The organism is Hydrogenophaga sp., assembly GCF_025699295.1.
Classification (GTDB): Bacteria; Pseudomonadota; Gammaproteobacteria; order Burkholderiales; family Burkholderiaceae_C; genus Hydrogenophaga.
Map to the genome: position 1 here is coordinate 56,373 of NZ_JAILWB010000005.1, position 112,499 is coordinate 168,871.

Annotated in this window: 102 protein-coding genes, 1 other RNA gene and 1 pseudogene (2 of these 104 cut by a window edge); 44 read left to right on the plus strand and 60 right to left on the minus strand. The window is 67.9% G+C overall.

The window, feature by feature from the left end; genetic code table 11:
- Both K5880_RS06215 and rodA read right to left on the minus strand, forming a co-directional pair.
- On the minus strand, window positions 1-879 hold the 5' portion of the coding sequence (locus K5880_RS06215) for an NAD(P)-dependent oxidoreductase (RefSeq protein WP_297649894.1). Its footprint begins 21 nt before the window's first position; only the first 879 of its 900 coding nucleotides appear in the window; it begins with the start codon at window positions 877-879; the stop codon falls past the left edge of the window.
- 62 nt (window positions 880-941) lie between these two features.
- Complete coding sequence (gene rodA / locus K5880_RS06220) at window positions 942-2,099, minus strand: rod shape-determining protein RodA (protein ID WP_297649896.1); 1,158 nt, start codon at window positions 2,097-2,099, stop codon at window positions 942-944.
- 22 nt (window positions 2,100-2,121) lie between these two features.
- Here rodA and K5880_RS06225 point away from each other — a divergent pair, with 22 nt between their 5' ends.
- The 7 genes and pseudogenes from K5880_RS06225 to ruvC all read left to right on the plus strand — a co-directional run.
- Entirely contained in the window at window positions 2,122-2,742 is a 621-nt protein-coding gene (locus K5880_RS06225) for a YqiA/YcfP family alpha/beta fold hydrolase (protein WP_297649898.1), read from the plus strand.
- A 35-nt stretch (window positions 2,743-2,777) separates the two neighbouring features.
- A complete protein-coding gene (locus K5880_RS06230; protein ID WP_297649900.1) occupies window positions 2,778-4,859 on the plus strand; it encodes a ribonuclease catalytic domain-containing protein in 2,082 nt (693 codons plus the stop codon).
- Window positions 4,860-4,896: 37 nt separating this feature from the next.
- Window positions 4,897-5,763, plus strand: coding sequence for an energy transducer TonB (locus K5880_RS06235; protein ID WP_297650300.1), 867 nt, complete (start codon window positions 4,897-4,899; stop codon window positions 5,761-5,763).
- Window positions 5,764-6,510: a monofunctional biosynthetic peptidoglycan transglycosylase gene (gene mtgA, locus K5880_RS06240; protein ID WP_297649902.1), complete on the plus strand. Its 747-nt coding sequence runs from the start codon at window positions 5,764-5,766 to the stop codon at window positions 6,508-6,510.
- Window positions 6,507-7,124 carry a lysophospholipid acyltransferase family protein gene (locus tag K5880_RS06245; RefSeq protein ID WP_297649904.1) on the plus strand — a complete coding sequence of 206 codons (618 nt, stop codon included), beginning with the start codon at window positions 6,507-6,509 and terminating at the stop codon, window positions 7,122-7,124. Before mtgA ends, K5880_RS06245 begins: the two co-directional genes overlap by 4 nt.
- Before the next feature lie 13 nt (window positions 7,125-7,137).
- The gene (locus K5880_RS06250; RefSeq protein ID WP_297649906.1) at window positions 7,138-8,139 is read left to right on the plus strand and encodes a phosphatidate cytidylyltransferase; all 1,002 of its coding nucleotides are present in this window, start codon (window positions 7,138-7,140) and stop codon (window positions 8,137-8,139) included.
- Window positions 8,136-8,594: pseudogene (gene ruvC, locus K5880_RS06255) on the plus strand (crossover junction endodeoxyribonuclease RuvC); the annotation flags it as partial. The gene K5880_RS06250 and the pseudogene ruvC, both read left to right, overlap by 4 nt.
- A 97-nt stretch (window positions 8,595-8,691) precedes the next feature.
- Here ruvC and K5880_RS06260 read toward each other — a convergent pair.
- The 26 genes from K5880_RS06260 to dapF form a co-directional block, all read right to left on the minus strand.
- Window positions 8,692-8,868 carry a hypothetical protein gene (locus tag K5880_RS06260; RefSeq protein WP_297649910.1) on the minus strand — a complete coding sequence of 59 codons (177 nt, stop codon included), beginning with the start codon at window positions 8,866-8,868 and terminating at the stop codon, window positions 8,692-8,694.
- Between the two features lie 24 nt (window positions 8,869-8,892).
- Window positions 8,893-9,816: a UDP-3-O-acyl-N-acetylglucosamine deacetylase gene (lpxC, locus tag K5880_RS06265; protein WP_297649912.1), complete on the minus strand. Its 924-nt coding sequence runs from the start codon at window positions 9,814-9,816 to the stop codon at window positions 8,893-8,895.
- A 184-nt stretch (window positions 9,817-10,000) separates the two neighbouring features.
- Window positions 10,001-11,209, minus strand: a complete 1,209-nt coding sequence (gene ftsZ, locus K5880_RS06270; protein ID WP_297649914.1) for a cell division protein FtsZ — start codon at window positions 11,207-11,209, stop codon at window positions 10,001-10,003.
- Window positions 11,210-11,392: 183 nt separating this feature from the next.
- Window positions 11,393-12,622: a cell division protein FtsA gene (gene ftsA, locus K5880_RS06275; RefSeq protein ID WP_297649916.1), complete on the minus strand. Its 1,230-nt coding sequence runs from the start codon at window positions 12,620-12,622 to the stop codon at window positions 11,393-11,395.
- A 13-nt stretch (window positions 12,623-12,635) separates the two neighbouring features.
- A complete protein-coding gene (locus K5880_RS06280) occupies window positions 12,636-13,433 on the minus strand; it encodes a cell division protein FtsQ/DivIB (RefSeq protein ID WP_297649918.1) in 798 nt (265 codons plus the stop codon).
- 19 nt (window positions 13,434-13,452) lie between these two features.
- A complete protein-coding gene (locus tag K5880_RS06285) occupies window positions 13,453-14,430 on the minus strand; it encodes a D-alanine--D-alanine ligase (RefSeq protein ID WP_297649919.1) in 978 nt (325 codons plus the stop codon).
- Window positions 14,427-15,836, minus strand: coding sequence for a UDP-N-acetylmuramate--L-alanine ligase (murC, locus tag K5880_RS06290; protein ID WP_297649921.1), 1,410 nt, complete (start codon window positions 15,834-15,836; stop codon window positions 14,427-14,429). Before murC ends, K5880_RS06285 begins: the two co-directional genes overlap by 4 nt.
- Window positions 15,833-16,912: an undecaprenyldiphospho-muramoylpentapeptide beta-N-acetylglucosaminyltransferase gene (gene murG / locus K5880_RS06295; RefSeq protein WP_297649923.1), complete on the minus strand. Its 1,080-nt coding sequence runs from the start codon at window positions 16,910-16,912 to the stop codon at window positions 15,833-15,835. The genes murC and murG overlap by 4 nt, the downstream gene beginning before the upstream one ends.
- Window positions 16,909-18,099 (minus strand): putative lipid II flippase FtsW, encoded by a 1,191-nt coding sequence (gene ftsW, locus K5880_RS06300; protein WP_297650302.1) that lies wholly within the window; start codon window positions 18,097-18,099, stop codon window positions 16,909-16,911. The genes murG and ftsW overlap by 4 nt, the downstream gene beginning before the upstream one ends.
- A 128-nt stretch (window positions 18,100-18,227) precedes the next feature.
- Window positions 18,228-20,018, minus strand: coding sequence for a UDP-N-acetylmuramoyl-L-alanine--D-glutamate ligase (murD, locus tag K5880_RS06305; protein ID WP_297649924.1), 1,791 nt, complete (start codon window positions 20,016-20,018; stop codon window positions 18,228-18,230).
- Window positions 20,015-21,193, minus strand: a complete 1,179-nt coding sequence (gene mraY, locus K5880_RS06310; RefSeq protein ID WP_297649925.1) for a phospho-N-acetylmuramoyl-pentapeptide-transferase — start codon at window positions 21,191-21,193, stop codon at window positions 20,015-20,017. Before mraY ends, murD begins: the two co-directional genes overlap by 4 nt.
- Complete coding sequence (gene murF, locus K5880_RS06315; RefSeq protein ID WP_297649926.1) at window positions 21,183-22,601, minus strand: UDP-N-acetylmuramoyl-tripeptide--D-alanyl-D-alanine ligase; 1,419 nt, start codon at window positions 22,599-22,601, stop codon at window positions 21,183-21,185. Before murF ends, mraY begins: the two co-directional genes overlap by 11 nt.
- A complete protein-coding gene (locus K5880_RS06320) occupies window positions 22,598-24,157 on the minus strand; it encodes a UDP-N-acetylmuramoyl-L-alanyl-D-glutamate--2,6-diaminopimelate ligase (protein ID WP_297649927.1) in 1,560 nt (519 codons plus the stop codon). Before K5880_RS06320 ends, murF begins: the two co-directional genes overlap by 4 nt.
- Window positions 24,157-25,890 carry a penicillin-binding protein 2 gene (locus tag K5880_RS06325; RefSeq protein ID WP_297649928.1) on the minus strand — a complete coding sequence of 578 codons (1,734 nt, stop codon included), beginning with the start codon at window positions 25,888-25,890 and terminating at the stop codon, window positions 24,157-24,159. Before K5880_RS06325 ends, K5880_RS06320 begins: the two co-directional genes overlap by 1 nt.
- 2 nt (window positions 25,891-25,892) lie before the next feature.
- Window positions 25,893-26,198 (minus strand): cell division protein FtsL, encoded by a 306-nt coding sequence (gene ftsL / locus K5880_RS06330; protein WP_297649930.1) that lies wholly within the window; start codon window positions 26,196-26,198, stop codon window positions 25,893-25,895.
- Window positions 26,195-27,121: a 16S rRNA (cytosine(1402)-N(4))-methyltransferase RsmH gene (rsmH, locus tag K5880_RS06335; RefSeq protein ID WP_297650304.1), complete on the minus strand. Its 927-nt coding sequence runs from the start codon at window positions 27,119-27,121 to the stop codon at window positions 26,195-26,197. Before rsmH ends, ftsL begins: the two co-directional genes overlap by 4 nt.
- 5 nt (window positions 27,122-27,126) lie before the next feature.
- Window positions 27,127-27,543 (minus strand): division/cell wall cluster transcriptional repressor MraZ, encoded by a 417-nt coding sequence (mraZ, locus tag K5880_RS06340; RefSeq protein WP_297650306.1) that lies wholly within the window; start codon window positions 27,541-27,543, stop codon window positions 27,127-27,129.
- A gap of 323 nt (window positions 27,544-27,866) precedes the next feature.
- A complete protein-coding gene (hslU, locus tag K5880_RS06345) occupies window positions 27,867-29,204 on the minus strand; it encodes an ATP-dependent protease ATPase subunit HslU (RefSeq protein WP_297649932.1) in 1,338 nt (445 codons plus the stop codon).
- Window positions 29,205-29,275: 71 nt separating this feature from the next.
- Window positions 29,276-29,824 carry an ATP-dependent protease subunit HslV gene (gene hslV, locus K5880_RS06350; protein WP_297649933.1) on the minus strand — a complete coding sequence of 183 codons (549 nt, stop codon included), beginning with the start codon at window positions 29,822-29,824 and terminating at the stop codon, window positions 29,276-29,278.
- Between the two features lie 68 nt (window positions 29,825-29,892).
- A complete protein-coding gene (locus tag K5880_RS06355; protein WP_297649934.1) occupies window positions 29,893-31,788 on the minus strand; it encodes an STAS domain-containing protein in 1,896 nt (631 codons plus the stop codon).
- 45 nt (window positions 31,789-31,833) lie between these two features.
- On the minus strand, window positions 31,834-32,805 hold the full coding sequence (gene dksA, locus K5880_RS06360; protein WP_297649935.1) for an RNA polymerase-binding protein DksA: 972 nt from the start codon (window positions 32,803-32,805) through the stop codon (window positions 31,834-31,836).
- Between the two features lie 429 nt (window positions 32,806-33,234).
- On the minus strand, window positions 33,235-34,299 hold the full coding sequence (locus K5880_RS06365; protein ID WP_297649936.1) for a GTP-binding protein: 1,065 nt from the start codon (window positions 34,297-34,299) through the stop codon (window positions 33,235-33,237).
- Window positions 34,300-34,444: 145 nt separating this feature from the next.
- Entirely contained in the window at window positions 34,445-34,852 is a 408-nt protein-coding gene (locus K5880_RS06370; protein WP_297650308.1) for a DsrE family protein, read from the minus strand.
- A 122-nt stretch (window positions 34,853-34,974) separates the two neighbouring features.
- Window positions 34,975-35,970: a tyrosine recombinase XerC gene (locus K5880_RS06375; protein ID WP_297649937.1), complete on the minus strand. Its 996-nt coding sequence runs from the start codon at window positions 35,968-35,970 to the stop codon at window positions 34,975-34,977.
- Between the two features lie 102 nt (window positions 35,971-36,072).
- Window positions 36,073-36,753: a DUF484 family protein gene (locus K5880_RS06380; RefSeq protein ID WP_297649938.1), complete on the minus strand. Its 681-nt coding sequence runs from the start codon at window positions 36,751-36,753 to the stop codon at window positions 36,073-36,075.
- 18 nt (window positions 36,754-36,771) lie between these two features.
- Complete coding sequence (gene dapF / locus K5880_RS06385; RefSeq protein WP_297649939.1) at window positions 36,772-37,647, minus strand: diaminopimelate epimerase; 876 nt, start codon at window positions 37,645-37,647, stop codon at window positions 36,772-36,774.
- Window positions 37,648-37,833: 186 nt separating this feature from the next.
- Here dapF and K5880_RS06390 point away from each other — a divergent pair, with 186 nt between their 5' ends.
- The 11 genes from K5880_RS06390 to hsdR all read left to right on the plus strand — a co-directional run bounded on the left by K5880_RS06390 (window position 37,834) and on the right by hsdR (window position 52,796).
- Window positions 37,834-38,859: an ABC transporter ATP-binding protein gene (locus tag K5880_RS06390; protein WP_297649941.1), complete on the plus strand. Its 1,026-nt coding sequence runs from the start codon at window positions 37,834-37,836 to the stop codon at window positions 38,857-38,859.
- A gap of 56 nt (window positions 38,860-38,915) precedes the next feature.
- Window positions 38,916-40,208 (plus strand): PotD/PotF family extracellular solute-binding protein, encoded by a 1,293-nt coding sequence (locus K5880_RS06395; protein WP_297649943.1) that lies wholly within the window; start codon window positions 38,916-38,918, stop codon window positions 40,206-40,208.
- A gap of 2 nt (window positions 40,209-40,210) precedes the next feature.
- Window positions 40,211-41,110, plus strand: a complete 900-nt coding sequence (locus tag K5880_RS06400; RefSeq protein WP_297649945.1) for an ABC transporter permease — start codon at window positions 40,211-40,213, stop codon at window positions 41,108-41,110.
- A gap of 2 nt (window positions 41,111-41,112) precedes the next feature.
- On the plus strand, window positions 41,113-42,012 hold the full coding sequence (locus K5880_RS06405) for an ABC transporter permease (protein WP_297649947.1): 900 nt from the start codon (window positions 41,113-41,115) through the stop codon (window positions 42,010-42,012).
- Window positions 42,009-42,752: a GntR family transcriptional regulator gene (locus tag K5880_RS06410; protein WP_297649949.1), complete on the plus strand. Its 744-nt coding sequence runs from the start codon at window positions 42,009-42,011 to the stop codon at window positions 42,750-42,752. Before K5880_RS06405 ends, K5880_RS06410 begins: the two co-directional genes overlap by 4 nt.
- Window positions 42,753-42,765: 13 nt before the next feature.
- A complete protein-coding gene (locus K5880_RS06415; RefSeq protein WP_297649951.1) occupies window positions 42,766-43,506 on the plus strand; it encodes an aspartate/glutamate racemase family protein in 741 nt (246 codons plus the stop codon).
- A 49-nt stretch (window positions 43,507-43,555) separates the two neighbouring features.
- Window positions 43,556-45,277 carry an MBL fold metallo-hydrolase gene (locus K5880_RS06420; RefSeq protein WP_297649953.1) on the plus strand — a complete coding sequence of 574 codons (1,722 nt, stop codon included), beginning with the start codon at window positions 43,556-43,558 and terminating at the stop codon, window positions 45,275-45,277.
- Between the two features lie 254 nt (window positions 45,278-45,531).
- A complete protein-coding gene (locus K5880_RS06425) occupies window positions 45,532-46,989 on the plus strand; it encodes an N-6 DNA methylase (protein ID WP_297649955.1) in 1,458 nt (485 codons plus the stop codon).
- A complete protein-coding gene (locus K5880_RS06430; RefSeq protein ID WP_297649957.1) occupies window positions 46,989-48,863 on the plus strand; it encodes a restriction endonuclease subunit S in 1,875 nt (624 codons plus the stop codon). Before K5880_RS06425 ends, K5880_RS06430 begins: the two co-directional genes overlap by 1 nt.
- The gene (locus K5880_RS06435; RefSeq protein ID WP_297649959.1) at window positions 48,860-50,314 is read left to right on the plus strand and encodes an ATP-binding protein; all 1,455 of its coding nucleotides are present in this window, start codon (window positions 48,860-48,862) and stop codon (window positions 50,312-50,314) included. Before K5880_RS06430 ends, K5880_RS06435 begins: the two co-directional genes overlap by 4 nt.
- A gap of 145 nt (window positions 50,315-50,459) precedes the next feature.
- A complete protein-coding gene (gene hsdR / locus K5880_RS06440) occupies window positions 50,460-52,796 on the plus strand; it encodes an EcoAI/FtnUII family type I restriction enzme subunit R (RefSeq protein ID WP_297649960.1) in 2,337 nt (778 codons plus the stop codon).
- A gap of 21 nt (window positions 52,797-52,817) precedes the next feature.
- On the opposite strand, the gene rnpB is transcribed toward hsdR, so the two are convergent.
- The 3 genes from rnpB to K5880_RS06455 all read right to left on the minus strand — a co-directional run bounded on the left by rnpB (window position 52,818) and on the right by K5880_RS06455 (window position 55,180).
- Window positions 52,818-53,167, minus strand: an RNA gene (gene rnpB, locus K5880_RS06445) — RNase P RNA component class A.
- 22 nt (window positions 53,168-53,189) lie between these two features.
- Window positions 53,190-54,545 (minus strand): MATE family efflux transporter, encoded by a 1,356-nt coding sequence (locus tag K5880_RS06450; protein WP_297649961.1) that lies wholly within the window; start codon window positions 54,543-54,545, stop codon window positions 53,190-53,192.
- A 32-nt stretch (window positions 54,546-54,577) separates the two neighbouring features.
- Window positions 54,578-55,180, minus strand: a complete 603-nt coding sequence (locus tag K5880_RS06455) for a DUF2239 family protein (RefSeq protein ID WP_297649962.1) — start codon at window positions 55,178-55,180, stop codon at window positions 54,578-54,580.
- Between the two features lie 128 nt (window positions 55,181-55,308).
- Between K5880_RS06455 and K5880_RS06460 the strand changes: the two genes are divergently transcribed.
- The gene (locus tag K5880_RS06460) at window positions 55,309-57,132 is read left to right on the plus strand and encodes an FAD-dependent protein (RefSeq protein WP_297649963.1); all 1,824 of its coding nucleotides are present in this window, start codon (window positions 55,309-55,311) and stop codon (window positions 57,130-57,132) included.
- A 100-nt stretch (window positions 57,133-57,232) separates the two neighbouring features.
- Window positions 57,233-57,934, plus strand: coding sequence for a glycine zipper 2TM domain-containing protein (locus K5880_RS06465; RefSeq protein WP_297649964.1), 702 nt, complete (start codon window positions 57,233-57,235; stop codon window positions 57,932-57,934).
- A 69-nt stretch (window positions 57,935-58,003) separates the two neighbouring features.
- On the opposite strand, the gene htpX is transcribed toward K5880_RS06465, so the two are convergent.
- The 5 genes from htpX to K5880_RS06490 all read right to left on the minus strand — a co-directional run bounded on the left by htpX (window position 58,004) and on the right by K5880_RS06490 (window position 63,657).
- Window positions 58,004-58,873 carry a protease HtpX gene (gene htpX / locus K5880_RS06470; RefSeq protein ID WP_297649966.1) on the minus strand — a complete coding sequence of 290 codons (870 nt, stop codon included), beginning with the start codon at window positions 58,871-58,873 and terminating at the stop codon, window positions 58,004-58,006.
- A gap of 156 nt (window positions 58,874-59,029) precedes the next feature.
- Window positions 59,030-59,785: a DUF3025 domain-containing protein gene (locus K5880_RS06475; RefSeq protein WP_297649968.1), complete on the minus strand. Its 756-nt coding sequence runs from the start codon at window positions 59,783-59,785 to the stop codon at window positions 59,030-59,032.
- A 5-nt stretch (window positions 59,786-59,790) separates the two neighbouring features.
- The gene (pyrC, locus tag K5880_RS06480) at window positions 59,791-60,837 is read right to left on the minus strand and encodes a dihydroorotase (protein ID WP_297649970.1); all 1,047 of its coding nucleotides are present in this window, start codon (window positions 60,835-60,837) and stop codon (window positions 59,791-59,793) included.
- Window positions 60,838-60,877: 40 nt separating this feature from the next.
- Window positions 60,878-61,804, minus strand: a complete 927-nt coding sequence (locus K5880_RS06485) for a LysR substrate-binding domain-containing protein (protein WP_297649972.1) — start codon at window positions 61,802-61,804, stop codon at window positions 60,878-60,880.
- Window positions 61,805-61,815: 11 nt separating this feature from the next.
- Entirely contained in the window at window positions 61,816-63,657 is a 1,842-nt protein-coding gene (locus K5880_RS06490) for an ABC transporter ATP-binding protein/permease (RefSeq protein ID WP_297649974.1), read from the minus strand.
- A gap of 38 nt (window positions 63,658-63,695) precedes the next feature.
- On the opposite strand from K5880_RS06490, the gene K5880_RS06495 reads away from it, so the two are divergent.
- Window positions 63,696-64,136, plus strand: a complete 441-nt coding sequence (locus tag K5880_RS06495) for an acyl-CoA thioesterase (protein WP_297649976.1) — start codon at window positions 63,696-63,698, stop codon at window positions 64,134-64,136.
- Between the two features lie 6 nt (window positions 64,137-64,142).
- Here the strand turns inward: K5880_RS06495 and K5880_RS06500 are convergent, their stop codons facing one another.
- From K5880_RS06500 to K5880_RS06520, 5 genes are all read right to left on the minus strand, one after another.
- Window positions 64,143-64,886 carry a type 1 glutamine amidotransferase gene (locus K5880_RS06500; protein ID WP_297649978.1) on the minus strand — a complete coding sequence of 248 codons (744 nt, stop codon included), beginning with the start codon at window positions 64,884-64,886 and terminating at the stop codon, window positions 64,143-64,145.
- A 24-nt stretch (window positions 64,887-64,910) separates the two neighbouring features.
- A complete protein-coding gene (locus K5880_RS06505; RefSeq protein WP_297649980.1) occupies window positions 64,911-65,768 on the minus strand; it encodes a hypothetical protein in 858 nt (285 codons plus the stop codon).
- A gap of 78 nt (window positions 65,769-65,846) precedes the next feature.
- Window positions 65,847-66,647 carry a crotonase/enoyl-CoA hydratase family protein gene (locus K5880_RS06510; RefSeq protein WP_297649982.1) on the minus strand — a complete coding sequence of 267 codons (801 nt, stop codon included), beginning with the start codon at window positions 66,645-66,647 and terminating at the stop codon, window positions 65,847-65,849.
- 1 nt (window position 66,648) lies between these two features.
- The gene (locus K5880_RS06515; RefSeq protein WP_297649985.1) at window positions 66,649-67,053 is read right to left on the minus strand and encodes a hypothetical protein; all 405 of its coding nucleotides are present in this window, start codon (window positions 67,051-67,053) and stop codon (window positions 66,649-66,651) included.
- Window positions 67,050-68,456, minus strand: coding sequence for an acyclic terpene utilization AtuA family protein (locus tag K5880_RS06520; protein WP_297649987.1), 1,407 nt, complete (start codon window positions 68,454-68,456; stop codon window positions 67,050-67,052). Before K5880_RS06520 ends, K5880_RS06515 begins: the two co-directional genes overlap by 4 nt.
- Window positions 68,457-68,620: 164 nt before the next feature.
- On the opposite strand from K5880_RS06520, the gene K5880_RS06525 reads away from it, so the two are divergent.
- The 6 genes from K5880_RS06525 to K5880_RS06550 all read left to right on the plus strand — a co-directional run bounded on the left by K5880_RS06525 (window position 68,621) and on the right by K5880_RS06550 (window position 75,651).
- The gene (locus K5880_RS06525) at window positions 68,621-69,496 is read left to right on the plus strand and encodes a branched-chain amino acid ABC transporter permease (RefSeq protein WP_297649989.1); all 876 of its coding nucleotides are present in this window, start codon (window positions 68,621-68,623) and stop codon (window positions 69,494-69,496) included.
- 118 nt (window positions 69,497-69,614) lie between these two features.
- Window positions 69,615-70,691, plus strand: coding sequence for a branched-chain amino acid ABC transporter permease (locus K5880_RS06530; protein WP_297649991.1), 1,077 nt, complete (start codon window positions 69,615-69,617; stop codon window positions 70,689-70,691).
- 114 nt (window positions 70,692-70,805) lie between these two features.
- Entirely contained in the window at window positions 70,806-71,633 is an 828-nt protein-coding gene (locus K5880_RS06535; protein WP_297649993.1) for an ABC transporter ATP-binding protein, read from the plus strand.
- Entirely contained in the window at window positions 71,630-72,418 is a 789-nt protein-coding gene (locus tag K5880_RS06540; protein ID WP_297649994.1) for an ABC transporter ATP-binding protein, read from the plus strand. The genes K5880_RS06535 and K5880_RS06540 overlap by 4 nt, the downstream gene beginning before the upstream one ends.
- A gap of 125 nt (window positions 72,419-72,543) precedes the next feature.
- The gene (locus tag K5880_RS06545) at window positions 72,544-74,400 is read left to right on the plus strand and encodes a long-chain fatty acid--CoA ligase (protein ID WP_297649996.1); all 1,857 of its coding nucleotides are present in this window, start codon (window positions 72,544-72,546) and stop codon (window positions 74,398-74,400) included.
- 69 nt (window positions 74,401-74,469) lie between these two features.
- Window positions 74,470-75,651, plus strand: coding sequence for an ABC transporter substrate-binding protein (locus tag K5880_RS06550; RefSeq protein ID WP_297649998.1), 1,182 nt, complete (start codon window positions 74,470-74,472; stop codon window positions 75,649-75,651).
- Between the two features lie 73 nt (window positions 75,652-75,724).
- Here the strand turns inward: K5880_RS06550 and K5880_RS06555 are convergent, their stop codons facing one another.
- Complete coding sequence (locus tag K5880_RS06555; RefSeq protein WP_297650000.1) at window positions 75,725-76,225, minus strand: GNAT family N-acetyltransferase; 501 nt, start codon at window positions 76,223-76,225, stop codon at window positions 75,725-75,727.
- Window positions 76,222-76,494 carry a DUF1778 domain-containing protein gene (locus K5880_RS06560; RefSeq protein WP_297650002.1) on the minus strand — a complete coding sequence of 91 codons (273 nt, stop codon included), beginning with the start codon at window positions 76,492-76,494 and terminating at the stop codon, window positions 76,222-76,224. The genes K5880_RS06555 and K5880_RS06560 overlap by 4 nt, the downstream gene beginning before the upstream one ends.
- A 199-nt stretch (window positions 76,495-76,693) precedes the next feature.
- On the opposite strand from K5880_RS06560, the gene K5880_RS06565 reads away from it, so the two are divergent.
- Window positions 76,694-77,122 carry a DUF2784 domain-containing protein gene (locus K5880_RS06565; protein ID WP_297650004.1) on the plus strand — a complete coding sequence of 143 codons (429 nt, stop codon included), beginning with the start codon at window positions 76,694-76,696 and terminating at the stop codon, window positions 77,120-77,122.
- 40 nt (window positions 77,123-77,162) lie between these two features.
- On the plus strand, window positions 77,163-77,867 hold the full coding sequence (locus K5880_RS06570; protein WP_297650006.1) for an HNH endonuclease signature motif containing protein: 705 nt from the start codon (window positions 77,163-77,165) through the stop codon (window positions 77,865-77,867).
- A gap of 17 nt (window positions 77,868-77,884) precedes the next feature.
- Here the strand turns inward: K5880_RS06570 and K5880_RS06575 are convergent, their stop codons facing one another.
- The 15 genes from K5880_RS06575 to K5880_RS06645 form a co-directional block, all read right to left on the minus strand.
- Window positions 77,885-78,787, minus strand: coding sequence for an antitoxin (locus tag K5880_RS06575; protein ID WP_297650008.1), 903 nt, complete (start codon window positions 78,785-78,787; stop codon window positions 77,885-77,887).
- Window positions 78,787-79,866, minus strand: a complete 1,080-nt coding sequence (locus K5880_RS06580; protein ID WP_297650009.1) for a hypothetical protein — start codon at window positions 79,864-79,866, stop codon at window positions 78,787-78,789. The genes K5880_RS06575 and K5880_RS06580 overlap by 1 nt, the downstream gene beginning before the upstream one ends.
- Window positions 79,867-80,012: 146 nt before the next feature.
- A complete protein-coding gene (locus K5880_RS06585) occupies window positions 80,013-80,507 on the minus strand; it encodes a thioesterase family protein (RefSeq protein ID WP_297650011.1) in 495 nt (164 codons plus the stop codon).
- Complete coding sequence (locus tag K5880_RS06590; RefSeq protein WP_297650013.1) at window positions 80,504-81,658, minus strand: acyl-CoA dehydrogenase family protein; 1,155 nt, start codon at window positions 81,656-81,658, stop codon at window positions 80,504-80,506. Before K5880_RS06590 ends, K5880_RS06585 begins: the two co-directional genes overlap by 4 nt.
- 175 nt (window positions 81,659-81,833) lie before the next feature.
- The gene (locus K5880_RS06595; RefSeq protein WP_297650015.1) at window positions 81,834-83,825 is read right to left on the minus strand and encodes a biotin carboxylase N-terminal domain-containing protein; all 1,992 of its coding nucleotides are present in this window, start codon (window positions 83,823-83,825) and stop codon (window positions 81,834-81,836) included.
- A 136-nt stretch (window positions 83,826-83,961) separates the two neighbouring features.
- A complete protein-coding gene (locus K5880_RS06600) occupies window positions 83,962-84,759 on the minus strand; it encodes an enoyl-CoA hydratase/isomerase family protein (RefSeq protein WP_297650017.1) in 798 nt (265 codons plus the stop codon).
- Window positions 84,760-84,913: 154 nt separating this feature from the next.
- Window positions 84,914-86,086 carry an acyl-CoA dehydrogenase family protein gene (locus K5880_RS06605; RefSeq protein ID WP_297650019.1) on the minus strand — a complete coding sequence of 391 codons (1,173 nt, stop codon included), beginning with the start codon at window positions 86,084-86,086 and terminating at the stop codon, window positions 84,914-84,916.
- 119 nt (window positions 86,087-86,205) lie between these two features.
- A complete protein-coding gene (locus K5880_RS06610; RefSeq protein WP_297650021.1) occupies window positions 86,206-87,873 on the minus strand; it encodes a carboxyl transferase domain-containing protein in 1,668 nt (555 codons plus the stop codon).
- Window positions 87,866-88,762, minus strand: coding sequence for an SDR family oxidoreductase (locus tag K5880_RS06615; protein WP_297650023.1), 897 nt, complete (start codon window positions 88,760-88,762; stop codon window positions 87,866-87,868). Before K5880_RS06615 ends, K5880_RS06610 begins: the two co-directional genes overlap by 8 nt.
- Complete coding sequence (locus K5880_RS06620) at window positions 88,759-89,451, minus strand: TetR/AcrR family transcriptional regulator (protein WP_297650025.1); 693 nt, start codon at window positions 89,449-89,451, stop codon at window positions 88,759-88,761. Before K5880_RS06620 ends, K5880_RS06615 begins: the two co-directional genes overlap by 4 nt.
- Window positions 89,452-89,585: 134 nt before the next feature.
- The gene (locus K5880_RS06625; RefSeq protein ID WP_297650027.1) at window positions 89,586-89,960 is read right to left on the minus strand and encodes a DUF86 domain-containing protein; all 375 of its coding nucleotides are present in this window, start codon (window positions 89,958-89,960) and stop codon (window positions 89,586-89,588) included.
- Entirely contained in the window at window positions 89,957-90,247 is a 291-nt protein-coding gene (locus K5880_RS06630) for a nucleotidyltransferase family protein (RefSeq protein WP_297650029.1), read from the minus strand. Before K5880_RS06630 ends, K5880_RS06625 begins: the two co-directional genes overlap by 4 nt.
- 102 nt (window positions 90,248-90,349) lie before the next feature.
- Complete coding sequence (locus tag K5880_RS06635) at window positions 90,350-91,510, minus strand: glycosyltransferase (protein WP_297650031.1); 1,161 nt, start codon at window positions 91,508-91,510, stop codon at window positions 90,350-90,352.
- Between the two features lie 88 nt (window positions 91,511-91,598).
- Window positions 91,599-93,188, minus strand: a complete 1,590-nt coding sequence (locus tag K5880_RS06640) for a methyl-accepting chemotaxis protein (protein ID WP_297650033.1) — start codon at window positions 93,186-93,188, stop codon at window positions 91,599-91,601.
- Window positions 93,189-93,311: 123 nt separating this feature from the next.
- Window positions 93,312-94,889 carry a methyl-accepting chemotaxis protein gene (locus tag K5880_RS06645; RefSeq protein WP_297650035.1) on the minus strand — a complete coding sequence of 526 codons (1,578 nt, stop codon included), beginning with the start codon at window positions 94,887-94,889 and terminating at the stop codon, window positions 93,312-93,314.
- Window positions 94,890-95,120: 231 nt separating this feature from the next.
- Between K5880_RS06645 and atzF the strand changes: the two genes are divergently transcribed.
- From atzF to K5880_RS06715, 14 genes are all read left to right on the plus strand, one after another.
- A complete protein-coding gene (gene atzF, locus K5880_RS06650) occupies window positions 95,121-96,863 on the plus strand; it encodes an allophanate hydrolase (RefSeq protein ID WP_297650037.1) in 1,743 nt (580 codons plus the stop codon).
- A 53-nt stretch (window positions 96,864-96,916) separates the two neighbouring features.
- Window positions 96,917-97,936: an ABC transporter substrate-binding protein gene (locus K5880_RS06655; RefSeq protein ID WP_297650039.1), complete on the plus strand. Its 1,020-nt coding sequence runs from the start codon at window positions 96,917-96,919 to the stop codon at window positions 97,934-97,936.
- A 4-nt stretch (window positions 97,937-97,940) separates the two neighbouring features.
- On the plus strand, window positions 97,941-98,774 hold the full coding sequence (locus K5880_RS06660; RefSeq protein WP_297650041.1) for an ABC transporter permease: 834 nt from the start codon (window positions 97,941-97,943) through the stop codon (window positions 98,772-98,774).
- Window positions 98,771-99,595 (plus strand): ABC transporter ATP-binding protein, encoded by an 825-nt coding sequence (locus K5880_RS06665; RefSeq protein WP_297650043.1) that lies wholly within the window; start codon window positions 98,771-98,773, stop codon window positions 99,593-99,595. The genes K5880_RS06660 and K5880_RS06665 overlap by 4 nt, the downstream gene beginning before the upstream one ends.
- Before the next feature lie 76 nt (window positions 99,596-99,671).
- Window positions 99,672-99,875 (plus strand): DUF4089 domain-containing protein, encoded by a 204-nt coding sequence (locus tag K5880_RS06670; protein ID WP_297650045.1) that lies wholly within the window; start codon window positions 99,672-99,674, stop codon window positions 99,873-99,875.
- A gap of 1 nt (window position 99,876) precedes the next feature.
- Entirely contained in the window at window positions 99,877-101,292 is a 1,416-nt protein-coding gene (locus K5880_RS06675; protein WP_297650047.1) for an AtzE family amidohydrolase, read from the plus strand.
- A gap of 3 nt (window positions 101,293-101,295) precedes the next feature.
- Window positions 101,296-101,670, plus strand: a complete 375-nt coding sequence (gene hpxZ / locus K5880_RS06680) for an oxalurate catabolism protein HpxZ (protein WP_297650049.1) — start codon at window positions 101,296-101,298, stop codon at window positions 101,668-101,670.
- Window positions 101,671-101,678: 8 nt separating this feature from the next.
- Window positions 101,679-102,344, plus strand: coding sequence for a cysteine hydrolase (locus K5880_RS06685; RefSeq protein WP_297650051.1), 666 nt, complete (start codon window positions 101,679-101,681; stop codon window positions 102,342-102,344).
- A 17-nt stretch (window positions 102,345-102,361) separates the two neighbouring features.
- Window positions 102,362-103,093, plus strand: a complete 732-nt coding sequence (locus K5880_RS06690; RefSeq protein ID WP_297650053.1) for a GntR family transcriptional regulator — start codon at window positions 102,362-102,364, stop codon at window positions 103,091-103,093.
- Window positions 103,094-103,189: 96 nt separating this feature from the next.
- Window positions 103,190-104,014 (plus strand): hypothetical protein, encoded by an 825-nt coding sequence (locus K5880_RS06695; protein WP_297650056.1) that lies wholly within the window; start codon window positions 103,190-103,192, stop codon window positions 104,012-104,014.
- A gap of 102 nt (window positions 104,015-104,116) precedes the next feature.
- Entirely contained in the window at window positions 104,117-104,479 is a 363-nt protein-coding gene (locus K5880_RS06700) for a hypothetical protein (protein WP_297650058.1), read from the plus strand.
- A gap of 93 nt (window positions 104,480-104,572) precedes the next feature.
- A complete protein-coding gene (locus K5880_RS06705) occupies window positions 104,573-105,835 on the plus strand; it encodes a TolC family protein (protein WP_297650060.1) in 1,263 nt (420 codons plus the stop codon).
- On the plus strand, window positions 105,832-107,442 hold the full coding sequence (locus tag K5880_RS06710; protein WP_297650062.1) for an efflux RND transporter periplasmic adaptor subunit: 1,611 nt from the start codon (window positions 105,832-105,834) through the stop codon (window positions 107,440-107,442). Before K5880_RS06705 ends, K5880_RS06710 begins: the two co-directional genes overlap by 4 nt.
- Window positions 107,439-110,591 (plus strand): efflux RND transporter permease subunit, encoded by a 3,153-nt coding sequence (locus K5880_RS06715; protein ID WP_297650064.1) that lies wholly within the window; start codon window positions 107,439-107,441, stop codon window positions 110,589-110,591. Before K5880_RS06710 ends, K5880_RS06715 begins: the two co-directional genes overlap by 4 nt.
- A 42-nt stretch (window positions 110,592-110,633) precedes the next feature.
- On the opposite strand, the gene K5880_RS06720 is transcribed toward K5880_RS06715, so the two are convergent.
- Window positions 110,634-111,542, minus strand: coding sequence for an AraC family transcriptional regulator (locus K5880_RS06720; protein WP_297650066.1), 909 nt, complete (start codon window positions 111,540-111,542; stop codon window positions 110,634-110,636).
- A 106-nt stretch (window positions 111,543-111,648) separates the two neighbouring features.
- Between K5880_RS06720 and K5880_RS06725 the strand changes: the two genes are divergently transcribed.
- The gene (locus K5880_RS06725; RefSeq protein ID WP_297650068.1) at window positions 111,649-112,395 is read left to right on the plus strand and encodes an SDR family oxidoreductase; all 747 of its coding nucleotides are present in this window, start codon (window positions 111,649-111,651) and stop codon (window positions 112,393-112,395) included.
- A 15-nt stretch (window positions 112,396-112,410) separates the two neighbouring features.
- Here K5880_RS06725 and K5880_RS06730 read toward each other — a convergent pair whose 3' ends face one another.
- Window positions 112,411-112,499: the end of a carboxymuconolactone decarboxylase family protein gene (locus tag K5880_RS06730; protein ID WP_297650070.1), read on the minus strand. Its footprint extends 454 nt past the window's final position; the window shows 89 of its 543 coding nt (coding positions 455-543); its start codon lies off the right edge, out of view; it ends in the stop codon at window positions 112,411-112,413.

Consider the following 112,499-nt stretch of genomic DNA (forward strand, 5'->3'; position numbering starts at 1 on the left):
GCGCAGCAGTTCGAACAGGGCCGCGTCGTCCAGCCCGGCCATGCCGGCTTCATGGGCATCGACAAAAACGCGTGCGGCATGAGCGCCCAGCGGGCCTTCAAACCCCACGCTGCGGCCTGCCGCCACGGCCAGACGGGTGTCCTTCTCCAGCAGGGTCAGATGTGCGCGTGGCGCGAAATCGCCCGCCACGGCACGGCGCATGCGGTCCAGGCCGATCCAGCTCTGGCCGCTGGAACGCTCGATCACGTCCAGTGTGGTCGACAGGTCCAGACCCATGCGCTCGGCCATGGCCAGCACCTCGGCCGCGCCAACGAGGTTGATGCCGGCCAGCAGGTTGTTGACCAGCTTGGTGCGGGCGCCGTCGCCGACGCGTTCGCCCACGCGCAGTACGTTGTCGGACAAGGCGGCCAGCAAGCCTGCGTGGCGCGCCAGCACAGGCCCGGGCGCGGCCACCATCAGGCTCATGCGACCATCGCGCGCGCGCTGCGGGCCGCCGGACATGGGTGCGTCGATGCAGTCCACCCCCTGCCCCGCCAGCCTCGCGGCCATCCGCTCGACGTCCTCGGGTGCGATCGTCGGGCACAGCAGCACGGCCTGACCGGCTTGCAGCGCGGGGGCGGCGCCACCCTCGCCCCAGAGGACCTCGTCGCACTGCAGCGCGTCCACCACCACGAGGATCAGGGCGCCGTTCGCGCCGAGGGCGCGCGCCGCGGCCAGCGGGGTTCCTGCGAGCGCCGCGCCGGCGGCGCTGGCCTGCTGCTGGCGCCCGGAATCGATGTCACACACCGTCACCGGCCAGCCGCCCTCGCGCAGGCGCTCGACCATGGCGCCACCCATATTGCCCGCGCCCACCACCGACACGGCTGCGAGGGCGCTCACCGGGGTACCTTCGCCCTGCGGGCTGCGGTGCGAGCTTGTTTGGGAACGGCCCGGCGCGGCGCTCATGACTGCATCAGGCGCTTGGACTTGGCCACCGACATCAGGATGCCCAGACCCACGCCGAGCGTCACCATGGCCGTGCCGCCATAGCTCACGAAGGGCAGCGGCACGCCCACCACCGGCAGGATGCCGCTGACCATGCCCATGTTGACGAAGGCGTACACGAAGACGTTGAGCGTGACCGCGCCGGCGAGCAGGCGCGAGAACTGCGTCGGCGCCTCCAGCGCGATCACCAGGCCGCGCAGGATCAGGAAGATGAAGCCGACCATCAGCAACAGCGTGCCCACCAGACCGAACTCCTCGGAAAAGGCGGCATAGATGAAGTCGGTGGTGCGCTCGGGAATGAATTCCAGGTGCGTCTGCGTGCCCTGCATGAAACCCTTTCCCCACACCCCGCCCGAGCCGATGGCGATCATGCCCTGGATGATGTGGAACCCCTTGCCCAGCGGGTCCTTCGAGGGGTCGAGCAGCGTGCACACGCGCTGGCGCTGGTACTCGTGCAGGATCTGCCAGTCCACTCCGGGCGCGCACATCTGCGGCTCCAGGGCGATCAGGGCCACGATGCCGACCGCGCCGAGCAGCACCGGCGGCAGGATGAGCTTCCAGCTCAGGCCGGCAAAGAAGATCACGAACAGGCCGGACGACACCACCAGCAGGGAAGTTCCCAGGTCCGGCTGCTTGAGGATCAGCGCCACAGGGAACAGGAGCAGGATACCCGCCACCAGGAAGTCCAGTGGCTTGAGGTGGCCCTCACGGCGGTGGAACCACCAGGCCAGCATGAGCGGCATGGCGATCTTCATGAGCTCGCTGGGCTGGATGACGGTCACCCCCACGTCCAGCCAGCGCTGAGCGCCCTTGCGCTGGATGCCGAACCACATGACCGCCAGCAGCAGCGCCACACCCACGGTGTACATCGGCAGCGCCAGGCTCATCAGCCGCTGCGGCGGCACCTGCGCCACCACGAACATCAGGGTCACGGCGATCAACATGTTGCGCGCATGCATGGCGAACCGGGTGCCGTGATCGAAGCCCACGGAATACATGGTGAGCAGCCCCGCGCCCGCCATCAGGAAGATCGCGAACAGCAGCGGCACGTCAAAGCCCTGGAAGATCGGGGCAATGCGTTGCAGCAGCGAGGGTTTGTCGAACACGACGGCCATGGCGCCCGATTATCCTTCGCCCATGAGCACCCCCACCGCTACCCGCACGACCCACCTGCTGTACCTGCATGGTTTTCGCTCGTCGCCGCATTCGATGAAGGCGCGCCAGGTGGCCGCGCGCGTGCAGGCACAACACCCCGGCGTGACCTGGTGGTGCCCGCAGCTGCCGCCATCGCCGCGCGAGGCCATGGCCCTGGTGATGGAAGGCATCCGGGCCTGGCCGCGCGAATCCCTGGCCGTCGCCGGCTCCTCGCTGGGCGGCTTCTATGCGCGCTGGCTTGCGCTGCAGATCCCCTGCCGCGCGGTGCTGCTCAACCCAGCGGTGTTCCCAGCGCGCGACCTGGCGAAGTACATCGGCGAGCAGACCGCCTGGCACGATCCGCAGGAGCGTTTCTTCTTCGAGCCCGCCTTCGTCGACGAGCTGCGGACACTGCAGGACGACATCGCCCGTCTGACACCGCGGCAACCGGCAACGCCTGAATCCCGGTTCGCCATCGTGGCCAAAGGCGACGAGGTACTGGACTGGCGCGAGATGCAGGCCTTTTGCGCCGGTGGCGAGATCCGCCTGTTGCCGGGCAGCGACCACGCCATCAGCGACTTCGACCAGCACATCGACGCGGTCTTCGCCTTCCTCGGGTTGTAACGGGAGCCACACGACCCCATGGGACAATCCCGCCCATGCACATCCTGTTTGATGACGCCGGCAAGCTGTTGACCGGCCGCCTCCTGTCGGAGGCCGAAAGTTCCCTTCAAGTCGAGCTCGAATCGGGCAAGCGCGTCAAGGTCAAGTCCGCCAACGCCCTGCTGCGCTTCGACAAACCCTCCCCCAGCCAGCTGATGCCCGCAGCCACCACGCTGGCCGAGACCATGGAACTCGAACTCGCCTACGAGTTCGCCCCCGAGGACGAGTTCGGGTTCGCCGATCTGGCGCACGAGTACTTCAGCGACAGCGCCAGCACCACCGAGCAGGTCGCCGCGCTGCTGTGCCTGCAAGGCGCGCCGCACTACTTCCGCCGCGCCGGCAAAGGCCGCTACAAAAAAGCGCCGCCGGAGATCCTGGCGCAGGCGCTCGCGGCGATCGAGAAGAAGAAGGAAGTGCAGGCCCGGATCGAGGCCTGGGCCGCAGAACTCGCCAGCGGTGTCTGTCCCGAGCCGGTGCGCCAGCAGCTCTACAAGATCCTCTTCAAGCCGGACAAGAACGCGCCCGAGTACAAAGCCGTGGTGGAAGCCGCGCGCAACAGCCACACGGCGCCGCTGACGCTGCTGCAGAATGCCGGCGCGATCCACAGCGCCTACCAGTTCCACTGGCAGCGCTTCCTGTTTGACCAGTTCCCCAGGGGCACGGGCTTTCCGCCGCTGGAGGCACCGGTGATCGCCGACGAACTGCCCCTGGCCACCGTGCAGGCCTTCTCGATCGACGATTCGGCCACCACCGAGATCGACGACGCGCTCTCGCTGCAGGGCCTGGGCAGCGGCCAGGTCACCCTGGGCATCCACATCGCCGCACCGGGCCTGGCGGTGTCACCCGAGGACGTGATCGACCAGGTGGCGCGCCAGCGCCTGTCCACTGTCTACATGCCGGGCCACAAGATCACCATGCTGCCCGACGACGTCGTGCAGGCCTACACCCTGATGGCCGGGCGCGACTGCCCCGCTGTGTCGCTCTACGTCACGCTCGACGAGGCCACGCTGGCCGTCGCCGGCAGCCGCACCGTGCTCGAGCGCGTGCCGATCGCGCTCAACCTGCGCCACGACCAGCTCGACGCCGTCATCACCGAAGCCTGGCTCGATGGCGCGGTACCGGCCACAGGCGCCACGCCCGCGATCGCGGCCCTGCAGCCCTCGCTCGCCTTCCTGCACCGCCTGGCTCGACACCTCAAGGCGCAGCGCGAGGTGGTGCGTGGCAAACCCGAAAACTTCAACCGCCCCGACTACACCTTCCGCCTCGAGGGCGTGACCGGCGACGAGCCTACGGGCGACGAACGCGTGCGCATCGGCACGCGCCAGCGCGGCGCCCCCCTGGACTTGATGGTCGCCGAAGCCATGATCCTGGCCAACAGCACCTGGGGCAACTGGCTGGCCGAATGCGGCGTGCCCGGCATCTACCGCAGCCAGGCCAGCCTGCAACCCGGCGTGAAGGTGCGCATGGGCACGAAAGCGCAGCCGCACGCCGGCATCGGCGTCAAAAGCTATGCCTGGAGCACCTCGCCGCTGCGCCGCTACGTGGACCTGGTGAACCAGTGGCAGATCATTGCCTGCGCGCGCCACAGCAAGACCGCCGCGCTGGCCGCGCCGTTCAAGCCCCGGGATGCCAATCTGTTCGCCATCATCAGCGCCTTCGACGCCGCCTACACCGCCTACAACGGCTTCCAGAACGGCATGGAGCGCTACTGGACGCTGCGCTACCTGCGACAGGAGAACCTCACCGAACTCACTGCGACCCTGATCAAGGACAACCTGGTGCGCGCCGACACCCTGCCCCTGGTGCTGCCGGTACTGGGCGCCGAGGGCCTGCCGCGCGGCGCCCACCTGCGCGTGAAACTGGGCGAGATCGACGACATCACGCTCGACATACACGGCACGGTGACCGAGCGTCTGGACCTGCCGGTGGACAGCACGCTGGACGACGAAGGCGGCTCGGACGAGGACGGCGAGGACGAGGAACTGGCCGCGCCGCTGGCACTGGCCATCGATGTCGACGAGGCCGAAAACGATCCAGCCGCCCAGCCCCCTCAAACGCCCGGCCCGGCAGGGGATTGAGCCCCGAGCCACCCGCAGCACGGATAATTCCCGCGTGATGAAGTCTGCCCTGTCCTTTCTCAAGACGCTGAGCACGCTGCAACTCGCGCTGGGGATCTCGGTGGCCGTGCATGCCGCGCTGCTGACCGTGCGCTTCGTGGACCCCGAACGCTTCAACCGCGTGTTCCAGGACACCCCGCTGGAAGTGATCCTGGTCAACGCGCGCAGCGACGGCCGTCCCGACAAGGCCACCGCCATTGCGCAGGCCTCGCTGGCCGGAGGCGGCGACAAGGAGCGCGGACGCGCCACCTCGCCCCTGCCACCGGCGGCCGTGGCGCGCATCGGCGATGCACACGAAGACGACGAGCGCAAGATCGAACAGCTGCGTGAGCAGCAGAACCGCCTGCTGGCGCAGGTCCGGCGCGAGCTGGCGAAGATGCCACCGCCCGATCCCGAATCTGTCACGCCCAGCCCCGACGCCTCCGAACGCGAACAGCGGCGCCGGGCCCTGGTGAAGATCCTGGCCGAAATCGAGAAGCGCATCAGCGAGGAAAACGCCCGACCCAAGAAGCGCTACATCAGCCCGGCCACGCGCGAGGCGGTCTATGCCATCTACTACGACGGGCTGCGGCGCAAGATTGAGGACCGCGGCACCAGCAACTTCCCCGAGGCGGGTGGACGCAAGCTGTATGGCGAACTCACCATGATCATCACGGTCAATCACAACGGCGCCGTGCTCGATACCGAGGTGGTGCAACCCTCGGGCATCGCCCTGCTCGACCGCCGCGCGCAGGCCATCGTGCACAGCCTGGCCTTCGGCAACTTCAGCGACGCGATGCGCCGCCAGGCCGATCAGATCGTGGTGGTCTCGCGCTTTCGGTTCACGCGCGAAGAGACGCTGCAGACCCAGCTCTCCGGGCAGTGAATGAAATCCTTCGGCCGCTGGTTGTCGTGGTTGCTGTTGGCCGGCGTGGCGCTGCAGATGTTCTTCATCGCACGCATCGCGGTCATGGCCGCCATCGATCCCGTGAGCACCGCCTTCATGCGCTCGGAGGCCTGGCGCGTGGCCGGTGCGAGCCTGGGCGGTGACAAGACCTGGCGGTGGTCCCATCAATGGGTGGACAACGAGCAGATCAGTCCCCACCTCAAGCGCGCTGTGATCGCGTCCGAGGATGCCGGCTTCATCGACCACGGTGGTGTGGACTGGGAAGCGATCGAGGGTGCATGGCAGAAGAACGTGCGCCGCCAGCAACTGGCCGAGAAGCGCGCCGCCAGACAGCCCGACCGGCCCGCGCGCGAACCGAAGATCGTCGGCGGCTCCACCATCACCCAGCAACTGGCCAAGAACCTGCTGCTCTCGGGTGAGCGTCAGTTCCTGCGCAAGGGTCAGGAACTGGTGCTCGCGCTGGCGCTGGAGGCGCTGCTGGACAAGCGCCGCATCCTGGAGATCTACCTCAACAGCGTGGAATGGGGCGAAGGCGTGTTCGGCGCCGAGGCGGCCGCGCAGCGCTACTTCGGGAAGCCGGCGAGCAAGCTCAACGCCCACGAGGCCGCGCGCCTGGCGGTGATGCTGCCCTCGCCGAAGTTCTTCGAGACGCGCCAGGGTTCGGCCTACCTGGCGCGGCGCACTGGCACCATCGTCGCGCGCATGGGCGCCGTTCAACCGCCATGAACCTTCGCGCCCAGGCCATGGCCGTGCTTCTGCTGGGCCTGGTGCGCCTGCTGACCGGCGCGCAGGCGCGCTGGCACGGTTGCCCACCCAAGGCCGAGCAGCGCATCTATTTCGCCAACCACCAGAGCCACGCCGACCTGGTGCTGATCTGGGCCGCGCTGCCACAGGAGTTGCGCAGCATCACGCGCCCGATCGCCGCCAGGGACTACTGGACCGCGTCGAACTTCAAGCGCTGGATCACCACCGAGGTGTTCAATGCCGTGTATGTGGAGCGAGAGAGGAAGGGCGACGAAGACCCGCTGGCGCCGCTGGCGCAGGCGCTGGAGAGCGGCGACTCGCTGATCCTGTTTCCGGAGGGCACGCGCGGCCACGGGGAAGACCCGCAGCCCTTCAAGTCGGGCCTGTACAACCTCGCGCAGCGCTTTCCCGACGTGGTGCTGGTGCCCGCCTGGATCCACAACGTGCAGCGCGTGATCCCCAAGGGCGAGGTGGTGCCGGTGCCGGTGCTGTGCTCGGTGACCTTTGGCGAACCGCTCGCGCTCGGTGCCGATGAGCCGCGCGCCGACTTCCTGCAACGCGCGCGCGCGGCCGTCATGGCCCTGCGCGAGGTCTGAACGGAGCGCCAACATGGGCAGCTTCCTGCGCAGCCTCACCCCCGATCAGCAGGTCAGCCTGGTATTCGTGGTGCTCTTCGGCCTGTTGCTGATCGCCAGTGGTGTGTCGGTGCTGCTGTCGCTGCGCGAACGCCGCGCCGGCGACGAAGGCGATGACAACGAATCGGGTGATCGCACGCGCCGTCTGCAGGACAACCAGGCCCTGCTGCGCAGCTCCTGGATCATGGTGCTGGTGTTCTGGATCGGCTGGGCCCTGGGCGAGGGCTTTGCCATCGTCATGTTCGGCTTCGTGTCCTTCTTCATCCTGCGCGAGTTCATCAGCCTCTCACCCACGCGCCGCGGCGATCACCGCAGCCTGGTGCTGGCCTTCTTCGTCGTGCTGCCCTTGCAGTACGCCCTGGTGTGGACCGAGCGCTTCAACCTGTTCACCGTCTTCATCCCGGTCTATGTGTTCCTCGCCATCGCAGTGGTGAGCGCGCTGGGCAACGACCCGCAGCGCTTTCTGGAGCGCAGTGCCAAGCTGCAGTGGGGCATCATGGTCTGCGTTTACGGCATGAGCCATGTGCCTGCGTTGCTGCTGCTCGACTTCAAGGGTTTCGCCGGCAAGACAGCGTTCCTGGTGTTCTTTCTGGTGCTGGTGGTACAGACCTGCATGCTCGTGCAGCACCTGGCCGCGCGCGGCCTGCGCCGGCCAGTGGCGCCGGCTATCAGCGACAGCTTCCATTGGCGCAGCTGGGCGATGGGCCTGGCCGCCGGTGGTCTGCTGGGCGCGGCGCTGGCGGGCTTCACCCCGTTCAGGCCCCTGCCCGCATTTGCCATGGCCCTCGTGGCCTGCGCGGCGGGCAGCTTCGGCCACCTGGTGATGAAGGCCATCAAGCGCGACCGCGGCGTGACGCACTGGGGCCTCGCAGGTCGCTCGGTCACGGGCGCCAGCGGGCTGCTCGACCGGGTGGATGCCCTCTGTTTTGCCGCGCCGGTGTTCTTTCACTCGGTTCGCTGGACGTTCAACCTATGAGAATCCTCGGCATCGACCCCGGACTGCAATGCACCGGCTTCGGCGTGATCGACACCGACGGCCCGAACCTGCAGTACGTGGCGAGCGGCACCATCCAGACAAGTCCCAAGGACGGCGCCTTGCTGCCCGAGCGGCTCAAGATCCTGTTCGATGGCATCACCGAGGTGGTGGCGCGCTACCAGCCCGAGGTGTCGGCCTGCGAGATCGTGTTCGTCAATGTCAACCCGCAGGCCACGCTGCTGCTGGGCCAGGCGCGTGGTGCCTGCCTGACCGCGCTGGTGGCCAACCACCTGCCGGTGGCCGAGTACACCGCGCTGCAGCTGAAAAAGGCTGTGGTCGGCTATGGCAAGGCAGCCAAACCGCAGGTGCAGGAAATGGTGAAACGCCTGCTGCAGCTGCCTGGTCTGCCGGGCAAGGACGCGGCCGACGCACTGGGCCTGGCCATCACGCATGCGCAGGTGAGCCGGACCCTGGTGGCGATCAACAAGGTCTCCACGGCACAGGCGCGCTCCAGCGCTTCCTACAAGGCCGGCCGCCTCTACTGAGCGCGCGCTACAGCAGCCGTTCGAGCACCAGCACGCCGAAGAAGCCCAGCGCGGCGATCACCGTCCACTTCAGGATGACGATGCCCCAGGTGCGGTAGCGCGCCTGCGAGGTACCGATGTAGAACGCAAAGCACACGCCGGCCGCGAGCAGCAGCAGCATGAGGGTCCAGCGGAACAGCAGCATGGGTTCGCGGGCTGCGCGGCCGGTTTACCAGGCCGGCGCGAGCTGGGCGAAACCGCTCGGAGCCTCGCGGTCGTGCGCGAAGCTGACCACCTCGTAGGCGTCGGGCCGCTCCAGCAGCGCACGCAGCAGCTGGTTGTTCATGGCGTGGCCGCTGCGGAAGGCACTGTAGGCGGCCAGCAGGGGCTTGCCGACGATGTAGAGATCCCCCATGGCGTCGAGGATCTTGTGCTTGACGAACTCGTCCTGGTAGCGCAGACCATCGGCATTGAGCACCTTGACGTCGTCCATCACGATCGCGTTGTCCAGCCCGCCGCCCATGGCCAGGCCGTTGGAGCGCATCATTTCCACGTCGCGCGTGAAGCCGAAGGTGCGCGCGCGCGCGATCTCGCGCGCGTAGCGTCCGCTGCCGAAGTCGAACTCGACGCGCTGGCCGGTGGAGTTCACCGCCGGGTGGTCGAACTCGATCTCGAAGGCCAGCTTGTAGCCGTGGAACGGGTCGAGCCGCGCCCACTTCACGTTCCTGCCCTCGCCTTCGCGCACCTCCACCGGCTTGACCACGCGGATGAAGCGCTTGGGCGCGTTCTGCATCACGATGCCGGCACTCTGCAGCAGGTAGACAAAGGACGCCGACGAGCCGTCCAGGATGGGGACTTCTTCGGCCGTGATGTCCACGTAGAGATTGTCCAGCCCCAGCCCTGCGCAGGCGCTCATGAGGTGCTCGATGGTGTGGACCTTCGCACCTCCATTGGAGATGGTGGACGCCAGCCGCGTGTCGGAGACCGCAAGCGCGTTCACGGCGATCTCCACCGGCGTGGCCAGGTCCACGCGGCGGAACACGATGCCGGTGTCGGGCGCGGCGGGGCGCAGCGTCAACTCCACGCGCTGACCGCTGTGCAGGCCGACGCCGACCGCCTTGGTCAGGGATTTGAGTGTGCGTTGCGCGAGCATCCTGCGATTGTAGGTTTTTGCCCTCTGGAACACAGTGAGAATTGGTGATGACCTCGATAGGCAACGGATTGATCGAACGGAAAGCGTCGCGAGCAAGCCGAGGTGGCGCTGAAGCGCGGAGCCGTACACCCGTACGGCGAGCACTGCAGGCGCCAGATCGGCTTGCGCAGCAGCTTTACGTCGATCAATCGGCTTGCTTGCGCAGGAACGCCGGAATCTCGAAGTCGTCCATGCCGCCCGAAGCCAGCGCGTCCACCTTGGCCGCAGCCTGGGTGCGGTTGGTGCGCCAGACGCTGGGCACGGCCATGGAGTTGTAGTCCGGCTGCGTGGCACCCGGGCCGCCCACCGGGGTGTTGACCGTCGGCACGTTGAACGGCACGTTGTCGGTGCCGGTGCGCAGCACCTGCAACGGCGGTGCGGTGCGGCGCACGCCCTGGCGCGACAGGCCGGTGGCCACCACGGTGACGCGCATCTCGTCGCCCAGGTTGTCGTCGTAGGCCGCGCCGTAGATCACGTGGGCTTCGGACGAGGCATACGCGCGGATGGTGTTCATCGCCAGCTTGGACTCGGACAGCTTGAGCGAACCCTTGGCGGCCGTCACCAGCACCAGCACGCCCTTGGCGCCCGAGAGGTCGATGCCTTCGAGCAGCGGGCAGGCCACGGCCTGCTCGGCGGCGATGCGCGCGCGGTCCGGCCCGGCCGCCACAGCCGTGCCCATCATGGCCTTGCCGGGCTCGCCCATCACGGTGCGCACGTCCTCGAAGTCGACGTTGACGTTGCCGTACTCGTTGATGATCTCGGCGATGCCGCCCACGGCGTTCTTGAGCACGTCGTTGGCATGCGCGAAGGCCTCGTCCTGCGTGACCTCGTCGCCCAGCACCTCCAGCAGCTTCTCGTTGAGCACCACGATCAGCGAGTCCACGTTGGCCTCGAGCTCGGCCAGACCGTGGTCGGCATTGGTCATGCGGCGACCGCCTTCCCAGTCGAAGGGCTTGGTGACCACGCCCACCGTGAGGATGCCCATCTCCTTGGCCACGCGCGCGATCACCGGCGCGGCGCCGGTGCCGGTGCCGCCGCCCATGCCGGCGGTGATGAACAGCATGTGCGCCCCGGCGATGGCTTCGCGGATGTCGTCCACCGCGATCTCGGCGGCCTCGCGGCCCTTCTCGGGCTTGCTGCCCGCGCCCAGGCCGCTGGTGCCGAGCTGGATGGTCTTGTGCGCGGCGCTGCGCGAGAGCGACTGCGCATCGGTGTTGGCGCAGATGAACTCCACGCCCTGCACGCTGCGCGAGATCATGTGCTCGACCGCGTTGCCACCACCTCCGCCCACGCCGATGACCTTGATCTGGGTGCCGAGGTTGAATTCTTCGACTTCAATCATTTCGATGCTCATTTTTCTCTCCTGTTGTGCCCGGGAACCAGCGAGGTCGGGCGGTATTTCAATGCAAATTTCGGTTCAGCGGATCGGGGTGAAGGCAGGCTCATCCAGGCGGTCCGGTGCATTCGGTGCACCGGCCTCGTCGTCGTCGTTCGGCGGTCTGTGGACGAACCTGCGCTGTCGTGTGTGTTTCGATCATCAGAAAGTCCCCACAAACCAGTTTTTCATCCGTTCCAGTGCACCCTGCACGGAACCCGCTTTCTGCGCCACCTTGTGCCCGCGCACGCGCGCCAGGCGCGCCTCCTCGAGCAGACCCATGACCGTGGCCGCGCGCGTCTGCGCCACCATGTCGGAGAGCGCACTGGTGTAGTTCGGGATGCCCCGGCGCACCGGCTTGAGAAAAATGTCCTCGCCCAGCTCGACCATGCCGGGCATGACCGCGCTGCCGCCCGTGAGCACAATGCCCGAGGACAGCATTTCCTCGTGACCCGAGTCGCGCAGCACCTGCTGCACCAGCGAGAAGATCTCCTCCACACGCGGCTCGATCACGCCCGCCAGCGCCTGGCGGCTGAGCATGCGCGGGCCGCGGTCACCCAGGCCCGGCACCTCGACCTGCGTGTCCGGGTCGGCCAGCAGCTGTTTGGCGCAGCCGCTCTCGACCTTGATGTCCTCGGCATCCTTGGTCGGCGTGCGCAGCGCCATGGCGATGTCGCTGGTGATCAGGTCGCCGGCGATCGGGATGACCGCGGTGTGCCGGATCGCGCCACCCGAGAAGATGGCCACGTCGGTCGTGCCCGCGCCGATGTCGACCAGTGCCACGCCCAGTTCCTTTTCGTCGTCGGTCAGGATCGCCTGACTGGAGGCCAGCGGGTTGAGCATGAGCTGGTCGACCTCCAGACCACAACGGCGCACGCACTTGATGATGTTCTCGGCCGCGCTTTGTGCGCCGGTGACGATGTGCACCTTGGCCTCCAGCCGGATGCCGCTCATGCCGATCGGCTCCTTGACTTCCTGGCCGTCGATCACGAACTCCTGCGGTTCGACCAACAGCAGGCGCTGGTCGGTCGAGATGTTGATCGCCTTGGCGGTCTCGATCACGCGTGCCACGTCGGTGGCGCTGACCTCGCGGTCCTTGATGGCCACCATGCCGCTGGAGTTGATGCCGCGGATGTGGCTGCCGGTGATGCCGGTGTAGACGCGCGCGATACGGCAGTCGGCCATCAGCTCGGCTTCTTTCAGGGCCTGCTGGATGCTCTGCACGGTCGCGTCGATGTTGACCACCACGCCGCGCTTGAGGCCATGGCTGGTCGACACGCCCAGGCCTGCGAGCTTGAGTTCGCCGCCGGGCTGGACCTCGGCGACCACCACCATGATCTTGGCGGTGCCGATGTCGAGACCGACCACCAAATCCTTGTATTCCTTGGCCATGATTGCTTCTTGATTACCTTCGGGGTTGTGATGCGCCTGCAGCCGGCGTGTCGGTCACGGTGGTCACGCCGCGCAGGCGCAGCGCATAGCCATTGGGGTAGCGCAGGTCCACCGACTGCACAGCCCCCGTGTAGCGTTCGGTGAGCTGGGCCAGCGTGCCGGTGAAGCGGCGTGTGCGCTGCAGCAGCTCGTCGGGCGTACCTCGGCCCAGTTCCATGCTGGCACCGCTGTCCAGACGGGCGCGCCAGGTGCCGCGCTCGGAGAGTTCGAGCCGTTCCAGGCCCATCTCCATGCGAGCGAGTTCGGTCTGCAGCAGCTGATAGAGCGCCCACACCTGCGCCGACTGCTCGCTCGGGCCGGCCAGTTCAGGCAGGGCGTCGCTGTCGTCCGGGCTGGCGTCGAACACCTCACCCAGCCCGTTGACCAGCTGACCCGAGCCGGACTCGCCCCACCACGCCACGGCCTGGTGCTCTTCCAGGGTCACGCGCAGGCGGTTGGGGAATTCGCGCTGCACCACGGCCTTGCGCACCCAGGGCACGGACTCGAACAACAGGCGCACCTGCTGCAGGTCCACCGTAAGAAAACTGCCGGCCAGGCGGGTCTTCATCTGCGAAGCCAGCTGTGCGCGAAAGCCCACCGCGTTCTGATGTGCCACGTCGCCGTGCACGGTGATCGCCTGAACGGTCCAGACGGGATGGCGCACCAGCCATGTCGTGAACAGCCCCAGGCTGAGCACGGCAAACACTGCGAGCAGGACGTGCGTGACCACGGTCATGAGCTTGACGTCCAGGGGCAGTTCGGTGGTGGCCATGGTGCGTGGTCCGCGCGGTTCAGGCCGGGTTGTCCAGCGCGGCGCTGGCCAGCAGCACCAGGCACAGATCTTCATACGACAGGCCGGCGGCCTTTGCCGACATCGGCACCAGGGAATGGCTGGTCATGCCCGGCGAAGTGTTGATCTCGAGCAGGAAGGGCTTGCGGTCGCTCGCGCGGATCATCAGGTCGGCACGGCCCCAGCCGCGGCAACCCAGTGCACGGTAGCTGGCCAGCACGATGCGCTGGATCTCGCGCTCCTCGGTCTCGGGCAGCCCACTGGGGCAGTGGTACTTCACCTCGTCGGTGAAGTACTTGTTCTGGTAGTCGTAGGCGCCATCGGGCGCGACGATGCGAATCACCGGCAGCGCGCGGGCCTGCTCGCCGGTGCCGATCACCGGGCAGGTCACTTCCTCGCCTTCGATGAACTCCTCGCACAGCACGTCGGGGTCGTAGCGCACGGAAAGGGCCACCGCGGCCTGCATGTCGGAGTAGCCACGCACCTTGCTCACGCCGATGGACGACCCTTCGCGCGGCGGCTTGACGATCAGCGGCAGGCCCAGTTCGTCGGGAACGGCTCGCGTGTGCTCGGGCGTCTGTTGCCCCGGCGCAAGGCACACGTAGCGCGGCGTCGGCAGGCCCTCGGCGATCCACATGCGCTTGGTCATGACCTTGTCCATGGCGATGGCCGAAGCCAGCACGCCGGGACCGGTGTAGGGAATTCCCATGAGTTCCAGCGCACCCTGCACCGTGCCGTCCTCGCCATGGCGGCCGTGCAGCGTGATGAAGCAGCGCGTGAAGCCCTCGCGGCGCAAGTCGCCCAGGTCCCGTTCGGCGGGGTCGAAGGCATGCGCGTCCACGCCCCGGGCCTTCAGCGCGGCCAGCACGCCTGTGCCCGACATGAGCGAGACCTCGCGTTCGGCCGAACGCCCGCCCATCAAGACCGCCACCTTGCCGAGTGATGTCGGATCGATCACCGTGTTGTCCTTTGTGTTCATGCCGTGGCCCCCTGCGCCAGTTCGATCACGCGGCCTGCCACCGCGCCCACGGTGCCCGCGCCCATGCACAGGATCACGTCGCCGTCCTGCGCGTTGTCGAGCACGGCCTGCGGCATGGCGTTGATGTCGTCCACGAACACCGGCTCCAGCTTGCCGGCCACGCGCAGTGCACGCGCCAGCGAGCGGCCATCGGCCGCGACGATGGGCGCCTCGCCGGCCGCGTACACCTCGGCCAGCAGCACCGCGTCGGCGTCGTTGATCACCTTCACGAAATCCTCGAAACAGTCGCGCGTGCGCGTGTACCTGTGCGGCTGAAAGGCCAGCACCAGGCGCCGGCCCGGGTAGGCGCCGCGCGCGGCCGCCAGCGTGGCGGCCATCTCCACTGGGTGGTGGCCGTAGTCGTCCACCACGGTGCAGCGACCACCCCCAGGAAGGGACGCATCGCCATACGGCTGGAAGCGCCGGCCCACGCCCTTGAACTCCGCCAGCGCCTGCAGCACCGCCGCGTCCGGCACACCGAGCTCGACCGCGATGCCGATGGCCGCCAGCGCATTGAGCACGTTGTGGTGGCCAGGCAGGTTGAGCTCCACCTTCAGATCGGGCAGCTCCACGCCGTTGCGGCGCTGTACGGTGAAATGCATCCGGGTGCCGACCGCGCGCACCTCGACCGCACGCACCTGGGCATCTTCCGAGAAGCCGTAGCTGGTGATGGGCCGTGCGATCTGCGGCAGGATCTCGCGGATCGCCTCATCGTCCACGCACACCACAGCGGCGCCGTAGAACGGCATCCTGTGCAGGAACTCGACGAAGGCGCCCTTGAGCCGGCCAAAGTCGTGGCCATAGGTGTCCATGTGATCGGCGTCGATGTTGGTGACGACCGAGAGCACCGGCAACAGGTTCAGGAACGAGGCGTCGGACTCGTCGGCCTCGACCACGATGTACTCGCCCGAACCCAGCTGCGCGTTGGCCCCCGCGCTGTTGAGGCGCCCGCCGATCACGAAGGTCGGGTCCAGCTCGGCGGCGGCCAGCACGCTGGCCACGAGGCTGGTGGTGGTGGTCTTGCCATGCGTGCCGGCAATGGCCACGCCCTTCTTCATGCGCATGAGTTCGGCGAGCATCACGGCGCGCGGCACCACGGGCACCAGCTTCGCGTGCGCGGCGACCACCTCGGGGTTGTCCTCCTTCACCGCCGTGGAGGTGACGATGGCATCCGCGCCTTCGATGTGCGCGGCGTCGTGGCCCGCGAACACCTCGGCGCCGAGAGCGACCAGGCGGCGCGTGGCAACACTCTCGCCCAGGTCGCTGCCCGAGATGCGGTAGCCCTGGTTGAGCAGCACCTCGGCAATGCCGCTCATGCCGGCACCGCCGATGCCGACGAAATGGATGTGTCGAATGGCGTGTTTCATGTCTGGTTCACCTTGGCCAGTTGCTCGCAGGCGGACACCACGGCCGCCACGGCCTCTGTCTTGCGCATCTGTCGGGCCTTGTCGGCCATGGGCAGCAGCTGTTCGCGCTGCAGCGTCTGCAGCATCTGCGCCAGCGAATGGGCGGTAAGTTCGGTCTGCGGCACCAGCCAGGCAGCGCCGGCGTCCACAAGAAAGCGCGCATTCGTGGTCTGGTGGTCGTCCACCGCGGCCGGGAATGGCACGAACAGCGCGGCCGCGCCAACGGCGGCGATTTCGGTGACCGTGCTCGCGCCGCTGCGGCAGACGATCAGGTCGGCATCGGCAAAGGCCTGGGCGGTGTCGTCGATGAACGGGGTGAGTTCGGCCTGCACGCCGGCGGCCACATAGTTGGCGCGCAGCGCGTCGATCTGCCTTTCGCCGCTCTGGTGCGTGACCTGCGGGCGCAGCGCTTTGGGCAGCAGGGCCAGCGCCTGCGGCACGACGTCGTTGAGCGCCTTCGCACCCAGGCTGCCACCCACCACCAGGAGGCGCAACACGCCGCTGCGCCCCGCAAACCGTTCGCCCGGTTCGGGCTGCTGCAGGAAGGCGGCACGCAGCGGATTGCCCACCCACTCGGCCTTCTTCAGCACGTTCGGGAAAGCCGTGAACACCCGGTCGGCCACACCTGCGAGCACCTTGTTCGCCATGCCGGCGACCGAGTTCTGTTCGTGCAGCACCAGCGGCTTGCCGGCGAGCACGCCCATCATGCCGCCGGGAAAGCTGATGTAGCCACCGAGCCCCACCACCACGTCCGGCCGGACGCGGCGCACCACCCGCAGCGACTGCCAGAACGCGCGCAGCAGCCGCAGGGGCAGCAACGCCAGCGTGAGCGGCCCCTTGCCACGCACGCCACCGAAGTCGATGGTCTCCAGCACAAAGCCGCGCGGTGGCACGAGCCGGCTTTCCATGCTGCCGGGCGCGCCCAGCCAGTGCACGCGCCAGCCGCGCTCGCGCAAGGCTTCGGCCACGGCCAGACCGGGGAAGATGTGGCCGCCGGTGCCACCGGCCATGATGAGGGCGCAAGGACCCGTCGTCATGGGCGACCACCCTTCATCATCTGGCGATTCTCGTAGTCCACTCGAAGAACAATTGCAATGGCCACGAGGTTCAGCAGAATCGCCGAGCCGCCATAGCTCATCAGCGGCAGGGTGAGGCCCTTGGTGGGCAATGCGCCCAGGTTCACGCCGATGTTGATAAAGGCCTGGAAACCCATCCACAGGCCGACGCCCTGGGCCACGAGGCCGGCGAAAACCTGGTCGAGCGCGATGGCCTGGCGGCCGATGTGCATGATGCGGCGCGTGAGCCAGAGGAACAGGCCGATCAGCAGCACCACGCCAACCAGGCCGAATTCCTCACCGATCACCGCGAGCAGGAAGTCGGTGTGCGCTTCCGGCAGCCAGTGCAGCTTTTCCACGCTGCCACCGAGTCCCACGCCGAAAATCTCGCCGCGGCCGAAGGCGATCAGGGAATGCGAGAGCTGGTAGCCCTTGCCCAGCGCGTGCTCGACGCTCCAGGGGTCGAGGTAGGCGAAGATGCGTTCGCGGCGCCAGTCGCTCATCATGACCATTAGCGCAAAGGCGCCCACCACGACGAGCGCGATCAGGAAGAACATGCGCGCGTTCACGCCGCCCAGGAACAGGATGCCCATGGCGATCACCACGATCACCATGAAAGCGCCCATGTCGGGCTCGGCCAGCAACAGCATGCCCACCACGCCCACGGCGACCGCCATGGGCGCCACGGCCTGGAAGAAGCGCTGCTTCACCTCCATCTTGCGCACCATGTAGCTGGCCGCGTAGAGCAGCACCGCGAGCTTGGCCAGCTCCGAGGGCTGGAAGTTCATGATGCCCAGCGAGATCCAGCGCCGCGCGCCGTTCACACCCTTGCCAATGAAGGGCAACAGCACCAGCGCCAGCAGCACCAGCGCCGCCGCGAACAACCAGGGTGCCATCCTTTCCCAGGAGCGCATCGGAAACTGGAACGCCACCATCGCGCACACAAGCCCGATCAGCATGGAGATGCCGTGACGCAGCACGAAGTGGGTGTGTGCGTAGTTGGCAAAACGCGGGTTGTCGGGCAGCGCGATGGAGGCGGAGTACACCATCACCAGGCCCCAGGCAAGGAGAGCCACCACCACCCACAGCAGCGGCTGGTCAAAACCCAGTTCGCGCACAGCGACGTTGCGCGTGCCGGCGTAGGTGCGATTGGACAGACGCACCGGCAGGTCGTCGCGCGAGCCACCACCCGCGAGCGCACCTGCCAGATCACGCCCGCCCAGTCCGGGCAAGGCATCGCGCAGGCGCTGCGTCCAGGTCCGCGCCGACGCTGCGGGCTTGCGGGCTTTCTTCGCGCTCACAGGCTGCCCTCCACCATGGTGCCGTTGCGGTGCGCCAGGGCGCCGACGGCCTGCACGAACACGCGGCCGCGGTGCTCATAGTTGTCGAACATGTCCAGGCTCGCGCAGGCGGGCGACATGAGCACCGCGTCGCCCGACCGCGCCTGCTGCGCGGCGAGCACCACCGCCGCCGGCAACGTTTCCGCGTCGTGTTGCGCGACGTGCGCCTGTTCCAGCGCCGCGCCCACCGCTGCGCGGATGCGCGCGGCATCGCGGCCGATGTAGATCACGGCGCGGGCAAAACGCGCCAGCGGCTCGGCCAGCGGAGTGAAGTCCTGACCCTTGCCGTCGCCGCCGAGGATCACGACCAGGTGGCGTTCGGCCCCCAGGCCGCGCACGGCGGCCAAAGTGGCACCAACGTTGGTGCCCTTGCTGTCGTCGAAGTACTCGACCTCGTCGAGGATGGCCACCGGCTCGACCCGGTGCGGCTCACCACGGTACTCGCGCAGGCCGTGCAGCATGGGCCCGAGCGCGGCGCCCGTGGACGCCGCCAGCGCCAGCGCTGCGAGCGCATTGGCCGCGTTGTGGCGGCCACGAATGCGCAGCGCGTCCACCGGCATGAGGCGCTGGAAGTAAATCTCTTCGTCTTCCTCGACGCCACGCCCCCGCTTGCGGGTCTCGTCCAGCGCAATGGCCCGCACCAGCCAGTCCATGCCGTTGACCGACTCAATGCCCCAGTCGCCCGCGCGGCGAGGTGCGTCCAGACCGAAGCTTGCCCAGGGACGGGCACTTTGCTGCCGGTTGCGGTTGCCCACCTTGACCGTCACCAGTCCGGGCTGCATCGCCATGACCAGTGGTTCGTCGCGGTTGAGCAGCATCAGTGCCTGCGCACCGAACACGGCCGCCTTGGCCCGGGTGTACGCGTCCATGCTGCCGTGCCAGTCGAGGTGGTCCTCGCTGAGGTTGAGCACGGTGGCAGCGCTGGGCACCGTTGCCCAGGCGCCGTCGGCCGTTCCATTGAGCTGGAAGCTGGAGAGTTCGAGCACCCAGACACGCGGCAGGTGCGCGGGCTGGGGCGGTTCGACCGGGGGCGGCACGAGCAGGACCGGGCCATCGTCGTCCTCGCCGGCGGCGGCCGCGGCCTCGTCGGCATCGGCATCCACGTCGGCATCCCTGTCGGCGTCGGCATCGCTGGCCGACGACTCGATCGCGGGGTCTTGCGCAGCGTCCTGCTCGGCTTGTGCATCGGCCTCGGCTTCGGCCGCCGCGCGGTCGTCATCGGCCTGCTGGGCAATGGCCTCCGCGTCGAGCGCGGTGGACAACACGTCGAGCAGGGACGGCCCGATGTTGCCAGCCACCACCACGTTCACGCCCGCGCGCTGCAACAACAGGCCGGTCAGCGCAGTCACCGTGGTCTTGCCATTGGTGCCGGTGATGGCCAGCACCTTCGGACGGTACGGCAGGCGCTCACGCCGGGCCAGTTCGCCCAGTGCGCGCGCGAACAGATCAAGTTCGCCCACGACATCGACGCCGCGCGCAGCGGCCCAGTCGAACACCGCCTGCAGTGCGGCAGGCGCCAGACCCGGGCTGCGCGCGATCAGGCTCCAGTCGGCGCGTGCCAGCAGCGCATCGTCGAAGGTGCCGGCCACAAAGCTGGCCTGCGGGCAGTCGGCCCGCAACGCGGCAAGCTGCGGCGGCGCGTCGCGCGTGTCGGCCACGGTCACGCGCGCGCCCTGGCGCAGGCACCAGCGTGCCATGGCCAGGCCGGAAGCACCCAGACCGAGGACGAGGATGGCCTGGTCTTTCATCTGAGTTTGAGCGTGGACAGCCCCACGAGGCACAGCAGCATGGTGATGATCCAGAAGCGCACGACGACCTGCGTCTCCTTCCAGCCCTTTTTCTCGAAGTGGTGATGCAGCGGAGCCATCTGGAACAGGCGCCTACCGGTGCCGTAGCGCCGCTTGGTGTACTTGAACCAGCTCACCTGCAACATCACGGAAAGCGCTTCCACGACGAAGATCCCGCCCATGATGGCGAGCACGATCTCCTGGCGCACGATGACCGCGATGGTGCCGAGCGCGCCACCCAGCGCGAGCGCGCCCACGTCGCCCATGAAGACCTGCGCCGGGTGCGTGTTGAACCACAGGAAGGCCAGACCCGCGCCAGCCACGGCGGCGCAGAAGATCAACAGCTCGCCCGCGCCGGGAATGTGCGGCAGCAGCAGGTAGCGCGAGAACACCACGTTGCCCGTGACGTAGGCAAACACCCCCAGCGCCGAGCCCACCATGACCACCGGCATGATGGCCAGGCCGTCGAGGCCGTCGGTGAGGTTGACCGCGTTGCTCGACCCCACGATCACCAGATAGGTCATGAGCACGAAGCCGAACACACCCAGCGGGTAGCTGATTTCCTTGAAGAAGGGCACCAGCAGGCCGGCCTGGGGTGGCATGTCCAGCGTGAACCCCGAGCCCACCCAGTCGATGAAGAGCTCGAGCACGCGCGCGTTGCTGGTCTCGGAGACCGCGAACACCAGGTAGAAGGCAGCGACCAGGCCAATCAGCGATTGCCAGAAATACTTCTCTCGCGAACGCATGCCCTCGGGGTTCTTGTGCACCACCTTGCGCCAGTCGTCCACCCAGCCAATGGCGCCGAAGCCCAGGGTCACGATCAGCACGATCCATACGAAGCGGTTGCTCCAGTTGAACCACAGCAGCGTGGACAACGCGATCGCGAACAGGATCAGCACGCCACCCATGGTGGGTGTACCGCCCTTGCTCAGGTGCGTCTGCATCGCGTACTCGCGGATCGGCTGACCGATCTTCAGCGCGCCCAGGCGGCGGATGAACCAGGGGCCGGCCACCAGGCCGACCACGAGCGCCGTCATGGCCGCCATCACCGCGCGGAACGTGAGGTACTGGAACACCCGCAGGAATCCGAAGTCGGGTGACAGGCCTTGCAGCCAGAGAGCCAGGCTAGGCAGCATGGGCGTTGTCCTTCTTGTCCTTGTGTTGCGCGGGGTCCAGCGCCTGCAGGGCCTGCACCACGCGCTCCATGCGCATGAAACGCGAGCCCTTGACGAGCACGCTGCGAAACACCGGGCGGTTGTCGCGCACCACGGCGCAGACGGCACCGGCCAGGGCCGGCACCTCGACCCAGTGCACGATCTGCGGCAGCGACCCGCTGGCCTGGCGCATCCAGTCGCCGGCCACATGCACCGCCTCGATGCCGCGCGCCAGCGCGTGGCGCAGCACCTCGTCGTGGAACGCCAGGCCCTGCTCGCCCACTTCGCCCATGTCCCCCAGCACCAGCAGGCGTGGCGCGGGCAGTTCGGCGAGCACGTCGATGGCAGCGCGCACCGAATCGGGGTTGGCGTTGTAGGTGTCGTCGATCAGGGTGAGCTGGCGCTCGCCCAGGTGCAGCGAGAGCGCGCGCGAGCGACCGCCCACGGGCTCGAAAGCGTCAAGGCCACGCACCACAGCCTCCAGCGGGACACCTGCGGCCAGTGCACAGGCTGTCGCGGCCAGCGCGTTGCGCACGTTGTGGCGACCCGCGATGTGCAGCCGCACGGTGGCCATTCCCGAGGGCGAAGCGAAGCACAAAGACCAGGCGCCATCGAACCAGTCGGTCTGGATGGCGCTCACGTCGGCGCTGGGGTCGGTGTCGCTGAAGCTCAGCGCGCGGCGGCCGGCGGCGAGCTCGCGCCACAGGGGCGTCCAGGCATCGTCGGACGGGAACACGGCCACGCCTTGCGCGCCCAGGGCCTGAATGACCTGCCCGTTTTCGCGCGCCACGGCCTCCACCGTGGCCATGAATTCGAGGTGCTCGCGCTGCGCGTTGTTCACCAGTGCCACGGTGGGCAGGGCCAGCGCAGCGAGTTCGGCGATCTCCCCGGGGTGGTTCATGCCCAGCTCGACCACCGAGAAGCGGTGCGCCTTGGTGAGGCGCAACAGCGTGAGCGGCACACCGATGTCGTTGTTGAAGTTGCCCTGTGTGGCGTGCGCAGCGTCTCCGGCGGCGGCGCGCAGGATGGACGCGATCATCTGCGTCACCGTGGTCTTGCCGTTGCTGCCGGTCACGGCGATCAGGGGAAGAGCAAACTGGCTGCGCCACAAGCGCGACAACTCACCGAGCGCGCGCCGTGTGTCGGGCACCTCCACGCCCGGCAGTCCGGCGTCGGCCAGGCCCTGGTGGGCCACCGCGGCCAGCGCGCCCTGCGCCTTCGCCTGCGCGAGGAATTCGTGCGCATCGAAACGCTCGCCCTTGAGCGCCACGAACAGGTCGCCCGGTTGCAGGCTGCGGGTGTCCGTGTGCACACGGGCGAAGGGCAGATCCGGCTGACCCACCACGCGGGCGCCGCCGATCCGGGTGAGGAGCTGGCCCAGGGTGTTCATGCCGGCGCCCCCTGACCAGCAGCGCGCCGCAAGAGCGCCTGTCGCGCGTGTTGCACATCCGAAAACGGCGACTTCACGCCCATCACGTCCTGGTAGTCCTCGTGTCCCTTGCCGGCGATCAGCACCACGTCATGCGCCTCGGCGCGCGCGACGGCCAGGTCAATGGCGCGGGCGCGGTCCGGCTCGACCAGGGCCGCGTCGGGCAAAGACAGGCCCGCCACCATCTGCTTCAGGATGGCCAGAGGATCTTCGCTGCGCGGGTTGTCGCTGGTGAAGACGGGGCGCTGCGCCTCGCGCTCAGCCACCGCCGCCATCAACGGACGCTTGCCGGCGTCGCGGTCACCGCCGCAGCCCACCACGACCCAGAGCACGCCCTGGCGCTGGCGCGCCAGCGGCTGCAGTGCCTGCAAGGCCTTTTCGAGTGCGTCGGGCGTGTGGGCGTAGTCCACCAGCACAAGGGGTTGACCGGGCGCGTCCATGGCTGCCTGTTCCATGCGGCCCGGCACGGGAGTGAGCGCGGCGCAGGCGTGCACCGCATCGGCCAGCGGCACGCCCAGAGCGCGCGCCGTGGCCAGCACGCAGAGAAGGTTGGAGACGTTGTAGCGGCCCACCAGCGGCAGGCTCAGGGCCTGCAAGGGAGTGGAACGGCCCTGCGCGTCGCGCTCGCCCACCTGCAAGGCCATACCGCTGTCGGTGAAGACGATGTCCTGCGCGAACAGGCGGGCCTTGCCGACGCGCTCAGCCGCGCCTCCCGCCGCTTCGATCGCCACGGTCCAGACGTCCAGCCCATGCCCCGCCAGGGTGGTGGCCAGCCCCGGGCCACGCGCGTCATCCAGGTTCACGACCGCGCTGGCCAGGCCGGGCCAGTCGAACAGCGCGGCCTTGGCGGCCCAGTAGGTGTCCATGCTGCCGTGGAAGTCCAGGTGGTCCTGCGTGAAGTTGGTGAACACCGCCACCCGCAGCTGCGTGGCGTTGAGCCGGCCTTCGACCAGGCCGATCGACGAGGCTTCGATGGCGCAGGCCTTCAGCCCCTCGTCCACGAAGCGGCGCAGCTGCGCCTGCAACATCACCGGGTCGGGCGTGGTCAGTCCCGTCGCCGTCAATGGCGGCGCTGCAGCACCGGGCTGCGGCGCCCTTCCCATGCCGAGCGTTCCCACCACCGCGCAGGGGCGCTGGCAAAACGACAGCAATTGCGCCACCCACCACGCGGTGGAGGTCTTGCCGTTGGTGCCGGTGATGGCCACCATGTCGAGCGCCGCGCTCGGCGTGCCGTAGAAGGCACTGGCGATCGCGCCGGCGGCCGCCTTGAGACCCGGTACGGCGAGCACGCGTTGGTCATCAAAGGCATAGGCATCCGCACCCTCGCGCTCGACCAGCGCGGCCGAAGCCCCGGCCTGCAGCGCGGCGCCCACGTAGCGACGCCCGTCGGTGGCGGCACCCGGCCAGGCCACGAAGCCATCGCCCGCGCGCAGGCGGCGGCTGTCGCAATGCAGTTCACCGCGCACGCGCTCGCGCAGCCACTCGGCCACGGCCTGGGGCGTCGTGATGGTTCGCATCAGAACGATTCCTCCACGTCGGCCACGATCTGCGGCTTGACATTCATGTCGGGCTGCACGCCGAGGATGCGCAGCGTTTGCTGCACCGTCTCGCTGAACACCGGCGCGGCCACCACACCACCGTAGTACTGGCCGTTGTTGGGCTCGTCGATCATCACGGCGACCACGATGCGCGGCGCCTCGATCGGTGCCAGGCCCACGAACCAGCTGCGGTACTTCTTCTCCGCATAGCCTTTGCCTTCCTGCTTGTGCGCGGTGCCGCTCTTGCCGCCCACCGAATACCCCATCGTCTGCGCCCGCGAGCCTGTGCCACCCGGCCCGGCGGCCAGTCCCAGCATCTGGCGCACCGCGATCGCGTTCTTCGCGCTGAATACCCGCACACCCGAAACCGGTTCGGTGGACTTCTGCAGGCTCAGCGGGATGAGCTCGCCATCACGCGCAAAGATGGTGTAGGCGTGCGCGAGCTGGAACAGGGAGGTCGACAGACCATAGCCATAGCTCATGGTGGCCTGCTCGATCGGCCGCCAGCTCTTGTAGGGGCGCAACCGCCCGGTGACCGCGCCTGGAAACGGCACCTGGGGCTTCTGGCCGAAACCGGCCTGCGCATAGGTTTCCCACATTTCCCGCGGGCTCATCTGCATGGCCATCTTGACCGTGCCCACGTTGCTCGACTTCTGGATCACCTCGGCCACGGTCAGCACATCGTGCGGGTGCGTGTCGCTGATGCTGGAGCCGCCGATCATGATGCGGCCCGGCGCGGTGTAGATCGGCGTGCGCGGCGTGACAAGCCCCTTTTCCAGCGCCAGCGCGGCGATGAAGGGCTTCATGGTCGAGCCCGGTTCGAAACTGTCGGTGAGCACGCGGTTGCGCAACTGCTCGCCGCTGAGGCTTTGCCGCCGGTTGGGGTTGAAACTCGGGTAGTTGGCCAACGCGAGCACCTCGCCGGTGATGGTGTCGATCACCATCACGCTACCGGCCCGCGCCTTGTGCGCCTGCACAGCCTCCTTGAGCTTCTGGTAGGCGAAGAACTGCACCTTGCTGTCGATCGAGAGCTGCAGATCGGGGCCATCCACGGGGGGCACGACGTCGCGCACGTCTTCCACCACGCGCCCCAGACGGTCCTTGATCACGCGGCGCGATCCGTTGCGACCGGAGAGCTGCTTGTTGAACGCGAGCTCCACGCCCTCCTGGCCCCGGTCTTCCACGTTGGTGAAGCCGACCACATGCGCCGCGGCTTCACCTTCCGGGTACTGGCGCTTGTATTCGCGGCGCTGGTAGATGCCCTTGATGCCGAGCGCGGCGATCTGCCTGGCCACCGGCTCGTCCACCTGACGCTTGATCCACACGAAGGTCTTGTCCTCGTTGGCCAGGCGCTTGCGCACCGTGGCCAGCGGCATGTCGAGCAACCTGGCAAGCTGGCGCAACTGCGGGTCGGTGCGGTCCACGTCCTCGGGAATCGCCCAGATGCTCTGCGCGACCACGCTGGACGCCAGGATCAGGCCGTTGCGGTCCAGCACGCGGCCCCGGTTGGCCGGCAACTCCAGCGTGCGCGCGAAGCGCACCTCGCCCTGGCGCTGGAAGAAGTCGTTGCCGAACACCTGCACATAGGCGGCGCGCCCGGCCAGGCCGGCAAAGGCCACGGCCAGGCCCGCCACGATGAACTTGCTGCGCCAGACCGGCGTGCGGCTGGCGAGCAGCGGACTGGCGGAGTAATTGATGCTGCGCACGCTCATGCTCAGCGCTCCTGCGGGGCCGGTGAGACGGCCGCCGGCTGCGGCTCGTACACGGTGACGTACTGCGTGATGCCCGGCGTCACCGGCCGCATCTGCAGCTGGCGCGTGGCGAGCTGCTGCACGCGAGCCGGCGTGGCCTGCGCGCGTTTCAACACCTGCAACTGCTCGTGTTCGACCTCGAGCTTGCGCGACTGCGCCTGCGAGCGATCCAGCGCGGCGTAGAGCCGGCGCGACTCGTACTGCGTGTGCACAAGGTAGAAAGCGCTCGCCACCACAGCGAGCAAGAGGACAAGGTTCAAGCGGATCATGCCGGGGCCTCCGTGCGCTCGGCCACGCGCATGACGGCACTGCGCGAGCGCGGGTTGCCCCTGACTTCCTCGTCCGAAGGCATCACGCGGCGCACGCCGCGCAAGGCCATGGGCGCGGGCTCGGCGAACGGCACACGGCGGTCCACCACTGCGCGCGAGTGGCGCGCCATGAACTGCTTGACCATGCGGTCTTCCAGCGAATGGAAGCTGATCACCACCAGTTGTCCTTCCGGGCGCAACACCTGCAGGCTGGCCTCTAGCGCTTGTTGCAGCTCTTCAAGCTCGGCGTTGATGAAAATCCGAAAAGCCTGAAATGTGCGCGTTGCAGGGTCCTTGCCCGGCTCGCGGGTTTTGACCGCGCCAGCCACGACTTCGGCCAGTTCGCCGGTGGTTCGAAAAGGGCCCCGTTCCTGTCGGCGACGATCAATCGCCTTTGCAATCGATTGAGCAAACCGTTCTTCGCCATAGTCACGGATGACCTCCGACAGGGTTGAGACATCGGCCGTTTCCAGCCACTGCGCCACACTCTGGCCGCGCGTGGTGTCCATGCGCATGTCCAGTGGGCCGTCGTGGCGAAAAGAAAAACCCCGTTCGGGGTCGTCGATCTGAGGAGAGCTGACGCCCAGGTCCATGAGCAACCCGTCCGCGCTCGCCACCCCCAGCTCGCCCAGATGGCTGAATCCCTCGTGCCGGATGGTCAGCCGGCCATCCGCGGCCGCGAGCTGCTGCGCCGCCTGCACGGCCAGGGGATCTTTGTCGAAGACGGTCAGCCGCCCCTTGCGGGACAACTGCTCGAGGATCAGGCGCGAATGACCGCCGCGCCCGAAGGTGGCGTCGACATAGTGCCCGTCCGGGTTGATGGCCAGGGCCTGCACAGCCTCGTTCAACAGGACGGTTTGGTGGGTCCATGCGCCTTGCACCATCACCCTTAGAAGGAAAAGTCCTTGAAGACATCGGGCATCTCGGCCTTCATGGCTTCGGCTTCCTGCGCCGCGTAGACCTGTGCGTCCCACAGCTCGAAGTGGGCCCCCATGCCGAGCAGGACCACGTCCTTGCTGATGCCCGCACCTGCGCGCAACTCGGGCGAGACCAGCACGCGTCCCGTGCCGTCCATCTCCACGTCCATCGCGTTGCCCAGAAAGATGCGCTTCCACCACTGGGCCTGCATCGGCAGCGCCGCAATGCGATCGCGGAACTGCTCCCACGCGCCGCGAGGGAATACCATCAGACAGCCGTGGGGGTGTTTGGTGATCGTGAGTGCCGCACCCAGGGCGTCACGGTGCCGGGTCGGCATGGAGAGCCGACCCTTGGCATCGAGACTGAGAGAAGAAGCACCCTGAAACACTGCGCTCAATCCTTGAAAGACACTTTTCACCACTTAATTGCACTTTTTTCCACTGTATCAGGAAATGCAGTGCACGCAACCGCGTGGCAACAGATTTTTGCAATGAAATCAACCACTTAGGACACATTTAGAAGCAAACGCGTGTTCAAAAACGCAGCAAAAGCAAGCACTTACAACATGCACTGCATGTGATGCTTGAAAACCCTGCTGCAGCCAGGGCTGTATGAACGATCAGTTCGCAGAGGATGGGCGGCACGGCACCAGCGGCAGGCGTGGGCGGGCCGCAGAACCACCGGCCGGGCGCCGGCGGCCTTGCGCGGGCATCAGAGGATGTAGCGCGAGAGGTCTTCGTTCTGGCTGAGTTCGGCCAGTCGGCCGTCCACATGGGCGGCATCGATGGTGATGGTCTGGCCCTGCAGGCGGGCCGCGTCGAAGCTCACTTCGTCGAGCAGGTGCTCCATCACCGTGGCCAGGCGGCGCGCGCCGATGTTCTCGGTGCGCTCGTTCACGTCGCAGGCGATCTGCGCCAGCCGGCGGATGCCGTCCGGTGCGAACACCAGCGTCACGCCCTCGGTGGACAGCAGCGCCTGGTACTGGCGCACCAGCGAGGCGTGGGTCTGCGTCAGGATGGCCTCGAAATCGTCGACCGAGAGCGACCGCAATTCGACGCGGATGGGGAACCGCCCCTGCAGTTCGGGGATCAGGTCGCTCGGCTTGGCCAGGTGGAACGCGCCGCTGGCGATGAAGAGGATGTGATCGGTCTTGACCACGCCGTATTTGGTGGACACCGTCGTGCCCTCCACCAGTGGCAGCAAGTCACGCTGCACGCCCTGGCGCGACACCTCGGCGCTGCCCGCGTCGCTGCGCGAGGTGACCTTGTCGATTTCGTCGATGAACACGATGCCGTTCTGCTCGGCGTTGTGCAGCGCGCGCGTCCTGATGTCTTCCTCGTTGACCAGCTTGCCGGCTTCCTCGTCGATCAGCAGCTTCATGGCCTCGCCGATCTTGAGCTTGCGCGTCTGGCGCTTGCCCGCGCCGATCTGGCTGAACATGCCGCGCAGTTGCTCGGCCATCTCTTCCATGCCCGCGGGGCCCATGATCTCCATCGCCGGACGCGCTTCTGCCAGATCGATCTCGATCTCACGGTCGTCGAGTTGCCCCTCGCGCAGCTTCTTGCGAAAGTTCTGGCGCGCCGTGCCTTCCGGCGTGGCCACGACCGTGGCCGGCGGCTCCCCCGCCATGCGGGGCGGCGGAATGAGGATGTCCAGTATGCGGTCCTCCGCGGCGTCTTCGGCGCGCACGCGCTGCTTGCGCATCTCCACCTCGCGCGTCTGCTTGATCGCGACCTCCGCGAGGTCGCGGATGATGCTGTCCACGTCCTTGCCCACGTAACCCACTTCGGTGAATTTCGTGGCCTCGACCTTGATGAAGGGCGCATCGGCCAGCCGTGCCAGACGCCGCGCGATCTCGGTCTTGCCCACACCCGTGGGGCCGATCATGAGGATGTTCTTGGGCGTGATCTCGGGCCGCAGCTTTTCATCGACCTGCTGGCGACGCCAGCGGTTGCGCAGCGCGATGGCCACGGCTCGCTTGGCGCCGTTCTGGCCGATGATGAAACGGTCCAGTTCGGAAACGATTTCCTGGGGGGTCATGGAAGACATGGTCGTCTGGCGTTGAGCGTTCGGTGTGGGGCGTCGTGCGAAAGGGGGCGTTCATGCTGAACGCCGGACACTCAACCCAGAACCTCGATGGTGTGGTTCATGTTGGTGTAGATGCAGAGCTCGCCCGCGATCGCGAGCGACTGGCGCACGATCTGCTCCGCGCCGAGATCGGTGTGATCGAGCAGGGCCTTGGCGGCCGCCTGCGCATAGGCCCCTCCCGAGCCGATGGCGACGATGCCGTGCTCGGGTTCGAGCACGTCGCCGTTGCCGGTGATGATGAGCGAGGCGCTCTGGTCGGCCACGGCCAGCATGGCCTCCAGGCGGCGCAGCACGCGGTCGGTGCGCCAGTCGCGCGTGAGTTCGATGGCCGCTCGCACCAGATGACCCTGGTGCTTCTCCAGCTTGGCTTCGAAGCGCTCGAACAGCGTGAAGGCGTCGGCGGTGGCGCCGGCAAAGCCGGCGAGCACCTTGTCGTGGTGGAGCTTGCGCACCTTGCGCGCCGTGCCCTTGACGATGATGTGACCCAGGGTGACCTGCCCGTCGCCGCCGATGGCGACCTGCATACCCTGTGGCGTCTGCCGGCGCACGCAGACGATGGTGGTTCCGTGAAAAGATTCCATGAGGGTGGACTTGGGGCCGGAAAGGCCGATTGCAACCGCACCGGGTGCGCCGTCGCCGCAAGAAGACCTCAGTCGACGCGCACCACGACCTTGGCGTACTCGGTGATGCCGATGACGTTGAAGAAGGCCGAAACCAGCCGGTGGGCGTCCACGAACTGCACCGTGCGCCCTTCGGCGTGGTGGCCCGACACCCAGTTGAGCAGGGTACCGGCAGCGGAGAAATCGACCCGGATCAGGTTGCGGCACGAAATGATGAGCACGTCGGCGCCCTTGAGGCGGCGCTCCAGGGCCTCGAGCGTGGCCTGCGGGTCGCCCCGGATCTCGCCAGAGAGTTCCACCAGACCAAGCTGGTTGAATTCACTCGGTTCGCTGTCCAGTTGGGACTCGCCGCCCGGGTACACGGAAGGCACTTGCTCCAGCACCGACTCCCCCAGCACCGACTGCCCTGCCTCACCGGGCTTGTCGCTCGACTGCGAGGCATAGTGGCCACGAGGCTTCTCCCATCCGGGCGGAGACACTTCGTAGGTCACACAGAAATCCAGCGCGGTGAGTTCGAACTCGTCGGGCCGGTTCATCACCCGCAACACAGCCATGCGCAATTCCCACCAAAGCTGCTCGACGTCGCGCCGGCCCGAAGGCGTCTGGCGCTTGAGCAATTCCCGAAACGCGCTGGCACCCAGAAAGCGCAGCTCGCTCTCCTGGTCACCCCAGAGAGTGAAGATGCCCAGCAGCGCTCGCGCGGCCTTGAGGTCCATGCTCTCCAGCGGCGTCCAGTCCAGTACCCAGGGCTGCGGTGCACGCAGAAGCACGTTCTGCAACGTACCCACGGCGTGCGCGTCCAGCTCGGGCTCGCTCACCCAGACCGCGCGGCTGGGACCGGTGGACGGGGTGAAGACCTTGCCCGTCATGTTGGAAACAATCTCCGGCATGTCGTACCACTGGGGTGCGGAACGGCTGAAGCGGTTGACGAAATCCACCGCGCGGCTCTCGAAGGGGGCAAGCTGCCCGGTGGCGCGGTACAGGTCGAACAGGGCGAGCCAGTCCTCCTGCTGATCGGCTTTGGAGCCTCCCTCGCCCAGCACCTCCAGCAAGCCCTGCTCGGCGCCAGCGTCGTCGCCATTGGCAAAACGGATCGCCGCTTCCTCGACCTCCGGGTCCTGGGCGATTTCCTGCACGTCGAGCGCGAAGAAGTGCGAGGCCGAGAAGGCAGGGCCGCCCGTGCCGCGCGATTCGCTGGATGAGGTGGGCGCCATCAGGCCAGTGCGGGCCACCGACGGCGCCGCCACCACGGCCGCAGGCGCCTGAGGCGGTGCAACTTCGCTCTCGCGCGAGGGGCTCCAGGTCTTGCGCAAGGTGGCCGGCGCGGAGCTCGCGGCGGGAATGTTCAACGCAGGTTCGTTCAGCGAAGGTGCTGCCCGGGGCGTGGCCGTCGCCGGGTTGGGCAAGGGGCTCGGCTCGGTTTCGTCGTACTGCGCCTTGCGTTGCCGCACGGCGGCGTCGGGCACGGCGGGCGTCAACGGCGCCTGCCTGGACTTGAGTGGCGCGCCGCCCACCGTTTGCGCCGCGGTATTGAGGCCCGAGCCCGTGCTGACAAGAGAATCCGGCCCCTTGGTCTTCCACCACTGCATGGACATCTGGGCTTCGATCTCGTCGATCTTCTTCAGCGTCTCGGCGCGGTCGTCCGGCTTGGACGGCAGGCTGCTCTGGAAGAACGAAGGGCGCATGCCCGGCCCCTCGGCAACGCTGCCCTCGCGGCTGCGGATCTTGCGCAGCATGTCGAATTCACGCTTGCGCACGAAGTCGTTGCGCCGCTTGCGCTCGATCATTTCCTTGAGTGCGGCCTTGCTGTACTCGCTCTCGCGGTCGGCCGATCGCGTGTCCAGGTCCGACCAGCTGGTGGTCGGATGGCGCACGAATTTCACCACCTTGGACAGAAAACCGCCGCTGGAATCGTCCTTGGACATGGGGAATCGGTACCGGAATGGAAGCGTGGGTGGAAAGGCGGGAAATCAGTCCCCGAACATCTTCTGCTTGAGTTCCCGGCGCTGCTGGGCCTCCAGAGAGAGGCTGGCCGTGGGGCGTGCCATCAGACGACCCACGCCAATAGGTTCACCGGTTTCCTCGCAGTAGCCGTAGTCACCGGCATCGATGCGGGCGATCGCCTGTTCGATCTTCTTGAGCAGCTTGCGTTCCCGATCGCGGGTGCGCAGTTCGAGCGCGTGCTCTTCCTCGATGGTGGCACGGTCTGCCGGATCGGGCACGACCACGGTGTCTTCACGCAGGTGCTCGGTGGTCTCGCCGGCATTGGCCAACATGTCGGACTTGAGCTGGGTGAGCTTGCGGCGGAAATACGCCAGCTGCAGGTCGCTCATGTACTCGCTGTCGGGCATGGCCTGCACGTCCTGGTCGGTGAGCTGATCGACCGGCAGGGTCTTCCAGTTGTTGGCGCGCTTGGGATCCTTCTGGATCGAGGAGGGCACGGGAGGGGTCATGACGGCACGTTCATTCATATGGGAAAAGGTCGCTTTGGCAGCGTCCGGAGCATGGGTTGGAACCACCTCGGCCTGGGTCATCTGCTCCATCATGACCTTTTTGGCCGCACGCTTGCCCAGCGGGCGTGGCGTAGGCTCAATCACCACGGGCACCGGCGTGGCCGCGCGCTGGGTGGCGCTGGAAGTTTTAGAAGCAGGGGCGGCGACGGGCGCAGCCTTGGAAACCGAAGAGGTCACGGGGGAGGCAGCCGCTTTGGCAGCGGGCTGGTTCTTGGTGTTGGGGGCGGTCCTGGCTGCCGATTTGACAGCGGGTTTGCCGGTTTTGGTTGTTGCTGCGGTCTTGACCGGAGCCTTTTTGGCCGGCACGCGGGCGGCCGTCTTGCTGGCAGCGGCCTTGGCGACCACCGCCTTCCTGGCCACCGGCCTGGCGGGCGCCTTGGCCTTCGGTGCTGGCTTGGCCGTGGCCTGGGTTCTGGCGGGCGATTTCACTGGTGCACTGGGGGCCTTTTTTGCCGCAGGCTTGGCCTTGGCGGCAGTTTTGGCGGCCGGTTTTGCCGCCGCAGCCTTCTTTGCCACCGGCGCGCGTGCCTTGGCCCCCGCCGCTGCGGATTTGCCTGTTTTCGCTGTCCTGGTAGCCGGGGCTTTCACAACGGGTCTCCTCTCAGTGACTGACGCAGCGGGATCCGGGTCGGCTTTGGGCTGCGGGCTCCGCCCGGGAAGGGTTGCCCCTGGATCGGCGGATGCAACGTTATACCCTCATTGCCGGACGGCATTCGGCGCCGATCGACCAGTGCCCGTGGCAGCGACCGGCCGGCCAACTTGGGCCGCGATTGTAACGACCCACCCCGACGGCGCCCGCATTCCGGCTGCGCGCCGACGCCCGGTCGTTGGAGAAGCGAGACAAACAACACGGCAGGGTCAGACCAGACTCTGGTCCAGACCTTGCACCAGGATGTCCCTGGGCAGGTCGATGCCGATGAACACCATCTTGCTGACGCGGGGCTCGCCCTCGCCCCAGGCCGGTCCGAGGTCGCTGCCCATGAGCTGGTGCACGCCCTGGAAGATCACCTTGCGCTCGGTGCCCTGCATGTGCAGGACACCCTTGTAGCGCAGCATGCGCGGGCCATAGACCTGCACGATCGCGCCGAGGAAGTCCTCCAGCTTCTCGGGACTGAAGGGCCGATCGGCGCGGTAGACGAAGCTCTTCACGTCGTCGTCGTGATGGTGGTGGTGGCCGTGCCCACCATGGTCGTGGCTGTGCGACGGGTGATCGCAGTGTTCGCCGTGCTCATGGTCGTGATGGTCATGGTCGTGGTCGTGGTCGTCGACCTTGAGGAAGTCGGGGTCGATGTCGAGCTTGGCATTGAGGTTGAAGCCACGCAGGTCGAACACCTCCTTGAGCGCCACCTCGCCAAAATGCACCGGGCGCATCGGTGCGCGCGGGTTCATGTGCTTGAGGCGGTGCGTGAGCGCGCCCAGGTCCTCCTCGCTCACCAGATCCGACTTGCTGATGAATATCTGGTCGGCAAAGCCCACCTGGCGGCGCGCCTCCTGGCGCTCGTTGAGCTGTTCGGCCGCGTGCTTGGCATCGACCAGGGTGAGGATGGAATCCAGCAGGTACTGTTCGGCGATCTCGTCGTCCATGAAGAAGGTCTGCGCCACCGGGCCCGGGTCGGCCAGGCCGGTGGTCTCGATCACCACGCGATCGAAGTCGAGTTCGCCCTTGCGCTTCTTCTGCGCCAGGTCCTGCAGCGTGGCGCGCAGGTCGTCGCGGATGGTGCAGCAGATGCAGCCGTTGCTCATCTGGATGATGTTTTCCTGCGTGTCGGCGACCAGGATCTCGTTGTCGATGTTTTCCTCACCGAACTCGTTCTCCACCACGGCGATCTTCTGGCCGTGCGCTTCGCTGAGCACGCGCTTGAGCAGCGTGGTTTTCCCGGAGCCCAGGAAGCCGGTGAGGATGGTGGCGGGAATGAGTGACATGGCAGGCGCGAGCAGGGAATGAGGGGACGGAAAGGGCAACCGCGGAGTGTATGCCACTCGCGTGAATTTCGCCCTGTTCCGGGACATGCAAAAAAGAAGGCCGGGCAAGGCCCGGCCAGTGCGTGCACCACGCGGACGCCGGGCTTCAGGGACGCAGGTACACGTAGGCTTCGCGCGCCTGCAGCCGGGCGACCTCGGCCACCCCGGAGGGCACCACCGAGGCCTCGAGCACCACCTTGGATGGGTCGATGTTGCGCGCCACCAGGGTGTTGTTGCACACGCGGAACTCCACGCCCTTGGCGGCCAGGTCACCGATCGAGCCGGAGAACGGCTGCTTCGAGGTCGTCACGGCCCCATCGAGCAGGAAATCGATGCCTGCACCGTGGGTCACGACCACGATCTTCGCGGTCGGATCGGCCGCGAGGTGGTTGCGGATGTTGCCGATGGCGCGCGTGGCCTGGGCGATACCGTCGCTGAGGTGATAGACCACCTTGATCGCCGGCTGGGACTGCGCATGCGCCTGCAGGGCACTGGCCAGCACGGTGCAGGCCAGCAGGGACTTGAGGAGGGTGAAGAACTTGAACACGGCGGTCTCCGGGAACGGGTGTCGTCTGGACGGGAAAGGGTGGCAAGCGGCCATCCTACAGGCAGGGCCTGCCGATGCGGCCACTGGGGTCAAGGCTTGGCAGCGGTGTTCGGCGCAAGGGGCTCTGGTTGCGGCTCGGGCGACTGTCCGGCACGCGCCTGGGCACGCGGGTGCGCCGCGTCGTACACCTGCGCCAGGTGCTGGAAATCAAGCCGGGTGTAGACCTGCGTCGTGCTGATGCTGGCGTGGCCCAGCAGTTCCTGCACCGCGCGCAGGTCGCCGCTGGACTGCAGCACGTGGCTGGCGAACGAATGCCGCAGCATGTGGGGGTGCACCGGCGTGGCCAGACCGGCCAGCCCGGACCGCCGCTTGAGCCGCACGCGGATGTGCTGCGGCGTGAGGCGCTGGCCACGCGAGCCGATGAACAGGGCCGGGTCGTCACCGGCCCAGGCGGCACGCTGCGCCAGCCACAAGGCCAGGGCGGCCAGCGCCTGGCGGCCCACCGGCACGCTGCGGCGCTTGGAGCCCTTGCCCAGCACGTGCGCGGTGCCGTCCTGCGCATCGATCCACCCGCGCGCGCTGCCGCTGGCGGCCACGTCCAACCCCACCAGTTCGCCGATGCGCAGACCGCAGCCGTACAGCAGCTCGGTGATGCAGGCGTCGCGCGCCTCCAGCGCGGGGTCGTCGGCGCTGTCGTGGTGGGAAACCAGCTGCACCGCGTCGTCCACCCCCAGCGCCTTGGGCAGGGGTTTGCCCGCCCGGGGCGCACGCACGTCCTGCACCGGGTTGTGGTCGATCAGGCCCTGGCGACCCAGCCACACATAAAAGCCCCGCCAGCCCGAGAGGATGAGCGCGATTCCGCGCGCGCTGCGCCCCGCGCCGTGCATTTGCGCCACCCAGCGCCGCAGGTGCGCGTTCTGTACCGCCGTCAGCGCCACGCCGGCTTCGCGCGCCTGCGCGGTCAACTTCTCCAGGTCGAGGGTGTAGAGCGCCACGGTGCGCCCGGCCAGCCGCTTCTCCACCCGCACATGATTCAGGTAGGCCTGCACCAGCAGGCCATCAGCGTCGCTGGCGGGGGCACTCACCGGGCTTCCTTCACCCTGCGGGCTGCGGTGCGAGCTTGCCTGGGAACGGCCCAGCGCGGCGCGGCGCTCATGCGTGCGATCCCGACGTGACCGGCCCGAGGGTCATGGTCTCAGGCGGGAGAGCGCGGCGCTGGTGAGCTCGCCGATGCTCTCCAGGAAATCGGTGCCCATGTCGGACGCGAAGCGCTGGGTGTCCGACGAGGCCAGAACCAGCAGGCCGAAGGCCTGCGGCGCCATGCCCGCGCGCAGCGGGATCAGCGCCAGCGAGGCGGCGGACGAAGGATCGTCCAGCCACTGCGCGGCCTCCAGCCCGGGGTTGGCGCCGCAGTAGGGCCGTGTGAGCGAGGAGGCAAAGGCCTGCACGTCCTCGCTGGCACCCTGGGTGAAGGCCTCGGTGGCGAATTCGGGCGCCACGTCCCACACCCGGATCGCCACCTGGGGCACGAGGAACTGCTCGGCGATCGCGCGCACCGCCACCGTGGGCAGCTCGCGCGCCTCGCGCGTGAGCAGCAGCTCACGGGTCCAGCGCTGCAGCTTGTCGGCGATGGCGGTGTTCTCGTGGCCGTGGCGGATCATCTCCGCACCCTTGAGCTCCAGGCCACGGATCTTCTCGCGCAGCATTTCCGCCTGGCGCTCCTGCAGGCTCACCGCGCGCTGGCCATGCGGACTCGTGAGCTGCACCGCGGCCAGCAGGCTGGCGTGGCGTTCGAAGAAATCGGGCGTGTTCGCCAGGTAGTTGGCGATGTCGTCTTCGGTGATGGGGGGTATGTTGTTGGCGTTCATGTCTGGAATGTAGGGCCATCAGGCGAGATCGGGAACCTCGATCTCGCCATCGAAAACCGTGGTGGCCGGACCGGTCATGAAGACCGGGCGGTCGTGCAGCGGGCTGTCCTGCCACTCGATGGTGAGCACGCCGCCGTGGGTGTGCACGTCCACGCGCGCGTCCAGCAGGCCCAGGCGGATGCCCGCGACGACCGCCGCGCAGGCGCCGGTGCCGCAGGCCAGGGTCTCGCCCGCGCCACGCTCGTACACGCGCAGGCGCACCTCGCCGCGGTTCACGACCTGCATGAAACCGGCGTTCACGCGCCGGGGAAAGCGTTCATGCGATTCGATCCAGGGGCCCCAGGACGGCACGGGCGCGGCCTGCACGTCGTCCACCAGCAGCACCGCATGCGGGTTGCCCATGGACAGCACCGCCACCGGTACATCGCCCGCGTAAGGCAGGGCCAGCGGCCAGCGTTCAAAACGCCCCATGGGCCCGGGCACCAGGCCGTCGGCCTTGAACGGCACGCGCGCAAGCTCGAACACGGGCGCACCCATGTCCACGGTGACACGGCCATCGGGGTGCATGCGCAACTCCAGATCGCCGTTGGTCACCCTCACCCGCAGCGGATTGCGCGTGCTCAGGCCCTTGTCGTGCACGTAGCGCACGAAGCAGCGCGCGCCATTGCCACAGTGCTCGACCTGCCCGCCGTCTGCGTTGTGGATCACGTACTCGAAGTCCAGCCCCGGCGCGGGCGACGACCGCACGCTCAGGATCTGGTCGGCGCCAATGCCGAAATGGCGATCGGCCAGAAAGCGGTACTGGGCCGCGCTCAGGCCCAGACGCTCCTGCGTCTCGTCGAGCACGATGAAGTCGTTGCCCGCGCCCTGCATCTTGGTGAAGCGGATGTGCATGGGGCGGATTATCCGTCCATGCCACCCCGTGCACCGGACTGGCGCGCCGCACCGCGGTGGCGGCGGCGTCGCGCCGGCCCGACCGCCTGCGCACAATCGCGGTGCGGTTTTGTACGCAATCCTGCGGTTTTCGGGTGCGGAACGTGCGAATCCGGCCTGGCATGGCTTATGCAAACGGATGCCGGCATGAACGACCCAGCCCCGTCGCCCGCCGGCATCGAACTCATCGCGCTGACCAAACAGTACGCCGCCGGCAGCGTGGCGGTGGACAGCATCAACCTGCGTATCGCCAGCGGCAGCTACTGCTGCCTGCTCGGGCCCTCGGGCTGCGGCAAGAGCACGACGCTGCGCATGATCGCGGGCCACGAGAGCACCACCAGCGGCGACATCCTGCTGGAGAACCGCAACATCACCCACCTGCCGGCCGCCGGCCGCGGCACGGCCATGATGTTCCAGAGCTTCGCGCTCTTCCCCCACCTCTCGGCGCTGGACAACGTGGCCTTCAGCCTGAAGATGAAGGGCGTGGACAAGACCACGCGCCACCGGCAGGCGCAGGACCTGCTGGAACGCGTGGCCATGGGGCACCTCAGCGCTCGCAAGCCGGGCGAGCTCTCGGGCGGACAGCAGCAGCGCGTGGCGCTGGCGCGCGCGCTCATCACGCAGCCGCGCGTGCTGCTGCTGGACGAACCGCTGTCCGCGCTCGACCCCTTCCTGCGCGTGCAGATGCGCGCCGAGCTGCGCCGCTGGCAGAAGGAACTGGGCCTGACCTTCATCCACGTCACGCACTCGCAGGAGGAAGCGATGGCGCTGGCCGACACCATGGTGGTGATGAACCACGGCCGCATCGAGCAGGTGGGTTCGCCGCACGAGGTCTACAACCGCCCGGCCAGCGAGTTCGTCGCGCGCTTCATGGGCGGGCACAACGTGCTCGAGACCACGCAGGGCAAGGTGGCCGTGCGCAACGACCACATCCACCTCGCGCCGCTGACCGACGGCGACAGTGGCTGGCCCGCCACGGTGCACGACGTCGAGTACCAGGGCAGCTACGTGCTGCTGGGCCTGCACCTGGCCGAAGGTCACGAGGGCGAGACCGTCTCGGTGATGCTGCCCGAGGCCCGCTTCGCCCAGCGCCCCTATGCGCCGGGCGACCAGGTCAGCCTGACCTGGTCGGCCTGGCAGGCCCACACCTTTCCACCCACCCTGGCCGCCTGAGGCGCGCCCGGGTTTTCTTCGCCCCTTCCCACCACCCGAACCGCAGGAGATTCGCCATGTCCCACCCCGAACACGAGCCCCACACCCCCGCAACGAACGGCCTGAGCCGGCGCAGCCTGCTGCAGGGCACAGCCGGCATGGCCGGCATCCTGGCCAGCGGCCTGGCACCTGCCGTGCACGCGCAGGACAAGATCGTGCTGCGCTACTTGGGCACCGCCGTGAACCAGGACAAGGCCATCGCCGAGAAGTTCAAGGCCGACACCGGCATCGAGATCCAGTACGTGGCCGTGACCACCGACGACGTGACCAAACGCGCCGTGACCGCGCCCAACAGCTTCGACCTGATCGACACCGAGTACTTCTCGCTCAAGAAGATCGTGCCCACCGGCAACCTCAAGGGCATCGACACGAAGAAGATCAGGAACGCCGACAAGATCACGCCGCTGTTCACCACCGGCACCGTGGCGGGCAAGGCCGTGGGCGACCAGGGCACCGCGCCCAAGAAGGTGATCTACCTCGAAGGCGAGAAGAGCAAGAAGTTCGCGACGGCGCCCACGCAGTTCATGTCGCTGATTCCCACTGTCTACAACGCCGACACGCTGGGCATCCGGCCGGACCTGATCAAGCGCCCGATCGAGAGCTGGGCCGAGCTGCTCAACCCCGAGTTCAAGGGCAAGGCCGCGATCCTGAACATCCCGTCCATCGGCATCATGGACGCCGCGATGGTGGTGGAGGCCAAGGGCATCCACAAGTACAAGGACAAGGGCAACATGAGCAAGGCCGAGATCGACCTGACGATCAAGACCTTGATCGAAGCCAAGAAGGCCGGCCAGTTCCGCGCGCTGTGGAAGGACTTCAACGAGTCGGTGAACCTGATGGCCTCGGGCGAGGTCGTGATCCAGTCGATGTGGAGCCCGGCCGTGACCGCCGTGCGCACCAAGGGCATTGCCTGCAACTTCCAGCCGCTGAAAGAGGGGTACCGCGCCTGGGCCGCCGGTTTCGGCCTGCCCACCACGCTCAGCGGCCGCAAGCTCGACGGCGCCTACGAGTTCATCAACTGGTTCCTCGACGGCTGGGCCGGCGCCTACCTGAACCGCCAGGGCTACTACAGTGCCGTGCTCGACACCGCCAAGGCGAAGATGGAAGCCTATGAATGGGCCTACTGGATGGAGGGCAAGCCCGCGTCGCAGGACATCAAGAGCCCCAACGGCGACGTGCTGGCCAAGGCCGGCAGCGTGCGCGACGGCGGCAGCTACGAAGCGCGCATGGGCGGCATCGCCTGCTGGAATGCGGTCATGGACGAGAACGAGTACATGGTCCGCAAGTGGAACGAGTTCGTGGCCGCCTGATCATGAACGCCACCACCACGAACCCCTTCAAGACCGTGCAGGCCTGGTGGCAGGCCGCGCCGTTCACGCTGGTGTTCGTGGTGTTCTTCGTAATCCCGCTGGCGCTCACGCTGATGGTGAGCTTCTGGGACTTCAACGAGTACGAGCTCATCCCCGCGTTCACGCTGCGCAACTACGCGGCCATCTTCGAGGGCTGCTCCACCCTCACCGACCACGGTGACTTCTGCGTCTCGCTCTCCACCTTCCTCTCCACGCTCAAGTTCTGCCTGCTGGTCTGGGGCATCACGCTGGTGGTGGGTTTCGCGGTGGCCTACTTCCTCGCCTTTCACGTGCGTTCGCCCGGCATGCAGACGCTGCTGTTCGTGCTGTGCACCGTGCCGTTCTGGACGTCCAACGTCATCCGCATGATTTCCTGGGTGCCACTGCTGGGCCGCAACGGCCTGGTGAACCAGACGCTCACCGGGCTGGGCGTGGTCGACGAACCGGTGGAATGGCTGCTGTTCTCCGACTTCTCGGTGGTGCTGGCCTTCGTGCACCTCTACACCATGTTCATGATCGTGCCCATCTTCAACAGCATGATGCGCATCGACCGCAGCCTGCTCGAAGCGGCCAGCGACAGCGGCGCGAGCACATGGCAGACGCTGTGGAACGTGATCGTTCCGCTGTGCAAGACCGGCATCATCATCGGCTCCATCTTCGTCATCACCATCGTCATGGGCGACTTCGTCACCATCGGCGTGATGGGCGGGCAGCAGATCGCCTCGGTGGGCAAGATCATCCAGGTGCAGACCAGCTACCTGCAGTTCCCGCTGGCCGCGGCCAACGCGGTGATCCTGCTGGCCATCGTGCTCATGATCATCTGGGGCCTCACACGCCTGGTCGACATCCGCAAGGAACTCTGAACATGGCCGCGCCCCGCATCGTCGAACCCCGCGCGCCCGGCTTCTGGCCGCTGGCCCTCGTCTTCACGCTGTTCGTGCTGTTCATGTACGGGCCGATGTTCGTCATCTTCATCCTCAGCTTCCAGGGGCCCGAAGGCGGCCTGACGTTTCCGCTGCGGGGCGTGTCGCTGCACTGGTTCCACAAGCTGGCCGAAGGCCTGGGCACGGTGGACATCGGCGCGGCCTTCCTGCGCTCGCTCATGCTCGGCGGCGTGGTGATGCTGTTCACCGTGGTGCTCTCGGTGCTCGCGGGCCTGGCGTTCCGCAAGCCGCTGCGCGGCGGCAATGCCCTCTTCTACATGACGGTGGCCAGCCTGATCATGCCGTCCATCATCGTGTCGCTGGGCATCGGCCTGCAGTTCCGCCTGCTCGATGGTGGCATCAAGTGGCTGCTGGAAGCGGTGGGCGCCACGGGCACGCTGGAGAACTACGGCACCGCGCTCGGCCTCATGACCTCGGCGCTCGGCGCGCACCTCACCTGGACCCTGCCCTTCGGGCTGCTGATCATGTTCGCGGTGTTCAACCGCTTCAACCCGGCCTACGAGGAAGCCGCGCGCGACCTCGGCGCCACGCCCTGGCAGGGCTTTCGCCACGTGGTGTTGCCGCTCATCGGCCCGTCGGTGGTCGGCATCGGCATGTTCGGCTTCACGCTGAGCTGGGACGAGATCGCGCGCACCTCGCAGGCCATCGGCGACGTGAACACGCTGCCGCTGGAGCTGCAGGGACTCACCTCCACCGTCACCACGCCAGCCATCTACGCGCTGGGCACCGTGACCACCGTGGTCTCGCTGCTGGTGATGGGCGTGGCCGTGTCGCTCGCGCTGTGGCTGGGCAGGCGCCAGAAGAGGGGCAGGCCCGCATGACATCCCGGCTGCGCAAGCGCGCCGCACCCGCCGCCGACAACGCCGCGCCCACCGGCATCGACAGCGCCATCTACGAGCGCGTGGTCTCGGCCATCCTCGACCACCGCCTGCCCCCGGGCACCAAGCTGGTGGAAGACCGGCTGGCCAGCGCCTTCGGTGTCTCGCGCACCCTCATTCGCCCCGTGCTGGTGCGTCTGGCCAACGAACAGGTGGTGACGCTCACGCCGAACCGCGGTGCCACCATCGCGCAACCGAGCGAGCAGGAGGCGCGCGAGGTGTTCGAGGTGCGGCGCCTGATCGAGTCGCGACTGGTGGAGCGCTTCGTGGGCCGCGCCACGCGCGAGGACATCCAGTTGCTGACCCAGTGCATCCGCGACGAGGAGGCCGCGCGCGAGGCCGGCGACATGCGCCGCGCGATCCGCCTCTCGGGCGACTTCCACCTGCACATCGCCGAGCGCGCCGGCCAGCAGACCATGGGCCGCATCCTGCGTGAAATGGTCTCGCGCACCTCGCTCATCCTCATGGCCTACAGCAGCAGCCACGCTCTGGCGCGGCGCGACGCCACGGCCTGCGGCTGCGAGGAACACCGCGCGCTGCTCGCCGCCATCAAGCTGCGCGATGCGCGCGAGGCCGCGCGCCTGATGCGCGAGCATCTGGACCGGCTTGAAGCCCAGCTCGACTTTGCCCCCCCCACCGGGCAGACCCCCGACCTCGAGCGCCTGTTCACCCCGCTGGTCTGAGCCGGCCACCGTCATGCGACACCTGCTGGTCATCAACCCCAACACCTCGGCCAGCGTGAGCGCGCTGCTGCAGACCCATGTGCAGCAGGCCGCGGGCCTGCATGTGCGGGTGCGCACCGTGACCGCGCGTTTCGGCTCGCCCTACATCGCCGACGAGGCCAGCTACGCCGTGGCCGCGCACGCCGCGCTGGATACCTGGGCCTGCGCCCTCGCCAGCACCGATGCCGCGCCCCACGCCGTGCTGATCGGCTGCTTCGGCGACCCGGGCCTGATGGCGCTGCGCGAGAGCAGCCCGGTGCCGGTGACCGGCCTGGCCGAGGCCGCTTTCGTCGAAGCCGCGCGCCATGGGCGCTATGCGATCGTCACCGGTGGCGCGCGCTGGGGTCCCATGCTGCAGCGGCTGGCGCAGGCACTCGGCCATGCCCAGCAGCTCGCCGGCATCCACACCGTGGCGCCCACCGGCGCGCAGCTCGCGGCCGACCCGGTGGCCGCGCGTTCCCTGCTCGTCCAGGCCTGCCGCGACGCTTCCCGCCAGCTGGGTGTGCAGGCCGTCATCCTCGGCGGCGCGGGCCTGGCCGGCATGGCTGCTGCGGTGCAGGCCGAGGTGCCGATCCCCGTGATCGACAGCGTGCTGGCCGGCGCGCACTGGGCGCTGCGCAGCGCGCCGATGCCGCCTGAACGCGAACAGCCTGGCTTCGATGTGGCCTGGCAAGGTCTCTCGCCCGAGATGGCCGCTCTCGGTCTTCGGGTCTGAGGGAATCGGGCGGGTCGGCAGGCGGCAGTGCCTTGCAGCAAAATGCCGCATGGTCCGCCCCACCCAACTCCTGCACCCACCCCGCTCCCTCGCCGCCGTGCGGCCCGCAGCCACCGTGCTGCTGCTGCGCGACAGCACCGACCCGGCGCGCCCCGGTATCGAGGTGCTGATGACACGCCGTTCCATGACAGCGAGCTTCGCGCCCGGGGCCTACGTGTTCCCCGGCGGTGGCATCGACGCCGCCGATGCCCAGGCCCACAGTCTGTCCAGCCGCCGCTCGACGCAGGGCGACCTGCATCTCACCCAGGCCATCGCCGCTATCCGCGAGAGCTTCGAGGAGCTCGGCGTGCTGCTTGCCCACCGCGCCGACGGCTCACCGGTGGACGACAGCGACATCGCCACGCTCGACCGCAAAGCCCCGTTCGCCGCGCAATGCCAAGCCCGGGGCCTCACGCTCGACGGCGCCGGCGTGTTCGTGCTCGCGCACTGGATCACCGACCGCGACCTGCCGCGCCGTTTCGACGTGCCCTTTCTCGTGGCGCGCATGCCCGAAGGCCAGCAGCCCGTGGCCGACGAAGCCGAGCAGTTCGAGCCCTGCTGGGTGCGCCCTGCCGATGCGCTGGAGCGCCACCAGGCCGGCGGCTTCTTCATCATCTTCCCGACCATCCGCACGCTGGAGCGTCTGCAAACCTACGCCAACGTGCAGTCGTTGCTCGATGCCTGCGCGCGCAACGACGAGCCGCTGTGGACCAGTTGCCCGCGCGCTGGCCTCACGCGCGGCGCCGAGTCGCGCCACATGGAACACGAGCCCCCCTTCGGCGAACTCGCCATGGTCTGCCCCGACGGCCAGATCGTGCACAGCCTGGACTGGCAGCACGAGCAACCGGTGCAACTGCTGAAGAACGTGCAGCGCCTGACCGCGCCCAACCCCGGCTTCATGACCGGCCCGGGCACCAACAGCTACATCGTGGGCGACCCGGCCAGCGGCCACATCGTGATCGACCCCGGCCCGGACGAACCCGCCCACATCGAGCGCCTGTGGCGCGCCGCCGGCGGCCGCATCCAGGCCATCGTCTGCACCCATTCGCACCCCGATCATTCGCCCGGCGCGCCACGCCTGCAGGCGCTGTGCGTGAACGCCGGACTGGCGAAGCCGCCCATCCTCGGCCTGCCCAGCGCCGCCACCTCGCGCGAGAACAGCCGCTTCACGCCCGAGCGTGTGCTGGCCGATGGCGAGCAGCTCGTGCTGGTCGGCCAGTCCGCCGACGGCATGGTCTCGCACACGCTGGAGGTGGTGCACACGCCCGGCCACGCCGCCAACCACCTGTGCCTGGCCCTGTTGGAAGACGGCCTGCTGTTCACTGGCGACCACATCCTCAACGGCAGCACCACCGTGATCGACCCGCCCGACGGCAACATGGGTGCGTACCTGGATTCGCTGGACAAGCTTGACGCGCTTTGCGAACGCCACGGCATCGAGTTCCTGCTGCCCGCGCACGGCTACGTGCTGGGCGACCTGCGCCGCAGCGCTGAAAACCCCAGCGCGCCGGCCGACGGCGGCGCGCGCGCGGCCATTGCCCACCTCAAGGCCCACCGCCTCGCGCGCGAAGCCAAGGTGGCGCGCGCCATGCAGGCCGTGCCCGAGGGCTCCATGGACGACTGGGTGAAACTCGCCTACGACGACGTGCCCGAACGGCTCTGGCCCGTGGCCAGGCGTTCGCTGCTGGCGCATGTGGAACGCATCCAGAGCCTGGGGGGCTTCAACCTCTGAAGGCGCCGAACCCCGCACACCGCTCATGCCCAAGCCCAAGCCCCGCAACCGGTACTCCCGGGTCGCCAAGGCCGCGTCCTTCTTCTGCGACTGCGCGCGCGTGTTCGCCCTGCCAACGTGCTCATTTCGGTGTGCCACGTCATTCCATCAGGGTGTCCGCGAACTGCCAGCCCGACAGTGAGCCGCCTCGCTGCACAAAGTTGTTGGCTCCCCCCGCAGCAAGAGAGAATTCACCCTTTTCCTACAAGCCCCTCATGTTCGAGCAAACCTTCAAGAACATCGACGACATCCTCCACAAGGACGCCGGCTGCACCAGCGAACTGGACTACACCGAGCAGTCGTCGTGGCTGCTGTTCCTGAAATACCTGGACGCGCTGGAGCGGGACAAGGCCGACGAAGCCAAGCTGGAGGGCAAGCGCTACACCTTCATCCTGGGCGAGGCCTTCCGCTGGGAGCAGTGGGCGGCGCCGAAGACAACCGATGGCCGGATCGACCACAACGCCGCAATGACCGGCGACGACTTGCGCGACTTTGTCAACGGCAAGCTATTCCCGTACCTCGCCGCCTTCAAGCAACGGGCAAGCGGCCCAAACACCATCGAATACAAAATCGGTGAAGTCTTCGGTGAGATCAAGAACAAGATCCAGAGCGGCTACAACCTGCGCGATGCCATCGATCTGGTGGACGCGCTGCGCTTCGGCTCGCAGACCGAGAAGCACGAGCTCTCGCACCTGTACGAAGCCAAGATCAAGAACATGGGCAACGCCGGGCGCAACGGTGGCGAGTACTACACGCCCAGGCCGCTGATCCGCGCCATGATCCAGGTGCTGGACCCGAAGATCGGCGAGCGCATCTACGACGGGGCTTGTGGGTCGGCCGGCTTCTTGTGCGAGGCCTTCGAGTATCTGAGCAACCGGCCCGGCCTCACCACATCGGACCTGAAGACACTGCAGACGCGCACCTTCTACGGCAAGGAAAAGAAAAGCCTGGCCTACGTGATCGCGATCATGAACATGATCCTGCACGGCATCGAGGCGCCGAATGTCGTGCACGCCAACACCCTGGGCGAGAACATCAACGACATTCAGGAAAAGGACCGGTACGACGTGATCCTGGCCAACCCGCCTTTCGGCGGCAAGGAACGCAAGGAGGTTCAGCAGAATTTCCCCATCAAGACCGGCGAGACAGCCTTCCTGTTCCTGCAGCACTTCATCAAGTCACTGAAGGCCGGCGGGCGCGCGGCCATCGTCATCAAGAACACCTTCCTGAGCAACACCGACAACGCGTCAACCAACCTGCGCAAGCTGCTGCTGGAGAGTTGCAACCTGCACACCGTGCTGGACATGCCGGGTGGCACCTTTCAGGGTGCGGGCGTGAAGACGGTGGTGCTGTTCTTCGAGAAGGGCGCGCCCACGCGCAGGGTCTGGTACTACCAGTTAAGCCCGGGACGCAATATGGGCAAAACCAACCCGCTCAACGATGGCGACATGGCCGACTTCGTCGACCGCCAGAAGGTCTTCTCCGATTCGGCGCAGAGTTGGTCGATAGATCTGAAGGGCATAGCCACCGGCACCTACGACTTGTCAGTCAAGAACCCGAACGGCGGCAACGAGGTCGAATTGCGCACGCCGGGGGACATCCTTGACGAGATTGCGACTCTGGATGCAGAGAGTGCAGGAGTGCTGGCGACAATTCGAGAGTTGGTGGCGTGATGCAAAAGTGGCAGAGCTACCGTCTAGTCGATCTGTGTTCTATCGAGCTGGGTCGCACACCTTCACGCGACAACCCGCGACTTTGGGACAAAGCTAGAGAGAGCGGGAACGTTTGGTTGTCGATCGCTGATCTTTTGGCTACGCGAGATGGCGCAGTCGCGGACAGCAAAGAGTACCTTTCCAATCAAGGTGCCGCGCTCTGTAAACCGGTGACTGTTGGAACACTTCTGCTCAGCTTCAAGCTCACTATCGGCCGGTTGGCCGTTGCTGGCAGAGACCTATACACCAACGAGGCGATTGCCGCTCTCGCTATCCGTGTACCGGACAAGCTCTGTCGAGAGTACCTGCGCTACTACTTGGAGGCCTATGACTGGGAGAAAGCCACCCGGAACGATCTGAAGGTCAAGGGTAGAACGCTCAACAAGGCCAAGCTAAAAGAGATCGAGGTTCTTGTTCCGTCACTGTCGGAGCAGCATCACATCGTCGCCCTTCTTGACGAAGCTTTCGAGGGCATCGCCACCGCCAAGGCCAACGCCGAGAAAAATCTACGGAATGCGCGAGAGCTATTCGCCAGCCGAATGCAATCGCTGTTTGAGCGAAATGAAACCTGGGAACGGGTCCAACTCGCGGATCTGCTGACACGAGGGTGGATCACCGGTCACCTTGATGGGAACCACGGCAGTGACTACCCACGCAAGGAAGAGTTTGTTGATGCCGGTGTGCCCTACATCGCCGCGAGCGCCGTCAGGGGAGGCGCCGTCGACTTTACCGAGGCGAAGTACCTGTCGCCTCAGCGCGCAGCCTCAATTCGAAAAGGTCTTGCCAAAGACCGTGACGTACTCTTCGCCCACAACGCGACCGTGGGACCTGTGGCGATTCTCCGCACCGATGAGAAGGTGGTCATCCTCGGCACATCGCTCACCTACTATCGCTGTAACCCTCAGCATGTGCACCCCGAGTATTTGGCTCATTTCATGATGTCGCCGGCCTTCACGTCTCAGTACGAGTTGGTCATGAAACAGTCCACACGGAATCAGGTACCGATCACGAAGCAGCGCGAGTTCTTTCATGTGATTCCGCCCATTGAGGTTCAGCGGCGGATCGCCGATGAACTCGATGAACTGGAAGCACAAACGGATCGCCTGTCCGGCATTCACGCACGCAAGATCATGGCACTCGATGAGTTGAAGAAGTCCCTGCTTCACCAAGCCTTCTCCGGCCAATTGACATTGGCCAAGAAAACGAGCGTCGCTCTGCAACCTGTACTTCAAACTACAACGCCAGAATTCGCAGCGAACGTTATTTCGATTGCCTATGCGCGGCATGAACGACAGCAAAGGGAAAAGACCTTCGGACGCGTGAAGGTGCAGAAGGTGCTGCATATGGCGGAATCCATCGCCAAGATCGACATGGGCCGCCAGCCCATGAGAGATGCAGCCGGCCCCAACGACTTTCAGCACATGCTCAAGGCCGAAGAATGGGCAAGGGCTCACAACTTCTTCGAGATGGTCAAACGCGATGGGGGCTACGACTTCAAGAAGCTCAGCGCATTTGATGAGCACCTGTCGCGCGCACGTCTCGAGCTGGCTCCGTATCTGCGGCAACTGGAAAGCGTCATCGATATCCTGGTCCCGATGGACAAGAAGGAAGTCGAGGTCTTTGCAACGGTGCATGCCGCCTGGAACAACCTGCTGATCGACGGTGCGGACGTCACGGACGGCGCGATCGTCTCAGCAGCGCGAGAAGGCTGGCACGCAGACAAGCTCGACATTCCAGTGGACAAGTTCCAGGAAGCCATCGCGCTGATCCGGCACAAGGGCCTCGATCCGGACGGCACCGCCAAGTACGTCGGTGGCCAGCAACGATTGATATGAACCCCGCCCGCGACATCGCCCTGATAGACCAGTTGCGGGCCGAGCCAGCGGAAACGCCGTGGCTGGAGTTCAAGAGCAACAACACCGACCCGGAGATGATCGGCAAGCGGTGCTCGGCACTCGCCAACTCGGCGCGCATCGAAGGGCAGGACCTGGCCTACATGGTCTGGGGTGTCGAAGACGAAACCCACGCCGTGGTGGGTACGGATTTCCACCCGGACAGCAAGAAGGTCGGCAACCAGGGCCTGCCGCTGTGGCTGGCCAACAGCCTGCAACCCAGCATTGCGTTCAGCTTCCGCACTGTGGAGCATCCTGAAGGCCGCCTCGTGCTGCTGGAGATTCCCGCCGCCACGGGCGCACCCGTGGCGTTCAACGGCGTGCAGTACGTGCGCATCGGCAGCGCGACGCCCCGCCTCACCGACTATCCGGAGCGTTACCAGCGCCTGATCGAGCGGCTACGACCTTACCGATGGGAGCATGGCATTGCGCGCCAGTACGCCACCGGCGACGAGGTGCTGAGCCTGCTCGACTACAGCCAGTATTTCCGCCTGACCGGTCAGCCCTTGCCCGACAACCGCGCAGGCATCTTCGACAAGCTGGAGGCAGACCGCCTGATCGTGCACGACGTGGGCGAGCGCTGGAACATCACGCACCTGGGTGCCATCCTGTTCGCGACCAAGTTGAGCGAGTTCGAGTCCAGCCTCGCGCGCAAGGCGGTTCGTTTCGTCGCCTATGGCGGCCGCAACCGTGCGGCCCCGGTCACGCACCGGCTCGACGGGCAGAAGGGCTATGCGGTGGGCTTTGAAGGCCTGATTGACTACGTGAACAACCTGCTGCCCAAGAACGAGCACATCGGTGCCGCACTGCGGGAAGACCGGCCGCTGTTCCCGGGCATCGCCGTGCGCGAGTTGGTCGCCAACGCGCTGATCCACCAGGACATGACCATCACCGGGGCCGGCCCGCAGATCGAGTTGTTTGAAGACAGGCTGGAAATCAGCAACCCTGGCGCCACGCTGGTATTGCCCGACCGCATGATCGACCTGCCACCACGTTCGCGCAACGAGGCGCTGGCTTCGCTGATGCGCCGCATGCGCATGTGCGAGGAGCAGGGCAGCGGGCTGGACAAGGTGGTGCAGGCTTGCGAGGTGTTCCAATTGCCCGCACCGCTGTTCCGGACCGAGGGTGACGCCACCCAGGCTGTGCTGTACGGGCCGCGCAGTTTCGCCGAGATGACGCAGGACGAACGCGTACGGGCCTGTTACTTTCACGCGGTGTTGAAGTCCCTGAGCGGGGACAAGATGAAGAATGCGAGCCTCTGCGCCCGGTTGGGCATCGCCGCGAAGAACGCCGCCCAGGCGACAGCGGTGATCAACCGGACGCTGGATGCGGGCTTGATCCGGGTGGCAGACCCGGAGCATCCCCGTGCGGGCTATGTTCCGCACTGGGCCTGAGGTTTCTTGATCGGGTTTTGATCCAACTGGGAGGCGAGCAACAGATGAGCAGACTTTTCCCTTGTAAATCAATGACTTATGGAAACCTCTCGGGACAAGATTTTCTTGATCGGGTTTTGATTCAGCGGGCTGCTGACCCGGCCCCATGAACGAAGCCGAAACCCGCGCCGAGCACATCGACCCCGCGCTGAAGGCCGCCGGCTGGGGCGTGGTCGAGGGCAGCCGGGTGCTGCGGGAACACGGTATCACGCTGGGCCGCCTGCAGGGCGGCAGCAAGGGCGGGCAAAGCATCAGGGCTCGCGGCGACATCGCCGACTACGTGCTCGTCTACCGCAACACCAAGCTGGCCGTGATCGAGGCCAAAGCCTGGGGCAAGCCCCTCACTGAGGGCGTGGGCCAAGCCAAAAGCTACGCCACCAAGCTGGCGGTGCGTCACACCTACGCCACCAATGGCCAGGCGATCTACGGTATCGACATGAGCACCGGCGTCGAAGGCGAGATAACCGGTTACCCCAGCCCCGAGGCACTGTGGCAATTGACATTCGCCCTGCCCAATGCCTGGCGCGACCGATTCGCCGCCGTGCCATTTGAAGACAAGGGTGGCGCGTGGCAGGGCCGCTACTACCAGGACATCGCCATCACGCGCGTGCTGGCGGCGATTGCGACCGGTAGCGACCGCATATTGCTGACGCTGGCCACTGGCACCGGCAAGACTTTCATCGCCTTCCAACTGGCCTGGAAGCTGTTCCAGAGCCGCTGGAACATGGTTGACTGGAAAAGCGGTGCCGAACCCACCCGGCGCCCACGCATCCTGTTTCTGGCCGACCGCAACATCCTGGCCGATCAGGCCTACAACGCCTTTTCGGCCTTCCCCGACGATGCGCTGGTGCGCATCGACCCGGCAGACATCCGCAAGAAGGGCCGGGTGCCCAAGAACGGCAGCATCTTCTTCACTATCTTTCAGACGTTCATGAGCGGTCCCGGTGGAGCGCCCCATTTCGGCGAATACCCACCCGACTTTTTCGATTTCATCGTGATCGACGAGTGCCACCGCGGCGGTGCCAACGACGAAGGCAGCTGGCGCGCCATCCTCGATTACTTCGCGCCCGCCGTGCAACTGGGGCTGACGGCCACGCCCAAGCGAACGATCAATGCCGACACCTACGCCTACTTCGGTGAGCCGGTGTACGTGTACTCCCTCAAGGAAGGCATCAACGACGGCTTTCTCACGCCGTTCAAGGTCAAACAGATCGCCACCACGCTGGACGAATACGTCTACACGCCCGACGACCTGGTGGAAAAAGGCGACATCGAGGTGGGCCGGCGCTATGAAGAGAAGGACTTCAACCGCATCATCGAGATCAGGGAGCGCGAGGCGTACCGCGTCAACCTCCTGATGAAAACGATCGACCAACGCGAGAAGACCCTTGTGTTCTGTGCCACGCAGACGCACGCGCTGGCGATACGCGATCTGATCAACCAGATGAAGACGAGTGCAGACCCGCTCTACTGCGTGCGCGTGACGGCCAATGACGGCGCCTTGGGCGAACAGTACCTGCGCGACTTCCAGGACAACGAGAAAACCATTCCCGCAATCTTGACCACGTCGCAGAAGCTCTCCACGGGCGTGGATGCGCGCAACGTGCGCAACATCGTGCTGTTGCGGCCAGTGGCTTCGATGATCGAGTTCAAGCAAATCATCGGTCGAGGCACACGCCTTTACGACGGCAAGGATCATTTCACGATCTACGACTTCGTCAAGGCACACCATCACTTCAGTGACCCCGAGTGGGATGGTGAGCCTCAGCCGCCAGAAGAACCCGCGCCGCAGACACCACGCGGCAACGGTACGGCCGCTGTGCCCTTGAGCGAGCCTACGCCGCCACCTCTTACCCCACCACCAGCCAGGATCAAGGTGAGGCTGGCTGATGGCAAAGAGCGCGCGATCCAGCACATGTCGGCCACAACGTTCTGGAGCGCGGACGGGCGCCCGATGTCGGCAACTCAATTTCTCGAATCACTGTTTGGAGCGTTGCCCGAGTTCTTCAAGGACGAGGACGAACTCCGTCTTCTCTGGAGCGACCCAGACACCCGCAAGAAGCTTCTCACCGAACTCGCGGATCGCGGCTTCGGCAAGGAGCCGCTGGCGGAGATGCAGAAGATCATCGAGGCCGAGAACAGCGACCTCTTCGACGTGTTGGCCTACGTCGCCTTTGCCGCGGCACCGCAGTCGAGGGAGCAGCGGGCCGCGCATGCACGTCAATTGGCTTATGGGGAATTCACCGACAGGCAACAGGCGTTCATTGACTTTGTGCTTTCCCAATACGTCCTGGTAGGCGTAGACGAGTTGGATCAGGAAAAGCTATCACCATTGCTGCGCTTGAGGTACCGTGCGCTGCCGGACGCATTTGCCGAACTTGGCAAGCCCGAACAGGTGCGCCAAGTGTTCGTGGGATTTCAGCGGCATCTGTATGCGAACTGACGTCGCAAGCCCGCGATAAAAGTGTGAAGCGCACCGTTACGCCGGATTCTGTGCGTCCGGGTTGCCCCGGACGTGACCGCCATTCATCTGGGCCGGGGGTTGCCCACCCGGCTCGGTGCTACCTACCCGCCAGCTCCGCGGAACCACGTCAACGCTGGCCTATTTGGTATTGCTGCGCGTAGAGATTGCCCGTTTCACCCGCACTCAAGCGGCTCGTCTCTGTTGCTCTGATCCTCACCTTAGGGCCCTTCGAGCGAACTCTCGGGGCTTGTCGGTGGAGAGGTGTTACCTCCTACGCTGTCCTGTGCAGTCCGGACGTTCCTCCAGCACACCCTTTCGGGCATCGTGCCAGCGACGGCCTGGTGCGCTTCACGGCGCGATTATCCCCCGCCCTCAGACCAGGCGCTCGATCCGGCGGTGGCGCCACACCCTTCGGTAGTAGGTGCCCTGCAGCAGCAGCATGGCCACATACGCCACCGGGAACGCGACCCACACGCCCGCCAGGCCCATGCGGGCATCGAGCAGATACGCGGCCGGCAGCTGGATGCCCAGGATGCAGAAAACCGAGATCGCCATCGGCACCAGCACGTCGCCGCTGGCGCGCATGAGGCCGCCCACCACGGCCTGGAAGCCAAACACCAGGATGCTCCACAGCATGATGTGCAGCAGGTGTCCGGCCTGCGCGCGTGCCTCGGGCTGCGTCAGGAACAGGCCCATGAGCGTGTGCGAGAGCAGGTAGCCCAGCAGCACCAGGCTGCCGGTGAGCGCGGCGTTGAGCCACAGGCCGGTGCGCAGGATGGCGCCCAGGCGGTCCATCCGCCCCGCGCCGATCGACTGCGCCGCGAGGATGGACGCCGTGATGGCGATCGACAGCGCGGGAAACTGCACGTAATTCACCACCTGCGTGACCGCGCCGTACGCGGCGGTAGCCTGCGAGCCGTGGCCATTCACCAGCGCGAGGATCACCAGCTCGGACACCGAGATCACCACCATCTGCAGACCGGTCGGCAGGCCGATGCGCAGCACCTTGGCGAGGATGGCGCGGTCCAGCCGCAAGGCGTGCAGCAACTCGCGGTCGAAGGCCAGCACGTGCTGGCGCCGCCCCAGCCGCCACACCAGGAAACCCAGCGCCGCCGCGTAGGACACCAGCCCGGCATACGCCGCGCTCTGGATACCCAGGCGCGGCAGGCCGAGCCAGCCCTGGATCAGCGCCGGCGTGAGCAGCAGGCCAAGCGCAGTGGACAGCAGCAGCGCCACCAGCGGCGAGACGGTGTCGCTCACGCCGCGCAGCAGCTGCGTGAACAGGATGAACACCAGCAGCAGCGGCATGATGAGCAGCATCACCCGCGCATAGGCCACCGCGTCGTCGATCACGTCCACGGGGGTGCCCAGCGCCTGCATCGCCTGCCGCGCGAACACCACGCCCAGCACCGCGGCGGCCAGGCCGATCAGCGCGCCCAGCACCAGTGCCGTGCCTGCGATGGCCTTCACCTTGCGCGGCTCGCGCGCGCCCCAGGCCTGGCCGATGAGCACCGAGGCGCCTGCACCAATACCGATCACCAGCGAGATGAAGAAGAAGACGATCGGGAACATGCCCGAGACCGCCGCCAGCGCGTGCGTGCCCAGCATCTGGCCGATGAAGATGCCGTTGAGCGTGCCCGACAGCCCCTGCAGGATGTTGGACAGCACCATGGGCACGAGGAACACGAGGTAGACGCGCCAGAGCGGGCGCTGAGGGATGGTGGACATGGAGACCAGGAAGTGGGTACGGAGATCGGGGCTCAGGACGCTGACGGCGGCGCTGGATCCACAGGCGTGAACGCGTCGCGCGCCAGCCAGTTCAGGTGCGTCTGCACATCTGGTGGCCAGGTGGCGGTGCAGCGGGCCAGGGCCTGGGCATCGTGCGCGAAGAGCGCGCGGGAGGCCTCTTCGAAGCCCTCGAAACCGCCCGCGATGGCGCTCATGAACCGGTAGGCCCGCTCCGTGGCCAGACGCACACTGTCTCGCCCCGCATGGTTGCGGCGTGCCTCCTCGACCAGGCGGCGCAGGGCCGCCGATGCGCCACCCGGCTGCTGCGACAACCAGTCCCAGTGGCGCGGCAACAGCGTCACTTCGCGCGCCACCACCCCCATGCGGGGCCGACCCACCTGGGGCGCCGCAGCCGGGGCGGCGCGGGTGGGCGCGTCGGCGGAGGATGGCGCCGCGCCCCATCCGGGCGGCCAGGGATGGTCCACCTGGGCGCCACTGGCGTCGTCGAACACCAGCAGGCCACCGGCCGAGAGATCGAGCGCGGCCAGTGCCCGCGCCACCTCGTCATAGGGGCCGAAGGCCACGCGCCGGGCGCCCAGGAATGCGGTGCAACGGGGAGGGGTGTTCTCGTTCATGCCGCTAATTATACCCGGGTTTAATTGTTTTACCCGGATTATTTAAAGGACGCAGCCAAGGCGTGGCGCATTGACGACAATACGCGGGCCCTGTCCTCCTGCTTGATCAACACAAGCCCCCACGACACATGATCCGCCTCTCCGAACTCAAGCTGCAGCTGGCCGAGCTGCCCGTCGAGCACCGCCGCGCCGCCGACGCGCCCAGCGAAACCGAGGACGACCGCCAGCCGCCGCCCCACCCGGTGCAGGCCCTCACCACGCTCGCCGCCACGGCCCTGGGCATCGACGCGGCGCAGATTGCCGAACTGCAGGTCTTCAAGCGCAGCTTCGACGCGCGCAAGGCGGAACTGCTCGCGGTCTACATCGTGGACGTGGCGCTGGCCGACCCGGCGCAGGAAGCCGCGCTGCTGGCCGCGCAGGCGGGCAAGCCCCACGTGCAGCCCACACCCGACATGGCCTGGCACCCGCCCGGGCATGCACCCGCCGGCTGGCCCGCCGACGAGCGCGACCGACCGGTCGTGGTCGGCCTGGGGCCCTGCGGCCTGTTCACCGCGCTGGCGCTGGCGCAGATGGGCCTGCGGCCGATCGTGCTCGAGCGCGGCAAACCGGTGCGCGAGCGCACCAAAGACACCTGGGGCCTGTGGCGCCGCCACGTGCTCAACCCCGAGAGCAACGTGCAGTACGGCGAAGGCGGCGCGGGCCTGTTCTCCGACGGCAAGCTCTACAGCCAGATCAAGGACCCGCGCTTCCTCGGCCGCAAGGTCATGCAGGAATTCGTCGAGGCCGGCGCACCCGCTGAAATCCTCTACACCGCGCACCCGCACATCGGCACCTTCAAGCTGGTGCGCGTGGTGGAGGCCATGCGCGAGAAGATCGTCGCGCTCGGCGGCGAGATCCGCTTCCAGCACCAGGTCTGCGGCATCACCCTGGCGCACGACGGCGATGCACAACGCGTCGATGCGCTGCAGGTGCGACACCTGACCACCGGCGACACGCGGGACATGCCGGTGCGCCACGTGGTGCTGGCGCTGGGCCACAGTTCGCGCGACACCTTCGCCCTGCTGTGGGACGCGGGCGTGTTCATGGAGGCCAAGCCCTTCTCCATCGGTTTTCGCATCGAGCACCCGCAGGGCGTGATCGACCGCGCGCGCTGGGGCCGCCACGCGGGCCACCCGCTGCTGGGCGCGGCCGACTACAAGCTGGTGCACCACGCGAAGAACGGGCGCGCGGTCTACAGCTTCTGCATGTGTCCGGGCGGCATGGTGGTGGCGGCCACCTCGGAACCCGGGCGCGTGGTCACCAACGGCATGAGCCAGTACTCGCGCAACGAACGCAACGCCAACGCCGGCATCGTGGTCGGCATCGAGCCGGCCGATTTCCCGCAGGCGTTTGCGCAGGATGCGCCGCTGTGGGCTGCCGCGTTCGGCCCGACCGATGGCGCGCGCTACGCCGACCAGGCCCGCACCCTCGCGCAACAGGGCCAGACCCACCCGCTGGCCGGCATCGTGCTGCAGCGCGACCTCGAAGCGCGCGCCTACCAGCTCGGTGGCGCCACCTACGACGCGCCGGGCCAGCTGGTCGGCGACTTCCTGAAGCAGCAGCCCTCCAGCGCGCTCGGCGAGGTCGAACCCTCGTACCAGCCGGGCGTGAAGCTCGGCGACCTCGCCCCCGCCCTGCCCGCCTATGCCATCGAGGCGATGCGCGAGGCGCTGCCGGTGTTCGGCCGCAAGATCAAGGGCTACGACATGCCCGACGCCGTGCTCACCGGCGTGGAAACCCGCACCTCGTCGCCGCTGCGTCTCACACGCGGCGAAGACTGCCAGAGCCTGAACACGCGCGGCCTGTACCCGGCGGGCGAAGGCGCGGGCTACGCCGGTGGCATCCTCTCGGCCGGCGTGGACGGGCTCAAGGTGGCCGAGGCGCTGGCGCGCGAGTTGTTGCCGGGCGCCTGAGCGCGACACATCGCACGCGCGTCACACATCTTTACAAGCGACGCACACGCACTTGACAAGACCGGCGCAGACTTCAGGCTGTCCACTTCAGGAGTTCCCCATGAAAACCCCCGTTCTGATTCCCGTGATGACCGGTCTGCTTGCGCTGGCCGGCAGTGGGCTGGCGCAGGCCCAGGATGAACAGGGCCGCGTGATCAGCAGCACGCCGGTGATCCAGCAGGTCGCCGTGCCGCGCGAGGTCTGCAGCGACCAGAGCGTGACCTACGAGGGCCGCAAGTCCGGCGCCGGCGCGCTGATCGGCGGCATCGCCGGTGGCGCGATGGGCAACGCCATCGGCGACGGCAGTGGCCGGGCGGCGGCCACCGTGATCGGCCTGATCGGCGGCGCCATGCTGGGCAACCGCATCGAAGGCCCGGGGCAGCCGCACACCGAAACCTACCGCCAGTGCGGCACCCAGACCTTCTACGAAAACCGCACCGTGGCCTACGACGTGGTCTACGAATATGCCGGCCGGCAGTACCGCACGCAGATGCCGCAGGACCCGGGGCGCTTCGTGCGCCTGAACGTCACGCCCGCGGACGCCCTGCCCCCTCCGCCCGTGACCTACCCGTCGTACCGGCCGCAGACGCAGTACGTCGAACCGACCACCCGCATCACGATCGGCACGACCTACTACCCGCACCCCGACACCGTGATGCCGATCCACGGCTACCGCTGGGGCCCGGGCTACCCGCACCGCGACCACGACCGCCGCGGGCACAAGGGCCATCGGGACAGCGACCGCTGGGACCGCAACCGCTGAAGCGATGGCCCCACAAAAAAAAGCGACCCAAGGGTCGCTTTTTTCATGGCCGCAGGCGGCGCGGGGGGGTCAGTTGTTCTGCAGCGCGGCAATGCGCTCCTCGATCGGCGGGTGCGTCGAGAACAGTTTGCCCAGGCTGCCGGTGATGCCCAGCGCCTGCATGGTCTTGGGCAGCTCGCCGGGGGTGAGGCCACCCAGGCGGGCCAGCGCGTTGATCATGGGTTGCTTGCGGCCCATCAGGCTGGCGGCGCCCGCGTCGGCACGGAACTCGCGCTGGCGGCTGAACCAGGCCACGATGATCGCGGCGACGAAGCCCAGCACGATGTCCATCACGATGGTGGTCACGTAGTAGCCGATGCCGGGGCCCGAGTTGCCGTCGCTGCCGCGGCGCAGGAAGCTGTCCACCGCGTAGCCGATGACGCGGCTGAGGAACACCACGAAGGTGTTCATCACGCCCTGAATCAGCGTCATGGTGACCATGTCGCCGTTGGCCACGTGCGCGACCTCGTGGCCGATCACGGCCTCGACTTCTTCCTTGGTCATGTTCTGCAGCAGACCGGTGGACACGGCCACCAGGGCCGAGTTCTTGAACGCGCCGGTGGCGAAGGCGTTGGGCGCGCCCTCGAAGATGGCGACCTCGGGCATGCCGATGCCGGCCTTGTCGGCGAAGCGGCGCACGGTTTCCACGATCCAGGCTTCGTCGGCGGTCTGCGCATCGTTGATCACGCGCGCGCCGGTGCTCCTCTTGGCCATCCACTTGCTGATCAGCAGCGAGATGGTGGCACCGCCAAAACCGATCACGAGCGAGAACCCGGCCAGGGCCGTGAGGTTCAGGCCGTTGGCGGTGAGGAAACGGTCCACGCCAAGGATGCGGGTGGTGATCAACAGCACCGCCATGACGGCGAAGTTGGTCAGAACGAACAGCAGGATGCGCTTCATGTTTTCTCCGTTGATGCAGCGCCACGTGGGGTGTGGCGGCCTGCGAATGCGACCCTTCAAGGGTCTTCCTGGTTCCCGTCGATTCGGGCCGGCGGATGATACCGAGAACCCAGTATGGGGCTGGCGGCCCCGGATTCAAGCGGTCCGCGCGCGAAATCAGGCGCCGGTGACCGAGCGCGGCGGGCGGAACACCGCCGCGTCGGCGTAGAACGCCGGGACCTCGTTCGCCGCCCACCAGCCGGGCACGCCCAGCACCGGCAGCGGCGTGAACGGCTTGGCAGCCAGCATGGGCGCGCTCAGCCGCTCGCACAGCCAGGCATCCCAGGCCGCCAGGTCGCCGCCGCCCAGCGAAGTGGGCACGGGCTCGCGCAGCACGTGGGCGGTGATGGACTTGTAGGGCTGCACCAGTTTTTCCAGCAGCGCATGGCCGAACAGCACCAGCCGCGCCTGCGCCCACAGCGGACGCAGCGTGACGAACAGGCGCTGCCAGTCGTGCGCGACCAGCGCCTCCCACAAGGGATCGGGCGCCTGCAGCAGCGCGGCGTTCTCATCGAACAGCGTGAGCGCATCGCGCACCGGCCCGCGCACCTCGCGCACGCCGTCGGCGGCAATCTGCGTGGCCTGCAGGCGGTTCAGGCGCTGCTTGGTCAGGGGAAAACGCAGCCAGCACAGGCCGTTGAAGAAGTCGTGCAGGTTCTCGCGCGTGGGCACGGTGCCGGTATCGAAGATGAACTGCTCGTAGGCCACGCCGGCGGGCAGATCGGCCTGGGGCACGAAGCGCACGGGGCAGGGCCCGCCGGCGGCCAGCGCCCGCGGCATTGGCGCACCACCGGCCAGGGCCCGCGCGACCGCCCCGCCGCTGCCGGCAAGCGGCGCGAACCAGGGTGCGCTCCAGTCGGGCGCGGGCTCCAAGGGCTTCAGGCCTGCAGGCGCCAGGGCAGCGCCTCGCCACCGCGCAGCGGCTTGAGTTCGGCTTCGCCAAAGCGGAAGCTCTCGGGCGTGGTCCAGCTCTCGCGCCGCAGCGTGACGGTGCCGCTGTTGCGCGGCAGGCTGTAGAAGGCCGGGCCGTGGAAGCTGGCGAAGGCTTCGAGCTTGTCGAGCGCGCCGACCGAGTCGAACGCCTCGACGTACATCTCGATCGCGGCGTGCGCGGTGTAGCAGCCCGCGCAGCCCGTGGCGTGCTCCTTGAGGTGCGCCGGGTGCGGCGCGCTGTCGGTGCCGAGGAAGAAGCGGTCGCTGCCGCTGGTGGCCGCGGCCACCAGGGCCTGGCGGTGCGTCTCGCGCTTGAGCACGGGCAGGCAGTAGTAGTGCGGGCGGATGCCGCCGGTGAAGATGGCGTTGCGGTTGTAGAGCAGGTGGTGCGCGGTGAGCGTGGCGGCGGTGTGCGGGCCGGCCTCGGCCACGTACTGCGCGGCCTCCTTCGTCGTGATGTGCTCCATCACGATCTTGAGCTCGGGGAAGTCGAGCCGCAGAGGGATCAGCTGCTGTTCGATGAACACGGCCTCGCGGTCGAACAGGTCGATGTCGGACGAGGTGACCTCGCCATGCACCAGCAGCAGCAGGCCCGCGCGCTGCATGGCCTCCAGCGTGCGGTAGGTCTTGCGGATGTCGGTCACGCCGGCATCGCTGTTGGTGGTCGCGCCGGCCGGGTAGAGCTTGCAGGCCACCACGCCGGCGTCCTTCGCGCGCGCGATCTCGTCGGGCGGCAGGTTGTCGGTGAGGTACAGCGTCATCAGCGGCTCGAAGGACACACCTTCCGGCACGGCGGCGCGGATGCGATCGCCGTAAGCCATGGCCTGGGCCGCGGTGGTCACCGGCGGCCTGAGGTTGGGCATGATGATCGCGCGGCCGAACTGCGCCGCGGTGTGTGGCACCACGGTGCGCAGGGCGTCGCCGTCGCGCACGTGCAGGTGCCAGTCGTCGGGGCGGGTGATCGTGAGGGTGTCGGGAGAGGGGGCGGTCATGACCGGATTGTCGCAAACCCGGCCCGACGACACCCGGTGCTCAGGCCGGCACCGTGCCCAGGCTCTCGGCCAGCCGGTTCCAGAACACCTGCACCGCGCGCTTGCCCTTCTGGGCATCCAGCGGGCGCGCCCGGTAGAGGCGAATGTCCAGCGCGGTCTCCAGCCCGGGGCCGGCCGACACCAGCTTGCCGGCGGCCAGTTCGTTGCGCACCGCGCTGGCCGGCAGGAACGCAATGCCGTGCCCTTCGAGCGCCATGGCCTTGAGGCCCTCGGCCATGTCGGTTTCGTAGATCCGGTCCAGGTGCACCGGGGGGTTGCTCTGCTTGACCATCTGGTCCACCGCGCGGCCCAGGTAGGCGCCCGGCGCATAGCCCAGGTAGGGCAGAGGCTGGCCGGGCTGGCCCGGCAGCGCGTGCAGCGGCGTGCCCCTGGCGTTGGGCCTTGCGTAGGGCGCCAGCAGTTCGCGGCCCAGGGCCAGCATCTCGTAGCGCGTGGCATCGAGCTGGATCGGTTGCGACGCGTGGTGGTAGGCGATCAGCAGGTCGCAGCTGCCCTCGACCAGACGCAGCACCGCGTCGTGCACGTTCAGCGCGATCAGCCGGCTCTTGATCGGCCCGCAGGTTTCGCGCAGGCCCGAGAGCCAGGACGGGAAGAAAGTGAAGGCCAGCGTGTGTGGCACGGCGAATTCGATCACGTCCTGCGCGGCCGCGGTGTGCGCCCGCAGCATGGCGCGCGTGCTCTGCAGGGCCTGCAGCATCTCCAGCGCCTGGGCGTACAGGGTCTGGCCGGCGGGCGTCAGGCGTGTGGGGTAGGAGGAGCGGTCCACCAGGTCGGTACCGGCCCAGGCCTCGAGCGACTGGATGCGGCGCGAGAAAGCCGGCTGGGTGACATGGCGCAGCTGCGCCGAGCGGCTGAAGCTTCGCGTTTCAGCGAGGCTGACGAAATCTTCCAACCATTTGGTTTCCATATGGAGCGCGATTATGGCGAGTCGGACTGGCTTTGCTGCAGAGCCCACATGCCGGCATACGTCCCACCGCGCGAGACCAGAACCGCATGCGTGCCGCGCTCGACGATCTCGCCGTTGACCAGTACCAGGATCTCGTGCGCGTCCACCACGGTGGAGAGGCGGTGCGCGATCACCAGCGTGGTCTTGTTGCGCGCGGCGCTCTTCAGCTCGGCCTGGATCGCGCGTTCGTTGGCCGAGTCCAGCGCCGAGGTGGCCTCGTCGAAGATCACGATGGGCGGGTTCTTCAGCAGGGTGCGCGCGATCGCCACGCGCTGCTTCTCGCCGCCCGAGAGCTTGAGGCCGCGCTCGCCCACCATGGTGGCGTAACCCAGCGGCAGGCGCTCGATGAAGCTGTGGATGTGGGCCGCCTGCGCGGCCTGTACCGCGGCCTCGTGCCCCGCGTCCGGGCGGCCGTACAGGATGTTGTATTCGATGGTGTCGTTGAACAGCACCGTGTCCTGCGGCACGATGCCGATGGCCTGGCGCAGGCTGGCCTGCGTCACGTCGCGGATGTCCTGGCCGTCGATCGTGATCGCGCCGGCGCCGATGTCGTAGAAGCGGTAGAGCAGTCGCGCCAGCGTGCTCTTGCCCGAACCCGAGGGACCGACCACCGCCACCGTCCTGCCTGGCGGGATCTCGAAGCTGACGCCGTGCAGGATCTCGCGCGCGGGCTCATAGGAAAAGTGCACGTTCTCGAACTTCACGGCGGGCGGCCCGGCCAGCGCGAGCGGCTGCGCACCGGGCGCGTCGGCAATCTCGCGCTCCTTCTCCAGCAGCACGAACATCTTGTCCAGGTCGGTCAGGCTCTGCTTGATCTCGCGGTACAGCACGCCGAGGAAACCGAGCGGGATGTAGAGCTGGATCATGAAGGCATTGACCATCACCAGGTCGCCCAGCGTGAGTTCGCCACTGACCACGCCCTGCGTGGCGCGCCAGAGCATCAGCACCAGCGCGATGGCGATCACCAGTTGCTGGCCGGCGTTGAGCAGGGACAGCGTGGTCTGGCTCTTGATGCGCGCGCGCCGCAGCTTCTCCAGCGCCTCGTCATAGCGCCGCGCTTCAAAGCCTTCGTTGTTGAAGTACTTGACCGTCTCGTAGTTCAGCAGCGAGTCGATGGCGCGGCTCTGGCTGGTGGACTCCAGCTCGTTCATCTGGCGCCGGAACTTCGTGCGCCACTCGGTCACCACCACGGTGAAGCTCACGTACAGCACCAGCGCCACCAGCGTGATCCACACATAGCCCATGTCGAACTTCGTGCCCAGCAGCGCGAGCACCATCGCCACCTCGATCAGCGTGGGAAAGATGCTGTAGAGCGAGTACGAGATCAGCGACTGCACGCCGCGCGTGCCGCGTTCGATGTCGCGCGTCATGCCGCCGGTCTGGCGCTCCAGGTGAAAGCGCAGGCTCAGCGCATGCAGGTGACCGAAGACCTGCAGCGCGATGCTGCGTGTGGCGCCTTCGGTGGCCTTGGCGAACACGAGTTCACGCAATTCGGTGAAGACGCTGGTCGACAGGCGCAGCAGGCCGTAGGCCAGCAGCAGGCCCAGCGGCACCACCAGCAGCGACTCGACACTGCCGGGCTTGATGGTCATGGCGTCGACCAGCTCCTTGAGCAGCAGCGGCACGCTCACGTTGGCCATCTTCGCGCCCACCATGAAGCCCAGCGCCAGCACCACGCGCAGCTTGTACTGCCACAGGTAGGGCAGCAGGCGCCCAAGCGTGACCCAGTCGGAACGCTGCGCCGGCTTGCCCCCGGGCGTGGTGGGGCTGGCGGGCAAGGCGATGGTGGAACGGGCGGAGGAGTCGGGGCGCATGCGGGAGAATGGGACGTCGTCGTCCACAGATTGTGCCCATGTCACCCGAATCAAGCCCGAACCCCGAAACCACCCTGCCGAAGGATCGCGAGTTGGTCCTCAAGGTCATCCCCATGCCGGCCGACTGCAACGCCAACGGGGACATCTTCGGTGGTTGGGTCATGGCCCAGGTCGACCTGGCCGGCGCGGTGCTGCCAGCGCGCCATGCGCGCGAGCGCATGGCCACGGTGGCGGTGAACCAGTTCGTCTTCAAGCAGCCGGTGCGCGTGGGCGACATCCTGAGCTTCTTCTCCCACATCACGCGCGTGGGCCGCACCTCGGTCACGGTGCAGGTCGAGGTGTTCGCCGAACGGTTCTCGATGCAGGGCCAGTACCTGAAGGTGACCGAGGCCAGCCTGACCTATGTAGCGATCGACGAAAACGGTCGGCCCAAGCCGATTTCACGTGACGATGATGCCCCGCCGGCCATGCCGGGCTGAGCGGCTTCAGCCCTGGCGCCAGCGTGTGCGCCAGGTGGCGTAGATGCGCGCGGCCAGCGCCTCGCTGCCGGCCAGGTGCACACCGGTGGCGGCGTGCATGCCCGCCGGGTCCTGCACGCTGTCGCGGTGCAGCAGCACGTGCACGGGGTAAGCCTCGCCGGGGCGTTCCAGCCAGTGGGCGATCTTGGCCGGCGTGATCTCGATGTGGAACTGCATGGCCAGGTGCGGGCCGAGCGCGAAGGCCTGGTGCGCGCAGGTGGGTGACGAAGCGATCACCTCGGCGCCTGGCGGCAGCACCACGAAGCTGTCCTGGTGCCACTGGAAGACGGTGGGCGCGGTGTCGTCACCGAACCAGTCGCGCGCCGCCGCGCTGCCGCTGTGGGCCATCGGCCACCAGCCCACCTCGGGCTGGGGCAGCCGCTGCACCCGCCCGCCGAAGGCCCGCGCCATCAGCTGCCCGCCCAGGCAGTGCCCGATCACCGGAATGCCCAGCGCATCGGCCTCGCGAATCAGCGCCTCGGCCTGGCGCAGCGTGGGGCGGTCGTCGTTGGCGCTCCAGGCACCGCCCAGCACCGCCAGCCCGCAGTAACCGCGCACCGAGGCCGGGTAGTCCTCGCCGGCCTCGGCGCAGCGCAGGTGCCACGAAACGCCTTGCGCATCGAGCCACTGCCCCAGGAACCCCGGGCCGTCCTCGAACAGGTGTTGCAGCACCAGCACCTCGGCCGGCGCTTGAAAGTCGGAAGCGCTCATGCCGACATCATAGGAAGCGGTCGATCAGAACGCCCCGCCGCGCACGAAACGCGCGATGCCCTCCACCACTTCGGCCTCCTGCCCGACGAAGCCATGCGGCGTGCGGCCTTCGCAGGCTTCGAGCCCGCGCGGCGCGGGCTGCGCCGGGCCACCGGTCATGGTGACCACCTGCTCGCGCGGGCTCCGGGTGCGCGCCACGATGCGTCCCATCTCGCTGGCCGGCGAGCGCACGCAGCTGTCGCCGGCATGGCCCACCACCAGCACCGGCATGCGGATGTCTTCCAGCGGCAGGTCGAACACGGAATGCGCCACCCAGTCCTTCTTCGCGCCGGCCTGCCCGGCCATCAGCGCCGAGGTCAGCACCACGCCGTCGGGCGCGGCTGGCCCGCTCAGGCGCGAAGCGGCGTTCACGGCCGAGATGGCCCCGCGGCTCGTGCCCACCACCCAGACCGCGCCCTGGGTGCGCGTGCGCAGGGCGGCAATGAGCTGGCCCAGGTCCTGCGCGTGCCGGGGCGCGATGCGGTAACCGCCCAGACCGTCTTCACCCTGCCAGTCGGCGGGCGCATCCACCAGCGCCGTGCCCAGGCCGGCCGCGCCGAACAGTGGAATCGAGCGCACCAGCGAGTTGCCCTTGAGCTTGCGCGCGCAACCCTTGTCGTCCAGGTCGATGTGGCCGTGGCCACCGGGCAGCAGCAACAGCGTGACGGGCGCGCCGGACGCGGCTGCCGGCGGCATGAAGGCCATGCGGGTGCTGCTGCCCTCACGTGTCGCCAGCGTCACCACCTCGCCACAGACCCCACCACCCGGCACCGGCTGCGCCCATGCAGCGGCCGCGGTCAGGCACAACGGCAGCAGGAACGGGCGCATCCGACGGTGCAACATGCAAGGCCTCCTGGCAACAGAGTCCCTGTGAAGCGACGAACGCGCCAGCGCAGTGGACGGCAGACGGCGCGCCAAGGCTCAGAACCGGCCGTGCCGCCCCTGCCCTGCGGCGAAGCGCTGCGCGCCTTCCAGCGCATCGGGAATGCGCGCCTTGCCGCGCGCCCATTCCTGCTGCAGCGCCGCGCCCAGCGGCAGATCCCACTGAGCGAACGCGCTTTCGCGGTCGGCGCGCATCGTGGCCTGCGGAAAACCGGCGAGCTGGCGCGCCAGCGCGATCGCGGCCTCACGCGCCTGGCCACTGGGCACGACGCGGTTGGCCAGGCCCATCTGCAGCGCTTCGGGCGCTTCCACCTTGCGCCCGGTGAGGATCAGGTCCATCGCGTGGCCCATGCCGATCAGGCGCGGCAGGCGCACCGTGCCGCCATCGATCAGCGGCACGCCGAAGCGGCGGCAGAAGACGCCGAAGTAGGCGTCTTCCTCCATCACGCGCAGGTCGCACCAGAGCGCGAGCTCCATGCCGCCGGCCACGGCCGCGCCGCTCACGGCGGCGATCACGGGTTTGGAGAGCTGCAGCCGCGAAGGGCCCATGGGGCCGAGGGCGCGTGCGTCGTCGGTGGCGAAGTCGAGCTGGTCCAGCCCGCCGGCCTCGCCCGAGGCCGCCAGCCGCGCGCCGTACTGCAGGTCCCAGCCGGCGCAGAAGTGGCCGTGCGCGCCGTGGAACACGGCCACGCGCGCGTCGGCATCGTCCTCGAACGCGAGGAAGGCCGCGTGCAGCGCCTGCGCGGTGGGGCTGTCGACGGCGTTGCGCACCTCGGGGCGGTCGAGAGTGACGATCCAGACCTCGCCCAGTTTTTCGGTGGTGACGGCTGGTGGGTTCATTTCATTTTTCCAATGGAAGGGCGGGCGGGCCCTCACCCCACCACGCCACGCGCGGCGCGCCCAGGGCTTCGTCCAGTTCGGCCGTTGTCACCTCGATCTCCATGCGCAACAGCGCCCCCGCCATGGCCTTGCCCAGGTTGTCCAGGCGCAGGTTGCGCGCGCCGCCGCCCTGCAGCGCGCCGCGCAGCACGAACTTGAGCGCCAGGATGTTGGGCAGCGGCCAGGCGTCCACCTCGCCCGGCAGCCAGGGCGCGAAGTGGGCCTGCACGCGCTGCGCGGTCACTTCGCGCGCCAGCAGCCGGTAGCCGGCCTCGTTCCAGGCGAACAGGCCGAAGTCGACCCAGTCGGCCTTGTCGCCGCTGCGCGCGTGCGCGATGCGCACCAGGGGGATGCGGACCGTGCTCACTGGCTTGTCTCTCCCATGACGTCGACCTGCACGCCCGCTTCCACCGCGGCCCGGGGAATGAGCGTGGGCCAGATGCCCAGCAGTTCACTGGTGTTGTGCAGGCCGGTGAAGCCGCAGGTGTAGGCCGGGCCGCTCAGGCCGATCCAGGGGAACAGGCGGCCGAAGCCGTCGGCGGCGGCCTTGTCCTGGGTGCGCAGCACCAGGCGGGTCCAGATCTCGTTGCTCTGGTTCAGCGCGTCGGCCGCCGGCAGCGGCGCGAGCGCGCCGTGCGCGGAATTCAGGCCCGGGTATTCCACATAAAGCTCGTCGTGCGGGATGCGCTTGTCCTGCAGCAGCGTGCGGATGGTGGCCTGCGCGGCCTGTGCCTTGTCCCAGGCGTCGGGCCACGAAAAGCCCCAGGTCACCTCGGCCTTGAAGCCGTCGCGGTAGCCCGCCACCACCTTGAGCGTGTCGGTGGGCGCGGCGCCACGCGCGCCGGTCAGGCGCACGCGGTCATTGCCCTCGTCCTGCAGTTCGATGCCACCCATGTCCAGCACCACGTCGGGCGAGAAGTAGGCGTGCGGGTTGTGCACCTCGTACAGCAGCTGCTGGCGCACGGTGTCGAAGTTGACGCGCCCGCCGGTGCCCGGCGCCTTGGTGATGAAGGCGGTGCCGTCCTCCTGCACCTCGGCAATGGGGTAGCCGATGTGCGCGAGGTCGGGAATGGCCTGCCACGCGCCCTGGCTGCCGAAGTTGCCGCCACTGCCCTGGCCCGAGCATTCCAGCAGGTGGCCGACGGTGAGGCCCTGTGCCAGCCGGTTCAGGTCGCGCTCGCCACGTGCGCCCTCCAGCGTCCAGCCCAGCGCGTGCACCAGCGGCCCGAGGAACAGCGCGGCGTCGGCCACGCGGCCGGTGATCACGATGTCGGCACCCGCGTCGAGCGCGGCCACGATGGGCTTCGCCCCCAGGTAGGCGTTGCCGAATACCAGGCGCTCGCGCACGCCGGCCACGGGTGCGCCGGTGAACAGGTGGGCGAAGGCATCGGCGGGCGTGGCGTCGTCGAGCAGGCGCGGCAGCACGTCGTCGCCGGTCACCACCGCCACGCGCGCCTGCCAGCCCCTGGCCTTGAACGCCGCGAGCACCGCCTGCGCCGCGCCAGCCGGGTTCAGGCCGCCCGCATTGCACACAAAGCGCACGCCGCGCTCGCGCATCAGCGGCCACAGCTTCATCAGCATGGGCACGACGTCGCGCGCGTAGCCCAGCGCCGGGTCGCGCTGGCGGTCTTTCTGCAGGATGGCCAGCGTGAGTTCGGCCAGGTGATCGCTGGCGATGAACTGCACGCCGCCGCGTTCGATGCTCGCGGCCACGGGCTCCCAGTTGTCGCCGTAGAAGCCCAGGCCGGCGCCAATGCGTACGGATTTCATGGGTGTGATCTTCATGGCGCCTCGGCGACTCAGGATGGGGGACAACCCCTAGCGGCAGTCCCACGCAAGACAGCTATAAATTGCGCACAACATCTGACAGGCCTGCCATACATATTGCAGCACCGCGGCACCACCAGGGCGGTCGGACACCAAGGAGACAACGCGTGCAATTGCTGCAACTGCTCATCAGCGGTGTGGCCCAGGGCTGCATCTACGGGCTCATCGCCCTGGGCTTCGTGCTGATCTACAAGGCCACCGAAACGGTGAGCTTCGCCCAGGGTGACCTGATGATGGTGGGCGCCTTCGGCGGCCTGGCCGCCATGACCATGCTGGGCTTTCCGTTCTGGCTCTCGGTGCCGGCCGCGATCGCTGCCATGGGCCTGTTCGGCGTGCTGCTCGAACGCGTGGTGATCCGCCCCATCCTGGGGCAGCCGGCCTTCTCGATCGTGATGCTCACCATCGGCGTGGGCTACACGCTGCGCGGGCTGATCACCATGATCCCCGACATCGGCACCGACACGCACACCCTGCCCGTGCCCTACGCCAACGAGGTGCTGCGCATGGGCGAGCTGGTGGTCTCGGCCGAACAGATCGTGGTGATCGGCTCCACCGCCATCCTCTGCGCCGGCCTGTTCGCCATGTTCCGCTACAGCAAGCTGGGCATCGCGATGCAGGCGTCCTCGCAGAACCAGCTGGCCGCGTACTACATGGGCATTCCGGTCAAGCGGCTCAACGGCCTGGTGTGGGGCCTGGCCGCGGCGGTGGCGGCCATCGCCGGCCTGCTGCTCGCGCCCATCACCTTCGTGCACGCCAACATGGGATTCATCGGCCTCAAGGCCTTTCCCGCCGCGGTGGTGGGCGGCTTCGGCAGCCTGCCCGGCGCCATCGTGGGCGGTCTCATCATCGGCATCGTCGAGGCGGTGGCGGGTTTCTATGCGCCCGAAGGCATCAAGGACGTGGCGCCCTACGTGGTCGTGCTGATCATGCTGGTGCTCAAGCCCAATGGCTTGTTCGGCGAAAAACTCAGGAAAAAAGTATGAGGAAGCCACAGCACCGCGAACACCACAACGCCATCCAGGGCCACAGCGGAACCGGCTTCGCCGGGCCGCTCGTGGCGCCCCCCTGGGGGGGTAGCGCCGCAGGCGATGCGGGGGGGCTATGAGGTTTCTCTTCAAGACCGACTACAACCAGGACATCCGCCTGGCCAAGCACGGCGGCCACACCTTCTGGTACGGCCTGCTGATGCTGTTCCTGCTGGCCGCGCCCTGGCTGATCCAGGAGTACTGGCTCGCACAGCTCACCTTCGTGCTGATCTACTCCATCGTCGGCCTGGGGCTGATGCTGCTGGCCGGCTTCACCGGGCTGTTCTCGCTCGGCCACGCGGCGTTTCTTGGCGTGGGCGCGTACACGCAGGCCATCATGGTCAACGCGGGCATTCCGTTCCCGCTGGCGCTGGCCTGCGCGGGCCTGCTCTCGGCCGCGGTGGGCATGGTGGTGGGCCTGCCGGCGCTGCGCGTCAAGGGCATCTACCTCGGCATGGCCACGCTGGCCTTCGGCTTCATCGTCGAGGAAGTCATGGCGCGCTGGGAACACGTGACCGGCGGCAACGCGGGCCTGATGGTGCAGTACCCCGCCCTCTTCGGCTGGGAGCTGGACTCCACCAACGAGTTCTATTTCCTGTGCCTGGTGGTCACGGTGCTGGCCACGCTGGGCATCGTCAACCTCATGCGCTCGTCCACCGGGCGCGCCTTCGTCGCCATCCGCGATTCGGAAATTTCGGCGCAGAGCATGGGCATCCACCTGGCGCGCTACAAGACGCTGTCCTTCGCGCTGTCGGCCGCGCTGGCGGGCATCGGTGGCGCGCTGTACGCGCACAAGATCCAGTTCCTCTCGCCCGAGCAGTTCAGCATCATCCAGTCGATCGACCTGCTGCTCATGGTGGTGATCGGCGGGCTGGGTTCGATCCACGGCGCCTTCCTGGGCGCGATCTTCCTCATCGTCATGCCGCAGCTGATCGCGCTCGGCAAGGACTTCCTGCCTGCCGCCATCGGCCAGGCCGCCGGCCTGCAGGGAACGGTCTACGGCCTCGTGCTGATTGCCTTCGTGCTGTTCGAGCCCATGGGCCTTTACGGGCGCTGGCTCAAGGTGCGCGCCTACGTGCAGCTCTTCCCGTTCTATCGCAAGGGCATGTTCAAGCGGCAGAAGACCTTCCAGAAATCGGATCGATTGAAATGACCCACCCCCGCGCCGCTTCGCGTCACCCCCTCAAGGGGGCAATGCCTGCAGCCCGGCAAAGCCGGTTCTGCGGCATTTCTGGACGAAACCCTTCTCTCTCTGAGGTGGCTTCGCATGAGTGAAATTTTGTTGTCAGCGAAAAACCTCAGCGTGCGCTTCGGCGGCGTGCTGGCGGTCAACAACGTCAGCTTCGATGTGAAGCGCGGCGAGGTGTTCACCCTGATCGGCCCCAACGGCGCGGGCAAGACCACGGTGTTCAACCTGATCAGCCGCATCTACACGCCCACCACCGGCACCATCGACTACGCCGGCCCAGACGGCATGCTGCGCCTGAGCGAGCAGGCGCCGCACCAGATCGCGCGCCTGGGCATTGCGCGCACGTTCCAGAACATCGAGCTGTTCGAACACGCCACCGTGCTGCAGAACCTGCTGATCGGGCGCCACACGCACCGCCGCACCGGCCTGTGGAGCGAGATCTTCTTCACCGGCAAGACGCGCGCGGCCGAGATCGAGGCGCGCGAGAAGGTGGAACACGTCATCGAGCTGCTGGATCTGCAGCACCACCGCGAATCCATGGTGGCCGGCCTGCCCTACGGCGTGCGCAAGGTGGTCGAACTGGCCCGCGCGCTGTGCACCGAGCCGCAGCTGCTGCTGCTCGATGAGCCCTCCTCGGGCCTGAACGTGGAAGAGACCGACGACATGGCGTTCTGGATCACCGACATCAAGGAAGAGCTGGGCATCACCGTGCTCATGGTCGAGCACGACATGAGCCTGGTCTCCAAGGTGTCCGACCGCGTGCTGGCCATGAGCCAGGGCGAGGAACTGGCCTCGGGCACGCCGGCCGAAGTGCAGAACCACCCGGGCGTGATCGAGGCCTACCTCGGCTCGATGGACGACGTCTCCAGCCTGCGCCGGGAAAACCACAAGCAGGTGAGTGCATGAGCGTTGCCACTTCCGACACCCCGGTGCTCAAGCTGCTCAACGTCGAGAGCGCCTACGGCCCGATCAAGGCGATCCGCGGCGTGAGCCTGCAGGTGCGCCGCAGCGAGATCGCCACCGTGCTGGGCTCCAACGGCGCGGGCAAGACCACCATCCTCAAGACCATCAGCGGCATCATCGACCCGCGCAAGGGCAGCATCGAGTTCAAGGGCGAGAACATCACCGCCCAGGACCCGGCACTGATCGTGCAGCAGGGCTTGAGCCATGTGCCCGAGGGGCGCGAGGTGTTTCCCCTGCTCTCGGTGCGCGACAACCTGCTGATGGGCGCCTACACCCGCTCCGACCGCGACAGCGTGGCGCGTGACATGGAAGCCGTGTTCACCTACTTCCCCATCCTGCGCGAACGCGCCGCGCAGGACGCCGGCCTGCTCTCGGGCGGGCAGCAGCAGATGCTGGCCATCAGCCGCGCGCTCATGGCCAACCCCGACCTGATCCTGCTCGACGAGCCCAGCCTGGGCCTTTCTCCGAAGCTGACCAAGGAAATCTTCGAGATCGTGGTGCGCATCAACCGCGAGCGCGGCACCACCATCCTGCTGGTCGAGCAGAACGCCAACATGGCGCTCAACGCCTCCGACTACGGCTACGTGCTGGAGAACGGCCGCATCGTCATGGAAGACACCTGCGCCCACCTGCGCGAGAAGGACGACATCAAGGAGTTCTACCTCGGCATGAAGGAAGAAGGCGCCCGCGGCGAGCGGCGCTGGAAGAAGAAGAAAAACTGGAGATGAACCTGGCCAACACGTCTACCCCGTTCGGGCTGAGCTTGTCGAAGCCTTCACCCGCACCATTGCACGAGCCCTTCGGCAGGCTCAGGGCGAACGGTGGGTAGGCATGGAACGTTGAGATACAAAACATGAGTTACCTCTGGGACCTCTCTCACATCAAGCCGCAGACCGAGGTGGTGCTGCCCGGCGAGACCATTCCGGCCCTGTTCTGGAACGGCGTGAAGGCGCGCGGCTCGAACGTGTGGATGCGCCAGAAGGACTACGGCATCTGGCGCGCCTGGACCTGGGACCAGACCGGCACCGCCGTGCGCGAGATCGCCCACGGCCTGATGGCACTGGGCTTCGAGGCGCGCGAGACCGCGTCCATCCTCTCCAACACCACCATCGAATGGGTGCTGTGCGACCTGGCCGTGCTCAGCGCCGGCGGCGTGGCCAACGGCATCTACCCCACCGACGCGGCCGAGCAGGTGCAGTACCTGTGCGAGGACTCGCGCACCACGGTGCTGTTCGTCGAGGACGACGAACAGCTGGACAAGGCGCTGGAGGTGCGCGCGCAGCTGCCGCTGCTGAAGAAGATCGTGGTCTGCGACATGGAAGGCCTGCGCGACCTGGACGACCCGCAGGTGATCAGCCTGGCAGCGCTGCGCGAACTCGGGCGCGGGCACCTGCGCGAGCACACCGGCCTGCTGGAACAGCGCGTGGCCGCGGTCAAGCCGGAAGACCTGGCCATCCTCGTCTACACCTCGGGCACCACCGGCCGCCCCAAGGGCGCGATGCACAGCCACAAGGGCCTGGTCTACACCGTGCGCGGCTACAACACGCTGATTGCGCGCGACGAGAACGACGAGTGCATGTGCTTCCTGCCGCTGTGCCACATCGCCGAGCGCATGGGCGGCGAGTACTTCTCGCTCTATACCGGTGCCAAGCTCAACTTCGTCGAGAACCCCGAGACCGTGCCCGAGAACGTGCGCGAGATCGCGCCCACGGTGTTCACCGCCGTGCCGCGCGTGTGGGAGAAGTTCTATTCGGGCGTGATGATCGCGCTCAAGGAAGCCGGCAAGGCGCAGCAGGCCGCCTACGCCTGGGCCATCGGCGTGGGCCAGCAGGTGGCCGACCTCGTGCTGGCCGGCCAGCCCGTGCCCGCCAGCCTGCGCATGCGATTCACCGTGGCGCGGCTGCTGGTGCTGGACAACGTGCGCAAACTCATCGGCATCCACAAGGCGCGCTTTCTCGTCACCGGCGCCGCGCCCATCTCGCCCGACCTGGTGCGCTGGTACCTCGCGCTGGGCGTGCCCATGCTGGAGGTCTGGGGCATGACGGAGACCTGCGGCGCCTCCACCGGCATCCCGGCCGAACGCATCAAGCCCGGCAGCATCGGCCCGGCCGCCAGCTACAACGAGGTGAAGCTGGACCCGAACACCGGCGAGATCCTGGTGCGTGGTCCCAATGTGTTCATGGGCTACCTGAACCTGCCCGAGAAAACCGCCGAGACCATCGACGCCGATGGCTGGCTGCACACGGGCGACGTGGGCACGGTGGACGAGGAAGGGTTTTTCCGCATCACCGACCGCATGAAAGACATCATCATCACCGCAGGGGGCAAGAACATCACCCCCAGCGAGCTGGAGAACGAACTGAAGTTCTCGCCCTACGTGACCGATGCCGTGGTGATCGGCGACAAGCGCCCCTACCTCACCGTGATCATCATGATCGACCAGGAGAACGTGGAGAAGTATGCGCAGGACAACGACGTGCCGTTTTCCAACTACGCCAGCCTGACCCGCGCGCCCGAGGTGCAGGCCCTGATCCAGGCCGAGATCGACCGCGTGAACAGGAAGTTCGCCCGAGTCGAACAGATCAAGAAATTCTTCCTGCTCGACACCCAGCTCAGCGCCGAGGACGAAGAACTCACGCCGACCATGAAGCTCAAACGCAAGCTGGTGCAGACCAAGTACGAGCCCCAGATCGACGCCATGTACCGCTGATTCCCGAGCCCCGACCCACCCGCCCACCGAGCGAGCACCCCAAACCCATCACCCAAGGAGACAAGACACATGAAAAAGACCCGTTTGACACTGATCGCCGCGGCCGCCTTTGCCCTCGGCTCCGGCGCCGCCCTGGCGCAGACGCAGGGCGTGAGCAAGGACGAAATCGTGCTCGGCTCGATCCAGGATCTCTCAGGCCCCATCGCCGGCTTCGGCAAGCAGGTGCGCCTGGGCATGATGCTGCGGGTGGACGAGGTCAACGAGCAGGGCGGCATCAACGGCCGCAAGATCCGCCTGCTGGTGGAAGACTCGGCCTACGACCCGCGCCGCGCCGTGCTGGCCGCGCAGAAGCTCGTGAACCAGGACAAGATCTTCGCCATGGTGGGCCACATCGGCACCGCACAGAACATGGCCGCCATGCCGGTGCAGTTCCAGAAGAACGTGATCAACTTCTTCCCCGTGACGGCCGCGCGCGAGATGTACGAGCCCTTCCACAAGCTCAAGTACAGCTTTGCCGCCACCTACTACGACCAGATGAAGATCGCCGTGCCCAAGCTGGCCAAGGAAAAGGGCGCCAAGAAGGTCTGCACCATGTACCAGGACGACGAGTTCGGCCTGGAAGTCAAGCGCGGCGCCGAAGACGGGCTGAAGGCGGCCGGCATGGCGCTGGCGGTGGAAACCAGCTACAAGCGCGGTGCCACCGACTTCTCTTCACAGATGCAGAAGCTGGCCTCCGAGCAGTGCGACATGGTCGTCATGGGCACCATCATCCGCGAGACCATCGGCGGCATCGCCACGGCCAAGCGCCTGGGCTTCAACCCGACCTTCATCGGCTCCAGCGCGGCCTACACCGACCTGATCCACAAGCTCGGCGGCCCGGCCATGAACGGCCTGTACGCCACCATGACGGTGCAGAACCCCTACACCGACGAAACCTCGCAGCCGATCCGCTTCTGGGCCAACAAGTACAAGACCAAGTTCAACGAAGACCCGACGGTGTTCTCGGTCTACGGCTACTCGCTGGTGGACACCTTCCTGCGCGCCGCGGGCAAGGCCGGCAACAACCTCACCACCGAGAGCTTCATCAAGGCCATGGACACCATGGTGATCCCGCCCGACATCTTCGGCAGCGCGGAAATGACCTTCAGCCCCACCAAGCGCCTGGGCAGCAATTCCACGCGCCTGTCCCAGCTGCAGGACAACCGCTGGAAAGTCGTCTCCGAGTACATGAAGATCGACGCCGCCAAATAAGAACAGCTATGACGCCGCCTGCTTCGGCAGGCCATGCGTGCAACCGCCAGCGCCTTGTGTGCTGGCGGTTTTTTTATGCCGCCGCAGTGGGTCCGTGCAACCGCAACATCAGCGTCAAAGGGTCCAACGGGGACTCTTGAAATCCGTAATGCGCGTAGAAGGCCCTCGCGCTTTCGTTCAACGCGTGGACAAGCAGTGCGCGAACACCGGCGTTTTCCGACACCGCCATCGCCCGCAACACGGCGTCCTGCAACAAGGCGGCACCCAGCTTGACCCCCTGCGCACGCTGTGCGACTGCGAGCCTGCCCAGCACCAGCACCGGTATGGGGTCCGGCATGTTGCGGCGAATGCCGCCGGTTGCGCGTTCGTGAGCGACAGCACCTGCCGCCAACGCGTAGTAACCCACCGCGAAGCGGTTCTCATCGAGAACGACAAATGTGCGACTGGCTCCGCTGAGCTGATTTGCCAGCGCGCGGCGCTTGAGCCAATCGTCAAGGCTGGCCTCGCCACACGCGAAGGCGCTCAGGTCATGGTCGGCGCAAAGGGGCTCGGGAGCGGACAGGCGCGCGCTCATTCGGCGCGGGCAGCCCAGGGGGCCTGCAGGGCCATCAAGCGCTTCAGGCCGGCATTGGGTGCCGCCGGCGCATCGAGCAGGGAGGTGAACTGCTGGAACTTGTCCGTGTCCAGGCTGAAGAAAACCTGGTCGAGGACGACAGCGCGCGCGCGCTCGCAGGCCGCCTCAAGCATGAAGTCGGATCGGTTTTTGCCCAGCAAGGTGGCGGCCTGGTCGATGAGGTCGCGTTGCTCGGGCCTCGCCCGCAGATTGATGGCAGCGTCGCGCATGGAATTTCCCCTGAATGTGTATCTGACGGATATACATTTTGCCGTTGCGTGTAGCCGTTGTCAACACGCACGCCGCCCGCCTCATGTTCCAGAAAATGGATTTCTGCGACACGTTGGCGAGCTCATGTCGCCCTTTTCGAAAAATGAGAACACGTCATGGTGACGTGTCGTCGGCCAATACATGACGCAACATGCCCCCATGAACCTCAGCCCCACCACCGCCGCCCTGCTCGCCGACGCCCTCCTGGCGCTGCACATGGGCATCGTGGTCTTCGTGGTCGGCCTGCTGCCCCTGATCCTGATCGGCGGCACACGCGGCTGGCGCTGGGTGCGCCACTTCGGCCTGCGCCTCACACACCTGGCCCTGATGGCCTTCATCGCCGCCCAGGCCTGGCTGGGCCAACTGTGCCCGCTCACCGTGTGGGAACAGGACCTGCGCCGCATCGCCGGCCAGGGCAGCTACCGCGAGAGCTTCATCGAGCACTGGCTCTCGCGGCTGCTGTACTGGGAGGCGCCGTGGTGGGTGTTTGTGGCGGCTTACTCCGCGTTTGCCCTGCTCGTGGGCGTGGCTTGGTGGGGGGTGAGGCCACACAAACCCGAGACCTCCCCTCGAAACGGTTCTCGTTAGCGACAGTAGCATTTCATTTCGAACAAAGGAGCGGCTTGCCATGAACTTCGCAGATTGGATGTCCCACCGTGGGCTCAGCAAAGCCACGGTGGACAAATACGCGGGTGCCATTCAAGGGCCGCTGACGGCTTGGGCGATGGAGAACGACCTTGTTGCGGGGCCACTGACTTCATTCACCAGCGAATCTGCTTTCCGAGAAACTGCCGCGCGCATCCGCGCCTTGCCCATCTTTCAGGAACGCAATGAGCGCGGGCATGACATGTACAGCAGCGCGCTGAACAAGTTCGCGGAGTACCTCGCGGAGGGCTTCGGAAGCGACGTGGAAACAGACATCGATGCCATCCTGTCGGACCCGGAACTCAGCACCACGGAGCGCTTGGAGTTGGTCAAGTCCCGGGTGGGCCAAGGTGCGTTTCGGCAAAAGCTGCTGACGTATTGGCAATGCTGCGCGGTGACTGGATACCCAGACACGGGGATCTTGGTGGCCTCTCACATCAAGCCCTGGCGGGCCTGCAGCAGCACAGAGAGGCTCAATCCCTTCAATGGGCTGCTGCTCACGCCCAATCTGGACAAGGTGTTTGACGCAGGACTCGTCACATTCTCCAGCCACGGGCCCATTGCCATCTCACCACTGCTCTCGGAGCCCAGGCGATTCGGCATCGAGGCCGACATGCGTGTTGAACTTCATGCGCTGCATGAACCGTTTATGAGCTTTCACAGGCACGAGGTCTTTCGATCCACCTAAACGGACCACACCAGGGTCTATCGATACGCCATCCGCGCGAGCAACCGTTCAACGACGTCGCTGACCTCGCGCTGGCGCAGCGCCCTCGCCTCTCGCCGTTGCGGCTCATCACCTTCGCCGAGCTCGAACTTGGCGACCGCGACTGGGCCGTCCTTGCGGTATCCCTCGGTCTCGCCCACCTGCGCAAACCGGTTTCGCAAGATGTCGAGCGCGCTCTTCACCACATCACCGTGTCGGTCTTCGCACTCCCTGCGAAACGCCTCGGCAACCGCGTCGGTGCCTTCGGGTGCGTGCTCCAGGCAATAGATCAGGTCGTGCGCATCCTTGCGCTCGAAGCGCTGGTCGAACGCGAACGCCTTCAGGCAGGTGAAGCTGATCAGGTTGGCATGCCGGATCTTTTCCACTGCAATGCCTTCACCCCCGAGAAGCTCGGCTTCGACTTCGGTGACTTCGTGCAGATCAAACACGATCGATGCGTGCGGAATGTTGAGGGCGGAGATCGTTCCGTCGGTCGGCAGCGGTTGAACCCTGCCGCCGGCCAGTTCGGGCGCATCGGCGAGAAGCTCCAGCACCATGAGCGCGCCGTGCTCCATGCGGGTCTGCCAGCGCCAAGAGAGCTTCTGCTGTCTGTCGTTCTCGGCGCGCTCGAAACCCATCTTCTTCAGGTTCTCTTCGAGCGTGTGATACGCCTGCATGTCGGCGAGGATCTGCAGATCGATCACGATGTCGACGTCCAGCGTACCGGCATGCGCCGGCACGGCAGGCGGCCTCGCTTTCACCAGGTAGCGCGGTGTAAGCCCACCGACCAGAAAGACCGAGTTCTTCCACGGCCCCAATCCGCGCAGCAGCGTCACAAGAACGCGTTCGCAATCCCGCGTGTACGGATCGCTGTAGCCGTCGAAGGTCGCCGGCTTGGCCATCAAAAGCCGATCCTCTCCCTGCGCAGGTGTTCGGCCATCTCCTTCGCGCGCCCTTCACCCTGCAACAAGTCAAGGTAGACCTGCACGGGGCTTGCCAGCCACACACCGCCCACCTGCTGGCGGAACAACAGTTCGCCTGCCGACTTCGCCGCGATGACGACCAGGTTCGCCCCTTCCGCGACGACGCGCGCGTCCAGTTCTGCCATTGCAGCGTCGGCGCCTGTGCTCGGCAACAGGCGTGTGCGCACCTGCGAGATGCCCGACAGGAAGGGGGCATAGCGCTGCGCGGCAGCCTCGAAGCTCACCGCGTAGCTGACCTGGTGCGCATTGAACACTTCGCCCAGGCGCTGCAGCAAGGCATCGGACTTCAGACCCGGCACGTAGTAGCGGCGCACGGCTTGATCGCTGGAACGGGCCAACTGCCCTGCCCAGGCATCCAGCAAGGCCGCAGGTTCCCGCAGATGGCGTTCCTTGGCCGGGCCTTGTCCGCGGGATTCGAGCCAGTCGAAACGCTCCAGTTCACCCAGCACGTCGGACACGGTGGACGGCGCCACCTGTGCCCGCTCGGCCACCTGGGTGACGCCGAACCAGTCTTGGTGGTCGATCAGGAGCGCATGCAGCACTTGTGCGCGACGCCCGGAAAACAGCGACCGCACCGATCTCTCCAGCGTCTTGGATGGCGGCCTGTCGATGTACACATAGGCCCCGGGGATCGGCAGGAACAGGCTGCCGCCGCTGTCGTAGTAGCCGATGCGCTCGGACTTGAGCAACGCCTTCGCACCCGGCGAAAGGGATTCGGCCACCAACAGGGGCTGGGCGTGGGATGAAGGGGCCTGGTGCCGCGACTGGAACTGCCAGAGCACCTGGCGCACATCCCGGGGGTAGGCCGTCTTCTTCACTTCAACCCACAGAATGACCGGCTTGCCCGCGATGTTCAGGTGGATTTCGGCACCGACCTGGGAAGGCCCCGCAGCGGCTGCTTCGCGCACCTGTGTCTCGGCACGCGCCCCCGGCAGTTCCTGGAGCGACTCCAGGAACCGTTCGATGAGGGCGTGTTCGGCGATGCTCGATTCAGACATGCTGGGCTTTATTTTCTGCGCAGCGAATAATAGCATTACATCGAATATTCGATGCGGTTTTTATTTTCGCTGTTCAGTGAATGAGCCATTCACACACCCAATTGCACCCATTTTGAGAAGAAGACGTTGGAATCGACCCCCCCCTCTCAAGAAACGATATAAGCCCCCGACCCCGCACACAGCAGCTTGCCGTCCGCCCCCAGAAACTCCATGCGCGTGCTGGCCACGCGCGAGCCCAGGCGCAGGACTTCGGCCCTGAGTTCGAAGTGTTCGCCCACGCAGGGGCGCAGGTAGTCGATGCGCAGGTCGATGGTGCCGAGCTTGCTGAAGCGCTGCAGGCGCTGCAGGGGTTCTTCGTTCATGTGGCGCGCGCCGATGGCGGCCACGCAGGCCAGGCCGCCCATCGCGTCAAGGCTGGCGCTGACGACGCCGCCGTGCACGCGGTTGTGCTGGTAGTGGCCGATCAGATCGGGTTTCATGGCGATGCGGCCGCCGACCTTGTCGGGCGTGATGGACGTGATCTGCAGGCCCAGCACGCGGTTGAAGACGATCTTTTCCTCGAACAGCTCCTTGAGCGCGGCGATGAACGCGGGCTCGAACTCGACGGGGGGTGTGGCGACGGCGGGGGGTGTCTTGCTCATAGGCCCCATTGTCGTGCGGCGAGTTCCTTCATGATTTCCTCGGCGCCGCCGCCGATCATCATCACCTTCACTTCGCGGTAGACGCGCTCGCTGACGGTGCCGCGCATGTAGCCCATGCCACCGAGGATCTGCACGGCCGCGTCGGCGCAGAACTGCATGGTCTGCGTGGCGTGGTTCTTGAGCAGGCAGACATTCGCCACCCAGTCCGCGCCTTCGTCGCCGGCGTCCACGCGGTCGCCGAGCGCATCCACCCAGGCCTGGGTGGAGCGGATGCGCATCTGCATGTCCATGAGCTTGTGGCGGATCACCTGGCGCTCGATCAGCGGCTCGCCAAAGGTGTGGCGCTGGCGCGCCCAGGCCAGGGCTTCGTCGTGGCAGGCTTCGGCAAAACCCAGCGCCATGGCGGACAGGGCCAGGCGCTCGCCATTGAAGTTGCCCATGATCATGCGAAAGCCCGCGCCCTCGGCGCCCAGCCGGTAACGGGCGGGCACGCGCACGCCGTCGAAGCGCAGGTGCGCGGTGTCGCTGCAGAGCCAGCCCATCTTGTCCAGCCGGCTGCGCGAGACGCCGGGTGCGCTGCAAGGCACCACGATCATGCTGATGCCGCTGGCGCCCTTGCTGTTCAGGTCGGTGCGCACGGCCAGCGTGATCCAGTCGCAGCGCATGCCGGAGGTGATGAACACCTTCTCGCCGTCGATGACGTAGTCGCCGCCTTCCAGCCGCGCGGCGGTGCGCAGGGCGGCCACGTCGGAGCCGCCGCCGGGCTCGGTGATGCCCAGGGCGGCGATCTGTTCGCCGCGCAGCACGGGCGGGATGATCTCGGCCTGCAGCTCGGGCGCGCCGTGTTTCAGGATGGGCGGCAAGCCGATGTTGTGGGTGAACAGGCTGGCCATCACGCCGCCGCTGCCGCCATGCCGCGCCAGTGTTTGCGACAGGGCGTTGCGCGCGCGCCAGGGCGCGGGTGTGCCGCCCAGGTGTTCGGGGTAGCCCAGGCCGAGCAGGCCCAGTTCCGCGGCCTGGCGGTGCAGCGCGCGCGGCAGCTCGCCCGCTTCTTCCCAGGCGGGCACGTTCGGCGCGATGGCCTGCGTGGCAAAACGCTGCACGGTGTCGACGAGCGCGGCGCGGTCTTCGGCGGTGAAGTCGTTGTTCATGTCGGTCCTCGGGGGGCGCAACGCGCAAGCCAGACGCAACGAGACCGTTCGCCCTGAGCCTGTCGAAGGGCCTGAGCCTGTCGAAGGGCTCGTGCAACAGGCGTTGGCAAGGGCTTCGACAAAGCCTGTCCTGAGCTTGTCGAAGGGCTCAGCCCGAACGGAAGCAAGCTCATCTTCAGGCGCTGAAGATCAACAGCAGCTGGCCCGGTGCCACCTGCTGGCCAGCGGCCACCGAGAGCGCTTCAACGGTGACGTCGCGCGGCGCGGCCAGGGTGTGTTCGAGTTTCATGGATTCGATCACCAGCAGCGGCTCGCCGCGGGCGACGCGCGCACCGGGCGTGGCGTGCACCGCCACCAGCTTGCCGTTGAAGGGTGCGCGCAACTCGCGCGCGGCGTTCGCACCGCCTGCGCGTTCGCGCGGCGCGTGGCTCAGGTCCACCAGCTCGATGGTGTGCGCGCCGGCCTGCACCTGCCAGCGCCCACCGCCCAGTGGCGCGGCGGCCACGGGCCAGGCGCTGCCGTCGACCACCACGCGGCCCGGTGCCACATGGGCCAGCTGCATGCGCTCGCCGTGCGCAACGCGCAGCGCGCCCTGCCCGGTTTCCTGCACCGCGAGGTCGAGCACCTGGTCTTCGCCATGGCGCCAGCGCAGCGGGCGCGCGAACGGGCAAGGCAGCGCGCTCGCGGGCGCCAGGCGGTCGAACGCGGCGGCGAGCACGGCGGCCAGCACCGCGTCGGGCGGGGGCAGCAGCGTGGCGCGGATGGCCTCGCCCTCCTCGGCCAGAAAGGGAATGAGCGCCCCGCCTTCGTGGAACACCGGGTTGCGCAGGCAGGCCGCCAGAAAGGCGCGGTTGCTCGGCAGGCCCAGCAGCAGGGTGTGGTCCAGCGCGTGGGCCAGTCGGTCGATCGCGTCGCGGCGCGTGGGCGCGTGGGCGATCAGCTTGCCGAGCATGGCGTCGTAGTGCGGCGAGACCTCGCTGCCGGTTTCCAGCGCATGGTCAAAACGCAGGCCGGCGGGCAGCGGGGGTTCGGCAAAGCGGTGCACGCGGCCGGTGTGCGGCGTGTGGTGCTCGTCCTCGGCGCACAGGCGCACCTCGATGGCGTGGCCGCTGAAGATGATCTGATCCTGCGCCAGCGGCAACGGCTCGCCGCGCGCCACGCGCAACTGCCATTCCACCAGGTCCAGCCCGGTGAGGGCCTCGGTCACCGGGTGCTCCACCTGCAGGCGGGTGTTCATCTCCATGAGGTAGAACCCCCGTTCACCCTGAGCTTGTCGAAGGGTCCCAGAGGTGCTGGCGGGGGCTTCGACAGGCTCAGCCCGAACGGAGGGTTCGTCCACCAGAAACTCCACCGTGCCCGCCCCCACATAACCCGCCGCCTGCGCCAGCGCCACGGCGCAGCGGCCCAGCGCTTCGCGCAGCGCGGGCGACACCGCCGGGCTCGGCGCCTCTTCGATGATCTTCTGGTGCCGGCGCTGCACCGAACAGTCGCGCTCGCCCAGGTGCACGCAGTGGCCCTGCGTGTCGGCGAACACCTGCACCTCCACATGGCGCGGGCGCAGCAGCGCGCGTTCGATCAGCAGGTCGCCGTTCGCAAAGCCGGCCAGCGCCTCGGAGCGCGCGCCCTGCAGCGCGGGCAGCAGCTGCGCGGCCTCGTGCACCAGGCGCATGCCGCGCCCGCCGCCACCGGCCACGGCCTTGACCATGAGCGGAAAACCGATGCGCTGCGCCTCGGCCACGAAGGTGGCGTCGCGCTGGTCGTCGCCGAAGTAGCCGGGCAGGCAGGGCACGCCGTGCGCGGCGGCCAGCGCCTTGGCGGCGGACTTGCTGCCCAGCGCGCGGATGGCCGCCGGCGGCGGGCCGACCCAGATCAGGCCGGCGTCGATCACGGTCTGGGCGAAGTCGGCGTTCTCGCTCAGGAAGCCGTAGCCCGGGTGCACCGCGTCGGCGCCGGTGGCCACGGCCGCGTCCAGCAGGCGGTCCACGCGCAGGTACGAGTCGGCCGAGGCCGCGCCGCCGAGCGCGAACGCGGTGGTGGCCTCGCGCACGTGCAGCGCGCGCGCGTCGGGTTCGGAAAACACGGCCACGGTCTGTATGCCCATGGCGTGGGCGGTGCGGATGATGCGGCGGGCGATTTCGCCGCGGTTGGCAATGAGAAGTCTCTTCATGGGTTCCTCGCGGCTCATCGCCCTGCACGCTTCGCGTGCCGTGCCATTTGGTGAGCGCTGCACATGGCCCGACAGGCCATATGAGCGCTCCCCCGCGCCAAGGCGCGAACGCCGCGGTTGGCAATGAGAAGTCTCTTCATGGCTGGCCGGCCCAGGGCGCGGGCTGCTTCTTCGCGAAGGCGGCCAGGCCGGCGGCGGCCTCGGGGCTGCGCAGCCCTTGCGCGAAGGCGAAAGCGGCTTCGGTGCGCAGGTCGGGCACGTCGTTGCGCATGCGCTGCAGCAGGCGCTTGGTGCTGGCCACGGCGCCGGGCGCGGCGCGCATCATGGCCTGCACGCGCGCGGCCAGGGCGGCCTCCAGCGCGTCGTCGGCCACGAGCTCGTCCACCAGGCCCAGTGCCTGCGCCTCGGCGCCCTTGTACATGCGGCCCTGCAGCAGGCACTGCCGCGCGGCGGCGTCGCCCAGGCGTTGCCAGACGAAGGGCGCGATCTGCGCCGGCGGCAGGCCCAGCGTCACTTCCGGTGTGGCGAAAGTCGAGCGCTGCGTGGCAATCACGTGGTCGGCGCAGCACAGCAGGCCGAAGCCGCCGCCCATGGCCGCGCCGTCGACCGCGCACACCAGCAACTGCGGCAGGCCGCACAGCGCGTGCAGCACGTCGCCAAAGCCGCGGTTCAGGTCGACCAGCGGGTCCGCCTCGCCCGGCTGCAGCGGCTGGCCGATGGCGCTGGCAAAGCTGCCCAGGCTGCCACCGGCGCTGAAGGCACCGGGCGCGCCGGTGAGCACGATGACGCGCAGGGTTTCGTCCTGCCGGGCGCGCACGCAGGCGCCGAACAGGCCCAGCACCATGGCGTCGCTCAGCGCGTTGCGCGTGGCGGGGTCGTTGAGCGTCCAGCGTTCGGTATCGCCCTGGCGTTCTGTGTGGAAGGTGGTGGTCATGGTTGGTGGTACTGACAGGTGTTGGCGGGGGAGCCCCCACCCCAACCCTCCCCCAGAGGGGGAGGGGGTTGAACGCCCGCCCCCTCTGGCGGCGCAGGGAGAACTCCCTCCCCCTCTGGGGGAGGGTTGGGGTGGGGGCCCGCGCGCAGCAAGCTCACTTCACCGCCCTCTTCGCAATGCCCATGATCTTGCTCAGTATCCCCAGCATGACCTCGTCCGCCCCGCCGCCGATGGAGGCCAGGCGGCCGTCGCGGTACATGCGCGAGACCTTGTTTTCCAGCGTGAAGCCCATGCCGCCCCAGAACTGCAGGCAGGTGTCGGGCACGGTGCGGTTGAGGCGCCCGGCCTTGAGCTTTGCCATGGTGGCCCACTCGGTCACGTCCTCGCCGGCGATGTAGTGCTCCACCGCCTGGTAGGTCAGCGCGCGCAGGCTCTCCACCTCGGTCTTGAGCTCGGCCAGCTTGAACTGCACCCACTGCTGGTCGGACAGGCTGGCGCCGAAGAGCTTGCGTTCCTGCGCCCATTCCACCGTCCATTCGATGCAGTTGGACAGGCTCTGCAGCGTGCTCGCGGCGCACCACAGGCGTTCTTCCTGGAACTGCTGCATCTGGTAGATGAAGCCCGCGCCCTCCTGGCCGATGCGGTAGCGCTGCGGCACGCGCACCTCGTCGAAGTAGATCAGGCCGGTGTCGCTGCTGTGCATGCCGATCTTGCGGATTTTCTGCGCCACCTCGATGCCCTTGACGAGCTTGCCGCCCTCGCGCATCGGCACCATCACCAGGCTCTTGTTCTTGTGTGCGGGGCCTTCGCTGGTGTTGACCAGCATGCACATCCAGTCGGCCTGCAGGCTGTTGGTGATCCACATCTTCTGGCCGCTGATGACGTAGTCGTCGCCGTCCTTGCGCGCCACGCTCTTGATGCCGGCCACGTCGCTTCCGGCGCCGGGTTCGCTCACGCCGATGCAGCTGACCATGTCGCCGGCAATGGCGGGCGCGAGGAAGTCGCGCTTCAGTTCCTCGCTGCCGAAGCGCGCGAGTGCGGGCGTGGCCATGTCGGTCTGCACGCCGATGGCCATGGGCACGCCGCCGCAATGGATGTGGCCCAGCGTCTCGGCCATGGCCATGCCGTAGGAATAGTCCAGGCCCGCGCCGCCCTGTGCCTCGGGCTTGGTCAGGCCCAGCAGGCCGAGCTGGCCCAGGCCCTTGAAGACCTCGTGCGCGGGGAAGATTTCGGCCGCTTCCCACTCGTCCACGTGCGGGTTGATGTGCTCGTCGATGTAGCGCTTGAGCGTCTTCTGGATCTCGCGGTGTTCGTGGGTGAATTGCATGGCGTCTTGTCTCCTTTTTGATTCGGGTTCCCGTTCGCCCTGAGCTTGTCGAAGGGTTCACCCAGGTGTTGGTGAAGGCTTCGACAGGCTCAGACCGAACGGCGGTTTCTTCAGTCCATCTACATCCTCGCCACGCCGAACTGCATGCGCCGCGGCGCATGCGCGGCGGCTTCGGCGCAGGTGTCGAGGCAGAAGGCGAGCACGGCACGCGTGTCGCGCGGGTCGATCACGCCGTCGTCGAGCACCAGGCCGCTGGTGTGGAAGGCATCGGCCTGGCTTTCGAACACGTTCACGATCTGGTCGAACTGGGCCTGCATCTGCGCCGGGTCGGGCGTGATGCCTTTGCGCGCCATGCCGGCCTCGGCCACGATCTGCATGGTGCGCGCGGCCTGCTCGCCGCCCATCACCGCCGTCTTCGCCTGCGGCCAGCTGAACAGGAAACGCGGCGCATAACCGCGCCCGCACATGCCGTAGTTGCCGGCACCGAAAGACGCCCCGCACTGGATGGTGATCTGCGGCACCGTGGCATTCGTCACCGCCTGGATCATCTTGCTGCCGTGCTTGATCATGCCGCCCTGCTCGCTGTCCTTGCCGACCATGTAGCCGGTGGTGTTCTGCAGGTAGATGAGGGGGTGGCCGAGCTGGCACATCCACTGGATGAAGTGCGTGGCCTTGTTCGCGCCGGCCACGTCGATCGGGCCGTTGTTGCTGATGAGGCCCACCGCGTGGCCGCCGATGCGCGCCTGCACGCAGAGGGTGGCGGCGCCGTAGAGCGCCTTGAATTCGAGCAGCTCGGAGCCGTCGACGATGCGGGCGATGACTTCGCGCATGTCCACCGGCTCGCGGTGGTGCGGGGGCATGAGGGCGAGGAGGTCGTCGGGGTGGAAGAGGGGTTGGCGCTCGTGGCCCCCACCCCAGCCCTCCCCCAGAGGGGGAGGGGGCTCGAACTCCCTCCCCCTCTGGGGGAGGGTTGGGGTAGGGGCCCGCGCCGCCAACTGCCCCAGCACCCGCCGCGCCAACCCCAGCGCCTCCCGGTCGTCCTCCGCCAGGTACTCCCCCAGCCCCGACACCCCGGTGTGCATCTCGGCCCCGCCCAGCTCCTCTTCCGTCGCCACCTCGCCGGTGGCGGCCATCAGCAGCGGCGGCCCGGCCAGGAACGCGCGCGAACGCCCGCGCACCATGATCACGATGTCACTGAGCCCCGGCATGTAGGCGCCGCCCGCCGTGCCCGAGCCGTGCTGCACGGTGATCACCGGGATGCCCGCGGCCGAGAGGCGCGCCAGGTTGCGGAACAGGCCGCCGCCGAGCACGAAGCCTTCGACCTTGTATTTGGTGAGGTTGGCGCCTGCGCTCTCCACCAGGTGGATGAAGGGCAGGCGGTTCTCCAGCGCGATCTCCTGCACGCGCAGGATCTTCTCCAGCCCGCGCGCCTGGATCGCGCCGGCGTCGATGCCCGAGTCGCTGGCCACCACCATGCAGCGCACGCCGGCCACGAAGCCCATGCCCGCGACCATGCCGCCACCGGGCACCGATTTCTCCGCGTCTTTTGTGTCCTGCATATAGCCGGCCAGTGAACACAGCGGCACATAGGGCGCACCGGGGTCCAGCAGCAGGGCCACGCGCTCGCGCGGCAGCAGCTGGCCGCGCTTGTCGAACACGGGTTTCGATTTCGCGGAGGCCTGTGCCGCGCGGTCTTCGAGCGCGCGCAGCTGCGCGATGCGCGCCAGCATGGCCTCGCGGCGCTGCTGGGCCTGCGGACTCTGAGGGTTGAAACTCGATTCAAACATCCTGGAACACCTTCGGCGTCACATACCGGTGAAACCCCTCGAAGGGCTTGACCGCGTCGCGGCCCTGCACCTCCACCGGCGCGGCCACCTGGCCCCAGCCCATGCGCACCTGCGGGCGTGCGCCGTCCACGCGCAGCACGCTGCCGCTGATGAAGCTGGCCGCCGGGCTGAGCAGGAAGACGATGGCGGCCGAGGTTTCGGCCTCGTTGCCGAAGCGCCCTGCCGGCACCGTCTCGCGCATCTCGCGCAGCATGGGGCCGGCCTCCTCGGGGTAGTGGTCCATGCCGCTGGAGGCGATGTAGCCCGGCGCGACCGCGTTCACGCGCACGCCGCTCTTGGCCCATTCCAGCGCCGCCGTCTCGGTGAAGTTCACCATGCCCGCGCGCGCCGCGCCGCTGTGGCCCATGCCGGGCATGGAGCCCCACATGTCGGCCACGATGTTGACCACGGAGCCGCCCTTGTCCTGCATGCTCTGCACGTAACACTCGCGCGCCATCAGGAAGCCACCGGTGAGGTTGGTGTCGATCACCGCCTGCCAGCCCTTGGCGCTGATGTTCTCCAGCGGCGTGATGTACTGGCCGCCGGCGTTGTTCACCAGGCCGTCGATGCGGCCGTGCGCGCCGACGATGGCCGTGACCACGGTGCGCACCGTGTCTTCCTGGCGGATGTCGCAGGCGTGGAAGCTCGCGCGCCCGCCGTCGGCCACGATCTCGCCGGCCACGTCCTGCAGCTTGGCCAGGTTGCGCCCGATCAGCACCACGTGCGCGCCCAGGCTGGCCAGCTCGTGCGCGGTGCAGCGGCCAATGCCCGAGCCACCGCCGGTGACCACGACCACGCGGCCATGCAGCAGGCCGGGCGCGAAGACCGATCGGTAGTGAGAGGTGTTCATGCCGGTTCCTTCAGAAAGAGTTGCAGCGCCGAGTCGGTGAGCTCGTCGAGCGTGGCGCGCGCGCGCGCCTTGGCGCTGCGGCCGGAGGGCGGCACGTACCACTGCGCCGACCAGTTGAGCGCGCCAAAGATCATCAGGCGGGCCAGCGCCGGGTCCGCACCCAGCTGGCCTTGCGCATGCAGCGCCTCCAGCTCGGGCACCCAGTCCGCCTCGTAGCGGTCCTTCAGCCGGTTGACCTCGCTGCGCTGCGCCGCGGTCAGCGCGCGCCACTCGTACAGCATCACCGGAATGAAATCGCTGTCGGGCCCGAGCAGCGCATCGAAGTGGTTGCGCACCAGCGCCCGCAGGCGCTCGCGCGCGCCTGCGCCGGCCGGCAGCTGCGCCAGCGCCGCCTGCTGCCGCTGCAGCGCGCCCTGCATGCCTTCGAGCATCACGGCGCCCAGCAGCGCTTCCTTGCTTTCGAAGTGGTAGAAGGGCGAGCCCGCGCGCATGCCCACGGCCGCGGCGATGTCGCGCGTGGTGGTGGCGGCAAAGCCCTGCTGGCGGAACAGCCGCGCCGCGCCGGCAATCAACTCGCGGCGGCGGTTGCCATCGTCGCGTTCATCGGCGGTCTTGCGCGGGCGGCCGCGGGTGCGGCGCGGTGCCTCGGCGGCAGCGGCGGCGGGAAGTTCGGTGTCGGCCAGGCTCATGCAGGGCACGATAGCAGCCGCCCGGATTTTCAGCAAGCAGATGCTTTGTAAAAATATCCGCTGCTTGTCACGCGCCTGACAACGGGCCCGTTTTCAAGGACGCAGTGCCTGCCGTGCGGCACTCGAACAAACGGTCAGCGGACGCCAGGAGGCAAGCCCGCGAGCAGCCGCTCGATCTGCTCACGCAGAGTGGGCAACTCGCCGTGAGCCGTCCTCCAGATCAGGTTCCAGTCCACCTGAAAATAACCATGTGCCACCCGGTTTCGCATGGCATACATCAAGCCCCAGGGCACCTCGGGGTGGGCAGCGGCGTAGTCCTCATACATCGTCTGCACATGGCGCGCCGCCTCACCAATCATCTCGAAGTTGCGCACGACTGCATCCTGGGTCTTTTCATCCCCCATGAAGCCGGTCTCGGAGACATTTGAGAGGTAGCGCTGGATGCGCGAGATGGCATCGACCATGTGCTGCAGATAGTCCGGCAGCCGCTGCGCGCTCGCGCGGTTCATACAGGCAGCGCTTCCTGCAACACCTGGTGGCGGAATTTGGTGGGCAGCGCGTTGGGTGTGAGCACATCCACACCGACCTTGAGCAATCCAGCCAATTCGACCTGAATCCGTGCAATGTCCATCAACGTGGTTTCGGGCGTCGGGTCCACCAGCAGGTCCAGATCACTTTCTTCGGTGTCATCGCCATGGAGTGTCGAGCCGAACACACGCACGTTGGTCACGCGGTGGCTCAAGGCCACCGCACGAATGGTGTCGCGGTGCTGGTTCAGGGCAATGGATGGGCGCATGGTCTGAATCCTGGGGGCGATCAGCAGATCTTCACGAAAGGGAAGACCCGCAGCGAACGCCCCATTGTGCAGAATTTTGGTTCGCCGCCAACCTGAGTCGCTTCAACGCTTCGTGGAAGCGTGAACAGGCCAGCTACACAAGGCCGCCTCATCCAGGATGCCTTCCAGTATCCGGGGGATCTCGAACAGCGCGCGGTTGTCGATGCGGCGCACGCGCGTGCGGTGGCCGTCGAGGTCGGCCAGCAGCTGCGCCACCGCGCGCTCGATGCCGCGAAAGCTGCGCAGCACGACGCCCAGGCCGTTGTCGCGCACCCACTGCGCGTTGTAGCGCTCCTGCAGCATGGTCCAGGCGTTGTCCACCACGATCACCGGCAGGCCTTGCTGCACCGCCTCGCTGAGGCTGCCCGGGCCGGGTTTGCCGATGAAGAAGTCGGCCAGGCGCATGTAGCGCGGCACCTCGGTGCTGAAGCCCACCACCAGGCGCGGGGCGCCCGCGGGCAACGCGTTCAGGCGCGCGGCCAGGGCCTTGTTGTGGCCGCAGACCAGGATCAGCTGCGTGCTGGCGGCCAGGCGTTCGGCAATGCCCAGCATGGCCTTGGAGCCGTGGCCGCCGAACAGAACGATGCCAGTCGGCCGCGCGGGATCGAGCCCGAGGCGGCGCTGTTCACGCGCGCGGTCGAGCACCATGGGCTGGTAGAACTCGGGCCGGATGATCATGCCGGAGGTGGCGTGCACGCGCTCGCTCGCGCGGCCCAGTGCCAGCGCCTGCTCCACCGCGCGCGGCGTGCCGCAGACGAGGTGCTGGCGCTGATCGCGCTCGATCCAGAAATGCGGCGGCACGTCGGCCAGATCGGTGAGCACGGTGACATAGGGCACCCCGGGCAGCGACGCGGCCAGGCTCTCGACCATGGCGCGGTTGAAGTTGGGCACCAGCGAGACCACGAGGTCGGGCTCGGTGCGCAGCCAGTGCTGCTGCAGCTGGCGCAGCAGCATGGGGTGGGCCAGGCGGATGAGGCCTTGCAGCAGCCTGAGTTCCTGCGCCATGCCGATGGTCCAGCCGCGGGCCAGGCGCCGGTTGTACCAGTCCTCCGGCGCGCTGCCGGTCATCTTGCGGAACTTGCCCTGCGGGTCCAGCACCTCGAACAGGTCGACCAGCCGCACGTGCCAGGGCCGTTCCTGCTCGCGCAGCACCGCCTGCAGGGCCAGCGCCGAGGCGCGGTGCCCGCCGCCGGCGTTGAAGTAGATCAGGTCGACGGTCTTCATGGGCCGATTGGACCGGGCGTTTGTGTCAGCCGCGTGGCGGCCGGGTGGCCGTGCGGCGGGTGCGGCGCCCGGGCACCCCGCCTGCACTTCAGGCCTCCTCCTGCGGTTGCGCGGCTTCCTCTCCGCCGTCGAGCCGGAACACCGCCACCGCCGAGGCCAGCTGGCGGGCCTGCTCCATGAGGCTCTCGGCGGCGGCCGAGGTCTGCTCCACCAGCGCGGCGTTCTGCTGCGTCATCTGGTCGAGCTGGCCCACGGCCACGTTGATCTGCGCCACGCCATCGGCCTGCTCGCTGCTCGCCGTCGTGATCTCGCCCACGATGCCACTGACGCGCCGCGCGTTCTCCACCACCTCGATCATGGTGCCGCCGGCCTCCTGCGCCTGCCGCGTGCCGCCGGAGATCTGCGCGCCGGACTGTTCGATCAGCAGCTTGATTTCCTTGGCGGCCTGCGCGCTGCGCTGCGCCAGGTTGCGCACCTCGGCGGCGACCACGGCGAAGCCGCGGCCCTGTTCACCCGCGCGCGCCGCTTCCACGGACGCATTGAGCGCGAGGATGTTGGTCTGGAAGGCGATGCCGTCGATCACGCCGATGATCTCGCCGATGCGGATGCTGCCGCGCTGGATGTCGCTCATGGACCGCACCACCTGTTCAACCGTCTCGCCGCTGCGGCGGGCGACATCGGCCGAGCGGCTGGCAAGCTGGTTGGCCTCGCGCGCCGAGCTGCTGGAATGCTGCACGGTGGCCGTCATTTCCTCCATGCTGGCGGCCGTCTGCTGCAGGCTGCTGGCGGCCTGCTCGGTGCGCACCGACAGGTCCTGCGAGCCTTTGGCCACCTCCTCGCTGGCGATGGCGATCTGGTCGGAGGCCTGGCGCACGGCGCCCAGCACGTCGCGCAGCCGCGCGGCCATGGTGTCGAGCGAACGCAGCACGCGCTGCGGCTCGCTCTGGCCCCGGGCGTCCACGCGCAGGGACAGGTCGCCGGCGGCCATGCGCTCCACGGCGTGCAGCGCATCCTGGCTGCTGCGCACCAGGCCGCGCGCGATGGCAAAGCCCAGGCCGACCAGCAGGCCCATGGCCACCAGGCCCAGCACGGCCACCCAGACGATGGCCTGGTGCGTGGTGGCCACCAGCTGGTCGTGGTCGTGGACCAGGATCTTCGACTCGTGCGCGATGACATCGGCCACCGCCTTGTTCAGGCGCTCCAGGTACGGGCGGCAGTGCTCGATGGTCATGTAGCCGGCCGAACTGATGTCGCCGTCCCTGGCGGTCTCGGCGATCCGGATCGCCACCGGGCCGTAGTCCTGTTCGACCGCTGCCAAGGCCTCCACCAGCTGGCGCTCCTGCTCGCCCGCGTCGGCGCTCAGCGCCTGGAGCCGGGCCAGTGCGGCCTGGGTGGCTTCATGCGCCCGCACGGTGATGGCGTACATCTCGTCGCGCACGGCGGGCTCCGCGGCCAGCGCCAGGTTGCGCACGGCGATGGCGCGCGCGGCCACGGCCTGGCCCAGCTCGTTCGCGGCATCCTGGCGTGGCAGGTTCTTTTCATGGCTCTGGTCCGCCAGGCTGGCGGTGCGCTGCAGGCTCCAGGCGCCGATACCGGCCACACCGGCCAGGAAAAGCGCGGCCGTGGCCAGCAGGACCGCGAGCTGCGCGCGGATGGTTTGTCGGGACAGGTGAAACATGAAGGGCCTCGTGCATGAAGGGGATCGTGTCCCCTTCATCGACGGCACTTCATGCGCGCTGCATACCCCGGATGCAGTATTTTTCCTTACCGCTGGTCCGCCGGTTCGATCGCGGCGGCGCCGTCAGGCGTGCGCGCCGGCGCCGTGGCCGTCGAGGCGGAACACCGCCACCGCGGCGGTCAGCTGGCGGGCCTGTTCCTTCAGGCTCTCGGCCGCGGCCGAGGTCTGCTCCACCAGTGCGGCGTTCTGCTGCGTCATGTGGTCGAGCTGGGTCACCGCAACGTTGATCTGGCCCACGCCGTCGGCCTGCTCGGTGCTGGCCGACATGATCTCGGCCACGATGCTGCTCACACGGCGCGCGTTGTCCACCACCTCGGCAATCGTGCCGCCGGCCTCCTGCACCAGGCGTGTGCCACCGGTCACCTGGTTGTTCGAGTCCTCGATCAGCTGCTTGATTTCCTTGGCCGCCTGCGCGCTGCGCTGTGCCAGATTGCGCACTTCGCCCGCCACGACCGCGAAGCCGCGGCCCTGCTCACCGGCGCGCGCCGCTTCCACCGCAGCATTGAGGGCGAGGATGTTGGTCTGGAAGGCAATGCCATCGATCACGCCGATGATCTCGCCGATGCGGCCCGAAGACTTGCTGATGTCGCCCATGGTCTGCACCACCTGGCCGACCACGTCGCCACCCCGGCGTGCGACCTCGGCCGACTCGCCGGCGAGCTGGTTGGCCTGGCGCGCCGAATTGCTGGACTGCTGCACGGTGGCCGTCATTTCCTCCATGCTGGCCGCCGTCTGCTGCAGGTTGCTGGCGGCCTGCTCGGTGCGGGCCGAGAGGTCCTGCGAGCCTTTGGCCACTTCGTTGCTGGCGGTGGCGATCTGGTCGGACGCCTGGCGCACCGTGCCCAGCACATCGCGCAGCCGCGCGGCCATGGCGTCCAGCGAACGCAGCACGCGCTGCGGCTCGCTCTCGCCGACGGCCTGCAGGCGCAGCGACATGTCGCCCGCGGCCATGCGTTCCACCGCGCTCAATGCTGCCTGGCTGCTGGCCACGAGACCGCGCGTGATGACATAGCCCAGTCCGACCAGCGACAGCAAGGCACCCAGACCGAGCGCGGCCACCCAGCCCATGGTGTTGTGCGTGCCCGCCAGCAAGGCGTGGTGGTCCTTCTGTGCCTTGTCCGCCTCGAACTTCAGCAGGGTGGCCACGGCGCCGTCCAGACGCTCCAGCAGGGGCCTGCACTTTTCGATGATCAGCGCGGCAGCCTGCGTCAGGTCACCGCTGGCTGCGATCCCGGTGATGTGCAGCGCCACCGGCCCGTAGTCCGCTTCGGCGGCCACCACCGCGTCGACCAGCCGCTTTTCCTCAGGTGCGGCATTCGCCGTGACCTCCTGCAGTTCGGCCAGCGCCGCCTGCGTGGCCGCGTGGGCCTTCTTCACCCGTTCCAGCTCGACGCCACGCACTTCGGCGTTCGCCGCCAGCGTCAGGTTGCGCGCGGCCACCGCGCGGGCGTTGACCGCCTGTATGAGCTCGTTGGCCACACGCTGGCGCGGCACGTTGACGTCGTTGCTCTGGCGCGCAATGTCGGCGCTGTGCATCAAGCCCCAGGTGCCGATGCCGGCCAGACCAACGAGGAACAGCGCGGCCACGGCCAGCAGGACCGAGAGCTGCGCGCGAATGGGACGTTGGGACAGTTGAAACATGGGACTCCCTCACATGGAAAAGCTTCTTTGCACAGGCTTCTTCGACGGGGTGCGGGGAAAACTTGATGGCACGGATGGGGGATTCACGCCCTGGCGCGCGGGGAAACCCGATCAGGGGGCCGCCGCCACGGACAGGCGGCAGACCCCCGGCGCACAGACGGCGGACAGACGGCGCCCGAAGCTGGCATTCAACTTGCATGTTGTCTTGTATCCAAGATGGAATGCTTAAACATGGTGCAAGACACAACCCCGAATCCCCCGGCCACACCCCTCCGCGCCGCCCTCACTGGCGCGCTGGCGCCCCAGGCCTGGCTGCACCGGCCCGCGCAGGCGATCAACGGTGCTGCGACGGGCGTGCTGGCAGGCCTGCGCTTCGCGGTGAAGGACAACATCGACGTGGCCGGCTGGCCCACCACGGCGGCCTGCCCGGCCTTCGCCCGCACTCCCGGCGCGCACGCCAGCGTGGTGCAGACCCTGCTCGACGCTGGTGCATCGCTGCAGGGCAAGACCAACCTGGACCAGTTCGCCTGCGGCCTGAGCGGCACGCGTTCGCCCTACGGCGCGGTGCCCAACGCGGTCAACCCGCTGTACGTGTCAGGCGGCTCCAGCTCGGGCTCGGCCTATGTGGTGGCCACGGGCCAGGTGGACTTCGCGCTCGGCACCGACACCGCCGGCTCGGGGCGCGTGCCCGCCGGGCTGAACAACATCGTGGGCCTCAAGCCCTCGCGCGGGCTGATCAGCGCGCGCGGCGTGCTGCCGGCGGCGCAGGCGGTGGACTGCGTGTCCATCTTCGCCACCACGGTGGCCACTGCCGCGCGCGTGCTGGCCGCGGCCGTGGCGTTCGACCCGGCCGACCCGTATTCGCGCAGGCTGGCGATGGCGGACACGCCTTTCGGCGCGCGCTTTCGCTTCGGCGTGCCGGCGCAGCCCGAATTCTTCGGCGACGAGGCCGCGCGCGCCGCCTTCGCAGGCGCGCTGGTGCAGTTGCAGGCCCTGGGCGGCGAGGCCGTGCCGCTGGACTTCACGCCGTTCGCGGCCTGCGCCGACATGCTCTACGGCAGCGCGCTGGTGGCGCAGCGCTACGAGGCGATCCGCGGCTTCTTCGACGCGCGCGAGGCCGAGGTGATCGAACCGGTGCGCGGCATCATCGCCACCGGCAAGGGCTACAGCGCGGCCGACCTCGTGGCCGCGCAGACGCAGCTGGCCGCGCTGGCGCAGCAGGCGCAGGCGCTGTGGCAGGGCATCGACCTGCTGGTCGTGCCCACCGCCCCCACGCACCACACCATCGAGCGCATGCAGGCCGACCCGGTGGTGCTCAACCGCCAGCTCGGCGCATACACCAACTTCGTCAACCTGCTCGACTACGCCGCGCTCTCGGTGCCCGCCAGCCTGCGCGCCGACGGCCTGCCCTTCGGCATCACACTCATCGGCCGCTGCGGCTCGGACTGGCAGCTCGCCGAACTGGGCCAGCGCTTCCACCACGCCAGCGGCCTGTCGCAGGGGGCCACCGGCGCGCCGCTGCCGGCCATGCAGCCCATCCCGGGCCTGTCGACGGCGGCCCCCCATGTGCGCGTGGCGGTGGTGGGCGCCCACCTCTCGGGCATGCCGCTCAACGGCCAGCTCACCGAACGCGGTGCCACGCTGCTTGCCCGCACGCACACCGCGCCGGTCTACCGCCTCTATGCCCTGCCCGGCACCGTGCCGCCCAAGCCCGGCCTGCTGCGCGTGGCGCCCGGCGAGGGCCAGGCGATCGAGATCGAAATCTGGAGCATGCCGCTGGCGCAATACGGCAGCTTCGTCGCGCTGGTGCCGGCGCCGCTGTCCATCGGCACGCTGGCGCTGGCCGACGGCGGCAGCGTGCAAGGCTTCCTGTGCGAGCCGCTGGCGCTGCAAGGCGCCAGCGACATCAGCCACCTGGGTGGCTGGCGCGCCTGGATCGCCTCCACCCGGCCGGCCCCGGTGGCCACGCCCTGAACACCCTCCACCGTTCCCTTCCTTCCCTTTTTCAAACCCTGCAGGAGCCTGCCATGACATCCCTTCCCTCCACCACCCCGTCCCCCGTCTCGGCCCGCCGCCGCAGCGTGCTGCAGCTCGGCGTGGCCGGCGTCGCCCTGGGCGTGCTGGGCGCGCCAGCGGTGCTGCGCGCGCAGACCGGCCCGAAGATCCGCGTGGGCTACTGGCCCATCGCGGCCGGCCTGCCGTTCTATTCGGCCGTGGAGCTGGGCTACTTCAAGGAAGCCGGGCTGGACGTCGAGGCGCTCAAGTTCGCCGGCGCGCAGCAGGTGATGGAGGCTGTGCTTTCGGGCCGCGCCGACGCTACCGCCAACGGCACCGGCTCGGCCAACATCGCCATCGGCGAGCTGGCCCAGCCCGGCACCTTCAAGATCTTCTGCTCCAACCCGAGCAACGTGAAGAACGTGCTCGACGAGGTCATCGTTCCCGTGGCCAGCCCGGCCAAGGTGATGGCCGACCTCAAGGGCAAACGCATCGCCAGCGGCCCCGGCATCCAGAACGTGACCCTGGCCAAGACCGTGCTCGAGCGCGGCGGCGCCGTGGGCGCCACGGTGGTGGAACTGCCCATCGGCCAGCACGTGGCCGCGCTCGCCGCCGGGCAGGTCGACGGCGCCTACACCCTGGAGCCCACGGGCACCATCGGCCGCATGAACGGCACCACCCGCGTGCTGGAGCCCGGCGTGATCGCGAGGTACGTGCTCGGCGACCCGATGGCGCCCTGGTTCGGCGGCTCGGCCGCGCTGTCCTCGGAGTTCATCAAGAAGAACCCGGAGGCCGCGAAGAAGTTCGTCGCCGCCTACGGCAAGGGCGTGAACTACGTGCGCACCAAGGCGGTGGAGGCGCGCCAGTACCTCAAGGGCTACACCCCCATCGAAGGCGCGCTCACCGGCGAGGTGCCGCTGGCCGCGTACACCATGTACAGCGAGTTCACCCCGGCCGACGTGGCGCACTTCCAGAAGTTCTTCGACCTGTTCAGCGAGAAAGGCATCTTCAGCTCGCGCCTGATGGTCGACTCCATGCTCTACAAGGGCTGACGGCATGACCACCACCGCACCCGCAGAAAGCGGCAAGCCCTGGTCGCCACCGGCCAGTGCCGACGCCACGAGCGCACCGCGCAAGAGCGACTGGAGCAAGGCCCTGCCCTTCGTGGGCCCGGTCGTGCTCTTCATCGTCTGGGACCTGGCGGTGCGCCTGGGCTTCATCAAGGCCATCCTGCTGCCGCCGCCGGTCGACGCGCTGGGCGCGCTGCTCGGCGGCCTGGCCGGTGGCCCGCTGCTGGGCGACTTCGCGGTCACCGTCTGGCGCACGGTTCAGGCCTTCCTGATCGCCGCCGTGGTCGGCATGCCGCTGGGCGTGCTGCTGGGCAGCAACGAAAAGGCCTACCGCAGCGTGGAGTTCCTGATCGACTTCTTCCGCTCCACGCCCTCGTCGGCGCTGATCCCGCTGTTCCTCATGATCTTCGGCGTCTCCGACATCAACAAGGTGGCCATCGCCGCTTTCGGCGCGCTGCTCATCGTGGTGTTCAACAGCGCCTACGGCGTCATCAACGCGCGCAAGCAGCGCGTGATGGCGGCCAAGGTGATGGGCGCGACGCGCTGGCAGGTGTTCAAGGACGTGCTGGTCTGGGAGAGCCTGCAGCCCAGCTTCGTCGGCCTGCGCTCGGCCGTGTCCATGGCGCTGGTGATCGTGATCGTGGCCGAGATGTTCATCGGCGCCGACAGCGGCCTGGGCAACCGGATCATCAACTCGCAGCAGGTGATGAACGTGAAGGACATGTACGCGTCCATCCTGGCCGCGGGTGCGCTGGGCTATGCGCTGAACATCCTCTTTCTGTTGATCGAAAGAAAGATCGTGCACTGGAGTGGAAGATGAACGCTGTACTGAATGCCCCCGTGTACGACGCCGATGTGCCGGCGCCCGAATTCAAGCCCGGACCGGCCGGCACGCACATCACCATCCGCGGGCTGACCAAGTACTTCGCCGGCTGGCCGCTGTACGAGAACTTCGACCTCGACATTCCCAAGCACAAGATCGTCTCGGTGTTCGGGCCCAACGGTTGCGGCAAGAGCACGCTGATCAACATGATCGCGGGGCTGATCCCGATCGACAGCGGCGAGATCCTGTTCGACGGCAAGAGCCTGAAGGACACCAAGATCGGCTACGTGTTCCAAAACTACCGCGAAGCGATGTTCCCGTGGATGCGCACCATCGACAACATCGCCTACCCGCTCAAGCTCGAAGGCAAAAGCAAGGCCGAGGTGGACCGCCGCATGGCCGAGCTGGTGGCCTCGTTCGACGTCAAGTTCGACCTCAACCGCTACCCCTACGAGCTCTCGGGCGGGCAGCAGCAGACCGCGTCCATCATGCGCGCGCTCGCACCCAACCCCGAGGTGCTGTTCCTGGACGAACCCTTCTCGGCGCTGGACTTCGAGATGACGCTGTTCATCCGCGAGAAGCTGCAGGAAGTCTTCATGCAGACCGGCACCACCATGATGCTGGTCTCGCACGACCTGGAAGAGGCCGTGTACCTGGCCGACCAGGTGCTGCTGCTGACCAAGCGCCCGACCAAGGTGGCCGAGATCCTTCCCTACGACGACCCGCGCCCGCGCACCACGGCCACGCTCTCCGAGGCCAGCTTCATCGCGGCCAAGAAGCGCAGCCTGGAGATCTTCCAGCGCGAGGTGCGGCGGTGACCGCCTTGGCCGTTCAGCCTGAGTCTGTCGAAGGGTTCGCGAGCACTTCGACAGGCTCAGTGCGAACGGAGTCCATATGAACGAAGTACAAACCCTCATCTACGTGCAGGCCGCCGCCGTGGCCATGGACCTGCATCTGGACACCGCCCAGGCCGCGCGCGTGGCCGCGCACCTGCAGCGCACCGCCGCCATGGCCGCGCTGCTCGACGCCGTGCCGCTGGCCGACGAGGTCGAGCTGGCCGAGATCTATTGCCCGGCGCCGTTCGGCGCCCACGCCTGACATGAGCCTGCCCCCCTCCCTCAGCCAGATCGCCCAGACAGTGGCCAGCGGCCAGCGCAGCGCCGCCGAGGTGCTGGCCGCCAGCATCGCGCGCATCGAGGCGACCGAGGCGCGCATCAACGCCTTCACCGGCACGCGCTTCGAGGCCGCGCGCGCCCAGGCCGCGCGGGTGGACGCGCAGCGCTCGCGCGGCGAGCCACTGGGCCCGCTGGCCGGCGTGCCGTTCGCGGTGAAGAACCTGTTCGACATCGCGGGCGAGGTGACGCTGGCGGGCTCGAAGGTGAACCGAGCCCACCCGCCCGCCAGCGACGACGCGGTGCTGGTGCAGCGCCTGCAGGCCGCGGGCGCGGTGCTGGTGGGCTCGCTCAACATGGACGAGTACGCCTACGGCTTCACCACCGAGAACACGCACTACGGCCCCACCCACAACCCGCACCGGCTGAACCATGTGGCGGGCGGTTCGTCGGGCGGCTCGGGTGCGGCGGTGGCGGCGGGCCAGGTGCCGCTCACGCTGGGGTCGGACACCAACGGCTCGATCCGCGTGCCCGCGTCGTTCTGCGGCGTGTGGGGGCTCAAGCCCACCTTCGGGCGGCTCTCGCGGCGCGGCAGCTACCCCTTCGTCGCCAGCATCGACCACCTCGGCCCCTTCGCCGACGACGTGGACGGCCTGGCCCTGGCCTACGACGCATTGCAGGGCCCGGACCCGCTGGACCCGGGCTGCTTCGCCACTTCGGTGCAACCGGTCACGCGCTCGATCGGCCTGGGCGTGCAGGGTCTGCGCGTCGGCGTGCTCGAGGGCTACTTCGTGGAACACGCCGACACCGCCGCGCGCAACGCCGTGGCCTCGGCCGCCGCCGCGCTGGGCGCGCGCGCCACGGTGGAATGGCCCGATGCGGCGCAGGCGCGCGCGGCGGCCTTCATCGTCAGCGCCAGCGAAGGCGGCGCCCTGCACCTGCAGCGCCTGCGCACGCAGGCGGCCGAATTCGAGCCGCTGTCGGTGGACCGCTTCATCTCGGGCGCGCTGCAGCCCGCCGCGTGGTACGTGCGCGCGCAGCGCTTTCGCCGGGTCTACCGCGACAAGGTCAACGCCCTGTTCCGCGACTGGGACGTGCTGATCGCGCCAGCCACGCCGGTGCCGGCGCCCGCCATCGGCACCGAGTGGATCGAGATCAACGGCCAGCGTTTTCCCTGCCGCCCCTCCATCGGCCTGCTCACGCAGCCGGTCTCGTTCGCCGGTTGCCCGGTGGTGGCCGCGCCGCTGTGGCCCTCGGGCACCGGCGGCCTGCCGATCGGCGTGCAGCTCATTGCCGCGCCCTGGCGCGAAGACCTGGCCCTGCGCGCCGGCTGGGCGCTGGCGCAGACCGGCGTGGCGCATCTTGCCCCCACCCCAACCCTCCCCCAGAGGGGGAGGGAGTAAGCCATGGACATCAACATCCCCGAGGTGCTGGCCGAGGTCACGGCCGCGTTCGAACGCTACGAAGTCGCGCTGGTCGGTAACGACGTGGCCGTGCTCGACGAGCTGTTCTGGAACAGCCCGCACACCCTGCGCTACGGCGCCACGGAAAACCTCTACGGCTACGACGCGATCCGCGCCTTTCGCGCCGGGCGCCCCTCGGCGGGCCTGGCGCGCACGCTGGGTCGCACCGTCATCACCAGCTACGGACGCGACTTCGCGACCGCCAACACCGAGTTCCACCGCGCGGGCAGCGAGCGCATCGGCCGCCAGAGCCAGACCTGGGTGCGCACGCCCGAAGGCTGGCGCGTGGTCGCGGCGCACGTCAGCCTGATGGCCTGAGCACGCCCATGCACGTCCACGCCCAACCCTTCGCCTACGAGTTCGACCTCGCGCGCACCGCGCTGGTCATCATCGACATGCAGCGCGACTTCATCGAGCCCGGCGGCTTTGGCGAGACGCTGGGCAACGACGTGGCGCTGCTCGAAGCCATCGTGCCAGCCTGCCGCGCCGTGCTCGACGCCTGGCGCGACGCCGGCGGCCTGGTGGTGCACACGCGCGAGGCGCACAAGGCAGACCTTTCGGACTGCCCGCCGGCCAAGCGCCTGCGCGGCAAGCCGAGCCTGCGCATCGGCGACGCGGGGCCGATGGGCCGCATCCTGGTGGCGGGCGAGCCCGGCAACCAGATCATTCCCGCGCTGGCGCCGCTGCCCGGCGAGATCGTGCTGGACAAGCCGGGCAAGGGCGCCTTTCACGCCACGCCGCTGCACGAGCTGCTGCAGCAGTCGGGCATCAGCCACCTGCTGTTCATGGGCGTGACCACCGAGGTCTGCGTGCAGACCAGCATGCGCGAAGCCAACGACCGCGGCTACGACTGCCTGCTGCTGGAGGACTGCACCGAGAGCTACTTCCCGCACTTCAAGGCCGCCGCCGTGGAGATGCTGCGCGCGCAGGGCGCGATCATCGGCTGGACGGCGAACAGCACCCAGCTGCTCGAAGCCCTGCGGTCCGCCTGAACTGCTAGAGTTTCCCCGTGCCCACCACACCCCAACGCCGCAGCAGCGCCACCGCACCCCTGGCGCCGGCCCACCGTTCGCGCGCGAACGAGGTCTACGAACAGCTCAAGCGCGACATCGCCGACTTCCGTCTCGTGCCGGGCGACCGCTTCTCCGAGCACGAGATCTGCAGCCGGCTGGAGGTGTCGCGCACGCCGGTGCGCCAGGCGCTGTTCCGCCTGCAGCAGGAAGGGCTGGTGGAGGTGATGTTCCGCAGCGGCTGGCGCGTGCTGCCGTTCGACTTCGACAAGTTCGACCAGCTCTACGACCTGCGCATGGTGCTGGAGACCACCGCCGTGCAGCGCCTGTGCCAGCAGGACGTGGGCGCGTCGGCGCCGCTGCTCGAAGCCCTGAAAGAGCGCTGGCTCGTGCCGGTGGCCGAACGCAGCAGCGACGCCACGCAGGTGGCGGCGTGGGACGAAGCCTTTCACGAGACCCTGGTGCGCGCCGCCGGCAACGCCGAACTCGCGCGCGTGCACCACGAGGTGACCGAGCGCATCCGCATCATCCGCCGGCTGGACTTCCTCAAGCAGATGCGCATCGACGCCACCTACGACGAACACGCCAAGATCCTGCGCGCCATCATCGCGCGCAGGGCCGACCGCGCCGACCTGCTGCTGCGCGCGCACATCCAGGCCAGCCAGGTCGAGGTGCGCAAGATCACACTGCACCAGGTGTTCCTGGCGCAGCAGGTGGCGCCGGCGGGCTGAGCCCGGGCATGCTGGCCGGGCTTTGCCAAAGGCCCGTGTGTGGTTAGGATCGCGCTCATCTTTTTTCCAGCACCCGACCTGAAGGAGCCCAGCCGCATGGAACAGCAGCCGCCCGCCCAACGCCTCTCCCTCTTCTCCGGTCAGCGCCCGATGTGGCAGCGCGTGCTCCTGTGGGTGGTGATCGCGCTGCTGGCGATCAACATCGTGTTCCCGCTGCTGTTCATGTTCGGCAACGCCATCCAGCGCGTGACCGGCGGCATTCTGGGCAGCGGCTTCACCGGCTTCGTGGTCGCGCTGGCGGTGTTCTTCGCGTTCGCGGCGCCCCGGGGCGGCCTGAACCTGCTGCGCACCGCCACCAACAAGACCACATCCGACTTCACCCGCCGCGACGACCCGGCGCGTGGCGGCTACATGTATGAGGTGACCCCCGCGCGCGCCTCCTGGCTGGCGATTCTGGTACCCCTGCCGCTGTGCGCCTTCGTCGCCATGTGGGGCGTGTACACCATCTGGATGATGTACTTCGGCATGGCGCTGTACTTTCTTGTCGTCGGCATCATCGTGCTGCCCGGCGCGCTGGACCGCAAGCCGGTGGCGATTTCGGTTTCACCGCAAGGCATCCACAGCGACGACGTGAGCCTGCCGCTGGACCGCATTGCCGAGCTGGACGTGATGCTGGGCGGCGTGAAGGTCAGCGAAGACCCGCTCATGCCAGGGCGCAATGGCGTGTCCACCTCGGCCATGGTCGGGCGCGGCCTCGGCCGACGACAAGCCGCGCGCAGCTTCTCGCTGACGCTGCGCGGCGACGGCCAAAGCCTCGCCACCCCCATTGCCGGTGGCCTGACCCAACCCTGCGCGGACAACCTGCATCGGGATATCCTGAAGGCGGTGGCGAGCTTCGGCGCCACCGGCGCAAGCGCCTGAGTATTGCCCCCGCGTCGCACATCCCTTCCAGGGCAACACACCGCTCCTGCAGAAGGCCCGTCCAAGGCATGGCCTGTGGATGCCACGGAATAGAATCCGCCCATGCGCCGCCTGCTCGCCCTCGTGCTCTGTCTGCTCCTGCCCCTGCAGGGCGTTGCAGCGGCGCAGGTGCCAGCGCCCCCCTGTCCCATGCACGGGTGGATGGCCGTGGAGGGTGACAGCAGCGGCGAGACAGGCACCCTGGTCGCGGACATGGGTGACTGCTGCAACGACCTCGCCAGCTTCGAGCGCACGGGGCAGCCCTGCAAGAGTGTCCAGAATTGCGGCGCACCCGTGACCGGCATGCTGCCCTTCCAGCCCATGACGTTCCCGTCCCAGGTCGATCCAGGTCCTCGCGCCCCCGCCTGGCGCAGCCCGCCCGAGGGATCCACTTCGCGCCTCTGGCGCCCTCCCACTTCCGTCTGATCCGCCGCCAGGCGCAGCCCACCCGCCGGTGGTGCTGCTGTTGCACGTTGCCGGAGCCATTGAGCCCGGGCGTGCCCGCTCCGGAGCTCAGACATGGAACACCCTTCGACTTTTCTTGCCCGCACGGTGCTCGCCTTCGCGGGTTGGCTCGCCGTGGTCACACCCGCCACCGGCGAGCCCTTGAGCCTGAGTGCCGCGGTGCACGCGGCCCTGGCGCATTCGCGCAGTCTCGACGCATCGACCGCCGCCGCACAGGGCGCGCGCGAGATGGCGGTGGCCGCCGCGCAGCGGCCCGACCCGGTGCTGCGCCTGTCGCTGGACAACCTGCCCGCGAGTGGACCGGATCGCCTCAGCACGACACGCGACTTCATGACCATGCGCTCCATCGCGCTCATGCAGACCCTGCCCGGCGCAGACAAGCGCCGGGCCCGGGGTGAGCGCTTCGAGCGCGAGGCCGAGGTGGCGCTGAGCGAGCGCGCGCAGCGGGTGGCCCTGCTGCAGACCGAGGTGGCGCAGGCCTGGCTGGAGCGCCGCCTGCAAGAGCAGCGATTGCAGGTGCTGCTGGCACAGATCGCCGAGGCGCGGGTGCTGGTGCAGACCACCGAGGCCGCGCTGCGCGCAGGGCGTGGCTCCACGGCCGACGCGCTGGGCGCGCGCGAGGCGCTAGCGCAGCTGGAACAGGGCCTGATCGGCGCACAGGCCGAGCATGCCAACGCTCGCCTGACGCTGGCGCGGTTCACCGGCGGCTCGCCCGACCAGCCACTGGCGGATGCACCACCGTACAGGTCCAGCCCGACGGCGATCGGCGCGCTGGACCGCCTGCCCGACGTCGCTGCGCTGCAGGCCCGTGAAGCCCTGGCGCGGGCCGAGGCCGAGGTGGCCCGCCAGGACTTCAAGCCCGACTGGAGCGCGGAACTCATGTACAGCCAGCGCGGCTCGCGGTTCCCGGACATGGTGTCTTTCGGCGTGTCGGTGCCGCTGCAGTGGGACAGGCCGCGGCGCCAGCAACGGGAGCTGGCCGCGCGCCTGGCTCGCGTGAACGAGCTGGAGGCGGAGCGCGAGGAGCAGACCCGCGAACAGGCGCTGCAAGTGCGGCGCTGGCGGCAGGCATGGCAGGCGGGACTGGACCGCCTGGCCTACCTGGATGCGCAGCGCCAGCCGCTGGCGGTGCAACGTGTCGACGCGGCGCTGGCCGCCTACCGGGGCGGGCGAGAGGGCCTGGGCCCCGTGCTGCAGGCGCGCCGTGATGCGCTGAACCTGGCGCTGGAGCGTCTGGCGCTGGAGCGTGAAACCGCCGGCCTGTGGGCGCAACTCGAATACCTGGTCCCCGACACCGCGACAGGAGTGAAGCCATGAACCCGAAAACATCCTTCATTGCACTGGCCACCGTGGCCGCGCTCGTTGCCGTGGGCGCTGGCGCCTGGTGGCTGGGCATGCAGCAGGGCATGGGCCAGACCACGCCTCAGCCCGTGGCAGCCATCACCACCGGTGCCACAGCCACCGACGACCCGTCGCTGTGGACCATCCCGCAAGGCGAGGACGCCACGCGCCGCCACATCCGCGATGCGCTCAAGGCCGGTGATGTGGACCCGGTCACCGGCCGGCGCATCCTGAACTACCACGATCCCATGGTGCCGGGCAAGAACTTCGATGCCCCCGCCAAGTCGCCCTTCATGGACATGATGCTGGTGCCGCGCTACGCCGGCAGCGATGCGGCGGATGCCGGCAGCGTCACGGTGAGCCCGCGCATCCAGCAGAACCTGGGCTTGCGCACCGCGCCCGTGGTGGAGGGCTCGCTGGTGTCGGAAGTGACGGCGGTGGGCAACGTGGCCTGGAACGAGCGCGAGCAGGTGGTGCTGAGTTCGCGCGCCATGGGTTTCGTGGAAAAGCTGCATGTGAAAGCGGCGCTCGACCGCGTGGCCGCCGGCGCGCCGCTGGCCGAGCTGTACGTGCCCGACTGGGTGGCCGCGCAGGAGGAGTACCTGGCGCTGGCCCGCCTCAGCGGCGACGGCACCGACACACTGCAGGATGCCGCGCGCCAGCGCATGCGCCAGGCCGGCATGGAGCCCGCGCACATCCAGCGTGTGGTGGCCTCCGGCCAGGTGCAGCCGCGCTTCACGCTCATTGCGCCTTTCACCGGCATCGTGAGCGAACTCCTGGTGCGCGAGGGTGCCACCGCGATTCCGGGCATGACGCTGATGCGCCTGCAGCGCACACGCACCGTGTGGGCCGAGGGGGCCGTGCCCGAAAGCCAGGCCGCGCTGCTACGGCCCGGTGCGCGCGTGCGCACCACCAGCCCCGGCGCGCCGGGCCAGACCTTTGAAGGCCGGGTGCAGGCCTTGCTACCTGAGGTGGACGCGGTCACGCGCACCATCCGCGCGCGGGTGGAACTGGCCAACCCGCAGGGGCAGCTGGTGCCGGGCATGCTGGTGAGCATGCGGCTGGACCGCCCCAAGACCACAGCGACCTTGCTGGTGCCCAGCGACGCAGTCATCCACACCGGGCGGCGCAGCGTGGTGATGGTGGCCGAGGACGGCGGGCGCTTCCGCCCGGTGGAGGTGACCGCAGGCCTGGAGGTGGGCGGGCAGACCGAGATCAGCGCGGGCCTGCAGATGGGCCAGCGCGTGGTGCTCTCGGGCCAGTTCCTGATCGATTCCGAGGCCAGCCTGCGCGGACTCGAAGCACGTCTCAACCAGGAGCCCGCACCTCCCTCCACCCAACAGCGCTACACCACCGACGCGGTGATCGATGCGCTCGGCGGCGACACGGTCACACTCACGCACCCGCCCATCCCGGCGCTGAAGTGGCCACAGATGCAGATGGACTTCCAGCTGCCACCGCGCTCGCAGCAACCACGCGACCTGGAGGCCGGTGACCGGCTGCGGATCGAGTTCGAGATGCAGGACGGCGATGTGCCGCGCATCACCCGCCTGCAGCGCGTCGCACCGGAGCCTGGCCAATGATCGCCGGCCTGATCCGCTGGAGCATGGCCAACCGTTTCCTGGTGCTGCTGGCCACCGCGCTGCTGAGCGCCTGGGGCGTGGTGGCCCTGCAGCGCACGCCGCTGGACGCATTGCCCGACCTCTCCGACACGCAGGTCATCATCCGCACCACCTGGCCCGGGCAGGCACCGCAGATCGTGGAGAACCAGGTCACCTACCCGCTGACCACCACCATGCTCTCGGTGCCGGGCGCGCGCGCGGTGCGCGGCTTCTCGATGTTCGGTGACAGCTTCGTGTACGTGCTGTTTGAAGACGGTGTGGACCCGTACTGGGCGCGCTCGCGCGTGCTGGAGTACCTGAACCAGGTGCAGGCGCGCCTGCCGCGCGGCGTGACTCCTTCTCTGGGGCCCGACGCCACCGGCGTGGGCTGGATCTACCAGTACGCGCTGGTCGACCGCACCGGCGGGCAGGACGTGGCGCAGCTGCGCGCCCTGCAGGACTGGTTCTTGCGTTTCGAGCTCAAGACCGTGCCCGACGTGGCCGAGGTCGCCAGCGTGGGCGGCATGGTCAGGCAGTACCAGATCGTTCTCGACCCCGACAGCATGGCGGCCTACCGCGTGACGCAGGCCATGGTGGCCGAGGCCGTTGCGCGCGGCAACCAGGAGGCCGGCGGCTCGGTGCTGGAGCTGGGCGAGGCCGAGTACGCGGTGCGCGCCACGGGCTACCTGAAGACACTGGACGACTTCCGCGCCATCCCGCTCATCACCAGCAGCGCCGGCGTGTCGGTGCGCCTGGGCGACGTGGCGCGGGTGCAGACCGGCCCGGAGATGCGGCGCGGCATCGGCGAGCTCGACGGCGAGGGCGAGGCCGTGGGCGGCGTGGTGGTGATGCGCTCGGGCAAGAACGCGCTGCAGACCATCGAAGCGGTGAAGGCGCGGCTGACCGAGCTGCAGCGCAGCCTGCCGGCGGGCGTGGAGATCGTGCCGGTGTACGACCGCTCGGGCCTGATCGAGCGCGCGGTGAAGAACCTGGGTGAAAAGCTGCTGGAAGAGTTCATCGTGGTGGCGCTGGTGTGCCTGGCCTTCCTGTTCCACCTGCGCAGCGCTCTGGTGGCCAGCATCTCGCTGCCGCTGGGTGTGCTGATGGCCTTCATCGTGATGCAGCAGCAGGGCATCAACGCCAACGTGATGTCGCTCGGCGGCATCGCCATTGCCATCGGCGCCATGGTGGACGCGGCCATCGTGATGATCGAGAACGCCCACAAGCACCTGGAGCGCTGGGCGCACCAGCACCCGGGCGAAACACTCCAGGGCGAGCCGCGCTGGCGCGTGATCGGCGACGCCGCGGCCGAGGTCGGGCCTGCGCTGTTCTTCTCGCTGCTCATCATCACGCTGAGCTTCATCCCGGTGTTCACGCTGGAAGCGCAGGAGGGCCGGTTGTTCGCGCCGCTGGCCTTCACCAAGACCTATGCCATGGCGGCCTCCGCCGGTCTGGCCGTCACGTTGATCCCGGTGCTCATGGGTTACCTGATTCGCGGGCGCATTCCGGCGGAGACCGCCAACCCGCTGAACCGCGCGCTGATCGTGCTCTACCGCCCGGTGCTGGAAGCGGTGCTGAAGGCGCCGAAGCTCACACTGGTGGTGGCGGCACTGGTGCTGCTGGCCAGCCTGTGGCCACTGCGCCAGCTGGGCAGCGAGTTCATGCCGCCGCTGGACGAAGGCGATCTGCTCTACATGCCCACCGCACTGCCCGGTCTTTCGGTGGCCAAGGCGGCCGAATTGCTGCAGCAGACCGACCGCCTGATCAAGACCATCCCCGAGGTCCAGAGCGTGTACGGCAAGGCCGGGCGCGCCGAGACCGCCACCGACCCCGCGCCACTGGAGATGTTCGAGACCACGATCCAGTTCAAGCCCAGAGGCGAATGGCGCACCGGCCTCACGCCCGAAGCCCTCATCGAAGAGCTCGACCGCACCGTGCGCGTGCCGGGCCTGTCCAACATCTGGGTGCCGCCGATCCGCAACCGCATCGACATGCTGGCCACCGGCATCAAGAGCCCCGTGGGCGTGAAGGTGGCCGGGCCCGACCTGGGCACCATCGACCGCCTCACCGGCGAGATCGAGCGCGCTGTGAAGGACGTGCCCGGGGTGAGCAGCGCGCTGGCCGAGCGCCTGACCGGCGGGCGCTACATCGACGTGGACATCCGCCGCAGCGACGCGGCGCGCTACGGTCTGAACATCGCCGACGTGCAGGACATCGTGGCCGGCAGCGTGGGAGGCATGAACATCGGCGAGACGGTGGAAGGCCTGCAGCGTTTCCCGATCAACCTGCGCTACCCGCGCGAACTGCGGAACTCGCTGCCCGAGCTGCGCGCACTGCCCATCGTGGCGCCCGGCGGCCAGCGCCTGGTGTTGTCCGACGTGGCCGACCTGCGCATCACCGAAGGGCCGCCCATGCTGCGCAGCGAAAACGCGCGCCTGGCGGGTTTTGTGTACGTGGACATCCGCGGGCGCGACCTGCGCGGCGCGGTGCTCGACATGCAGCGCGCGGTGGCCGATCGGGTGGTGCTGCCGGCCGGCTACTCGGTGTCGTGGTCGGGGCAGTTCGAATTCCTGGAGCGCGCCACGGCCAAGCTCAAGCTGGTGGTTCCATTCACGCTGCTGATCATCTTCGTGCTGCTGTACCTGATCTTTCGCCGCTTCGACGAGGCGCTGCTGATCATGGCCACGCTGCCGTTCGCGCTGGTGGGCGGTGTGTGGTTCCTGTGGCTTCTGGGGCACAACCTGTCGGTGGCCAGCGTGGTGGGCTTCATTGCGCTGGCCGGTGTGGCAGCCGAGTTCGGCGTGATCATGCTGCTCTACCTCAAGCAGGCGTGGCAGGAGCGGCTGGATGCCGGGCGCACCGACGAGCCTTCGCTGCTGGAGGCGATCCGCGAAGGCGCGGTGCTGCGGGTGCGGCCCAAAGCCATGACGGTGGCGACCATCGTGGCCGGTTTGCTGCCGCTGTTCTGGGGCATGGGCACGGGCAGCGAAGTGATGCAACGCATCGCTGCACCCATGATCGGCGGCATGATCAGCGCGCCGCTGCTCTCGCTGCTGGTGGTGCCGGTGGCGTACCGGTTGATGCGGCGGCCGCGCCGAGCCCGCGTGAAGCGGCAGACGCCCGCCTCTTGAGGTGAAGGGCGTGCGGCAACCCCGGTGCGGGCACGGCTTCGTTCAGGCCGGCACATGGTGCCGTCGCGCGTACCGGCCCGGTGGCTGCCCGACGAAGCGGCTGAACGCCGTGCTGAAGGTGCTGGCCGAGCTGTAGCCCACGCGCTCGGCCACCTCGACGATCGCCATGTCACCGCGACCGAGCAGGTCCTTGGCCAGTGCCATGCGCCACGCCAGCAGGTACTCCATGGGCGGCTGCCCCACCGCGCGCGAGAACCGTTCGAAGAAGGTCGAGCGCGACAGCGCGGCCTCCCGGGCCAGCGCATCCACCGTCCAGGTGTGGGCCGGGTCTTCGTGCATCAGGCGCAGCCCCACGGCCACCCGGGCGTCGGCCAGGCCACGCAGCAGACCGGGTGGCGCATGCTCCTGCGGGGAGGCGCGCAGCGCCTCGATCAGCAGCAGTTCCACCAGCCGGCCCAGCACCAGTTCGCGGCCCGTGCGCGCTTCGAGGCACTCGTCCCTGACCAGCTGCACCAGGATCGACAGGCGCTCGACACCGCGCACGTGCAACAGCACGGGCAGCAGCGAGACCAGCAGCGCGGCGTCGGGCGCGTCGAACGCGAAATAGCCGCCGAGCATGCGCACCTCGGGCGGGCCCTCGCGCCGCCCGTGGCGCAGTTCACCGGTGCCGTCCTGCGTTGTCGCGGGGTCCAGGAACACCGGCACGGCGGGCTCGGGGCTGGACAGCGTGAACCCGGGCGTGGCGGGCATCAGCACGAAGTCCCCCGCCTCCAGGGCGGCGGGCGCCTGCTGGTCCACCGACAGCACGCACGCGCCTTCCAGCATGGTGCAAAAGCTCGGCTGGCCGAATGCCGCGTAGCGCACGGCCCAGGCACCGGCGCCGCTGATCACCTTGGAGAACACCGCGCGCGGCCGCAACAAGGCGATGACGTCTGCCAGCGGATCCACCATGGCCGTACTCCTGCAAATTAATTATGGACTTTTGATTGTATGAAATCCGGAATGCCGCCGGTATCGTTGCGCCATTCCCCATCCAGTCACCCACAGGAGTTCCACCATGAAAACCGTTCTGATCACAGGCTGCTCTTCCGGCTACGGCCTGGAGACCGCCCGCCACTTCCACGCCAGGGGCTGGCAGGTGTTCGCCACCATGCGCACCCCGCGCGCCGACCTGCTGCCCCGGTCGCCCCGACTGCACGTGCTGCCGCTGGACGTGACCCGGCCCGAGAGCATCGCCAGCGCGCTGGCCGCCGCCGGCCCCATCGACGTGCTGGTGAACAACGCCGGCCTGGGCCTCTTCGGCGCGCTCGAAGCCACGCCCATGGCCACGGTGCGCGACATCTTCGAGACCAACACCTTCGGCACCATGGCCATGACCCAGGCGGTGCTGCCGCAGTTCCGTGCCCGGCGCGCGGGGCGGGTGGTGAACGTCACCTCCAGCACCACGCTGGCCCCGATGCCGCTGGTGGCGGCTTACACCGCCAGCAAGACCGCCATCGAAGGTTTCACCGAATCGCTGGCGCTGGAGCTGGGCGCCTTCGGCGTGCAGGTGAAGCTGGTCCAGCCGGGCTACGCACCCACCACCCGGTTCACCGCCAACGGGGCCGAGCGCATGCAGGGCCTGATCCCCGAAGCCTATGCGGACTACGCCCGGTCCGTCTTCGCGCAGCTGGGACAAAGCACCGCCGTCACGAGCGAACAGGACGTGGCCGAGGCCGTGTGGCGGGCCGCGAACGACACCACGCCCACGCTGCGCTACCCGGCGGGCGCGGACGCGGTGGCGCTGGCCGCGCAAATCCGCTGAGCGAGAACCGTTCGTTCAGGCCGGGAACCGCGCCGCGGCCTCCTCCACCGGCATGCGCAGCCCGTTGGTGAGGTAGCTCACCGTGCGGTAGAAGCCCGCGAGCA

What these genes read in the sequence shown, in the direction of transcription:
- rodA (WP_297649896.1), bottom strand. Translation starts at nt 2,099, where the DNA reads ATGGCCGTCGTGTTCGACAAACCCTCGCTGCTGCAACGCATTGCCCCG.
- K5880_RS06225 (WP_297649898.1), top strand. Translation starts at nt 2,122, where the DNA reads ATGAGCACCCCCACCGCTACCCGCACGACCCACCTGCTGTACCTGCAT.
- K5880_RS06230 (WP_297649900.1), top strand. Translation starts at nt 2,778, where the DNA reads ATGCACATCCTGTTTGATGACGCCGGCAAGCTGTTGACCGGCCGCCTC.
- K5880_RS06235 (WP_297650300.1), top strand. Translation starts at nt 4,897, where the DNA reads ATGAAGTCTGCCCTGTCCTTTCTCAAGACGCTGAGCACGCTGCAACTC.
- mtgA (WP_297649902.1), top strand. Translation starts at nt 5,764, where the DNA reads ATGAAATCCTTCGGCCGCTGGTTGTCGTGGTTGCTGTTGGCCGGCGTG.
- K5880_RS06245 (WP_297649904.1), top strand. Translation starts at nt 6,507, where the DNA reads ATGAACCTTCGCGCCCAGGCCATGGCCGTGCTTCTGCTGGGCCTGGTG.
- K5880_RS06250 (WP_297649906.1), top strand. Translation starts at nt 7,138, where the DNA reads ATGGGCAGCTTCCTGCGCAGCCTCACCCCCGATCAGCAGGTCAGCCTG.
- K5880_RS06260 (WP_297649910.1), bottom strand. Translation starts at nt 8,868, where the DNA reads ATGCTGCTGTTCCGCTGGACCCTCATGCTGCTGCTGCTCGCGGCCGGC.
- lpxC (WP_297649912.1), bottom strand. Translation starts at nt 9,816, where the DNA reads ATGCTCGCGCAACGCACACTCAAATCCCTGACCAAGGCGGTCGGCGTC.
- ftsZ (WP_297649914.1), bottom strand. Translation starts at nt 11,209, where the DNA reads ATGAGCATCGAAATGATTGAAGTCGAAGAATTCAACCTCGGCACCCAG.
- ftsA (WP_297649916.1), bottom strand. Translation starts at nt 12,622, where the DNA reads ATGGCCAAGGAATACAAGGATTTGGTGGTCGGTCTCGACATCGGCACC.
- K5880_RS06280 (WP_297649918.1), bottom strand. Translation starts at nt 13,433, where the DNA reads ATGGCCACCACCGAACTGCCCCTGGACGTCAAGCTCATGACCGTGGTC.
- K5880_RS06285 (WP_297649919.1), bottom strand. Translation starts at nt 14,430, where the DNA reads ATGAACACAAAGGACAACACGGTGATCGATCCGACATCACTCGGCAAG.
- murC (WP_297649921.1), bottom strand. Translation starts at nt 15,836, where the DNA reads ATGAAACACGCCATTCGACACATCCATTTCGTCGGCATCGGCGGTGCC.
- murG (WP_297649923.1), bottom strand. Translation starts at nt 16,912, where the DNA reads ATGACGACGGGTCCTTGCGCCCTCATCATGGCCGGTGGCACCGGCGGC.
- murD (WP_297649924.1), bottom strand. Translation starts at nt 20,018, where the DNA reads ATGAAAGACCAGGCCATCCTCGTCCTCGGTCTGGGTGCTTCCGGCCTG.
- mraY (WP_297649925.1), bottom strand. Translation starts at nt 21,193, where the DNA reads ATGCTGCCTAGCCTGGCTCTCTGGCTGCAAGGCCTGTCACCCGACTTC.
- murF (WP_297649926.1), bottom strand. Translation starts at nt 22,601, where the DNA reads ATGAACACCCTGGGCCAGCTCCTCACCCGGATCGGCGGCGCCCGCGTG.
- K5880_RS06320 (WP_297649927.1), bottom strand. Translation starts at nt 24,157, where the DNA reads ATGCGAACCATCACGACGCCCCAGGCCGTGGCCGAGTGGCTGCGCGAG.
- K5880_RS06325 (WP_297649928.1), bottom strand. Translation starts at nt 25,890, where the DNA reads ATGAGCGTGCGCAGCATCAATTACTCCGCCAGTCCGCTGCTCGCCAGC.
- ftsL (WP_297649930.1), bottom strand. Translation starts at nt 26,198, where the DNA reads ATGATCCGCTTGAACCTTGTCCTCTTGCTCGCTGTGGTGGCGAGCGCT.
- rsmH (WP_297650304.1), bottom strand. Translation starts at nt 27,121, where the DNA reads ATGGTGCAAGGCGCATGGACCCACCAAACCGTCCTGTTGAACGAGGCT.
- hslU (WP_297649932.1), bottom strand. Translation starts at nt 29,204, where the DNA reads ATGTCTTCCATGACCCCCCAGGAAATCGTTTCCGAACTGGACCGTTTC.
- hslV (WP_297649933.1), bottom strand. Translation starts at nt 29,824, where the DNA reads ATGGAATCTTTTCACGGAACCACCATCGTCTGCGTGCGCCGGCAGACG.
- K5880_RS06355 (WP_297649934.1), bottom strand. Translation starts at nt 31,788, where the DNA reads ATGTCCAAGGACGATTCCAGCGGCGGTTTTCTGTCCAAGGTGGTGAAA.
- K5880_RS06365 (WP_297649936.1), bottom strand. Translation starts at nt 34,299, where the DNA reads ATGTCACTCATTCCCGCCACCATCCTCACCGGCTTCCTGGGCTCCGGG.
- K5880_RS06380 (WP_297649938.1), bottom strand. Translation starts at nt 36,753, where the DNA reads ATGAACGCCAACAACATACCCCCCATCACCGAAGACGACATCGCCAAC.
- dapF (WP_297649939.1), bottom strand. Translation starts at nt 37,647, where the DNA reads ATGCACATCCGCTTCACCAAGATGCAGGGCGCGGGCAACGACTTCATC.
- K5880_RS06390 (WP_297649941.1), top strand. Translation starts at nt 37,834, where the DNA reads ATGAACGACCCAGCCCCGTCGCCCGCCGGCATCGAACTCATCGCGCTG.
- K5880_RS06395 (WP_297649943.1), top strand. Translation starts at nt 38,916, where the DNA reads ATGTCCCACCCCGAACACGAGCCCCACACCCCCGCAACGAACGGCCTG.
- K5880_RS06400 (WP_297649945.1), top strand. Translation starts at nt 40,211, where the DNA reads ATGAACGCCACCACCACGAACCCCTTCAAGACCGTGCAGGCCTGGTGG.
- K5880_RS06405 (WP_297649947.1), top strand. Translation starts at nt 41,113, where the DNA reads ATGGCCGCGCCCCGCATCGTCGAACCCCGCGCGCCCGGCTTCTGGCCG.
- K5880_RS06410 (WP_297649949.1), top strand. Translation starts at nt 42,009, where the DNA reads ATGACATCCCGGCTGCGCAAGCGCGCCGCACCCGCCGCCGACAACGCC.
- K5880_RS06415 (WP_297649951.1), top strand. Translation starts at nt 42,766, where the DNA reads ATGCGACACCTGCTGGTCATCAACCCCAACACCTCGGCCAGCGTGAGC.
- K5880_RS06420 (WP_297649953.1), top strand. Translation starts at nt 43,556, where the DNA reads ATGGTCCGCCCCACCCAACTCCTGCACCCACCCCGCTCCCTCGCCGCC.
- K5880_RS06425 (WP_297649955.1), top strand. Translation starts at nt 45,532, where the DNA reads ATGTTCGAGCAAACCTTCAAGAACATCGACGACATCCTCCACAAGGAC.
- K5880_RS06430 (WP_297649957.1), top strand. Translation starts at nt 46,989, where the DNA reads ATGCAAAAGTGGCAGAGCTACCGTCTAGTCGATCTGTGTTCTATCGAG.
- K5880_RS06435 (WP_297649959.1), top strand. Translation starts at nt 48,860, where the DNA reads ATGAACCCCGCCCGCGACATCGCCCTGATAGACCAGTTGCGGGCCGAG.
- hsdR (WP_297649960.1), top strand. Translation starts at nt 50,460, where the DNA reads ATGAACGAAGCCGAAACCCGCGCCGAGCACATCGACCCCGCGCTGAAG.
- K5880_RS06450 (WP_297649961.1), bottom strand. Translation starts at nt 54,545, where the DNA reads ATGTCCACCATCCCTCAGCGCCCGCTCTGGCGCGTCTACCTCGTGTTC.
- K5880_RS06455 (WP_297649962.1), bottom strand. Translation starts at nt 55,180, where the DNA reads ATGAACGAGAACACCCCTCCCCGTTGCACCGCATTCCTGGGCGCCCGG.
- K5880_RS06460 (WP_297649963.1), top strand. Translation starts at nt 55,309, where the DNA reads ATGATCCGCCTCTCCGAACTCAAGCTGCAGCTGGCCGAGCTGCCCGTC.
- K5880_RS06465 (WP_297649964.1), top strand. Translation starts at nt 57,233, where the DNA reads ATGAAAACCCCCGTTCTGATTCCCGTGATGACCGGTCTGCTTGCGCTG.
- htpX (WP_297649966.1), bottom strand. Translation starts at nt 58,873, where the DNA reads ATGAAGCGCATCCTGCTGTTCGTTCTGACCAACTTCGCCGTCATGGCG.
- pyrC (WP_297649970.1), bottom strand. Translation starts at nt 60,837, where the DNA reads ATGACCGCCCCCTCTCCCGACACCCTCACGATCACCCGCCCCGACGAC.
- K5880_RS06485 (WP_297649972.1), bottom strand. Translation starts at nt 61,804, where the DNA reads ATGGAAACCAAATGGTTGGAAGATTTCGTCAGCCTCGCTGAAACGCGA.
- K5880_RS06490 (WP_297649974.1), bottom strand. Translation starts at nt 63,657, where the DNA reads ATGCGCCCCGACTCCTCCGCCCGTTCCACCATCGCCTTGCCCGCCAGC.
- K5880_RS06495 (WP_297649976.1), top strand. Translation starts at nt 63,696, where the DNA reads ATGTCACCCGAATCAAGCCCGAACCCCGAAACCACCCTGCCGAAGGAT.
- K5880_RS06500 (WP_297649978.1), bottom strand. Translation starts at nt 64,886, where the DNA reads ATGAGCGCTTCCGACTTTCAAGCGCCGGCCGAGGTGCTGGTGCTGCAA.
- K5880_RS06505 (WP_297649980.1), bottom strand. Translation starts at nt 65,768, where the DNA reads ATGTTGCACCGTCGGATGCGCCCGTTCCTGCTGCCGTTGTGCCTGACC.
- K5880_RS06510 (WP_297649982.1), bottom strand. Translation starts at nt 66,647, where the DNA reads ATGAACCCACCAGCCGTCACCACCGAAAAACTGGGCGAGGTCTGGATC.
- K5880_RS06520 (WP_297649987.1), bottom strand. Translation starts at nt 68,456, where the DNA reads ATGAAATCCGTACGCATTGGCGCCGGCCTGGGCTTCTACGGCGACAAC.
- K5880_RS06530 (WP_297649991.1), top strand. Translation starts at nt 69,615, where the DNA reads ATGAGGTTTCTCTTCAAGACCGACTACAACCAGGACATCCGCCTGGCC.
- K5880_RS06535 (WP_297649993.1), top strand. Translation starts at nt 70,806, where the DNA reads ATGAGTGAAATTTTGTTGTCAGCGAAAAACCTCAGCGTGCGCTTCGGC.
- K5880_RS06540 (WP_297649994.1), top strand. Translation starts at nt 71,630, where the DNA reads ATGAGCGTTGCCACTTCCGACACCCCGGTGCTCAAGCTGCTCAACGTC.
- K5880_RS06545 (WP_297649996.1), top strand. Translation starts at nt 72,544, where the DNA reads ATGAGTTACCTCTGGGACCTCTCTCACATCAAGCCGCAGACCGAGGTG.
- K5880_RS06550 (WP_297649998.1), top strand. Translation starts at nt 74,470, where the DNA reads ATGAAAAAGACCCGTTTGACACTGATCGCCGCGGCCGCCTTTGCCCTC.
- K5880_RS06555 (WP_297650000.1), bottom strand. Translation starts at nt 76,225, where the DNA reads ATGAGCGCGCGCCTGTCCGCTCCCGAGCCCCTTTGCGCCGACCATGAC.
- K5880_RS06560 (WP_297650002.1), bottom strand. Translation starts at nt 76,494, where the DNA reads ATGCGCGACGCTGCCATCAATCTGCGGGCGAGGCCCGAGCAACGCGAC.
- K5880_RS06565 (WP_297650004.1), top strand. Translation starts at nt 76,694, where the DNA reads ATGAACCTCAGCCCCACCACCGCCGCCCTGCTCGCCGACGCCCTCCTG.
- K5880_RS06570 (WP_297650006.1), top strand. Translation starts at nt 77,163, where the DNA reads ATGAACTTCGCAGATTGGATGTCCCACCGTGGGCTCAGCAAAGCCACG.
- K5880_RS06575 (WP_297650008.1), bottom strand. Translation starts at nt 78,787, where the DNA reads ATGGCCAAGCCGGCGACCTTCGACGGCTACAGCGATCCGTACACGCGG.
- K5880_RS06580 (WP_297650009.1), bottom strand. Translation starts at nt 79,866, where the DNA reads ATGTCTGAATCGAGCATCGCCGAACACGCCCTCATCGAACGGTTCCTG.
- K5880_RS06585 (WP_297650011.1), bottom strand. Translation starts at nt 80,507, where the DNA reads ATGAGCAAGACACCCCCCGCCGTCGCCACACCCCCCGTCGAGTTCGAG.
- K5880_RS06590 (WP_297650013.1), bottom strand. Translation starts at nt 81,658, where the DNA reads ATGAACAACGACTTCACCGCCGAAGACCGCGCCGCGCTCGTCGACACC.
- K5880_RS06595 (WP_297650015.1), bottom strand. Translation starts at nt 83,825, where the DNA reads ATGAAGAGACTTCTCATTGCCAACCGCGGCGAAATCGCCCGCCGCATC.
- K5880_RS06600 (WP_297650017.1), bottom strand. Translation starts at nt 84,759, where the DNA reads ATGACCACCACCTTCCACACAGAACGCCAGGGCGATACCGAACGCTGG.
- K5880_RS06605 (WP_297650019.1), bottom strand. Translation starts at nt 86,086, where the DNA reads ATGCAATTCACCCACGAACACCGCGAGATCCAGAAGACGCTCAAGCGC.
- K5880_RS06610 (WP_297650021.1), bottom strand. Translation starts at nt 87,873, where the DNA reads ATGTTTGAATCGAGTTTCAACCCTCAGAGTCCGCAGGCCCAGCAGCGC.
- K5880_RS06615 (WP_297650023.1), bottom strand. Translation starts at nt 88,762, where the DNA reads ATGAACACCTCTCACTACCGATCGGTCTTCGCGCCCGGCCTGCTGCAT.
- K5880_RS06620 (WP_297650025.1), bottom strand. Translation starts at nt 89,451, where the DNA reads ATGAGCCTGGCCGACACCGAACTTCCCGCCGCCGCTGCCGCCGAGGCA.
- K5880_RS06625 (WP_297650027.1), bottom strand. Translation starts at nt 89,960, where the DNA reads ATGAACCGCGCGAGCGCGCAGCGGCTGCCGGACTATCTGCAGCACATG.
- K5880_RS06630 (WP_297650029.1), bottom strand. Translation starts at nt 90,247, where the DNA reads ATGCGCCCATCCATTGCCCTGAACCAGCACCGCGACACCATTCGTGCG.
- K5880_RS06635 (WP_297650031.1), bottom strand. Translation starts at nt 91,510, where the DNA reads ATGAAGACCGTCGACCTGATCTACTTCAACGCCGGCGGCGGGCACCGC.
- K5880_RS06640 (WP_297650033.1), bottom strand. Translation starts at nt 93,188, where the DNA reads ATGTTTCACCTGTCCCGACAAACCATCCGCGCGCAGCTCGCGGTCCTG.
- K5880_RS06645 (WP_297650035.1), bottom strand. Translation starts at nt 94,889, where the DNA reads ATGTTTCAACTGTCCCAACGTCCCATTCGCGCGCAGCTCTCGGTCCTG.
- atzF (WP_297650037.1), top strand. Translation starts at nt 95,121, where the DNA reads ATGGTGCAAGACACAACCCCGAATCCCCCGGCCACACCCCTCCGCGCC.
- K5880_RS06655 (WP_297650039.1), top strand. Translation starts at nt 96,917, where the DNA reads ATGACATCCCTTCCCTCCACCACCCCGTCCCCCGTCTCGGCCCGCCGC.
- K5880_RS06660 (WP_297650041.1), top strand. Translation starts at nt 97,941, where the DNA reads ATGACCACCACCGCACCCGCAGAAAGCGGCAAGCCCTGGTCGCCACCG.
- K5880_RS06665 (WP_297650043.1), top strand. Translation starts at nt 98,771, where the DNA reads ATGAACGCTGTACTGAATGCCCCCGTGTACGACGCCGATGTGCCGGCG.
- K5880_RS06670 (WP_297650045.1), top strand. Translation starts at nt 99,672, where the DNA reads ATGAACGAAGTACAAACCCTCATCTACGTGCAGGCCGCCGCCGTGGCC.
- K5880_RS06675 (WP_297650047.1), top strand. Translation starts at nt 99,877, where the DNA reads ATGAGCCTGCCCCCCTCCCTCAGCCAGATCGCCCAGACAGTGGCCAGC.
- hpxZ (WP_297650049.1), top strand. Translation starts at nt 101,296, where the DNA reads ATGGACATCAACATCCCCGAGGTGCTGGCCGAGGTCACGGCCGCGTTC.
- K5880_RS06685 (WP_297650051.1), top strand. Translation starts at nt 101,679, where the DNA reads ATGCACGTCCACGCCCAACCCTTCGCCTACGAGTTCGACCTCGCGCGC.
- K5880_RS06695 (WP_297650056.1), top strand. Translation starts at nt 103,190, where the DNA reads ATGGAACAGCAGCCGCCCGCCCAACGCCTCTCCCTCTTCTCCGGTCAG.
- K5880_RS06700 (WP_297650058.1), top strand. Translation starts at nt 104,117, where the DNA reads ATGCGCCGCCTGCTCGCCCTCGTGCTCTGTCTGCTCCTGCCCCTGCAG.
- K5880_RS06705 (WP_297650060.1), top strand. Translation starts at nt 104,573, where the DNA reads ATGGAACACCCTTCGACTTTTCTTGCCCGCACGGTGCTCGCCTTCGCG.
- K5880_RS06710 (WP_297650062.1), top strand. Translation starts at nt 105,832, where the DNA reads ATGAACCCGAAAACATCCTTCATTGCACTGGCCACCGTGGCCGCGCTC.
- K5880_RS06715 (WP_297650064.1), top strand. Translation starts at nt 107,439, where the DNA reads ATGATCGCCGGCCTGATCCGCTGGAGCATGGCCAACCGTTTCCTGGTG.
- K5880_RS06720 (WP_297650066.1), bottom strand. Translation starts at nt 111,542, where the DNA reads ATGGTGGATCCGCTGGCAGACGTCATCGCCTTGTTGCGGCCGCGCGCG.
- K5880_RS06725 (WP_297650068.1), top strand. Translation starts at nt 111,649, where the DNA reads ATGAAAACCGTTCTGATCACAGGCTGCTCTTCCGGCTACGGCCTGGAG.